Genomic DNA, 82,999 nt, shown 5'->3' with positions numbered 1-82,999 from the left:
CTGCGGATCGCGCAGGAATTCGACGATCTCCTGCAGATCCTCCTTGGCTTCGTCGACGCCGGCGACGTCCTCGAAGGTGACGCGGCCTTGCGTCTCCGTCAGCAGTTTCGCTTTCGATTTGCCAAAGCCCATCGCGCGGCCGCCTGCCCCGCCCTGCATCTGCCGCGCCATGTAAATCCAGACGGCGATGAAGAGCAGCAGCGGCAGCCCATTGACGAGAAGAGTCGAGAGCCAACCTGGACTGTCATTCGCGGGCTTGGCGCTGATCTGCACCTTCTTCGACTCAAGCTTCTGCACGAGACCCGGATCGCTCGGCGCATAGGTCGTGAAGGATCGGTTGTCGTTAAAGTGGCCGGAAATCTCGTTGCCGGACATCGTCACGTCATGGACGCGGCCTTCGTCGATCTGCACAAGCAGTTCGCTGAAGGTGATCTCGCGAGCCGGCGTGCGGGTCTGCTGATGCTGGAACAGCCCGAAAAGCAACGCGCCGACTGCGACGAACAGGACCCAAGGCAAATATTTCTTCCAATTCGCCTTCATTTTCACCTCCATGACGAGAGCCGCGGCGGGCCGGGCGTCGTCGTCAATATGTATGCATCCCCCGCCGGAGCCAAAGATGCCTCGACGAGCGCAGGATGAGATTAGAAGTAATCTAGGTCAGGATGGCGCAATAGCCAAACAGGCGTCATAATTCGCCAAAGGTTGGGGCGGATGCGTAAGATCGTCATCGCCGGCCTAAATGAATGCCTAAGCTCGGCTTTCTCGGGATTGACGATGTTTTGACGCTCGCGCGGCGCGCCGTCGTTGGCGCCGCCGCGCCCACTGAAAGCGCTAAAGATCCTTTCTATGTCGTTACGGTAAGCGCGGATGGCGAGTCGATCCGCGATCGCGCGGGGCAAGCTTCCCCGTCGCCGCGTCCTTCGAGGCCATCACGTCCTTCGACGCGATCATCGCGCCGAGTTTCTGGCCCGGCGAGGACGGAAAGCCGCCGGACAATTCGCGCTTTGGCGCGATGGCCGCCTGGCTACGCCGCCATCATGCGCGCGGCGCGCTCATCGCAGGCTGCGGATCAGGCGCTTTTCTTTCCATTATCGCAAGGACGGCGCGCTCTTTCACAACACGCTCAACATCACGCCCCTCTTCGACGCCGATGGCCGCCTCCTGTATTTCCTCGGCGTGCAATATGACGTCAGCGCTCATGTGCAGGCCCGAGTTGGAAACCGGCGACCTTAAAGCGAAGCTTATGTCCCTGACGGATTAATCGTCATTGCGGCGCAAAGACGCTGAAGTCTGACCGACTAGTCATTGTTTAAAGCCGGATTACTGGCTGCTAGCCAAATCAGCGCGGCGCTCTCTTTGCCGGCGCCGCAGGTGCATCGCAACAGCTTTTCCCACTTGGCATATTTCGGAGTCGGTGCGCTAATTTGTCGCGTCTGCCTCAGATGCGGCTCTTCGTTTCCTCAATGGGCAGCGAGCCACAGGACAAAACGCCATGAACGCGATCTCAGCGATTCTCTCGATTTTCGCCGCCGCCGCCGCCATCACGCTTGCGATCACCGCATTCGTGAACGCCTGACCGTCGCTTGCCCAAATCTAAGAAGCGTCGCTCGCCGCCCCGCGGCGAGACGTCGACGCCCTGCATTTTATAAATTGCCCCTCGGATAGCTCCCCGGCGAAAAGTTGTTTTGCTCACGGGCGGCGGCAGCCCGTTTGGCGTAGCCTTTCCAGATCGGCAAGATTGATCGGCGGCGCCGTGGCGTCGCCCGCGAGACTTTTGAACGGCGCGTTCATCGCAGCGCCGACTTCATAAAGCACAGCAAACATGTCGGCGCCGTCGATGCGCATCGGCGGCGCGAATGTTTCGCCTGCGCAGCCGCGGTGCGACAGCAGGCGATGCATCGATTCATCGAAAACGCCGATCATATGCGTCAGAGCGGCGGTTTCGGCGATCGCATTTAGCGCGACGCCGAGTTGACCAATCGTGCGATCGATGGCGGCCTCCGTCGCGCGAGCATCTCCGGCAGTGCGAAGCGTCAAACGACTTGCTTCCCAAATCAGCGGGCTTTCGACGCGTAAGCCGTCCGGCAAGCCCCCCGCAAAAGCGGCGCTCAACATCGTAACGCCGGCGGTCGGCAGCAACCTCAGCGCTCCCGCGACGCATTCCATGTCGTCGAGCGCAAGAACGTAGAGCGGATCCAGCGAATCAAAATAATCGACGACCGCCAGCCGATGGACGGCGCCGTATGGCTGTATGACATGCGCGCGAGCGGATGCGAGACGCAGGCCATACATCTCATCCATGAGTCGGGGAAAGAGCGCGCGCGATTCGCCAGGCAGCAGCGCGATCAACGCTCCCGCCGATCATTTGAGGGAAAGTCGGCGGGAGTGGCCTCGATCGCGGAATGAAGCCGTTCGACGCCGACGCGAATGAGCCCTATCCGGCAGGCCTCCTCGACGGCGTCGTCGACCGAGGCGGCGCGAAGCCGGGCGCGCGCCGTTTCGAGCCAGAAGCGCACGGCCGTCGCACGAACGCCAAGCAAAACCCCGATCTCATGATCGCTGGTTCCATGGGCCTTAAGGCGCAGGCTAGCGAGCTCCCCATCCGACAACCGCATTTCGGCATGGGGTTCTATGGCAAGGGCGACTTTCACGCTCGAGTGAAAGATCGCGCTCATAACCGTGAGCCGGCGAATCAGAGCGCGACGCTGCGGCGGCAGGGATGAAGCGTCCTCAGCGCAGCAGACGCTAAACAGCCCATATTCGCCGCTTCGGCCGCGCAGGGGAATGGAGAAGCCGTTGGCGCCGAGGTCGAACTCCAGCACTTCGCCCAGGAGTTTTTCAACCACCGGATCGTCGCGATCCAGCAGGCGCCAATCGACTGGCGTTATCCCCCCGAAACCCGCGCGTACGACGGGCTCGACGTCGACACAGCGCGCCTGGGCATAGGATTTTCGCCATGAGGCGGCGTGAATGGCGGACAACAGCGGTCGGTCGACGCGGCGGGTCGGCAGGTTGAAGGCGACATACCCGACATGAGAGACGCCCGTCGCCCGCAAGACTTCATCAAGAAGGTTGTAGCGAACAGTCCGCCGATCGGCGCGAGCGAGCTGATCGATAAGATCGAAAACATCTTCGCGATACACGCTGAACGCCTATCGTGCCGAAATCCATAAGCAATTTGATACACAGTCGCTGGCGGGCAGGCAATGCGCCGCGCGTCGAAAGGTTTTGTCGAAGCCGTCGTTCGCCGCCGGCAAAAAAAAGCCCGGCCAATCGGCCGGGCTCTTTCAGATCGATCGTTGAGGCTCGATCAGTATTTCGCGACGACCGGGGCAGCGCCCCAGTTGAAGTGATAGTTCACGCCGGCGCGGACGATGTTGCCGTTAAAGCGAGTCTGGGACTGCGAAACCACTCCGGCGATCAGCCTGTTCGCAAGGAACGTGTTGCCGAAGGTCGCCAAGAGGCCCCCGGAGTAGCTGACATTGCCGAGATCGTAATACAGATATTCGACCTTGGCGGACCAGTTCGGCATGAACATCCACTCCAAGCCGGCGCCCGCCGTCCAGCCGACGCGCGTGTCGGAAAAGGCTCCGGACGAGAAAGCGGCGCTAGTGATACAGTTCGCCGGGAACTGAGCGCAGTCGTTGTTGAACTGCGCGATGCCGGTCGACACGGAGACGCCGCCATAGGCAAGACCGCCGGTGCCGTAAACAAGCAAGGTCGGGGTGAACAGCCAGCCGAGTCGGCCGCGAACCGTTCCGATATAGTCGAGACGCTTCGAGGTCGTGATCGCGGTTGTCAGGACCTCATTGGCGCCGAAAAACGGAAATCCGCCGGCCGCGGTAATCGCAGTCTTGTTGCTGTTGCTTCCGGCGACGCCCTGGATGTCAGCCTCGACGCCCGCGACGAGGCGGCCGCCCCAGAACTGCCAGTTATAGCCAATCTGGCCGCCGCCGATGAATCCGCTGGTATTGCCCTGCGAAACGCCCGACGCGCCGAGCGCGGAAAATGCAGCGTAACGGGCCGCGGCGGCGCTTCCGGGGATGGAGGTAATCGGAGCCGACTGGGTCCAAATGTTATTGCTGTTGCCCCATGTGCCGCCCGCATTCAGGCCGACGTAAAAGCCGGTCCACAGCGGCGGCGGCGGCAGCGGGGGCGGCGGCGGGGCCTTGTAGCTGGGAAGATCGGCCGCCAAAGCCGAGCCCGTCAGCGCGACCACAAGAGCGGCGACGGAAAGAGCTCTTTTCATCTGTGTCCTCGTTGCTTGAGGCGGAAAACCTTCGCCCGATTGCCTTGTTGAAACTCTCAGCGATTGCTCGCCATGCATTGCACTCAATCAGTCGAGGCCGCGCACAGTCAATCCAAAAGCCCCGGATGTTGCGGGCGTCCGGTCGGAATTCCGGCTGGTGTGGCGCCGGCGCCACATCGGCGCAACGTTCAGAGCCGGATCGACTTTGATCTCGCCCACGGCGAAGCGGCTGGTCGAAGCCATGACGGCCGCAGGCGACATACCCTCGTCTGACAGGAGATCCCATCGCGACTCGAGCATGGAGCGGCCGAAAAGGGTGTTCGGCGCGCGCTCAGGCGTGGCGCTTCGCCCTGCTAAGAACGTGGTTGGAGGCGATGGCTCACAGCGACCGGCCTTGCTTCGAAAGGGCCGCTAGCCATTGGAGGCCGCCAGGCGCGCGATGGCGCCGCGGCGCCAATCCTCTTTCGGGCCCTCCGCCGCCTTGTCCTCCAGCATCCGCGCGGCGATTAGATCGAGCGGTCCCACGGGGCAAATTCCCACCCAATCAAGCCGCTGCGCGGGCGCAAGCGAGCCCAGCACGCGCGTACAGCCCTTGCCGAAATGACGCAGAGGCAGAAGCAGAAGTTCGAATTCCGCCGCATCACGGCCCGGCGCGGTGCGAGCATGCGCGACGAGCGGGGTTTCGGTGTCGATGACCCGGCGAATCGCCTCAGCCACCGCCTCCTGCCGCTGCGCTCTCCACCATCCAAGGAAGAGGCGTCCCTTCTGCTCGCGCTGCCAGAGGGCGTTAACCCGAGCGCCACAGAGACGGAGCGGAAGTCGGCGCTCCGGGTCCACTTCGATGATGAAGATGTCGGGCAGAATGTGACGAATCGCGACGGGATCGATCTCCGCTCGATCCGGCGCCGCCCGTTCTCCCTTCAATCGCCCCCAATAGTCGTAAAGATCCCTGGTGACCGGCAATCTCATTCTAACTAATCCGCCCGACGCTCGCGCGCCCCCGCCCAAGATTGGGACACATTCCCACTTAGTGTTCCAATCTACCCCGACTGACGCAGCCATCGTGCCATCGGAGCGGCGACCGCCAAGATGGCGGAGCTGACCAACGGCCAGGACCCCGTGCCTATAAAAAGGCTAGTGAAAGCAACAAGCTGAACTTGTCGGAGGCGATCTCGAGCGACCCGATGGGCGCTCACCTATCAGTTCTTGCCCTCGCCGCCAGGCGCCTCAAATCGGGACGCTGGCCGACGCCGGTCGCGCTAGATTAGCATTGAGGCTGCGCGGGCCCTTGCCCAGCAAAACGGACAGGAGCGAACGTGCCCGCAAGTCGAGAACGAATTTTCAATCTCCCGACAGTGACGAAGACGCTCATCGTCGCGCTAACGGCGACGCAGCTCGTCGTCGCTTACGGTCCTTTGGAGTTCTCAAACTGGCTGCTAACGACGTTCGCCTTCATCCCGGCGCGCGTGACGCTTGAAGGCGGCGCCGAATACGCCACCATGCTGACTTACTTTTTTTTGCACGGCGATTGGACGCATCTCATCGTGAACGCGTTAGCGCTTGCAGCATTCGGCACGCCGGTCGAACGTCGATTCGGTTCGGCGCGCTACCTCCTTTTTCTCGCCGCAAGCGCGTTCGCAGGCGCGTTGTTGTTTCTTGCGCTGCACCCTTACGAAATCGCCCCTGTGGTGGGCGCATCAGGCGCAATCTCTGGAACAATGGGGGCAATTGTGCGTTTCGCATTTACGCCAGGTGCGCGGCTGGCGGACAACAGGCGCAGCCCCCGGACGCCATACGACGAGGAATCGCATTTCACTTCGCTGTCGCAACTGCCATTGAACCGACAGGCGATGTTTTTCCTTGTCGCATGGTTAGCGGTGAACGTGCTTCTTGGCGTCTTTCCGCAGGCGGTCGGCGTGTCGAGCGCGATCGCCTGGGAAGCTCACGTCGGAGGGTTTTTGTTCGGCCTGCTCTTCTTCAACTTCTTCGATCGCGCGGGTCGGCATGCCCTGAGTTCGCAGTAACGCTCTTTGACTGGCAAGGGAGGCCGATCGAGAGCGAAAAGGAGGGCCAGATGACGATCTCGAACATACTCGCGGAGAAAGGAAGAGAGGTGGTGACTGCGAGCGCCGACACGACGCTGCAAGAGGCGGCTCAGCTCATGATGCGTTATCGAATCGGCGCGCTCGTCATTCTGGACGACAGCGGCCGACTGGCTGGACTGATCGCCGAGCGCGATATCGTTTCAGCGGTCGCGCTGGACGGGCCAGAGGCGCTGACGCAGCGCATATCAGCGTATATGCAGCCCAGTCCCCAGCCGGCGAGAGAAGACGACGCCGTCGAGAATACGATGCGCGTGATGACCATCGAACGGCGCCGGCATATTCCCGTGGTCCGGGAAACGCGCCTCGTGGGCCTCGTGTCGATCGGCGACGTCGTCAAATACCGCATTCGGGTCATCGAGGAAGAGCACCGATCGATGCGCGAATACATCGCCCAAGCCTAAGGACTCGACGAGGGCGGCAGCGGGATGTGGGCGAAAATATTCGGCAGCGCGCGCTTCGTCGCCTCGCGCCCGACATGGATGAGCTGCTCCGCCTTGTGAAAGTCGAACATGCCGACCTCCTCCAAGCGCGCCGTGATCGTGGCGTCGGGCGGGTCGCCCGCCAACCGGGAACGCAGGATTCGATCCTGAATGATGTTGAAGGCGTCGATCATCGCAGTGGCGACGTTCGGCGCATCGCCCGGCTGACGATCGAAATAGCGGGGCAGGAACCGATCGACGAAGGACGCGTCGGCCTTCTCCCCGAACGGCCCGGCCTCCGCGGCGCGATGCAGCGCGGCGGGATCGTCACGGATGACGCGCGCGCGATACATCGTGTCGGCCGTGACGTTCACGGCGATCACATATTCCGCGCCTAGCGCGCGGCACACGGTGACCGGCACGGGATTGACCAGCGCGCCGTCAAAGAGCCAGCGATCGCCAATGCGCACCGGCTCAAAAACGCCGGGCAGCGCATAAGATGCGCGGATGGCGAGGGACAGGGAGCCATGCTGCAGCCACACCTCGTGGCCCGTGCCAACCTGAGTCGCCACCGCCGCGAAGGGTATGGGCAGGTCTTCGATCTCCACGTCTTCGAGCTCCTTCTCCAGAGCGGACCGCAGCCGTTCGCCAGTGATGAGGCTGGCGCCGGAGAAGGAGAGATCCATCAAGGTGAAGACGCGCCGCTTGGTCAGCGTGCGGGCAAAGGCTTCGATCTGATCAAGCTTGCCGGCGGCGTAGCATCCGGCGACGACGGCGCCGATCGATGTCCCCGCGATCACATCGGGCTTGATGTCATGGGCGGCGAGCTCGCGCAGCACGCCGATGTGCGACCAGCCGCGCGCCGCGCCGGCGCCGAGCGCCAGTCCGATCGTCGGCTGACCGCGTCTTTGCTGTTTGGCCTCGGTATCCGCCTTGCGTACGAGGGTCGTCGGAGGGGCTTGTGGTTCGTCCGTCATCGCGCTGGCCGCATTGGCGTCGAGAAGTTGGGGGTTGCGTGAGCGTAGCGACAACATGCGGGCCCTTCTGCGCCGCTGTCGCCGTCGTGGTCAGCGGCACAAGATATATTTGGAGACCAGACTGCGCTTCGGAAGGTGGCCTTCAGGTTAACTTTCCGCCAAATAATGGGCGCCTACGCGCCATCGGCGGAGAAAACCAGCGCGCCATCGTCGCCGAGCGCCCGATAAAAGCAGGACTTCCTCCCCGTATGGCAAGCCTTGCCGTCGCCGCCGACTTCGACCTCGAGCAGCACGGCGTCCTGATCGCAGTCGACGCGCAGCGAGAGCACCTTTTGCGTCTGCCCCGACGTTTCGCCTTTGCGCCAGAGCGAGCGCCGCGACCGCGACCAATAATGGGCGAAACCCGTCTCGATGGTCTTTTCGAGCGCGAGTGCGTTCATATAGGCGACCATCAGCACGTCGCGCGTCGCCGCCTCCGTGGTGATGCAGACGATGAGGCCGTTCGCGTCGAATTTCGGCGCGAAAACGCTCCCCTCCTCCACCTCTCTGGACGCCTGCGACATCACCGCGCCCCGCGCAGCAGCGTATAGAAGCGCGCCTGCTCGGCCGGATCGTCACGGAAAACTCCGGAAAACTGCATGGTGACCGTGGACGATCCCTGCTTCATCACGCCGCGCATCGACATGCACATATGTTCCGCCTCGACCATAACGGCGACCCCGCGCGGCGCGAGCGCTTCGTCGATCGCCGCCGCGATCTGCGCCGTCATCGCCTCCTGAGTCTGGAGGCGGCGGGCAAAAATCTCGACAAGCCTGGCAAGCTTCGACAGACCGACCACCCCGCCCGCCGGATAATAGGCGATGTGCGTCTTTCCAACGAATGGCACGACGTGGTGCTCGCAATGCGAGGTAAAGGGAATGTCGCGAACGAGCACGAGATCGTCGTAGCCTTCGACCTCCTCGAAGACTTTCGACAGGACCTCGTCGGCGCTCTCCCGATAGCCGCTGAAAAACTCTTCATAGGCTTTGACGACGCGACGCGGGGTGTCGCGCAGCCCCTCGCGGTCCGGATCGTCTCCCGCCCAGCGCAACAGGATGCGCACGGCGGCTTCGGCTTCATCGCGGGAGGGGCGTTCGACGGTTTTCACCGTCTCGAGCGAAGAAAAGGGACAGGTCTTAACCACGTCATCCATGTGGCGCCTCCAACTGACTAACGCCGCCCGCCCTCGAAAAAGCGTCGGCCGTCTCGCGCCTAGCACGAAACGTGCAAGGCGCCACTCAAATCGTCGCCCTCTCCAGATGGTTCGAGATCACGCGAGAATTCGAGACTAACGAGGGCCGCTGACGGCCCCGGCGCGACCCGCCGCTTTCGCGAGGACGCGCAAAATCCTATATAGAGATTTACCAAGGCGATGGTAAGGCCTTGGCTTGGATGCACCGGCGGCGATGCTCGACAACATTTACAATCAACGCATTCTGGAGCTTGCCGGAAACATTCCGCGCATCGGCCGGCTGCCGCGCCCGGACGCGACCGCCTCGGCCTATTCCAAACTCTGCGGCTCGACGATCACCGTCGATCTGAGGCTGGAAGACGGGAAAGTGGCCGACTATGCGCATGAGCTGAAGGCCTGCGCGCTGGGCCAGGCGTCGGCCTCGATCATGGCGCGCAACATTGTCGGCTCCACGCCGCAGGAGCTGCGCGAGGCGCGCGAGGCGCTGCGCCGAATGCTCAAGGAGAACGGCCCGCCGCCGACCGGCAAATGGGCCGACCTCGCGGTGCTGGAGCCGGTGCGCGACTATAAGGCCCGGCATGGGTCGACGATGCTGGCGTTTGACGCTGTGGCGGACGCGGTGACGAAGGCGGAGGCTTGATCGCACGCCGAAGAGGGCGGAAAAGCTCTCATCCTGTCGCCTCGACAAACACTCTGTAGCCACGACAAGGGCCGTCCCAGTTGATCTCACAAGATGCGGAACGAACGACCGGCCGCCAGGGCGCCCTCGGCTGGTGGCGCGCGACGCCCCTCTATCTGCGCATTCTGGGGGCCGTGGCGCTGGGGCTTGTCGTTGGCGTCACGCTCGGCGACCAGGCGGCAGTGCTTGAGACGCCTGCCAAGCTCGTCCTGCGGCTCCTGGGGGCGCTTGCCCCTCCGCTGATCCTGCTGGCGATCATGCAAGCGCTGATGCGCGCGCATCTTGGCGGCCGGAAGGCGCTGCGGCTGGTTACGCTGCTGTTGACCAACACGCTGGTGGCGATCGGCGTCGGCCTCCTTGTCGCCAATGTCCTTCAGCCCGGGTCGTGGTCGAACCCTGCGCCGGCGCACGCGCCCGCCAAGGCTGCCGCTGGCGCCGATCCCTTGGCGCAATTCCTGGACAGCGTGCCCAAAAGCATCGGCGGGCCATTTTCAGACAATGGCACGGTGATGGGCGTCATCTTCATTGCGGTGGCGCTCGGCGTCGCGCTGAGAAGCCTGCGGCATCATGAGGTGCGCACCGTCGAAGACCTCGTTCACGTGGCGCTGACCAGCCTGATTACGATTCTGCACTGGATCATCGACCTGGTGCCGTTGGCCGTTTTCGGCATCGTCGCCAGCATCGTCGGCGTGAAAGGCTTTAGCGATTTTCTCGCCTTGGGGGGCTTCGTCGTCGCCGTGCTCACGGCGCTGACGTTGCAAGCGGCCTACTACCTCATTCGCGTGCGGCTGGGTTCCTGGGCGGCGCCACTCTATGTGCTGCGCGGCGTGCGCGATGCGTTGGTGATGGCGTTTTCGACCGGCAGCTCCACCGCCACGATGCCGGTGACCTATGCGCGCCTGCGCGAAAATGTCGGGCTGCGCGAGGAGTCCGCCAGCATGGGCGCGCTCGTGGGCGCGAATTTCAATAATGACGGCACGGCGCTCTATGAAGCCATGTCGGCGTTGTTCGTCGCGCAATTGCTCGGCATGCATTTGACGCTCAGCCAGCAATTCATCGTCGTGGTGACGTCGGTCGTCGCATCCGTCGGCGCGGCCGGCATTCCGGAAGCGGGATTGGTGACGATGACCATGGTCTTCAAGGCCGTGGCGCTGCCCACCGACTACATCGCCATGCTTTTTACCATCGACTGGCTGCTGGACCGCTGCCGGACAGCGATCAACGTCATGGGCGACGTAACTGTCAGCTGTCTGCTGGATGGCAAAACGCGCGAGCAGCCGGATACGCGACCGCCCTGAAGCGTCCAAGACGACGCAAGAGACGCCCCAAGAGTCTCGCCCCAACGGCCCTTTCCGCCTACGCTTGCAGCATGACCCCTGCCCCGATTCGCATCCTTGGCATCGATCCCGGCCTGCGCAACACCGGCTGGGGCGTCATCGAGGCGCATGGCTCGCGGCTCTCCTTCATCGCCTGCGGGCGCGTGCGCTCGGACGCAAGCCTCAACATGGGCGAGCGGCTTTCGCAACTGCATTTAGGGCTGATGGGCGTCATCGCCGACCATGCGCCGCAAGAAGCGGCGATCGAAGAAACCTTCGTCAATCGCGATCCGCAGTCCGCCTTGAAGCTCGGACAGGCGCGCGGCGTGGCGCTGACCGCGCCCGCGCTCGCCGGCCTCATCATCGCCGAATATGCCGCCAATCTCGTCAAGAAGACCGTCGTCGGCGCCGGCCACGCCGACAAGGCGCAAGTGCAGATGATGGTGCGCGTGCTGCTTCCGGCGAGCGGAGCGACGAGCGCCGACGCCGCCGACGCTCTGGCGGTGGCGATCTGCCACGCCCAGCATCGCGGCGCGAGACTGCGGATTTCGGCATGATCGGCAAACTCAAAGGCCTCATTGACAGCTATGGCGAGGATTTCGTCATCCTCGACGTCAATGGCGTCGGCTATGTCGTGCACTGCTCGACGCGCACGTTGCAGAAGCTGCCGCGCGTCGGCGAGGCGTCCGCGCTCGCCATCGAGACACAAGTGCGCGAAGATTCAATCCGGCTCTTCGGCTTTGCGACCGAATCTGAGCGCGACTGGTTCCGGTTGCTGCAGAGCGTGCAGGGCGTCGGCGCCAAAGTGGCGCTGGCGATCCTTTCAATTCTTCCGGCGAATGATCTTGCCTCGGCGATCGCCATGCAGGACAAGGCGACCGTCTCCCGCGCGCCGGGCGTCGGGCCGAAGCTCGCCGCGCGCATCGTCGCGGAGCTGAAGGACAAGGCGCCCGCCTTCGGCGTAATCGACCCTGCCCTGGCGCGGCTCTCCGGCGAGGAGCCGGAAGGCGCGCCGTCAGCCGCCCGCGATGCAATTTCCGCTCTGGTCAATCTCGGCTACGGGCGCCCGCAGGCGGCGGCCGCTGTGGCCGAGAGCCTCAAGCAGCTCGGCGAAGCCGCCGAGGCGAGCGCGCTGATTCGCCAGGGCCTGCGCGAACTCGCGCGCTGAACGCGCGATCAGGCGGCGATCACGTCGCGGTAGATTTCGGCGAGCGTCATGTCGAACTCTATCGCCGGAAGGCGGAGAGTCTCTTCTAATGCGCCAAGTCTCGGGCGTTCGAAGAACCCGCCCTCGACGCGGTCGATGACGTCGACGGCGAGATGGTCGCGCTCGACCAGCACATAATGTTGCAGCGACGGAAGCTTTTGATAGAGCCCCCATTTTTCCCATCTGTCGCGATGGGCGGAGCCTTTCGATACGACTTCGATCAGCACGACCGGGTCGTCGAGCGAGGTCGCGTCGGGCGGCAGCGGCCCACAACGCACCATAACGTCAGGGAAGCACGCGAGATCGAGCAGCCGCTGCTTCAGGTAGAACGTCTCATCGAACGGCCGACAGTCCGACCCGCGCCGCCGAAACACGTTCATCAGCGCGACCGTCAGATTTTGGATGATGCGCTTGTGCTCCCACCGCGCGCCGACCATCATGCGCACGACGCGGCCGCCGATCAGCTCCCATTTCTCATTGGCGGGCTTGTCGGGCAAAAGTTCCTCGAAATCGTCGAGGGACATATACTCATACTGCGAGGACGGGCGATTCACGGCGCGGCTCCGTTTGCCGCATCTTAGCACAGCGCCTGCGCCAGCGCATGGGAGCCGCCCGTTTGAACACCCCCGCGCGCCTTGTCAGCCCCGAGCAGCGCGACGACGACGCCGACGCGTCGCTGCGGCCGCTGTCGCTTTCGGACTTTACGGGTCAGGAGGCGGCGCGCGCCAATCTCAAGGTCTTCATCGAGGCCGCCAAGACGCGCGGCGACGCGCTCGATCATGTGCTGCTCGTCGGCCCGCCGGGTTTGGGCAAAACGACCCTGGCGCAGATCGTCGCGCGCGAGCTTGGCGTCAATTTTCGCTCCACTTCCGGCCCCGTCATCGCCAAGGCCGGCGACCTTGCGGCGCTGCTCACCAACCTCGAGCCGCGCGACGTGCTGTTCATCGACGAAATTCACCGGCTCAATCCGGCGGTGGAGGAAATCCTTTATCCGGCCATGGAGGATTTCCAGCTTGACCTGATCATCGGCGAGGGCCCGGCGGCGCGTTCGGTGAAGATCGACCTTGCGAAGTTCACCCTCGTCGGCGCGACGACGCGCGCCGGCCTTCTGACGACGCCGCTGCGCGACCGCTTCGGCATTCCTGTTCGGCTGAATTTCTACACGCCGGAAGAATTGGAGCTGATCGTCAAGCGCGGCGCGCGCGTGCTGGGGATCGGCGTCGACGGCTCGGGCGCGAAGGAAATCGCCCGCCGCTCGCGCGGCACGCCCCGCATCGCCGGCCGCCTTCTGCGACGCGTGCGCGACTTCGCCGTGGTGGATGGCGTGGGATCAATCACCCGCAAACTCGCCGATCACGCTCTGTCGCTCCTCGAGGTCGATTCAATCGGCCTCGACGTGATGGATCGTCGCTATCTCAATCTGGTGGCCGTCAATTTCGGCGGCGGCCCGGTCGGCATCGAGACGATCGCCGCGGCGCTGTCGGAGCCGCGCGACGCGATCGAGGACATCATCGAGCCGTTTCTTTTGCAGCAGGGTTTCTTGCAGCGCACGCCGCGCGGGCGCCTGCTGACGCCGCACGCTTTCCGTCACCTTGGCCTCGCCGAGCCGGCGCGCCCTGCTGCGCAGTTCGGATTGTTTGGCGAAGGCGAAGACTAATCGGCGATCACGCGGTGAGCACGAAATAAATCATTGCGCCAAATAAGAGAACGGCGGCGATCTCGCCGGCATGCTCCAGCGCCTTCAGCGCGCGGCTCAGAAATTTCGAGTTCATGATGCACACTCCGTAGGAGCGTACATGGCGTCTCAAGCTACGCTTTCCAGATCCTTCGGAGGAGTCGACTCGATCGAGCCAATGTCCGACTTAACCTACGAGCGGACCGCCGGCCTTGATCCAGGCGTCAAGACCGCCCTGGATGTGACGGGCTGACGTTACTCCCGCTTCCTGCGCGGCCTCGACCGCCATCGCCGAACGCTCGCCGAAGGCGCAATAAAAAACGATGCGCTTGCCGGTGGCGACCGCCAATTCATGCAACAGGCCGCCGTCTCGGATGTGCTCGTCGAGTTCGTCATAGGGCATATGCAGCGAACCGGGGATAACGCCATGAACTTCGCGCTCGCGCGCCTCGCGCAGATCGACGAGAGCTGTTGAAGGCTGACCGAGAACGTCGAGCGCTTCTTGCGGCGTCAACGACCAGCCGCGCCGCGCGATGTCCTCCTGATGCAATCCGATGTGAATGTTCGCCGGCACCGCGACGTCCATCATTTTCGGATTGGGCAAATGCAGACTGTCCATCAGCGCGACATATTCATCGATGGATTTGACCTGCAAACGCGGATTGAACGCCCGCTCCTCGCCAATCGTGCTGACCGTATCGCCCTTATAGTCGTGCGCAGGATAGACAAGCGTCGAGTTGGGAAGCTTCAACAGCTTGCCGAAAAGCGACTCGTACTGCGCCCGCGCGTCGCCGTTCTGAAAGTCAGTGCGGCCCGTGCCGCGGATCAACAGCGTGTCTCCGGTGAACACCCGGTCGGCCATGATAAAGCTGTATGAATCGTCCGTGTGACCAGGCGTGTAGAGAACATCGAGCTCGACGCCCGGAATCCGGATGCGCTCGCCTTCGCGAACGCGCATCGACACCACGTCGGCGTTGCTGCGCTCGCCCATCACCGTGATGCAGTGCGTGCGGTCGCGGAGCGCGCCGAGGCCGGTGATATGATCGGCGTGGGTGTGCGTGTCGACGGCCTTGACCAGCCGAAGATCGAGTTCGCGCATCAGCTGCAGATAGCGGTCCACCTTGTCGAGCACCGGATCGATGATCAGCGCCTCCCCGCCGCGATTGCCGGCGAGGAGGTAGCTGTAGGTGCTGGAGACGCTATCGAACAATTGCCGGAAGATCATCGCGCGCGTTCCTGCCGCGCATCATTTCGGTTGCGGAACAATGCGAAGATAGGGCCGCGGCGCGTTCCAGCCCTCCGGATAGATCTTCTTGGCCTCTTCGTCCGAGACCGAACCCGCGATGATGACGTCATCGCCCGGCCGCCAGTTGACGGGCGTCGCCACCTTATGTGTGGAGGTTAATTGCAGCGAGTCGATGATTCGGAGCACTTCGTCGAAGTTGCGGCCGGTCGTCATCGGATAGACCATGATGAGTTTGATCTTCTTGTCGGGCCCGATGACGAAGATGTTGCGAACGGTCTGGTTGTCGGCCGGCGTCCTGACGCTGGCGTCGCCGCCCGCGCTCGCCGGCAACATTCCGTAGAGCTTGGAGATGCGCAGGTCCGGGTCGCCGATCATCGGATAATTCGGCTTCGCGCCCTGAGTTTCCTCGATGTCGACCGCCCATTTGGCGTGATTGTCGACCGGATCGACGCTCAAGCCGATGATCTTGACGTTGCGCCGTTTAAATTCCGGTTCGAGTTTGGCCATGTAGCCAAGTTCGGTCGTGCAGACCGGCGTGAAGTCCTTGGGATGCGAGAACAGAATGCACCAGGAATCGCCGATCCAGTCGTGGAATTTGATGCGCCCCTGCGTGGTGTCGGCTTCGAAATCCGGCGCGGTGTCGCCGATGTGGAAAGACATCTGGAAGCTCCTCAGTTATGGTTGCGACGCGCCTTGGAGCGCGAGCGACGCTCTTCGCCGCTTGAGAGCGTATCCCTTTAAATGCGATTATTGCGCTCAGTATCAAGAACAGCGGCGTTCAAGCCTGGCGCCGCCTCCCGGTGAAACTCCAACCTAGCCGCCAGCCGAACGCAGAATGACGACGATCGAACCATGTCAGTCCCTCTCCATTCGCGTCTATTACGAAGACACGGATTTTTCCGGACTCGTTTATCACGCCTCCTATCTGCGCTTCATGGAGCGGGCGCGCACGGAGATGTTGCGCGCGCTGGGGCTTGATCAGCGCGCGCTGCTGGCGGGCGCCGCCGGCGCGCCGATTTTTTTCGTCGTCCGGTCGATGGACGTCGACTTTCAAAAGCCCGCGACAATGGACGACCTGCTGACCGTCGAAACCGAGACTCTTGAGCTCGGCGGCGCCTCGCTCACGCTTGAGCAGCGGGTTTTGCGGCAGGCGGAATTGCTTGTCCGCGCCAAAGTCAGGATCGTGTGCGTCGAAGCCGGCCGCGCGCGCCGCCTGCCTCCCGAGGTGCGCGCGAAATTCGAACGTCTTTTGCCAAATTTAGAGTAGAATGCCGTCGCCATCTGGACGCCGCCTTTTGCGGCCTAAAATGGCGTTGAGATGGGAATCAACGAACCCGCTGCGCGCCTTCGGCCCCGGACCGAGCCTTCGGACCCGGCGGAGACCGGCGTTCTGATCGTCGACCTCGCCGCCCTCGCCGACAATTGGCGCACGATGGCGCGGCTGGCCGGCGGCGCGGAATGCGGCGCGGTGGTGAAGGCCGACGCCTATGGCTTGGGGCTCGCGCCCGCGATGCGGGCGCTGCTCTCAGCCGGCTGCCGAACCTTTTTCGTCGCCAATGTCGTCGAAGGCGAAGCGGCCCGGGCTGTCGCCCACGACGCGACCATCTATGTGCTGGACGGGCTCGTGCCCGGCGCGGCGCCGCGCCTCGTCGCCGCCGATCTTATACCGGCGTTGGGTTCGCTCGGCGAAATCGACGACTGGGCGGCGACTGGACGCAAGCCCAAAGCCGCCATCCATTTCGACACGGGGATGAATCGCTTCGGAATACCGATCAGCGAGGCGGCGCAGGCGGCCGAGCGTGCGCGCCATATCGCGCCTACGCTGGTGATGAGCCATTTCGTCAGTTCGCAAATGCGCGACGCCCCCTGCAACGCCCGGCAGATCGAGGCGTTCCTCGACGCCCGGGCGCGCTTCGCCGAGATTCCGGCGTCGATGGCGAATTCCTCGGCCGTCTTCCTGCCGCAGCGCCCGCATTTCGATCTCGTTCGTCCCGGTTACGCGCTGTTTGGCGGCAACCCCACGCCCTATGCCGAATGCCCGGTGCGGCCGGTCGCGCGGCTCAGCGCGCGCATTCTCTCAACACGCGAGATCGAGCCCGGCGCCTGCGTCGGCTATGACGCGCTTTGGTCGGCGCGAAGGCGCACACGCATCGCCACGATCGGCGTCGGCTATGCGGACGGCGTGCCGGTCGGCGCCGCCTCTTGCGCTGAAAAGCCGGCAGGCGAAGCGCTCGTCGGCGGAGTCCGCTGCCCCTTCATCGGCCGCGTGTCGATGGACTATGTCGTGCTGGACGTTTCCGAGGCGCCGCGCGAGGCCGCGCAGCGCGGCGAATGGGTCGAGCTGCTGGGCGACGGCATTTGCCTCGAGGAAGCGGCGTCGCGCGCCGGCACCATCGGCTATGAGATCCTCACGCGGCTCGGCGCGCGATTCTCGCGGCGCTATCTCGGGGCTTAGCTCGGCGTCACGCCATCGCGAACCACGGCGCGAGCACCGGATATCCCTCGCCGGCGAGGAGCGACACCGTCTCGTGCAGCGGCAGGCCGACGACGGCCGTGTAGGACCCGACGATCTTCACCAGAAACACGCCGGCGCGTCCCTGAATGGCGTAGCCGCCCGCCTTGCCGCGCCACTCGCCAGTCGAGAGATAGGCCTCGATCTCGGTCGAGCCAAGGCGCTTGAATCGCAGCCGCGCCTCGACGAGACGCTTGCGCTCGTAGCCGCGCGGCGTGATCAGGCTCACCGCCGAATAGACCCGGTGCTGGCGTCCCGAGAGCAGCTGCAGGCACTCCTCGGCCTCCTCTCGCGTCTCGGCCTTGGGCAGGATGCGCCGGCCGACGGCGACGACGGTGTCGGCGGCGATGAGAAAGGATTCCTTCAGCTCGGGCTGCGTCGCCCTCAGTTTGGCGGCGGCGGCCGCCTTCTCGCTGGCGATTCGGGCGGCGTAGGCGCGCGGCGATTCCCCGCGGTGCGGCGTCTCATCGATGTCGGCCGGCAGCAGAGCGTCGGCGTCGAGTCCCGCCTGCTGCAACAGCGCCAGGCGCCTCGGCGAAGCTGATGCGAGAACGAGCTTGGGACGGGCGATTGGAGGATTGGCTGTCAAGAATGTCGCTCCGCCAAAAGAAAATTACCGGAAACGATATGTTATACGCCCTTTGGTCAAATCATAAGGGGTCATCTCGACAAGCACCTTATCGCCGGTCAATACGCGGATGCGGTTCTTGCGCATCTTGCCGGCGGTATGGGCGATGATTTCGTGGTCGTTTTCGAGCTTGACGCGAAACATCGCGCTCGGCAGCAGTTCGGTGACGACGCCGGGAAATTCGAGCAGTTCTTCCTTGGCCATGTGGTTCCTTGTGAGGCGCTCTCGCCGCGAGTTTGGCCGCGCGGCATAGATAGCGCGTGAAAAGCGAAAAACCCGCTGCCCCGGCCGGGGAGCGGACTCGGCGCGGACCCTAGTCGAGAACGAAGGATTTGTGAACCAGGGAGTTGGGGGGCCTCAACGCCCCTTCTTGGGTTTCACGGCCGCGAAGGGATCAAGAATGATGGCCCCCAGTCCCTCTACGTCTCGAACATTGCGCGTCACAAGCGTCAGATCATTCGCTTTGGCCGTGGCCGCCAGCAGGCAGTCCACAACAGGGGCGGTCCGAACCGCGCCCATTCGCCCCCACTCTGCCGCGGCATCGCTATCGACCGGCAGAATGCGTCCGACGAACGCGCGTTCGACGTCAACCAACCAACGGTCAAGAGCGTCGGCGCCGATTACGTCCCGTCGACGTAACCTTTCCGCGCCACGGCGGATTTCGCCAAGCGTCAGCACGCTCAGATAAAGCTGCTCATCTTTCACTGAGGCAAACCAGCCGGCGACACGCGGATCGCATCGCGCGCCTTTGCGAAACTCGGAAATTACATTGGTGTCGATCAGAAAATTCAAAAGGTGACGTCCCGGCCGAGATCGCGCGGGCGTTCGAGGTCAACGCCTTCAAGCGGCGCTGCGGCGAGAAGCGCTTTGAGCGAGCCCGGAGTTGGGGAGGGCACGACATCGCGGAGAACGGCGCGTATTTCCGCTTCGCGGAAGGGATCGGCGAGCGCGGCGGCAACGCCGCGAACAAGCGCGACATCCTCCTTGCGCGCCTGCACCTCGACACGCACGAGGCCCTTTCGCTTCATGCGTTGCCGATAGAGTTGGACGCTGGATTTTAGCGGCTTTGGCATTCTAAACCTTCTTCCGGAAGAGCTACCGGAAATCCGGCGCGCGAGCAAGTATCTCGACCGGCTCTTTCATGCCGTCCTTCTCGCGCAAGGGGAGAAGGACGAAGCGGCGTCATTTCGGCTTGCCCTTCACCGTGCGCGTGCCAGGCTTGCCGCCCGAAGAGCGTGGCGAGACGCGCGGCGGCGGCGTGGGCCGACCCAGAGGCCGCGCTTCCCCGCCGCCGAAATTATGTGGCCCCATGTCGGCGTCGGTCGGCTTATGCGCGCGGGTTGCGAGTTTTTCCGCTTCGTCACGGCGGATGGCCCCGCGCCCTCCCCGGCCAAAGGAGGCGCGAAATTGCGGGCTCGCCTCGGCGAGCAATTCGGCGCGTTGCAGCCGCTGGATTTCATCGCGCATGCGCGCCGCCTCCTCGAAGGCGAGATCGGCCGCCGCCGCCTTCATGCGCTTTTCGAGATCGGCGATCGTCGCCGCGAGATTATGCCCCGGGGCGATGTCATAGCCGGTGTCGACCGTCACATGATCCTGCTCGGCGACCGAGCCGAGAATGTCGGCGATGCCGCGCTTGATCGACGCCGGCGTGATGTTGTTCTCGAGATTATAGGCCTCCTGCTTCGCCCGTCGGCGGTCGGTCTCGCCCATCGCGCGCTTCATCGAGCCGGTGATCTGATCGGCGTAAAGGATGACGCGGCCGTCGATATTGCGCGCGGCGCGGCCGATCGTCTGCACGAGCGAGGTCTCGGAGCGCAGAAAACCTTCCTTGTCGGCGTCGAGAATGGCGACGAGGCCGCATTCGGGGATGTCCAAACCTTCGCGCAGCAGATTGATGCCGACGAGCACGTCGAAGGCGCCGAGCCGCAGATCGCGGATGATCTCGATGCGCTCGATGGTGTCGATATCGGAATGCATGTAGCGCACGCGCACGCCGTTCTCATGCAGATATTCGGTCAGATCTTCCGCCATGCGCTTGGTGAGCACGGTGACGAGCGAGCGATAGCCGATCTGCGCGGTCGCCCGCGCTTCGTCGAGAAGATCGTCGACCTGGGCGCGCGCCGGGCGCACCTCGACAATAGGGTCGATCAATCCCGTCGGACGAATCACCTGTTCGACGAAGACGCCGCCTGTCTGATTGAGCTCCCAATTTCCCGGCGTGGCAGACACCGAAACGGTCTGCGGCCGCATCGCGTCCCATTCCTCGAAACGCAGCGGGCGATTGTCCATGCAGGACGGCAGACGGAATCCATATTCCGCCAGCGTCGCTTTGCGGCGGAAGTCGCCCTTATACATCGCGCCGATCTGCGGAATGCTGACATGGCTCTCGTCGGCGAAGACCAGCGCATTGTCCGGGAGATATTCGAACAGCGTCGGCGGCGGCTCGCCCGGCCTGCGGCCGGTGAGATAGCGCGAATAATTTTCGACGCCGGCGCAGGAGCCGGTCGCCTCCATCATTTCGAGATCGAAGCGGGTGCGTTGCTCGAGCCGCTGCGCCTCCACCAGACGCCCGGAACGGTGCAATTCGTCGAGCCGCGCGCGCAATTCTTCCTTGATCGCCTTGATCGACTGCAGCAGCGTCGGCCTCGGCGTCACATAATGCGAATTGGCGTAGACTTTGACGAATTCGAGGTCGACCGTCTTCTTGCCAGTCAGCGGATCGAATTCGGAGATCGACTCCACCTCATCGCCAAAGAAGCTGATGCGCCAGGCGCGGTCCTCATAATGGGCTGGGAAGATGTCGACGGTGTCGCCGCGCACGCGAAACGTGCCGCGAGTGAAATCGGCGCCGGTGCGGCGGTAGTGCAGCGCGACGAGATCGGTGACGAGCTGCCGCTGCTCCAGCTTCTCGCCAAGAGTCACCGAGAAGGTCATCGCCGTATAGGTTTCGACCGACCCGATGCCGTAGATGCAGGAGACCGACGCGACGATGATGACGTCGTCGCGCTCGAGCAGCGCGCGCGTCGCCGCGTGGCGCATGCGATCGATCTGCTCGTTCACCGAGGATTCTTTTTCGATATAGGTGTCCGAGCGCGGCACATAGGCCTCGGGCTGATAGTAGTCGTAATAGGAGACGAAATATTCGACGGCGTTATTGGGAAAGAAGCTCTTGAACTCGCCGTAAAGCTGCGCCGCGAGCGTCTTGTTCGGCGCGAGAATGAGCGCCGGCCGCTGCACGCGTTCGATCACGCTCGCCATGGTGAAGGTCTTGCCCGATCCGGTGACGCCGAGCAGCACCTGATCGCGTTCCTGCGCCGCGATGCCCTTGACCAGCTCCTCGATCGCCGCCGGTTGGTCGCCCTTCGGCGTGTATTCGGAGACGAGGTCGAACCTCACGCCGCCTTCGGACTTCGCCGGCCGCTCGGGCCGATGCGGGGTCCAGGGCTTTTGGTCGCGAATGTTCGGGTCGCCAAGTCGCAGCAATTGCGCAAGGCTGTCGGCGGTGGCCTCGACGCCGCCAATGTTTTGAGCGGCGCTTCCTGAAGTCGCGCCTCCCGCATGAAACCCCTCGCCAAGCCCGTATTTTTCGATGTCCTCCTCGTCGAGGCCGTGGATCGAGGAAGCGTCATAGGCCGCCTGCGGCGCCTCGCCGAACCCGGGCGCGAGCGCCGGATTAAGGAGCTGCACGAGATGCGGCGCGAGCGGCGCGACCTCCGGCTTCGCCGCCTTGGCGCGCGTCGGCCGCGCCGGGTCTCTGGGCTTTTTGGGGGGAGAGGCCATGGCGGCAATATGGGGGAGACGGAAGCGGGATGGAAGGCGGGAAGGCTCTACGCCCCCTCCCCAACCCTCCCCCGCTAAAGCGGGAGAGGGAGTCCGACTCGGCGCCTTGTCAAGATTCCGCCAATGCCGATCGTTGGATGACGCCCGATGTTTCGCAATCCCCCTCCCTGCTTCCCGAATCTGCTCCCTCTCCCGCGTCAGCGGGGGGAGGGCTGGGGAGGGGGCAAGTCACGCTCCGGCTGTTTCTTCAGCCTCGCTTCGAGTTCTTGGCGATTGTCGGAATTGAGCGCCGGTTCCCTACCCCCCGAGCTTCTTCACCACACGGAAACTCTTGAAGCCAGCGCCACGCAGGCATAATATGTGTATAGAACAAGAGTATCATACACATGCGCACCAACATCGTCATCGATGACAAGCTGATGGAAGAGGCATTGCGCGCGACGGGCCTCAAGACCAAGAAGGAGGCCGTCGAACTCGCGCTGCGGACGCTGCTGCGCCTTCAGCGGCAAAAGCAAATCCGAAGCCTGCGCGGAAAGCTCGACTGGCGCGGCGATCTCGACGCTATGCGCACGGATAAGAAAACAGAAAAATGATCCTCGTCGATTCCAGCGTTTGGATCGACTATTTTCGTGGCGTCGCCTCGCCTCAGACCGATCGTCTGGATGATCTGCTCGACGAGGAGTTGATCGCGATCGGTGATTTGATCTTGAGCGAAGTGCTGCAAGGCTTCGATCGGGACCGCGATTTCAACCGCGCCCAGAAATTCCTGACCACACTGACGATCGTAGAACTCGGCGGCAAGGAAATCGCCCTGCGCGCGGCAAAAAACTATCGCAAGCTGCGCGGTCTCGGCGTCACGCCGAGGAAAACCATCGACACGATCATCGCCACGCGCTGCATCGAAAGCGATCTGCCGCTGCTCTACAGCGACAGAGATTTCGATCCCTTCGTTGAACGCCTTGGTTTGCGCTCGGCGATGGCGTAGCGACGCTCCGCTCGCAGCGCCCGTTATTTGCAATGCTTAACGGTGCAGTTGGACAACGCCTCGGCCGCGCTATTTGCCTTGACGGGAGGCTGCGATGCGCCAAGGTCGATCGAGAATGAACAAGCTTTTCTCCGACACGCTCAAGATGGGCTTCGTGGCCAATCAGGTCATCGGCTTACGGCTGATGAAGATCGCCACGGGCGGCGCGCGCGGCAGACGCGAGAGCAGGCTGATGATCGATGAAAAGATCAAAGCCGCCGTCGACGCCAGCATAGAGGCGGCGATGAGCGTCCTCGCCGGCCAGCCGCATCGCGCCGCCGACCGCGCCCTTGCGGTTTACGCCAAGCGGGTCGATCGCAATCTCAGGCGATTGTCGAAGCGCTGAGCGGCTACTCGGCTTCCTCCAATTCCTCTCGCTCCGCCTCCAGCAATTTCGCGCGCGCCTCCGCCGCCTCGCGCTGGCGGTTCCACATGCCGGCGTAATGGCCGCCAAGCGCCAGCAGCGCCTTATGCGTCCCGCGCTCGACAATGCGGCCGTGATCCAGAAACAGGATTTCGTCGGCGTCGACGATGGTCGACAGGCGATGCGCGATGACCAGCGTGGTGCGGCCGCGCGCGACCCGTCTCAACGCCTCCTGAATTTCATGTTCGGTCAAGCTGTCGAGCGCCGACGTCGCTTCGTCGAGGATGAGGATCGGCGGACCTTTGAGAATCGTGCGCGCAATCGCGACGCGCTGCTTCTCGCCGCCGGAAAGCTTCAGCCCGCGCTCGCCGACCTGCGCCTCATAAGCTTCCGGCACGCTTTCGATAAAGCGGTCGATCTGCGCCAGCCGGGCTGCTTCGCGAACCTCTTCGTCGCTCGCGTCCCACCTTCCATAGCGAATGTTGTAGCCGATCGAATCGTTAAACAGCACGGTGTCCTGCGGCACCATGCCGATCGCCGCCCGCAGGCTTTCCTGCGTGACCTCCAGTATATTCTGCCCGTCGATCATGATGCGCCCGCCTTGCGGCTCGTAGAAGCGATACATCAGCCGGGAGATCGTCGATTTACCCGCGCCGGAGGGTCCGACGATCGCGATCGTTTGTCCGGGCTCGGCTTCAAAGCTCACGCCTTTGAGGATCGGCCGGTTCGGCTCGTAGTGGAACGAGACATTGTCGAAAACGATCCGCCCTTCGCGCACGACGAGCGGAGCGGCGCCGGGCGTGTCCAAGATCTCGGGGCTCTGCGCCAGGATCGAGAACATGGTTTCGATGTCGATGATCGCCTGCCGCACCTCGCGATAGAAGGTGCCCATGAAATTCAAGGGCTGCGCCAGCTGCCCCATCATCAGGTTGATCAGGACGAAATCGCCGACCGTATTGCGGCCCGCCTCGATGCCATAGACGCACATCACCATCATGGTGGTGAGTCCGATGATAAAGATCACCGTCTGGCCGGCGTTAAGCACCGCAAGCGAGACATAGGACTGCGTGCTGGCCTGCTCGTAGCGGATCATCGATTTGTCGTAGCGCTCAGCCTCACGTTTTTCCGCGCCGAAATATTTGACCGTTTCATAGTTGAGCAGGCTGTCGATCGCCTTCTGATTGGCGTCGGTGTCGCTGTCGTTCATCTTGCGCCGAATGGCGATCCGCCAGTTTGTGGCGAGCATCGTATAGAGAAAATATCCGGCGAGAGTCGCGACCAGGACGAGCCCGTAACGCCAGCCGAACTGGTAGAGAAAAATGCCGAGCACCAGCGCCACCTCGAGCACTGTCGGGGCGCCCGTCGACATGATGAGACGCGACAGCGTCTCGATGCCGTTGCGCCCGCGCTCGAGCACGCGCGTCAGCCCGCCGGTCTTTCTGCCGATATGAAAGCGCAGCGACAGCTCATGCATGTGAACGAAGAGATCGGTCGCCAGCCGGCGCACCGCGTGCATCGCCACGGCGGCGAAAATGCCGTCGCGCAGCTGCATCAGCACGACGGTGACGATGCGCATGGCGCCCATCAGCAGCGTGAAATAGATCGCGGCGGCCGCCACCTTTCCCCAGGCGCCGACGCCGCCCTCGGCGAGCGCGTCCGTCGCCCATTTGAAGGCGTATGGCGTCGCGGCGTTGAACAGCTTGCTGACGATGAGCAGCGCAAACACGGCGGCGACCCGAAGCTCGAGATCGCGGCGCCCGCGCGGCCAAATATAGGGCCACAAATGCCGTATCGTCTTGAAAAGAGAGGATTCCGACAATTGTTGCTCAGGAACAGGCGGAGGCGCGGCGTCGTCCGGATCGAGCGCGTGGGGATCGCTCGATTCGCCTTGATCGGGTCTAATCATATGTCTCCGAATGAATGGGCCGTCGTCGCGGCCTTTGGCGTCATGGCTGGCTTGGCGTCATATATGACGTTTAGAAGCAATGCGCACCCCGCGCGAGGCGCCGTCGAACGCTGCATGAGAATGCACATGCGAGAAATCAAGAATGTTTGCGTCTATTGCGGCTCCTCGATCGGCGCCGATCCGCGTCACACGGCGGCGGCCCGCGCGTTGGGCGTCGCCCTGGCGCGCGCCGGGGTCGGCCTCGTTTATGGCGGCGGGGCGATCGGCTTAATGGGCGTTCTGGCGAAGGCCACGGTCGCCGCCGGGGGCGTTGTCACGGGAATCATTCCCGAGTTCTTGGACCGAAGGGAGATTCCCTTTACGGGCGCGACGGAACTCGTCGTCGTCGACGACATGCACACGCGCAAGCGCCTGATGTTCGAGCGATCCGACGCCTTCATCGCGCTGCCTGGAGGCATCGGCACTTTGGAGGAGCTGACCGAGCAGCTGACCTGGATCCAGCTCGGCCGTCACACCAAGCCTCTGGTCATCGCCGACATCGGCGGCTTCTGGCGGCCGCTGCTGTCGCTTTTCGCTCATATGCGGAACGAGGAATTCTTCGGCGAAGTCGATAACGTGCGCTATCTCGTGGCCGAACGCGTCGAAGACATTCTGCCGATGATTTTCGCGGCGGTCCGCCATTCGCCTGACATCAGCGAGACAGCTATTACCGAACGGCTTTAGCGGTTTCACGGTCGTTGCGCTCGACTGACACCAGCAGCTTGTAGTTGATCGCGTCGACGAGCGCCTCGAAGGATGCGTCGATGACATTGGCCGAAACGCCGACCGTCGACCAGCGCTCGCCTTGCGCATCGGCGCATTCGACCAGGACGCGCGTCACCGCGTCGGTGCCGCCCTGGAACACGCGGACGCGATAATCGACGAGCCGAACGTCCTCGATGAAGCGCTGATAGGCGCCGAGATCCTTGCGCAGCGCGAGATCCAGGGCGTTGACGGGACCATTGCCTTCGGCGGCCGAAATGCGGCTCTCGCCATCGACATTGATCTTGACGATCGCCTCGGCGCCCTGGTCCTCGAAGCCATTCCGGGCGAAGCGTCGATCGACCGCGACGCTGTAGCGTTCGATGTCGAAGAAATGTGGCGCCTCGCCGAGCACGCGCTTGGCCAGAAGAAAGAACGAGGCGTCGGCGCCCTCATAGGCGTAGCCTTGCGCTTCCTTCTCCTTCACCTCGTCGAGAAGCCGCGCCAGACGCGGATCGTCCTTGTCGAGGACGACGCCCAATCGGCCAAGCTCGGCCGCGATGTTGGAGCGTCCCGCCTGATCCGATACGAGCACGCGCCGCACATTGCCGACCGATTCCGGCGTGACATGTTCATACGTGCGCGGATCGGTCAGCACGGCCGAGGCGTGAATGCCGGCCTTGGTCGCGAAGGCGCTGGCGCCGACATAGGGCGCATGGCGGTTCGGCGCGCGGTTGAGAAGCTCATCGAGCGCGTGGCTTACGCGCGTCAGATGCGTCAGCTTCTCCTGCGTCACGCCGATCTCGAAGCGCTCGGCAAATTCGCTTTTCAGCAATAGCGTCGGAATGATCGTCGTGAGATTGGCGTTGCCGCAGCGTTCGCCAAGACCGTTGAGCGTGCCTTGAATCTGCCGCGCGCCGGCGCGCACGGCGGCAAGCGAATTCGCCACCGCCTGCCCCGTGTCGTCGTGGCAATGCACGCCGACGCGGTCTCCTGGAATTTGCTTCACGACCACCGCGACGATGCTTTCAACCTCGTGCGGCAGCGTGCCGCCATTGGTGTCGCAGAGCACGACCCATCGCGCGTCCGCGTCATAGGCGGCCTTGGCGCAGGCCAGCGCGTAGTCGGGATTCGCCTTAAAGCCGTCGAAGAAATGCTCGCAGTCGACGGCGACTTCCTTGCCGCGCGCGACGGCTGCTTTTACGGATTGCGTAACGCTGTCGAGATTGTCCTCTTCCGTTGAACGTAAGGCGACGCGGACCTGAAAGTCCCAGCTCTTGGCGACGAAGGTGACGACGTCGGCGCTGCTGTCGAGGAGCGCCGCGACGCCCGGATCATTCTCCACCGAGCGGCCCTGCCGCCGCGTCATGCCGAAGGCGGCGAAGCGCGCGCGCAGTTTCGGACGCCGCGCAAAAAACTCGGTGTCGAGCGGATTGGCGCCGGGATAGCCGCCTTCAATATAGTCGATTCCGAGTTCGTCCAGCATGGCGGCGATCTGACGCTTGTCGTCGAGCGAGAAATCGACGCCCGTCGTCTGCGCGCCGTCGCGCAGCGTCGTGTCGTATAGCGTCAGCCGTTCCTTGGCCCGTTCCTTGGCCATCAATGCGCTCTCCCGGCGGCGGGCGCCGCCAGCTCCTTGGTCATCGTCGTATTGCCGAGCCATTGGCCGCCGATCTCGATCATATTGCGGGTCGTGGCCACATAGCCGCGCGCCGCGAAAAAGTCCTGCGCCGCGTCGGAGGCCTCGACCGTCAGCAGTGTCGTGCCGCGCGCGGCGGCGAGTTTTTCGATCGCCTCGGCGAGCGCCGACCCGACCCCCTTGCGCGCGATGTCGGGCCGCACATAGAGCATGTCGAACATCTTGTTGTCGCGCAGCGATGCGAAGCCGGCGATGTCCCCGTCAACGAGCGCGACGATGGTCAACGCGTCGGCGAGGCGCGACGCGAAGGCCGCTTCGTCGTCAGCCGCAGCCGCCCAGGCTTCTCGCTGCGCATCGCCATAGTCATCGGCTGCAAGCGCCTCGACGCTGGCGCGAAACAGCGCCGCGAGCGTCGCGGCGTCTGCGGGAAGAAACGGCCGCAGACCGGGCGTTTGCGCGCTGCGCGCCATCACACGATCTCGAAGGCGCGCAGCAGATGCCAAGCGATGAAGGCGGCGAGCGCCAGCACGATCAGCTTGAACGCAAGATAGAGCGCCCAGTGTCGCTTGAAGGGAAGCGTCTTCTTCCAGTCGTCATTGGACATTTCGCGACCTCGCGGAACAGACCCTCTCCCGGTGGGAGAAGGTGGCCGCGGAGCGGCCGGGAGAGGGGTTTCCCGCTATCGAATTTTGCGATTTGATCGATAAGTGGCGGGCAAGAACATTTCCATCGCGCGCAGACTGCGGCGCGAGAGCACGGGTCCCGAGGAAATTCTCTGGCGCGAACTGCGCGCCTCGCGTTTCCATGGGCTCAAGTTTCGCCGTCAAGCTCCGATTGCGGGATATATCGCAGACTTCTGCTGCTACAGCCTCGGACTCACCATCGAACTCGATGGCGGCCATCATGCAGATCAACCGCTTGCTGACGCCGCGCGCCGCGCTGCGATCGAAAGTCACGGTTATCTGGAATTGCGCTTCACCAACGATGAGGTGAAGGAGCGACTGGATTGGGTGCTGCAGGAAATCCTTCGCGCCGCCGATATTGCGCGCGCGCGCGCGCCGCGAGCGCCTCTGCCCCGCCTCGACTGAATTATGGTTTGTGGCGCCCTCTCCCATCGGGAGAGGGTCGGACCGAAGGTCCGGGGTGAGGAGCAACGATCTTGGGCCCGAAGGCGCGCACAAGCGAGCAGCGCCGCAACCCCTCTCCCGGCCGCTCCGCGGCCACCCTCTCCCTATGGGAGAGGGTTGCGCGCGTTTGATTGAAAGAGGCGCGCTCACCGCTTCACCTCCCAGGTCGTCGCGCCGTCCTTGTGATCCTTGAGAATAATTCCCATGGCGGCGAGTTCGTCGCGGATGCGATCGGATTCGGCCCAGTTTTTTGTCGCGCGGGCGGCGTTGCGGGCGCTCAGGAGAGCATCGATAATTTGATGAGCACTCGAATCGAGTTCTTTGTCGGGCCCCTTTTCAAATTCAACTAGGTCTTCGATGCCGAGGAGACCCAAAGAGTTTGTCAGCATGTCAGAGTTGGTTTGCCAAGACGTGTTCAGGGTGTGTGAGTCGTCGCGCAGTTGCCTTATGAGCGCAAATAATTCTGTTATTGCTCCATGTGTATTGAGATCGTCGCAGAGCGCTTCCAAAAAAGGCGGATAAACATCCGACGTTCGCAGTTGCGATCGCGCGACCCAAGGCTTCAGATTTCGTAAGGCCTGCGCGGCATCCAACACCTTGGCGACGGTCCAATCGATCGGCTGACGGTAATGTGTGCCGAGCATCGCGAGGCGAATGATTCTCCCGTCCCATTGCAGCCCCCCGAACTTCTCCGTGTGCAACAACTCGTGGATCGTCACGAAATTCCCCAGGCTCTTGGACATTTTCTCGCCCTCGACCTGCAGGAAGCCATTATGCATCCAGTAATTGGCCATCACGTCACGCCCAAAAGCGCAGCAGCTTTGCGCGATCTCGTTTTCGTGATGGGGGAAGACGAGGTCGATGCCGCCGCCGTGAATGTCGAAGGTTTCGCCAAGATGCGCCCAGGACATCGCCGAACATTCGATATGCCAGCCGGGACGCCCCCTGCCCCATGGGCTGTCCCAGCCGGGTTCGTTCTCCTTTGACGGTTTCCACAGCACGAAATCCATATCGCCGCGCTTGTAAGGCGCGACGTCGACGCGCGCGCCGGCGATCATTTCATCGAGCGAGCGCCGCGACAGGCGCCCGTAATTTTGCATGGACGGCACGTCGAAGAGCACATGGCCATCGGCCGCATAGGCATGGCCAGAGGCGATCAACCGCTCGATGATCGCGATCATCTGCGCGATATGCTCGGTCGCGCGCGGCTGCATGGTCGGCTCGAGACAGCCGAGCGCCTTCACGTCCTGCTGGAAGACCTTGTTGGTCTCTTCCGTCAGTTCGCGAATGGTGATTCCGCGCTCAGCGGCCCGCGCGTTGATCTTGTCGTCGACGTCGGTGATGTTGCGGACGTAAGCGACATGCTCGGCGCCGTAGAGATGGCGCAACAAGCGAAACAGCACGTCGAAGACGATGAGCGGCCTGGCGTTGCCGATATGCGCGTAGTCATAGACTGTCGGCCCGCAGACATACATGCGCACATGCGCGGGATCGATCGGACGGAATTCCTCCTTCGTCCGGGTCAGCGTATTGTAGATTTTCAGCGCAGGCGTCGACATGAATTTCCCCGCAAGGCGCCGGCCGGGGCGTCGCTTCATGTCGTTTTGAGAGACGTGACGGCTCCGGCCAGCGTGATCGCTAGCTGATAATGGTCTTCCGACAAATGGTGAGCCGAAGCGTCATGGCGGCGACCATGCGCCAAAGCGCGCCGCCGCGTCAAGCGCGAGGCCAATTCGAGCCGCGGCGGTTTAACTCGGGTTTTACCGCTTTGCGCTAGCTCTGACGGGGGCCGTCTCGGTCGTTTGGGACTCGTTCATTATGTGGAAATATGAGGCGCCGATCGCGCGGCGCGCGCTTGCGCTGCTGCTCGCGGGCGCGCTGTTCGGCGTCGGCTACGCCTGCGACGCACAGGCCGAGGCGAGCGCGGGCGCCGCCTATGTCATCTCCGATCAGGAAGGCTACGGCCTGACGGAATGCCTCACGCGCAAGGCCGATTGCGGCAAGATCGTCGCCGACTCCTGGTGCGCGGCGCACGGCCATGGCGCGGCCCGAACCTATGGCCGCGCCAACGATGTGACCGCCTCGAGCGACGTCCATGCTGCGCGCGCCTCTATCGAGCCGGATGCGGCGGTCGTCTCCTGCGTCGATTAATCAGCGCAAAAATTCTCCGCATTGCGGGACTTCGTTCTGGCCGGCCCAGGGCTGAATGGCGACGGTCGAGGTCGAGCTTTCGGGCGAGCCTTCGACGAGCTTGTCGGAATAGACCATATAGATCAGCACATTGCGCTTAGCATCGCAGCCGCGAACGATATGCATGCGCTTGAACAGCAGCGAACGCCGCTCGCTAAACGCCGTATCGCCCTGGCCGAACTTCTCCTTGAATTTAATCGGGGCATATTGCCGGCAGGCGAGCGAAACCTCCGACGACTGCTCCGCGACCCCGAACAGGCCGGCGACGCCGCCTTTTTCATGCGCCGTATAGTAGCAGACGACGCCGTCGATCACCGGGTCGTCGATTCCATAGGTCGCGAGCTTGTCGTTCGGGGTGAGGAGCTTGAAATCCACCGATTTGCGGAAGATGAGATCCGGTCCATTCTGCGCGAAGGCCGTCGCGGCGCCGAAACAAAGAAAGGCCGTCGAAATCAAAGCCAGCAATTTGGAACGCTTCATGTCGGCAACCTCCTAGATCACGCCGCCTTCGGCGGAATCGCCCCAGGCGGATAACGTGATCGATCTCGAAAGCTTAGAGCGCGCTCTACACGAAATACCGAATTCCACTTTTCGTGCGCCGCGCTCGAGCGACGCCGTTGCCGATATGGGCGAAGCGCCGCGGCAAGGGAAGGGCTTCGACCCCTGGGCGCGGCAAAAAATTCGACGCGCCCCAGGAGGGTTGACCGCGTCGGCCGGCGCCTTGTTGCCGACACGATGGACGCGATTAATCGAGCGACGTTTGCTCTGCGGCCTGGATTGGTGAAAATGGCGCGATTCGTCGCAAGCGACGCGCGCCGGAACATCCGTCATTAAGCGACCGCGCGAGCGTTTCTCGGCTTCTTGCCAGAATGTGAAGAGAGCCAAAAACTTCAATGAGGCCGCGACCATAAAGCTCTTTTTGACGAAAAGCGCCTTGAGGCGAACGAAACTCGCCGCCGCCGTCGGCGTCGCTTTCAGCCTCCTCGCCGTTTCGCCGGCAGCAGGGGAAAGTCCCTACTGTACGGAGTTGCGCGCGCAGATCGCCCGCGCCAGCGCCGGCAGCCGGGTTGGTCGATTCCAGGCCGCGGCGGCCAAGCAGCGCGGCGAATACGCCCGCGTCGCCGCGCGAGGTCGCGCGCTGGGCTGCGACCGGGGCCAATTCCTGTTCTTCGGCGATCCGCCGCCGCCCCAGTGCGGACAAATCAACGCCCAACTGCACCAACTCTCGGGCGCCGTCGCCGCCTACGAACGGGCAAGCGCCGACGACGGCGGCCAGCGTCAGGCGCTCGCCGCCCGCTACGAGGCTGAATGCCGCAATCCTCAGGCGGCGCAGGCGCGCGTCGCACGACCGCGCAATTTCTTCGAGGAGCTGTTTGGCGTCCCGCCCGATGAAAGCCCGGGAGCGCGCGACATGCCCCTCGGTCCGGACGCGGAGCAGGAGTACGAACCTTCGGACGGAACGCCGCGCGGGGGCCCAATGGCGATCTGCGTGCGCGCGTGCGACGGCGGCTTTTTCCCGATCAGCTATTCGGCGCGCAGCTCCAATCTCGACGATCTCGCGACGATGTGCCGGGCGCTGTGCCCCAACGCCGAGGTGAAACTCTATACGGCGTCGCAATGGAAGGGTCTCAGTTCCGCGCTTTCGATCGACGGCGAAGCTTATTCGAACCATCCCAACGCGCGTAAATTCGAGACGACTTATGATCCGTCCTGCGGCTGCAAGCCGCCGGGGCGGTCTTGGGCCGAGGCGCTCGCCGAAGCCGAGCTGCTCATCGCCGAGCGCCATGCGAAGGATCAGGTCGTCACCGCGGAGCAGGCCGAGCAATTGTCGCGCGCGCCGCCGCCCGGCGTTGCACGCGGTCGGAAAGCGAAGGGCTCCGCGTCGGCGGCGCCAGAACCAACGACGACGGTGGAACCGGCGGCCCAGGCGCAGCCCAGCGCCGCGGACGGCGCGGCCGCTACGCCGGAAACCTATCGCGAAGTTATCGGACCTGATGGAATCAAGCGCCGCGTGCGAGTCGTCGCGCCGGCATTGTGAGCTGATGTCTGCGCCGCGTCAGGGCATATGCGCCTTGACCGTCTCGATCAGCTGTTTGATCGAGAACGGCTTCGCCAGAAAACCAAAGTCGCCTTCGGGAAGGTTTTTGGCGAAGGCCTCTTCGGCATAGCCGGAAACGAAGATCACCTTCGCCGCGACGCCGCGCTTGCGCAGTTCGGCGAACATCGCGGGACCATCCATCTCCGGCATCACCACGTCGGAGACGATGAGATCGATCTTGCCGTCAACGCGCTCGACGACCTCGAGCGCCTCCATGCCCGTGGCCGCTTCGAGCACCGTGAATCCGCGCGAACTTAAAGCTCGCGCGCCGATCGAGCGCACGGCGTCCTCGTCTTCGACGAGGAGAACCACGCCCTGTCCCGTGTAGTCCGCGGCGACCTTGGGCGTATCGGCCTTCTGCGACGTCTCCTTCTCCTCCGGCGCGTAGCGCGGCAGGAAAATGCGGAACACAGCGCCCCGCCCGACCTCGCTGTCGACGAAGATGAAGCCGCCCGACTGCTTGACGATGCCGAAGACCGTCGAAAGGCCGAGGCCCGTGCCTTTGCCGACCTCCTTCGTCGTGAAGAAGGGTTCGAAGATCTTTTCTTTCACATCGGCGGGAATGCCGCTGCCCGAGTCCTCGACCTCAACCAGCACATAATCCGCCGCCGGCAGCGCCGCTTCGTTGAAGGCGCCGCATTCCGAGGCGGCGACATTGCGCGTGCGGATCTGCACCCGTCCGCCTGATTCCAGCATGGCGTCGCGGGCATTGACGACGAGATTGATGATCACCTGTTCGACCTGGGTGATGTCGGCCTTCACGAACCAGAGATCGCGACCCAGACGCAGTTCGAGTTCGTTCTTTTCGCCGACGACGCGGCGCAGCAAATTCTGCACTTCGGAGAGCGCGTCGCCGAGCTGCAGGACTTGCGGGCGCAGCGTCTGCCGGCGAGAGAAGGCGAGCAGCTGCCGCGTCAGGCCCGCCGCGCGATTGGCGGTTTCCTTGATCTGGCGGATATCGCGGAAGGCGGGGTCGGTCGGCCTATGGCTGGAGAGCAGCAGATCCGAATAGCCGATGATCGCCGTCAGCATATTGTTGAAGTCATGCGCGATGCCGCCGGCGAGCTGGCCGACCGCGTTCATCTTCTGCGACTGCGCGAACTCCTCCTGCAGCTTGCGCTGCTCGGTCGTGTCGAGCGCATAGACCATCGCGCCTTTCTTGCCGGCGTCCTCGGCGGAAGAGACGAAGAAGCGCGCCGAACGTGTCGCCGCGCCGGCGGCGTCTTCCTCGAACACGACATTGATCGGGCGCACTTCGCCTTTGCCTTCGATCGCATCTTCGATCGCGGCGCGCAGGGCCGCGCCGTCGCGTTCGCCGAGTCCCGTCAGCACCGACCAGGGCGCCGCGGCCGCGCCCTGGCCCGACTTCAGCGCCTGCGGCAGCAATTTCGCGAAGGCCGCGTTCGACGTCAGCACGCGGCCCTCGCCGTCGAGCGTCGCCATCGCCATCGGCGTCGAATTGAAGAAGCGCGCGAAACGCACCTCCGCCGCGCGCAAATTCTCTTCTGGCTGCTCGCCGGAGGCGCGGTTGAGCACCAAGGTGCGCGAAGGGCCGGCTTCGCCGTCCTGGCCAAACGCGACCTGGTGCAGCAGCCTGACCGGCAGCGACTTGCCGTTGCGGCATCGCAGGTCGAGGTCGATCTGCTCAGTGCGCACGTCCCCCGGCGCGCCCGACATGGCGGCGAGAAGCGCCGCGCCGCTATGCGCGACGATGGAGGACAGCGTCGCGCCGCCAGATCCAACTTGCGTGAGATCGTAGCCCAGCCATCCGGCAAGCGTTTTGTTCATATAAGAGACGGCGCCGTCCGGACTCGCGGAAAAAAAGCCCGCCGGCGCGTGATCGAGAAAGTCGATCGCGTGCTGCAGCTCCTGGAAGACGTTCTCCTGCCGCTGTCGATCGGCGGTCACGTCGGCCACCGCCCATAGACAGAACCGCCCGCTCGACGTCGTCGGCAACGGCCGGACGCGAATCCGGTACCAGCCGACCGGCCCCTGCCCCGAGAGCGGCGGCGAAAGCCGCAGATCTTCGCTATGCGAAACGCCGGCGCGCGCCGCCTGGGCCAGTCGGTAGATCGCCTCCGAGACCTCAGGCGGCCCTGAGAACAGCCGCTCGACCAGCTGAACGCCGGAAGCGTCTTTCGCGTCGCACATCGCCGTATAGGCTTGGTTGGCGTAAACGATGCGCGCGTCGCCTCTGGTGACGAGCAGCCCTTCTCCGGAAGCGTCGGCGATGAGCTTCGTCACCTCGTTACCCGCGACTCGGCCGGAGAAGTGAATCAATCCGACCGCATAGGCGAAGAGAAAGAAGATTCCGGCGACGCCGAAAACAGCGAGCGCCAGAATGGTAATGCGCGGCGCGAGGTCCGAAGGCGTGAGGTAATAGGCGGCGACGCCCGCGACCAACGCGATGACGAGGGCAAGCGTCAATCCCACATTGGCGGGCCGCTCGCTGCGTCCCAAGTCGGACGCTTCGGTCCTGTCGCTCATTTCTTAACCACCCGCGTCATATATCGCCGATCGCGACGGCCATGCTGACGCCGGCGCGCCGATTATTAGTCTGCCGACGCCTACAGAATCATCTAAAACAATGGCCGTGAACGCCAATAATAGCAACGCCGGACGCTGAAAGGGCGCTGATTAGTCAAACATTAACCATTCATTAACCTTTTTTCGGCGCTTGCCAGGAAAGCTGTTAATTTGGCAAGGTTCACGCGCGTTCGAACGAGAGACTAGCCGTTCATGCCCGATAAATTCACTCAACTGCTGCCGGCGCTTGGAGCGCTCGTTGCGTTCCTCGTCGCTGCGGTGCTCGTGCTTTACATTTTCCGTCTGTTGTTCGGACGCCGCATCCGTTCGCCCGGCGGCCGCAATCGCGCGCGCCGGCTGGACGTCGTCGATGTCTATGACCTCGACCGCGAGCGCCAGCTCGTCATTGTGCGGCGCGACAACGTTGAACATCTGCTCCTGATCGGCGGCCCTACCGACATCCTCGTCGAAGCGACGATCAGCCGGCTCGAAGGCGCTGTCAGCCGCGGGCCGGAGCAGCGCCCGGGACCGCCGGCGGCAGCGAACTGGCCGGCCGGGCCCCCGGCGCCGCCACGAGAGCTGGAAACGCCGCTGCCCAAGCCCGCGGCGGCGGGCCCCGTCAATCTGCCGCCTGACCTCTTCGCGCCGGCGCCTCCGAGGCCCGCTGCGCCGCCGCCTCCCCCGCCGCCGCCGCCAGCCGGACCAAGAGTTTCGAGTCCGGCCGCGCCGCAGCGCCCGGCTCCGCCCCGCTCGCCGACGCCGCCTTTCCTTGCGCGCGCTCAGCAACGGCTGGCGCCGCGTCCGAAAGAGCCGCCGCCGTCAGAAGCCGCGACCCCGGCGCCGCCTCCGCCGCCGCCCGCGGCTCCTCCGAGGCCGGCAGAACCGCCGCCGGCGCCAAGGCCCGCAGCGCCGCCGCCGGCCGCCGCCAGGCCTGCAGCGCCTCCGCCTGCGCCGCCGCCGCCCAAACCCGCGACGCCGCCGCCTCCGGCCGACGTGGATCCGCTGGACTCGCTTGAAGCGGAGATGGCGCGACTGCTCGGCCGCTCGGATCAAAAGGAATGAAAAAGGGCGTCGCCAACGGCGACGCCCTCACTTTTCCCCAAAGGTTTCGGACTCAATCGTCTCGATAGACTTTTTCGCGCCGTTCGTGACGCTCCTGCGCCTCGATCGACAGCGTCGCGATTGGACGCGCATCGAGGCGCTTGAGGGAAATCGGCTCCCCCGTTTCCTCGCAATAGCCGTAACTGCCGTCGTCGAGGCGCGTCAGCGCCGCGTCGATTTTGGCGATGAGCTTGCGCTGCCGGTCGCGCGCGCGCAGTTCGATGGCGCGATCGGTTTCGGACGACGCGCGATCCGCCAGATCAGGATGGTTTTCGTTTTCATTCTGCAGAGTGGCCAGCGTTTCGCGACTCTCTTGCAGAATGTCCTCCTTCCAAGCCAGCAGTTTGCGCCGGAAATATTCGCGCTGCCGATCGCACATGAAGGGTTCGTCTTCGGAAGGCTTATACGTTTCTTCCAGATCCACCGCCATCTCGCGAATCCTTAATTGGCCTATAGGCGACGCCTATATAGCCGCGACGGGCGCCACATACAATCATTCCCCGCGCCGCCCTCACTCCATGGCTCTGCGCAGATTTTCGTCGATCTTGTCCAGGAAGCCTGTCGTCGACAGCCATTTCTGATTGCAGCCGACAAGCAGGGCCAGATCCTTGGTCATGAAGCCCGACTCGACGGTCGCGACGCACACCTCCTCGAGCGTGCGGGCGAAGCGGGTCAGCTCGTCGTTCCCATCGAGCTTGCCGCGATGCGCGAGCGCGCGCGTCCAGGCGAAAATCGAGGCGATCGAATTGGTTGAGGTCTCATGCCCCTTCTGGTGCTCGCGATAATGGCGCGTGACCGTGCCGTGGGCGGCTTCGGCCTCGACGGTCTTGCCGTCGGGCGTCATGAGCACGCTCGTCATCAGGCCGAGCGAACCGAAGCCCTGCGCCACCGTGTCGGATTGGACGTCGCCGTCGTAATTCTTGCACGCCCAGATGTAGCCCCCCGACCATTTGAGCGCCGAGGCGACCATATCGTCGATCAGACGATGCTCGTAGGTGAGGCCGAGCGCCTGGAATTTCGATTTGAACTCGGCGTCGTAAATCTCCTGGAACAAATCTTTGAAACGGCCGTCATAGGCTTTCAGGATCGTGTTCTTGGTCGACAGATACACCGGATATCTGCGTGTGAGCCCGTAGTTGAACGTGGCGCGCGCGAATTCGCTGATCGACTCGTCAAGATTGTACATCGCCAGCGCGACGCCGGAGCCGGGGAAGTTGAAGACTTCCTTCTCGATGACGTCGCCGTCGACGCCTTCGAATTTGATCGTCAGACGACCCTTGCTTGGCACTTGGAAGTCAGTGGCCTTGTATTGATCGCCGAATGCATGGCGCCCGATGATGATCGGCTGCGTCCATCCTGGGACCAATCGCGGGACATTCCTGCAGATGATCGGCTCGCGAAAGATGACGCCGCCCAAGATGTTGCGGATGGTGCCGTTCGGCGATTTCCACATCTCCTTGAGATGGAATTCCTTCACCCGCGCTTCATCGGGCGTGATCGTCGCGCATTTCACGCCGACGCCATGCTTTTTGATGGCGTAGGCCGCGTCGATCGTCACCTGATCATTGGTGGCGTCGCGATTTTGAATCGAGAGATCGTAATAAAGGAGATCGACGTCGAGATAGGGCCGAATGAACTTTTCTTTGATGGCGGCCCAGATGATGCGGGTCATTTCGTCGCCGTCAAGTTCGACGACAGGGCTTGCAACCTTGATCTTCCGCATGCGCCGGCTCCTCCTGTGCCGCGCGCCTTATAGCGTCGGCTAGAGGTTTTGGGTAGCAATTGGGGGGCCTTTCTCTAAGCGCCGAAGCGCCCTTCCCCCCGCGCGCTTTCCGCCCTAATTTGCCGCCGCTCGGGGCGAGGAGGCGAATTGGTCGGGGCCGGAACGGATCGCAGCAAGACGGCCCTTTCCGGGGGGCCGGCGATTGTGCTCGTGCGTCCGCAGCTCGCCGTCAACATCGGCATGTGCGCACGCGCCATGGCCAACTTCGGCCTCTCCGATTTACGCCTCGTCTCGCCGCGCGAAGGCTGGCCGCGCACCGGCGCCTATCGCAAGGGCGCCTATGCGGCGGCCGCCGGCGCCGTGCATCTCCTCGAAAGCGCGAAACTCTACGAGAGCGTCCGCGATGCGATTGAGGATCTCTCCTTCGTCTACGCCGCGACGGCGCGCGGACGCGGCCAGATGAAGCCGGTGCTGACGCCTGCCCAGGCCATGCCGGGCACGGCGGCGCGCATGACGGCGGGCGAAAAGCATGGCGTGCTGTTTGGCCCCGAGCGCACCGGCCTCGACAATGACGACGTCGCGCTCGCCGACTTCATCCTCACCTTTCCGGTCAATCCCGCCTACGCCTCGCTCAATCTCGCGCAGGCGGTGCTGCTCACCGGCTATGAATGGTTTCGCGCCGCGCATGGCGACGCCATTCCCTTCGAGATCGAAGAGCGCTCGCCGCCGGCGACGCGCGAAATGACGCTCGCCTTCTTCGATTTTCTCGAAGGCGAACTCGACAAGCGCGGCTTCTTCCGTCCGCTGACGAAAAAGCCCGTCATGTCGCGCAATCTGCGCAACATGTTCCACCGCATGGGCCTCACCCAGCAGGACGTGCGCACGCTGTGGGGCATGGTCGTGCGGCTGGTGGAAGGCCCGCGCCGTGAGCCGAAGAAGACGAGCCGGAAGAAGCAAGAGGAGGAGACGGAGTCGTAAAGCCGCGCCATTGCGAGCCGAAGGCGAAGCAATCCAGGGCGCGGTCATGAACCTATGGATCGCTTCGTCGGCTCCGCCTCTTCGCGACGACGGCCGGCATAGGTCTAATGAAACGACTGTTTGGCCTCGCGCCGCGCCGAAGGCGGCGGGGCGAGCGGGCTCGCCTGATGGTGCACGAGCCGCCAGCGCTCCCCGCTCCAGCGAAACCAGTTGGTCGCGAGCAGCAGGCCGCCGCCGACCTCCTCGATGCAAAAGACCCGGCCGTCGGCGCCCTCGATGAGCGTCTGCGGGTCGCGCGCCGACACGGCCGCTTGGCCCGGGTTGCGGAAAATGTCGCGGTAGGAGGCAAGCACCGGCATGCGCCCGACGAGCGCCGGCCATCCTGGGTGAACGCAGGAACAGCCCTCCTCCGCCCAAAGATCGTTCAAAGCGCCAAGGTCACGCGCGGCGAAGGCCTGATAATAAGCAGCGTTGGCGTCGAGCAGCGAGGTTTCATCCATCGGGGGACACTGCGAGATTCTCTTGGGCATGGCAAATGCAAGACGTGGCCCAGAGAGATCGATCGATGGATGCGCTGACCTGGTTCGGACTTTTCGCGGTAAGCGCGATGCTGCTGGCCTATACTCTGGAAGAACGCAGCCATTGGTTCGTGCTGGGATTCGCCGTCGCCTGCGCTTTGGGGTCAGTCTATGGATTTCTTCAAGGCGCTTGGCCCTTCGGCCTGGTCGAGGCGGTGTGGACGGGGGTCGCGCTCAAGCGGTGGCGCTCGCGGCGAAGAGCCTCGCAAGACTGCGGCGAAGCGCTTAAATGTAATGTCGACGATGTCACAGATCGCCCAATTTGTGATATCGCGCACTTCGCGCCGGCCTTGAACCGGACGCAGGAGGCTCCCGATGTTCATCCAGACTGAAGCTACCCCTAATCCCGCGACGCTCAAGTTTCTGCCCGGCCAAGATGTTTTGGGCCAGGGCGCGATGGAATTCCGCTCGCGCGACGACGCCGCCCACGCGCCGCTCGCCGAGGCGCTGCTCTCCATCGACGGCGTCGAGGCGGTGATGTATGGCGCGGATTTCGTCTCGGTGACGAAGAACGGCGCCGAATGGCCGCATCTGAAGCCGGCCATTCTTGGCACGATCATGGAGCATTTCGCCTCCGGCGCGCCGCTCCTGACCGAAGGCGCGGCGCCGGCGCAGTCCAGCGGCGAGTTCTATGACTCGGCCGACGCGGAGACGGTCGCCACGATCAAGGAGCTGATCGAGACGCGCGTGCGGCCGGCGGTCGCCGGCGACGGCGGCGACATCGTCTTCCGCGGCTTCAAGGATGGCGTCGTCTATCTTGCCATGAAGGGCGCCTGCTCTGGATGCCCCTCCTCCACCGCGACGTTGCGGCACGGCATCGAGAACCTGCTCAAGCATTTCCTGCCGCAGGTGAAGGGGGTCGAGCCGGCGTAGGGGCGGCGTCTCCGGAGGCGACGTTGATCGCGCCTCGAAAAGCGTCATAATCAACGAATCATGCGAATCCTTGCGATTGACACCGCTCTGCCAGCCGTCTCGGCCTGCGTGCTGGACCATGACGCGGCGGCGCCGATCGCCGCCGAATCTGTGGAGATGGAGCGCGGCCACGCCGAGGCGCTGCTGCCGCTGATCCGGCGAATCATGAGCCAGGTCGAGGGGGGCTTCGCCTCGCTCGATCGCGTCGCCGTGACGGTCGGCCCCGGCTCCTTCACCGGCATCCGCATCGGCCTCGCCGCCGGTCAGGCGATCGCGCTCGCCTGCAAAGCCGAGATCGTCGGCGTCTCGACGCTGGCCGCGCTTGCGGCGCCGCTGATTATCGATCCTTTCGACGGCGTCGTCGCGGCGGCGATCGACGCGCGCCACGACAAAGTCTACATCGCCGCCTTTGGCCCGGGCGGCCGCCCGCTGCTTACCGCGCGCCGGATGAACGCCCCTGAAGCGCTACGCGCGCTCGGAACCGGCCCGCTGCTTCTGACCGGCTCCGGCGCGCCGCTCCTTGCGAAGGAGGCGCGCGCCCGCGGCATTCCGGTCCGGATCGCAAGCGAGCGGCCTGCGCCCGATATCGCCCTCGTGGCGCGTCTGGGCCTTGCCGCCCAGCCTGACACCGCGCCCGCGCGGCCGCTTTATCTTAAGGAGCCCGACGTCACGATGCCGGCCGCGCGCCCCGACGCCCAAAAAGACGCCACGCGTTTGGGCGATGCGGCCGCCCGCGCCGCCGCCACGGCCCAAGCGTGAGCTAGCGCCATGACGCTGCTTTCGTCCTTCTTCGCCAAGCCGACTTTCGTCATCGAACCCATCGGGGCGGAGCGCGCCGACGACTGCGAACGTCTGCATGGGGCGTCCTTCGCATTTGGCTGGTCGAAAATCGACTTCGAGAATTATCTGACCGACGCCCATATCATCGCCGACGGCGCGGTCGCGGAGGGCCGCAAGGGCGAGCTTGGGGGCTTCATCCTCTCACGGCTGACGCCGCCCGACGCCGAAGTCCTCACTTTCGCCGTGAACCCCGCGAGACGCGGCGCGGGACTGGGCCGGCGCATTCTTGAAAAGCATCTCGAAAATCTCGAGCGCGGCGGCGCCCGGCTCGTCTTTCTGGAGGTGGCCGACGACAATGAGGCCGCGCTGAAGCTCTACGCGCGGGAAGGCTTCAAAGAGATCGGCAGGCGGGAGAATTACTATCAACGCGCCGACGGCGAACGGCGCGCGGCGATCGCTCTGCGGCTGGAGACCTGAGTGCGCGCGGCTTGCAGAACGCCTCTCGGTAAACTAGACTAAGTTAGTTTAGTCGAGCCGAGACGCTCATGCGCATCGTCAACATGCACGAAGCCAAGACCCAGCTCTCCAAGCTGGTCGATCTTGCCTCTAAGGGAAAGCCTTTCATCATTGCGAAGGCCGGAAAACCTTTGGTAAAGGTCACGCCGCTCGAGTCGGCTGCTCAGTCCAAGATCCAGCGGCTCGGCTTTATGGCCGGACAGGGGGTTATCCCAGAAGATTTCGACCGCATGGGCGAGATCGAGATTGGACGGCTATTCGAAGGCGACGCGTGAGACTGCTGCTTGATACGCAGATCATCCTATGGGCCGCAGTGTCGCCCGATCGCCTCTCAAAAAAGGCTCAAGCGGTCCTGCTCGAAGAGGCAAATGAACTCGTCTACAGCGTCGCAAGCCTGTGGGAAGTCGCCATCAAACGCAGCCTCAATCGGGCCGACTTTCAAGTCGACCCGCGTGCGCTGCGTCAGGGTCTCTTGAACAATGGATACAACGAGTTGCCCGTGCTCAGTCAACACGCGCTCGCGACGGATGCGCTGCCGTTGATTCATCGGGATCCGTTCGATCGACTGCTTATTGCTCAGGCGGTCGTCGAAGGCGTCACGCTGCTCACGGCGGATGCGCTGCTCCTGCGCTATGGCGGGCCAGTTCAAAAAATATGAGTGCAAGGCGCCGCTTGCGGCGGTAGAGCGCCTCCTGATCACATGAAATCATGTGATCGATAAGGAAGCGCTCAAAATCAAAATATTGGAGCAGGTTCTCATCGAAAAAGTCTGTCAACTTTTTCGGAACCTGCTCTAAGGCGCAAAAAAAGTCGTATACTGCGTCCACTCGGGTGGCGCGCCGAGTCGCCGGGGCGACGATGGAGCAGAAAAATAGTCACAGACGTCAAAGAACTGATTGAGGCGCGATCCAAACCTCAGCGGTCCGAAGCTCCACGACCCTCCAAAGTTCTGGTCAAGTCATACGGCTGCCAGATGAACGTCTATGACGCGACGCGCATGGCTGACCTGCTCAGCCGCGAGGGCTACGCCGAGACCAAGAGCGAAGAAGACGCCGATCTCGTTATTCTCAACACATGCCATATCCGCGAAAAGGCCGCGGAAAAAATCTATTCTGAGCTCGGCAAGCTTGCGATCGCCAAACGCGCGCTGAACGCGCAAGGCCGCGACATGAAAATCGTCGTCGCCGGCTGCGTCGCCCAGGCTGAGGGCGAAGAGGTGCTCAAGCGCCAGCGCGCGGTCGATCTCGTCGTCGGTCCGCAGAGCTATCACCGGCTGCCGGAGCTTCTGCGCCAGGCCAGGGACGGCGCTCGCCTCGCCGATACGGATTTCGCCGTCGAGGACAAATTTCGCGCCCTGCCCGCCCCGAACCGCGCGCAGATTCGCGCGCGCGGCGTTTCGGCTTTCGTCACCGTTCAGGAAGGCTGCGACAAGTTCTGCTCGTTCTGCGTCGTGCCTTATACGCGCGGCGCCGAGGCGTCGCGTCCTGTCGCCGAGATCATCGCCGAGACCCTGCGGCTCGTCGACGCCGGCGTGCGCGAGATCACGCTGATCGGCCAAAACGTCAACGCTTATCGCGGTCCGGATGGAGACGGCGGAGAGGCAAGCCTTGCGCAGCTTCTCGACCGGCTGGCGCGGATCGAAGGGTTGGCGCGCCTGCGCTACACCACAAGTCATCCGGTCGACATGGCGCAGGAGTTGATTGACGCGCATCGCGCGATTCCAAAGCTCATGCCCAATGTGCATCTGCCGGTTCAATCGGGCTCGGACCGCATTCTGAAAGCCATGAACCGCAAGCACGGCGCAGACGCGTACCTCTCCATCGTCGAGCGCCTGCGAAAGGCCTGCTCGGACATCGCCATGTCGTCGGACTTCATCGTTGGCTTTCCCGGCGAAAGCGACGCGGATTTCGAGGCGACGATGGCGCTCGCGCGCACTGTGGGCTTCGCTTCAAGCTTTTCGTTCAAATATTCGCCTCGGCCGGGCACGCCCGCCGCCGACCGGGACGATCAAATCGATGAGACGGTGAAGAGCGAACGCCTCGCCGCGCTACAGGCTCTGCTTGAAGAGCAGCGGCAAGCCTTCAACGCGGCGACGGTCGGCCGAGAGTTCGACGTGCTCTTTGAAAAAGCCGGTCGGCACGCGGGGCAAATCGCGGGCAAGAGTCCCTATATGCAGGCTGTGCATGTTGAAGGCCCGATGGCGTGCGTTGGCCGCGAAGCCAGAGTGAAGATCATCGCGGCAGGCTCGAATTCCTTGGGCGGACGGCTCATGAGCGAGGAGGCGAAGGCTTGACGACGATCGACGACCCGTTGCTCGCCGCACGGGGACCGGAGCCTGTTGACCCGGAAGCGGAAATCACGCTCGCCTTTGAAAACAACCGTCACGCCTCGCTCGTTTTCGGCCTCTACGACCAGAATCTCGCCAAGATCGAACGACGCTTGCGCGTCGCCTCCTTCGCCAATGGCAATCACGTCACGCTCAAAGGCAAGTCCGAGGCCTGCGAACATGCGCGACGCGTGCTCGAGGCGCTTTACGAGCGCGTCGCGCTGGGTCAGACGATCACGCTGGGCGACGTCGACGGCGCCATAGAGGAATCAGCGCGCCAACGCAGCCTGTTTCCGGATTCGGAGCCCTCACGCGGCGCTTTCGAGCAGATCCTGACCCGCAAACGCGGGTCGGTGCGCGCGCGCAACGCCGCGCAGGACCAGTATTTGCGCGCGCTCAAGCGCTACGAACTGGTCTTCGCGGAGGGTCCTGCGGGCACCGGCAAGACCTGGCTCGCGGTCGGCCACGCCGTGCAGCTGATGGAGCAAGGCGCGGTCGAACGGCTGATTCTGTCCCGTCCCGCCGTCGAGGCTGGCGAGCGTCTCGGCTTTTTGCCTGGCGACATGCGCGACAAGGTCGACCCCTATCTCCGCCCGATCTACGACGCGCTGCATGATTTCATGGATGCGCGGATGGTCGAGCGCGGCATGCAGACCGGACTCATCGAAGTCGCGCCGCTCGCGTTCATGCGCGGGCGCACGTTGACGCGAAGCTGCATTCTGCTCGACGAGGCGCAGAACGCCAGCTCGATGCAGATGAAGATGTTTCTCACCCGGCTCGGCGAAGGCTCGCGGATGATCGTCACCGGCGATCCGTCGCAAACCGATCTGCCTCCCGGGCAGAAATCCGGCCTCTCGGAAGCCGTAAACCTGCTCGCCAATCTCGACGTCGTCGGTCGCGTGAGATTTTCGGAAGGCGACGTGGTGCGTCACGATCTTGTGCGGCAAATCGTTGGAGCCTATGAGCGCGCCGCGCGCGCCAACAAGCAGACGCGCGGGGAACCCTAACTTTGGAGATCGACGTGAATATCGCGGCGCCTGCATGGCGGCGCGTCGGGGATCTGGAAAATTTAACGAAAGAATGCGTTTGTCAGAGTCTCGCCATAAGCGGGGCTGCGCTAGCTCCCGAATGTGAAATCAGCGTCACATTTTGCAACGACGCGGCGATTCAGCAGCTCAACGCCGAGTGGCGCGGCAAGGATCAACCCACGAATGTCCTGTCTTTTCCGACGCCTGGCGCGCTCGAGCGCAAGCCTCTCCTTGGCGACGTAATCGTCGCCTTCGAAACCGTCGCCAAAGAGGCGGAGCAACAGGGCAAGCTTTTGCGCGCCCACACGGCGCATATGATCGCACATGGATTTCTGCATCTGATCGGATATGATCACGAGACCGCCGCCGAGGCCGAGCGGATGGAAGCGCTGGAGCGTAAGATCGTGACGGCGCTTGGATTTCCCGACCCCTATGCGGATGATGCAGACGGGCCGGCCGGCGGAGCGAATTGAACAAAGCGCATGTCGACGCGATACGATAACGCCGACGATCCCATTCCATTAAGACGCACTGGCGATGGACCGCGCCTGAGCCTCGTCGACAGGCTGCGCGGGCTGCTCGGTCTTGCGCCGGCCTCGGTGCGCGAGGACATCGAAGACAGGCTTGAAGAGTCGGCGGGCGACGTGACCCCGCATGAGCGGGCGCTCTTGAAGAACGTCCTTGGCCTGCACGACATGCGCGTCGACGACGCGATGATTCCCCGCGCCGACATCGTCGCCATCTCGCTGGATGCGCCGCTGCGCGAAGCCTTGGAGCTGTTTCGCACCGCCGCCCATTCGCGTCTGCCGGTTTACGCCGATACGCTCGACGATCCGCGCGGGATGATCCATATCCGCGATTTCGTCAATCATATCGCGTGCTGCGCCGATCGGCGCGAAGACTCCGACGCGACGACCGTCGAACCGAGAAAGATCGACTTCGACACGCCGCTGTCGCAGGCGAATTTGCTCAAGCCGGTGCTCTTCGTGCCGCGCTCCATGCCGGCGCTCGATCTTTTGATCCGTATGCAGGCGACGCGCACGCATCTGGCGCTCGTCATCGACGAATATGGCGGCACGGACGGCCTCGTCACCATCGAGGACATCATGGAGATGATCGTCGGGGATATCGAAGACGAACATGACGTCATCGACGAGTCGGGCTTCGTCGAGCTTGAGAACGGCGATTTCATCATCGACGGGCGCGCCGATCTTGATGAAGTGACGGCGCGGCTCGGCGTCGACTTCCGACTTGAAGATACGCCCGCCGAGGTGACGACGCTCGGCGGTATGGTCGCGTGGCTCGCCGGCCGCGTCCCGATGCGCGGCGAGATCATCGCGACGCCGGTCGACTCCCACGAATTTGAGATCGTCGACGCCGATCCGCGGCGGGTCGGCAAGTTGCGCGTGCGCCGGCGCGTCTGAAGCGCCTCTGCAATGTGCATGTCACATTCAAACGGCAGGGGTCGCAGACTCTGTCGCTTCCGGAAGGATTTCCCTTGCAGCTGATTGAGGACTTTTACGACGAGGCCGCTTGCATTGAGTTGCGCAAGAAAATTCTCGCGACGCCGTTTGTCGGCGGCGGCGCCACTGCGACCGGAATGGCGGCGAGCGCCAAGAACAATTTACAAATGGATCCAGCCAAGGGACACGCGATTCTTAACGACATAGCGCATCGGTTGATGAGCGACGCGCGCGTCGACTTTTACGCCATACCAAAGCGCATCGCCGCAATGCAGGTGAACCGATATGACGAGGGCATGCATTACGCCAATCATTCCGACGCGCCGATTATGAATGGCTTCCGCTGCGATCTGTCGTTTACGCTCTTCCTTGAGGATCACACGAATTACGATGGCGGCGAACTGGTGCTCGAGCAAGAGAACGGGCTGTTGAAACTCAAGCCGAAGATCGGCAGCGTTTTCATCTATTCGACGGGCCTCATTCACCGCGTGGAAAAAATCACGCGGGGCAGCCGCCTGGCTTGCGTCGGCTGGATCGAAAGCCGCGTCCGCGACGAGACGAAACGCAAGATTCTGCGCGATTTGAATTACGCGCATAGAAACTATCTGCAGCGACACGGGTGCGACGAGATCGGCGATCTGCTTGTGAAAAATTCCGGCGACCTCATGCGCATGTGGTGCGAGTGAGGCGAAGGCTGTCTCGCCTGCCGGGCAAGCTTTGCGCCTCCCGGAAACTCTTTAGAGTCGCATCCGTCGATTCAACGGGACAAGGCCCAATCATGGCGGAGTTTGCCGAGATCTCCCGCGCGTCCGCGTTGGCCCCCTCGCTTCTGCTGCGAATCGCCATGTCCCGCGGCTGGACGCGCCGCGCGATCGCGTTCTGCGCCGGCGCAACCGGCGCTCTCGCCCTCGCGCCTTTCGATTTCATTCCGGCCATGTTCGCGCCGCTCACCGTCGCCGTCTGGCTCATCGACGGCGCGGCGGACGGCGACGACTCGCCGCGCTTTGCCCTTGGCCCGATTCTTTCGGCGGCGGGAGCCGGCTGGTGGCTGGGCTTCGGCTATTTCGTGGCGGGCCTCTGGTGGATGGGCGCCGCGATGCTCGTCGAAGCCGATCAGTTCGCCTGGGCGCTGCCGCTCGCCGTGTTCGGTCTGCCGGCGGTTCTTGCGGCGTTTCCAGCCGCGGGTTTCGCCGTCGCGCGCCTCTTGTGGTCGCCTGGCGGCGCCCGCGTCTTCGCGCTCGCCGCGGGACTGGGGGCCGCGGAGTGGTTGCGCGGCCATCTGTTCACGGGCTTTCCCTGGAACGATTTCGGCATGGCGCTCACGAGCGCCGGGCCAATGGCGCAGACGGCCTCTCTCGTCGGCCTGCATGGGCTCGACATCATAGCGATCGTGATTTTCGCCGCGCCGGCGACGCTCATCGATCGCGCGCCGCGCGACGGGCGCCGCATCGGCGGGACGATGTTCGCCGCGGCGGCGCTGGCCCTGCTGATGTTCGCTTATGGCGTGTTTCGGCTTGGCGCCGACGAAACGGAATATGTCGACGGCGTGGCGTTGCGCCTGATGCAGCCCAATCTCCCTCAGGATGCGAAATTTCGCCCCGAGAATGGCGCGAACATTTTGCGTCACTATCTCGCGCTCTCGGAACGCGCGACAAACGCGCGGCCGTCCGGCCTCGCCGAGGTCACCCATCTCGTCTGGCCGGAATCGGCGTTTCCCTATGTCATTTCACGCCACCCGGAGGCGCTGGCGGCGATCGCCCGCGCGCTCAAGGGCGGCGTTCTTTTGACCGGCGCGGCGCGGGCCGAAGGCGATGGCGACGGACGGCAGGGCAAGATCTTCAATTCGATCGAGGCGCTGAAGGGAGAGTCGATCGTCGCTTTATACGACAAGGTTCATCTCGTTCCCTTCGGAGAATATCTGCCGCTGGAGGACCTGCTGCGGCCGCTTGGAATCAATCACCTCGTGCCGGGCATCTGGGACCGCGGCGCGGGGCCGCGCCTTCTCGCGGCGCCCGGTCTGCCGCCAATTGCGCCGCTCATCTGCTACGAAGCGATTTTCCCGGGCGAGACGATCCCGCGCGGGGCCGCGGATCGCCCCCTTCTGTTCCTTAACGTCACCAATGACGGATGGTTCGGCCGCACGACCGGGCCCTATCAGCATCTGGCCCAGGCCCGCCTGCGCGCGATCGAAGAAGGGCTGCCAATGATCCGCGTCGCCAATACCGGCGTTTCGGCGATCATCGACGCCTACGGACGCATCCTTCAGTCGCTGCCGCTCGGCGAAGAAGGCCTCATCGACGGGCGTCTGCCGAGGGAGGCGGAGCCCACTGTCTTCGCCGCTTATGGCGCGCTGGCGTTCCCAGCGCTCCTTGCCGCAGCGACGGCCATGGCCTTGCTCGGCGTCGCCCGGCGCCAGCCATAAAGTCGCTTCTTCTTTGTCGAGCGGTCGATGATCCGCCCGCGGCGAAAAGACGCCGCTTGCATGGGGGCGACGCTGGCCTCGGCGCCTGGACCTTGCACTTTTCACGGTTCTACGGGCCACGCAGCTATCGGAGCAGGCCGGGAAATGTAGACTGTCCTTGCCGGGAAGATCGCCGCCCGACCGCGCTTAGCTGAAATCTTCTTGAAATTCATGCACCTACCTGCGATGTAGCTTGCGCGCCCGACGACAATTCGGCTACAACTGAGCAGGAGGCGGTAAAGTTGAAGAAGGCGCCAGACCCGATCGATCGTCACGTCGGCAGCCGCGTTCGCATGCAGCGAATTCTCATGAAAATGAGTCAGGAGAAGCTTGGAGACGCGCTCGGACTCACTTTTCAGCAAGTGCAGAAATACGAGAAAGGCGCCAATCGTATCGGCGCGAGCCGCCTGCAACAGATTTCGAAGACTCTGAACGTGCCGCCGTCCTTTTTCTTCGAAGGCGCGCCAACGAGCGGCGCGCCAGCGCCGACCGGCGGATTCGCTGAGGAGTCCTCGTCGCAATACGTCGTCGATTTTTTATCGACGACGGAAGGCCTGCATCTCAATCGCGCCTTCGCCCGCATCCGCGATCCCAAGGTGCGAAAGCGCGTGCTCGATCTGGTGACGACGCTCGCAGACCAGTCGGAGCCGGCGCGGGAGTAAGAGAATGTCGTTCTCCAAAACGAACGATTTGGCCTTTTCGGCTTGACGCACCGAACGCGCGCTGGCAGATGACTCCCCCTGCTCCGCAGTTGTTCAACTCTTCCTCAAAGCCATCGGAGATTTGGAAGTGACCCGGAAAAATTATCTTTTCACGAGCGAGTCCGTTTCCGAAGGCCATCCGGACAAGGTTTGCGACCGTATTTCAGACGAAATCGTTGACGAGTTTTTCCGTGAAGGTTCCAAGGCCGGCATCGATCCCTACGCCATTCGCGTGGCCGCGGAGACTCTTGCGACCACAAACCGCGTCGTCATCGCCGGAGAAGTGCGCGGGCCGCATATTCCCTTCGATCGGATCATCGAGATCACGCGCGGCGCGATTCGCGCCATCGGCTACGAGCAGCGCGGGTTCCATTGGAACACCGCCAATGTGGAAGTGCTGCTGCACGAGCAATCCGTCGATATTGCACAGGGCGTGGACGCCGCCGGCAACAAGGACGAAGGCGCGGGCGACCAGGGCATCATGTTCGGCTACGCCGTGCGCGAAACGCCCGAACTGATGCCGGCGCCGATCTATTATTCGCATAAGATTCTGGAGCTGCTCGCCCAGGCGCGCCATAGCGGCAAGGAAAAAGGCCTCGGTCCCGACGCCAAGAGCCAGGTCACGGTGCGCTACGCCGACGGCAAGCCCGTCGAGGCGACGCAGATCGTGCTGTCGCATCAGCATGTCGACGAAACCCTCTCGCCGGCCGACATTCGCAGCATCGCCGAGCCCTATATTCGCGACGCGCTGCCCGACGGCTGGATCACCAACACGACCGTCTGGCACGTCAATCCGACCGGTAAATTCTACATTGGCGGGCCCGACGGCGACGCCGGCCTCACCGGCCGCAAGATCATCGTCGACACCTATGGCGGCGCCGCGCCGCACGGCGGCGGCGCCTTCTCCGGCAAGGATCCGACCAAGGTCGATCGTTCGGCCGCTTACGCGGCGCGCTATCTCGCCAAGAACGTCGTCGCGGCCGGGCTCGCCGACCGCTGCACGCTGCAGCTGTCCTACGCGATCGGCGTCGCCGAGCCGCTGTCGATCTATGTCGATCTGCATGGCACCGGCCATGTGTGCGAGGAGAAGGTGGAAGAGCTGCTGCCTCAGCTCATTCGCCTCTCGCCGCGGGGGATTCGCGAGCATCTTCAGCTGAACCGACCGATCTATGCGCGCACCTCCGCCTACGGCCACTTCGGCCGGACGCCTGACGCGGACGGCGGCTTCTCCTGGGAGAAGACCGATCTCGTCGACCAGCTGAAGTCGCATTTCGCCTAAGTTCGGCCGGTTCGAGCGGCTCGGAAGGCGAACGCCGCAGCGGAGAAATGCTCTGTCCGGCGCGAGATGGCTCAGTTTGTGACGCGGGAGCAAGCCAGCGCCACAAACTGGACGACGTTCCAAATGATCGCGGCCAATTAGCGCTTATGAGCGAGACCTCTCAGCAACGCGGCGCGCACGCCCGTCTCTATGGCCGCTCGAAAGGCAAGGCGCTCCGAAAGCGTCAGGCGGCGCTGATCGAAGAGCTCTTGCCGCGTCTGTCGCTCGATCTTGCGCAGCCGCCGGCGCCCACGGCCCGCGAAAGGCGCCTCGAGATCGGCTTTGGCGGCGGCGAGCATCTGATTGCGGCGGCAAGCGACAGCCCCGAGGTTGAATTCATCGGCTGCGAACCCTTCCTCAACGGCGTGGCGAAGCTCCTCGCCCGGATCGACGAGCGTGGACTGACGAATATCCGCCTGCATCAAGGCGACGCCGCAGATGTGCTCGACTGGCTGCCGGAAGATAGCCTGTCGCGCGTATATCTTTTCTATCCTGACCCCTGGCCCAAACGACGCCATCACAAGCGGCGTTTCGTGGCGCGGGAAAATCTCGACCGTCTGGCGCGGGCGATGCATGCGGGCGCGGAGCTGCGCTTTGCGACGGACATCGACGATTATGCCGCCTGGAGCTTGGCGCGGCTGCGCGCGCACCCAGCCTTCCGCTGGCGCGCGCAGCGCGCCGAGGACTGGCGAACGCCATGGCCAGGCTGGACCCGAACCAAATATGAAGCCAAAGCCATGGCCGAAGGCCGCGATCCGGTCTATCTGACCTTCGTCCGGGCGCTGCGCTAAGCCGCCTCCAAGTTGCAAAGCCTTCAAAAATCACACGGCCGACGATGACGACAGGGGGAGAAGCGCATGGTTGAGACGGCGGGAATGGCTAACGCGCCGACGACGCCGGTCGAAACGACCACGGATCGTTTCCGCGCCGACGTTCTCGACGCTTCGATGCGGCAGATCGTGCTCGTCGATTTTTGGGCCCCCTGGTGCGGCCCCTGTCGCCAGCTCGCGCCCGTCATCGAGCGTCTGGTGGCCGCCTCGGCCGGCAAGATCGCGCTCGTCAAAATGAATATCGACGCCGATCCGCTGATCGCCGATCAGCTTGGCGTCAAGTCGATTCCCGCCGTGGTGGCGTTTCAGCGGGCACGACCGATCGACGGTTTCGTCGGCGCGCTGCCCGAGAGTCAAATCAAGGGCTTTCTGGAGCGGCTGATCGGCCCGATCGAGGACGAGGGCGATGCGCTCGAAGCGGCGCAGGCGATGATCGCGGAGGGCGATCTCGCCGGCGCGGAGTCGCTGCTGAGCGAACTCGCCGGCGGCGAACCGCCCAACGCCAGGGCCGCCGCAGCCTTGCTGCGTCTTTACATCGACTCGGGACGCTTCGATGAGGCCGGGGCGCTCCTTGAGGCCCTTCCCGACGCTCTTCGCCGCGACAGCGGCGTCGCGGCGGCTGCGGCGGCGCTTCAGAACGCCCAGCAGGCGCAGGATCTCGGCGAGATCGACGAACTGAGAAATCGCGTCAATTTCGATCCCAACGACCTGCAGGCCTATTTCGATCTCGCGCTCGCGCTCAACGCCAAAGGACTGCGCGAGGAAGCGACGGATGCGCTGCTTGAAATCATCCGCCGCGACCGTAGTTGGAATGACGATGGGGCAAGAAGGCAGCTCATTCAGTTTTTTGAGGCGTGGGGACCGATGGACAGGGCGGCCGTGAACGCACGGCGACGACTGTCCACGCTGCTCTACTCCTAGGGAGGCGTTCGCCGATATGAGCCTGAACCGTCCCTACGCCGACATCGACGAATTGCCGAAGGTTCTGCCGCTTTTCCCGCTTTCGGGCGCCATATTGCTGCCGCGCGGCGAACTGCCGCTCAATGTTTTTGAGCCGCGCTATCTCGCGATGGTCGACGACGCGATCGCCGGCGCGCGGCTGATCGGCATGATCCAGCCGCTGCCGGGCGACGAGACGGTCGCCGACGCGACGCAGCTCTATAATGTCGGCTGCGCCGGACGGATCACGCGTCTCGCCGAGACCGGAGACGGCCGCTATCTCATCACCCTCACCGGCGTCGTGCGGTTTCGCGTTCTCGAGGAGCTTAGGGTTCGGACGCAGTATCGGCAGTGTCAGGTCGGATATGACGAATTCTTGGAGGATTTGACGACGGGCGCCGGCGCCGACGCGGTCGACCGCGAAAGCATGGTGTCAATGTTGCGCAACTTCGCCGAATGTTCGAAACTTGAAGTTGACTGGGCGAGCATAGACGCGGCGCCGACGGAGACGCTCGTCAACGCGCTCGCGATGATGTGTCCGTTCGGCGCCAACGACAAGCAGGCGCTGATCGAAGCCATCGATCTGAAAACCCGCGCGGAAACGCTCATCGCGCTCGCGAAGCTCGATCTCGCGCAACGAGCCGGCGACCGGCCGCAGTGGCATTAAGGGAAATTGACGACCATGACTGACGAACGCGATTCCGGCGCCGAGAGATTTGAATCCCCAGCGGAGCCGACGCGGATTGATCCGCGCCTGCTCGAAATCCTCGTCTGCCCGCTGACGAAGACGACGCTCGAATATGACAGCGCGCGCCAGGAGCTCATTTCGCGCTCGGCGCGGCTTGCCTATCCGATCCGCGACGGCATTCCGATCATGCTGCCCGAAGAGGCGCGCCAGATCGACTGACCGGCTCGTCCGCTATGGACGAAACCGCGCCATCCAAGCTTCTGGCGCTTCTCGATCTCGAGGAGGTCGGACCAGACCTCTTCCGCGGCCATAGCCCGGCCTCTTCCGGCCGTCAGGTCTATGGCGGTCAGGCCGTGGCTCAGGCGCTCGTCGCCGCGACGCGGACGACCCCTGCGGACCGTCCTGCTCATTCGCTGCACGGCTATTTCGTCCTCGCCGGCGATCCGTCGATTCCGATCGACTTCGCCGTCGAACGCGTGCGCGACGGCAAGAGCTTCACCACGCGGCGCTGTAACGCCACGCAGCGCGGACATACGATCTTTTCAATGGAGGCGTCGTTCCAACGGCGCGAAGAAGGTCTTACGCACGCCGCCCACATGCCGGACGCCCCGGACCCGGAGAGTCTCGACGACGTGCATACGCTCGTTGAGCGCTTTCGCGCCTTTCTTCCCGAACAGGCCGAGAGCTGGCTGCAGCGGCGAAGCGCGCTCGACATGCGCGTCGTCGCGCCCGACGACGTGTTTTTTCCCGAACGCCGCGCGGCCGGCCAGATGATCTGGTTTCGCGTGCGCGGCGCGGCGCCAGACGACCCCGCCATTCACACGGCGCTGCTCGCCTATCTTTCCGATATGACGCTGCTCAATACGGCGCTGCTCGTTCACGGCCTTACCATCTTCGATCCGAAGATCCAGGTGGCGAGCCTCGATCATGCCCTGTGGATACACGGGCCGATGCGAGTCGACGAATGGCTGCTCTATGCGCAGCAAAGCCCGTGGGCCGGCGGCGCGCGCGCCTTGACGCGCGGCCAGATCTTCACCCGCGAGGGACGCCTCGTCGCCTCGGTGAGCCAGGAAGGCCTGGTGCGCCAGCGCGACTCGACGCGATCCTGAGCGACTGCCTACACAGCAGGCAGATGAAGAAAGTCTGCGTAATATCTAGGCACAGAGCCGGGCGGCGGCGCCCTAAGCGAAAGCGCGCGGGCGAACCGGGGGCGCCCCTGACTCGAGCGCATAGCCGAGGCCCGCAAAGGCGATAGCCAGCCCCGCAGCAAGCTGCGGCGCAGCCTGTGTCTCAGCAGATACGCTTCCGGTCAGTAGATTTCAGTCGTCAGCGCGGCTGGCACGGCATTTGAAAGCGGCAAGTCGCCGACGCGGCGGCGTCCTCCCGCGAATTGCAATCAAGAAACGCCGCCGTCACGCGAGCGAACGCTCGCCAACGAGGTCGATAACCAACAGGATTGGCAGATGAAAATCGTGACAGCGATCATCAAGCCGTTCAAGCTCGATGAGGTCCGCGACGCGCTGACCAACATCGGCGTGCACGGCCTTACCGTGACTGAGGTCAAGGGCTACGGACGTCAGAAGGGACATACGGAAATTTATCGCGGCGCCGAGTATGCGATCAGTTTCTTGCCAAAGCTAAAAATCGAAGTCGCTGTCGACGCCGCCCTCGTCGAACAGGTGATCCAGGCAATCTCCAACACCGCGCGCACCGGACAAATCGGCGACGGAAAGATTTTCGTCACGCCGCTCGAGCGCGCCATCCGCATCCGCACCGGCGAAACCGACGCCGACGCGCTTTGATCGCCTCCCCGCAACATCAGGAGCTCTCACACATGAAACTTCCTTCGCCTCGAAGCGCTTCTGTCGCTTCGGTCATCGCGGGAGCGGCGATTTCGGCATCCTTGGCGTTTCCGGCCTTCGCCGCGAACGACCCGACCCCCAATCCCGGCGACACCGCCTGGATGCTGACGTCGTCGCTCTTGGTGCTGATGATGTCGATTCCGGGCCTCGCGCTGTTCTACGGCGGCCTGGTGCGCGCCAAGAACATGCTGTCGATCCTGTCGCAAACTTTCGCGATCGTCGCGCTCGTCGGCGTGATCTGGACGGTCTACGGCTATTCGCTCGCCTTCGGCGACGGCGGATCGCTCAGCAATTATATCGGCGGCTTCAACAAGCTGTTTCTCAAGGGCGTGACGGCCGCCTCCAATGCGGCGACCTTCACCCCCGGCACCGTCATTCCGGAATATGCTTATTTCGTCTTCCAGATGACCTTCGCGATGATCACCCCGGCGCTGATCATCGGCGCCTTCGCCGAGCGCATGAAATTTTCGGCCGTTCTGCTGTTCGTCGCCTTCTGGGTGACGGTCATCTACTTCCCCATCGCGCATTGGGTGTGGGGCGTCGCCGATCCGAACGCGCTCGTCGACGCTGCGACCCAACTCGCCGCGGCCGGCGACGAGGCGGCGAAAGCGGCCGCGCAGGCGAAGATCGATGAGATCAACGCCGCCGTGGGCTGGCTCGCCGGCAAGGGCGCGCTGGACTTCGCGGGCGGCACAGTGGTGCACATCAACGCCGGAATCGCCGGCTTGGTGGGCGCAATCATCGTCGGCAAGCGCATCGGCTATGGCAAAGAGGCCTTGCCGCCGCATTCGCTCACCCTGTCGATGGTCGGCGCCTCATTACTGTGGGTCGGCTGGTTCGGCTTCAACGCCGGCTCCAATCTCGAGGCGAACGGCGCGACCGCGCTCGCATTCGTCAACACCATGGTGGCGACGGCGGCTGCGGCGCTCTCCTGGATGATCGTCGAGTGGTTGGTGAAGGGCAAACCGTCGATGCTCGGCCTCATCACCGGCGCGGTCGCCGGCCTCGTCGCCGTGACGCCGGCGTCGGGCTATGCAGGTCCGGTCGGCGCCATCGTCCTTGGCCTCGCCGTTTCGCCGATCTGTCTCTTCTTCGTCGATTTCGTGAAGAAGATGGCGGGCTACGACGACGCGCTCGATGTCTTCGGCGTGCACTGCATCGGCGGCATCACCGGCGCCTTGGCGACCGGAATTCTGGTCAGTCCCGATCTCGGCGGCGTCGGCATCACCGACTACACCAATCTGGAAAACTACGCCGGAACCTATGACATGGTCGCGCAGATGAAGGCCCAGGGAATCGCCGTCATCGCGACGCTTCTGTGGTCCGGCATCGGTTCGGCGATCCTCTTCAAGCTCGTCGACCTCATCGTCGGTCTGCGGCCGACGCCGGATCAAGAGCGCGAAGGCCTCGACATCAGCGATCACGGCGAGCGCGCTTACAACTACTAGGTTTAGTCTCCTGACACGATGCGAAGCGGCGCCCACGGGCGCCGTTTCATTTTGTAAGTTGGCGAAGCGCAAACCCACTCAAGAAAGAGCGCGCGTCCCTTCTCCCAGAGGGAGAAGGTGGCCCGGCGAAGCCGGGTCGGATGAGGGGTGAAATCTTTCGATAAATGTGTTCGCAGGCGACGCACGCGATCCGGCGACTCAAGAAGGCGCCCAAGTTTCAAACCCCTCTCCCGGTCGACTCCGGCGACCACCCTCTCCCACAGGGAGAGGGTTTGCGCGCGTGTTGCCCTTATCATTGCGCCGATGCAACATGCGCCCATCAGTCGATAGGGGCCAGGATCGATGTTTTTTGAAATGCGGCGCGCGGGTCTGGCGTTTCTCTTTCTCCTCGCGGCTTTCGCCTTTCCCGCGCGCGCAGCCGAGCGCGTCGTCAATCTCACCTTCGTCGTCTTCAGCGACATCTACGAAATGGCTGAGAGAGACGGACGCGGCGGGTTCGCCCGGATCGCCGGTGGGCTGAAAGCCGAGCGCGCGAAAAGGAAGAATGTCATCGTCGCGCACGCCGGCGACACGCTATCGCCTTCGCTTACTTCGAGCGTCGACAAGGGCGCGCATATCATGGACCTTCTCAACCGCATCGGCCTTGACGTCTTCACGCCCGGCAATCACGAGTTCGATTTCGGCGAAGCGGTTTTTCGCCAGCGCATGGGCGAAGCGAAGTTCCCTTTGCTCGCCGCGAATCTTCGCGACGCCTCCGGCCAGACCGCGCCGGGCTTCGCCGACAGCAAAATCATCAACGTCGATGGGGTGAAGGTCGGACTCTTCGGTCTGACCGATGACGAGGCCGCCAGACGCTCCAGTCCCGGAAGCCTGAGACTTCTGCCCGCGATCGAGACGGCGAAACGCCAGGCCAAGGCGCTTCGCGACGCCGGCGCCGATCTGGTCGTCGTCGTCACGCATTCCGAATGGCAGGACGATCTGCGCCTCGCGAAACTCGGGACGATCGACATTGTTCTGTCCGGGCATGACCACAATCTTCTGGTCGCCTATGACGGGCGCGCCGCCATCGGCGAGACCCAGGCCGACGGCGTCAATCTCGTCGCGATCGATGTCGAGATGCGGATCGCCGACGACGGCGTCAAGCGCTGGACGCCCAGGTTCCGCATCATCGACACGGCCGACGTGACGCCAGACGCCGCGATTGCAGAACGCGTCGCGCAATATGAAGCCGAGGTCGACAAGGCGCTCGACGTCGACATCGGGCGCACAAAGACGCCGCTCGACAGTCGAAAGGCGAGCGTGCGCAGTGAAGAGACCGCGATCGGCGACTTTTTCGCCGACGCGATGCGCGCCGCCGCCGGCGCTGACGTTGCAATCCTCAACGGCGGCGGCATTCGCGGCAACCGCGGCTACGCTTCCGGGACAACGCTGACGCGCAAGGACATCGCCAAGGAGCTGCCGTTCAACAATCAGCTTGTGACTCTGGAGCTTTCAGGCGCCGATCTGCGCGCCGCCCTGGAAAACGCCGTCTGGCTGATCGGCAAGGACGCCGGCCGCTTCGCTCAGATTTCCGGCGCGCGCATCGTCGTGCGGCGTAATGCTGTGCCAGGCTCGCGGCTTGTTTCAATCGAGGTCGGCGGCAAGCCGCTCGACGACACGAAGCTCTACAAGGTCGCGACGATCGACTTCCTGGCGCGCGGCAAGGACGGCTATGTTGCGCTTGCGCGGGGGAAACCGCTGGTCAGCGACCTCGAGGGTCCGCTGCTGACGAACGTTATCATCGGCGCAATCGAAAAGGCCGGCGTGATTGCGCCCGTCGTCGACGGCCGCATCAGGATCGAATGATCAAAGTCCACCGAGGCAGACATATTTGATCTCGATATAATCATCGACGCCGTAGCGCGATCCTTCGCGTCCCAGGCCCGAGTGTTTCACCCCGCCAAATGGCGCCGTTTCGGTCGAGATCAGCGTCTCGTTGACGCCCACCATGCCGAATTCCAACTGCTCGGCGACGCGGATGACGCGGGCGACGTCGCGACTGTAGAAGTAAGCGGCGAGACCGTAAGGCGTGGCGTTGGCGAGACGCACCGCTTCCGCCTCGCTTTCAAAGGAAATCAGCGGCGCGACGGGACCGAAGGTCTCCTCGTTGAAGATGAGCGCGTCGGCCGGCACATTGGCGAGCACCGTGGGTTGAAAGAAAGAACCGCCGAGCGCGTGGCGGGCGCCGCCGGTGAGGATCTTTGCGCCGCGGGCGACGGCGTCGGCGACGTGACGCTCGACCTTTTCGACCGCCGCTTCTTCAATCAGCGGACCGATGGCGACGCCCGCCTCCGTCCCTTCGCCGACCTTTAGCGCGCCGGTCGCCGCCGCGAGTTTTTCGGCGAAAACGTCGACGATCGACGCATGCACGAGGATGCGGTTCGCCGAAACGCAGGTCTGACCGCTGTTGCGGTATTTGGTGGCGATCGCGCCCTCGACGGCGCGATCGAGATCGGCGTCTTCAAAGATAATCAGCGGCGCGTTGCCGCCAAGCTCCATCGAGCATTTCTGGATGTTCTCGGCCGCTTGCCGCAGGAGAATTCTGCCCACTTCGGTCGAGCCGGTGAAGGTCAGCTTGCGCACGACCGGATTTTGCGTGAATTCGCGCCCGACCGGCGCGGGGTCTTTCGCCGTGACCACATTGATCACGCCGGAGGGCACGCCGGCGCGTTCGGCAAGTTCCGCGAGCGCCAGCGCGGAGAAGGGCGTCAGCTCCGCAGGCTTCACCACCATCGTGCAGCCGGCGCCAAGCGCCGCGCCGACCTTGCGCGCGAACATGGCCGAAGGGAAGTTCCATGGCGTAATCGCCGCGGTGACGCCAATCGCCTGTTTGAAGACGAGCAGGCGACGATCGGTCGGACCCGGTATCACGTCGCCATAGATGCGCCGGCCCTCCTCCGCGAACCACTCGATGAAGCTGGCGGCGTAGGCGATTTCGCCGCGCGCCTCGCCGAGCGGCTTGCCCATCTCCGCGGTGATGATGCCCGCCAGCCGCTCCTGATCGGCCATGATCAACTCGAACCAGCGACGCATGATATGCGCGCGCTCCTTGGCGGCGCGATCGCGCCAGCTTGGCAGCGCCCGCGCACAAGACTCGATCGCCCGGCGCGTCTCGGCTGCGCCCATGTCGGGAACGTGGCCGAGGACCGCGCCTGTCGCTGGGTTATTGACGGCGAAGGTCACGCCGCTGTCGGCGCCGACCCAAAGCCCGCCGATGAATGCTTGCTCGCGAAGGCCTAGGCTGACAGAGTTCATTTCGACTTCCCCCTGGGCGCGCGTCGCGCATTTTTGCTACAAAGGGCCAAAGCGGCGTGACGGTCCTTAACGGGCCGCTCGCGAACCCGCAAAAAAACCGACATAATCGCGGCTCATGGGCAAGCGCCCTCCTCCGCCTGAGGTCACATTTGGCTCGTTCCACAATCGTCGATCTGACGCGCATTCGCCTGTCCCGTCGCTCCGTTATCGGCGCCGGCGCCGCCGCATTGGTCGCGCCGCGCGTTCTGGCCAAGCCCGGAGCGCCGCCGACCGGCGCCCCCAACCGCTTCGGTCCCCTCGCCCAGGGCGAAGTCGAGAGCCACGGCCTTTCGACCTTTGGCGACCTTGGCGAGCCGGCCGACTTCAAATATTTCGGCTACGTGAATGCGAAAGCCCCCAAGGGAGGGACTTTGGCGCTGTCGCCGGCAAGCTCGACCTACGACAGTTTCAACGCCTATGTGCTGCGGGGCAATCCGGCGACGGGCCTAACGCTCGTCTTCGACAGTCTGATGAATCAGAGCCTCGACGAGCGCGACGCCTACTACGGCCTCGTCGCCAAAAAGGTGCGCATCTCGCCTGACAAGCTCACTTACGCTTTTCTGTTACGTAAAGAGGCGCGGTTCCACGACGGCTCGCCGCTCACGGCGCATGACGCGGCCTTTTCGCTCAACATTCTCAAGAGCAAGGGCCATCCTGTCATCAGCCAGATGCTGCGTGACCTCGAAAGCGCCGAAGCCGAGGCGGACGACGTTCTCGTGCTGCGCTTCGCGCCTGACCGCACGCGCGATCTGCCGCTCAGCGTCGTGGGTCAGCCGATCTTTTCGCGCGCCTATTACAAGGACCGCGACTTCGCAGCGACGACAATGGAGCCGCCGCTCGGCTCCGGGCCGTACAAAGTCGGCGCCTTCGAGCAGGGTCGATACATCGCCTATCATCGGATGCCTGACTATTGGGCGAAGGACCTGCCGATCGCAACAGGCCAGGCAAATTTCGACGTCGTGCGCTTCGAATATTTCGGCGACAGCCAGGTCGCCTTCGAAGCCTTCAAGGCCGGCGCATTCACCGAGCGAGAGGAAAACATCGCGCGCGTTTGGGCGACGGGCTATGATTTTCCGGCGTTCAAGGACGGGCGCGTCAAGCGAACGACGACGCCCAACAACAATATTCCGCAGATCCAGGGATGGTTCTTCAACACGCGCCGCAAGATTTTTAAAGATCCGCGGGTGCGTGAAGCGATCGGCTACGCCTTCGATTACGAATGGACAAGCCGCAACCTGATGTATGACGCCTATAAGCGCATCTCGTCCTATTTCGAGAACTCCGAGCTTGAAGCGAAAGGCTTGCCGAGCGAACAGGAAAAGGCGCTGCTGGAGCCCTATCGCGCTGATCTGCCAGCGGAAGTTTTTGGCGAGCCCTTCGTCGCGCCGGTTTCTGACGGCACGGGTCAGGATCGCGTCCTGCTCAAAAAGGCGAATGATCTGTTCGTTGCGGCCGGCTGCACGCGCAAGGATGGCGTTCTATGCTTGCCCGACGGAACGCCGCTGGAGTTCGAGTTTCTCGACAATTCCAACGTCTTCGAGCGGCACACGCAGCCCTTCATCAAGAATTTGAAGCTTCTCGGAGTCAACGCCCACATCCGCGTCGTCGACGCCGCGCAGTACAAGCAGCGACTTGAAAACTTTGACTTCGACGTCGTTCACGACGTGCTGCTCATGAGCTGGAACCCCGGAGAGGAGCTTCGCGCTTATTTCAGCTCGAAGACCGCCAATGTGCCCGGCTCGCGAAACCTGCCGGGCGTCTCCAATCCGGCGATCGACTCGCTCGTCGAAAAGGCGCTCCAGGCGCAAACGCGCGAAGAGCTCGTCACCTGCAGCCGTGCGCTCGACCGCGCTTTGCGCGCGGAACGCTATTGGGTTCCGCACTGGTATAATCCGGTGCATCGCTTCGCCTATTGGGATCTCTTCGGCCAGCCCGAACGCCCGCCGAAGTTCGACACCGGCGTGCTGTGGACCTGGTGGTGGGACGAGGATAAGGCGCAAAAAATCAACTTCACGGGACGCTAAGGGAATTTCCCGGCGCAGTCCGTCGGGAGCCGAAATGCGGCCGATGCAAAAGAACGCGAGACGTTAATGGGAGCCTATATCGCCCGCCGCGTGCTGCTGATGATCCCGACGATCCTCGGCATCATGCTCATCTCTTTCGTCATCGTGCAGTTCGCGCCGGGCGGTCCTGTGGAGCGCATCATCGCGCAACTGCAAGGCTTCGACGTCGGCGCGACCGGACGCTTTTCCGGCGGGGGCGGCGACGTCGGACAGGGCGGCGCGAGCCAGACCGGAACGATGGCCGCCGAAACCGCCTCGAAATATCGCGGAGCGCAGGGGCTCGACCCGAAATTCATCGCGGAGCTCGAAAAGCAGTTCGGCTTCGACAAGCCGGCGTGGGAGCGATTCCTGCTGATGGTGAAGAATTATGCGATGTTCGATTTCGGGCGCAGCTATTTTCGCGACGAGAGCGTCCTCAAGCTGATCGGCGAAAAGCTTCCCGTGTCGATTTCGCTCGGCCTCTGGATGACGCTTCTCTCTTATTCCATTTCAATTCCGCTCGGCATCGCCAAAGCGGTGCGCGATGGAACGAAATTCGACATGTGGACGTCCAACGCCATCATCGTCGGCTACGCCATTCCGAGTTTTCTTTTTGCGATGCTGCTGATCGTGCTCTTCGCCGGCGGCTCCTTCTGGCAAATCTTCCCGCTGCGCGGCCTGACCTCGGACGATTTCTGGCAGCTGTCGCTATTTGGCAAGGTGAAGGACTATCTCTGGCACATCATTCTGCCCGTCTCCGCGATGACGCTTGGCGCCTTCGCAACGCAGACGTTTCTGACAAAGAACTCTTTCCTCGACGAGATCCGCAAGCAATATGTGCAGACGGCGCGCATGAAGGGCCTGACCGAGCGGCGCGTGCTCTATGGACATGTGTTTCGCAACGCCATGCTGATCGTCATCGCCGGCTTTCCCGGCGCCTTCGTACACGCCTTTCTCACCGGCTCGGTGCTGATCGAAACGATCTTTTCGCTTGATGGGCTCGGCTACCTGTCTTTCGAGAGCATCGTCAATCGCGACTATCCGGTCGTCTTCGCCAACCTCTACATCTTTGCGCTGCTCGGACTCGTGGTGAATCTCCTTTCCGATCTCACCTATACTTGGATCGATCCGCGCATCGATTTCGAAACGCGCGAGGTGTGACGGTGAGCGCAGCAGCCGACGCCGAAACTCACCTCGCCCCGCCCCTTCATCGCGAAGGCTGGCTGCGGCTGACGCCGCTCGACCGGCGACGCCTCGACAGTTTCAAGGCGAACAAGCGCGGCTATTGGTCGTTCTGGGTCTTCATGACGCTGTTCATCATGGCGCTCGGCTCGAATTTCCTGGCGAACGACCGGCCGATTCTGGCCTGGTACAAGGGCCAATTGCTGTTCCCCGCCTTCGTGTCCTATCCGGAAGAAAAATTCGGCGGCTTCCTGGCCCGCACCGATTATCGCGATCCTGTTATCGCCGACGAAATCAAAGCGCATGGCTGGATGCTTTGGCCGCCGATTCGCTTTTCCTATGACACGCATAATCTCGAGCTGCCGACGCCCGCGCCCTCGCCGCCAACCTGGATGCTGACGCATCAGCAATGCGAGGTCGCGGCGGCGAAAGGTCTGCGGCCCGGCGAACCCAATCGCGGCTGCGCCGCACTCGAATATAATTGGCTCGGCACCGACGATCAGGGCCGCGACGTCGTCGCGCGCCTGCTTTATGGATTCCGCATCTCGGTGCTGTTCGGACTGATCCTGGCGACGATCTCCTCGATCGTCGGCGTCGCCGCGGGGGCGATACAGGGCTACTTCGGCGGGCGCGTCGATCTTGTGTTCCAACGCTTCATCGAAGTCTGGTCGTCGCTGCCGCAGCTCTATCTGCTCATCATCATTTCATCGTTCTTGACGCCCGGCTTTTTCGTACTGCTTGGCATCCTGCTGCTGTTCTCCTGGGTGTCGCTGGTGCATGTCGTTCGCGCCGAGTTCCTGCGCGCGCGCAACTTCGAATATGTCAATGCGGCGCGCGCGCTTGGGCTGAGCAATTTCAGCATTATCGTCAAGCACCTGCTGCCGAACGCCACCGTGGCGACGCTGACCTTCCTGCCCTTCATTCTCAACTCGTCGATCACCACGCTTACGGCGCTGGACTTTCTGGGGTTTGGCCTGCCGCCGGGCTCGCCCTCGCTCGGCGAACTGTTGCTGCAGGCAAAATCCAATCTCCAGGCCCCGTGGCTGGGACTGACCGGCTTTGCGATCATCGCGCTGATGCTGTCGCTTCTGGTCTTTGTCGGCGAGGCGGTCCGCGACGCCTTCGATCCGAGGAAGAATTTCCGGTGACGGCGTGGTAGATTGCAGGCGGAGCATCACGATGAACAGAATTGTGCGTGAACATTATCCGGCGGCGAAACTTCCCGAGGAACTAAGGGATGGTATCGATTCGAACGCCACCGTGACGATAACGGTCGAGATCGAACCCCCGCCTGAGGAAATTCTCTCTTTGGAGGAAATGTTTGCGCTTCGACGCGATGTGTTTATGTCAATTCGCGACGTCGACGAACACGTCAGCGCCATGAGAGACGAGTGGAGCCACTAGCAAAGTGCGCGCCCCGCCAGTCTATATCGACACAAATGTGTTTATTATTGGCTTCGAGTCGCCCCTTGAGCTGGCCACGCCGGTCCAGAAGCTGCTCCTTGCAATACGTGAAAAGCCGCTTTCGGCCGTAACAAGCGAACTCACGCTCGCAGAGTTGTTGGCGCCGGTCATCCGCCCACAGGCTCTGGTTCCGAGCCAAAGGCGGCGTCTATACCTCGATCTTCTGACTGGGAGTCGACTTGTCGAACTGCGGCCAGTGACTCGAGATATCCTCATCCAAACAGCTGAATTGAGAGAAGCGACGCCCTGTAAGCTACCTGATGCGATCCACGTCACAACGGCTGTTCAAGCCAAGTGCGGATTTTTCCTCTCCAAGGATAGGCGAATGCGACTTCCGCCAGGCATGATTCAAGTGGGGCCCGACCATTCTGGCGTTGATCGCATCCTAGCGGCTTCGTCGCAATTATCGTGATGCCAACGATGTCCCCTCCTCTCCTCAACATTCGCGATCTCTCCGTCACCTTTCGGCAAGGCGGGCATGAGACCAAGGCGGTCGATCACGTCTCCTTCTCTCTTGAGCGGGGCAAGACGCTGGCGCTCGTCGGCGAATCCGGCTCCGGCAAGTCGATCAGCGCTCTGTCGATCGTACGCCTGCTTCCTCCTGGCGCGATCGCGTCCGGCGAGGCGCTGTTCGACGGCGAGAATATGCTCACGGTCGACGACAATCGTCTGCGCGCCATTCGTGGCGCAGGCATCACAATGGTGTTCCAGGAGCCGATGACCTCGCTCAATCCGCTGCACATGATCGAGCGGCAGATTGCGGAGATTCTCGAACTGCACGGCATGCGCGGCGAAGACGCGGTTCGGAACCGAGTCGTTGAGCTTCTGGGTGAAGTCGGCATTCCTGATCCTCAGGCGCGGCTGAGCGCCTATCCGCATCAGCTCTCGGGCGGCCAGCGTCAGCGCGTCATGATCGCCATGGCGCTCGCCAACAAGCCCGATCTGCTGATCGCCGACGAGCCGACCACCGCGCTCGACGTCACGGTTCAGGCGCAGATTCTCGCGCTGCTCGAGCGGCTTCAAAAAACCTACGGCATGGCGATGCTGTTCATCACCCACGACCTTAGGCTCGTGCGCCGTTTCGCCGACACGGTCTGCGTGATGCAGAAGGGCCAGATCGTCGAACAGGGCGAGGTGGGAGAGGTCTTCACATCGCCGCAGCATCCCTACACCAAGGCGCTGCTGACGGCGGAGCCCAAGGGCGCGCCGATTATCGAAGACACGCAAGCGCCCGTCGTCGCATCGGCCGAGCAACTGCGCGTCTGGTTTCCGATCCGGCGCGGCTTCATGCGTCGGATCGTCGGCCATGTGAAGGCGGTGGACGGCGTCACCCTTTCGGTGCGCGAGGGCGCGACCGTCGGCGTCGTCGGCGAGTCGGGCTCCGGCAAGACGACGCTGGCGCTGGCGATGCTGCGGCTCATTCGCTCGGAAGGTCCGATCGTCTTCCTCGGAGAGCGCATCGACGGCAAAAGCGTCGACGCGATGCGTCCGCTTCGCCGCGACATGCAAATCGTCTTCCAAGACCCTTACGGCTCTCTCTCTCCGCGCATGTCAGTCGCGGAAATCGTCGCCGAAGGACTGACCGTTCAGCGGCCCGAACTTACGCTCAATCAGCGCCGAGAAATCGTTGCGCGCGCGCTGCAGGAAACCGGGCTTGATCCATCGACGATGGACCGCTACCCGCACGAATTTTCCGGCGGCCAACGGCAGCGGATCGCCATCGCCCGCGCCATTGTGCTCGAACCGAAATTCGTCGTGCTCGACGAGCCGACCTCGGCGCTCGACATGTCCGTGCAGGCGCAGATCATCGATCTCTTGCGCGACCTGCAGCGTCGCCGCTCGCTCGCCTATCTCTTCATCAGTCACGATCTGCGCGTCGTGAAGGCGCTCGCCGCCCATCTCATCGTCATGCGCTATGGCAAGGTGGTTGAGGAAGGGCCGGCGAGCCAGGTGTTTTCGCAGCCCAAGAGCGAGTATACGCGCGCGCTCTTCGCAGCGGCGTTTCGCAACGAGGCGGAGCCCATTCCGGGCAACTCAGTCGCCGGAAAATGATTCCGGAATCGCCGTGGCGCCGTTTGAACTTTCGCCCGCCCGCGCAGGGTCGCGGAAGGCGATCACTGTGACGCTCTGCGTCAGCACGACTTCGCCGCGCTGGTTATAGGTCGCCATCTCCATCGAAACGAAACCGCGATCGGCATAGCGCCGCGGAAGCACGATCCGCGTGACTTCGGCTTCCACTCGCAGGGAGTCGTCCGGCCGCACCGGCAGTTTCCAGGCGATATGCGCCTCAACGCCGACGAGCCCGCCTGCGAAAGGCGGATCGGCAGAGTCGATGAGGAGCTTCACGCTCAGCGCGCCGGTTTGCCAACCGCTGGCGACGAGCCCGCCGAACATGCTGTCTTTGGCCGCCTCTTCGTCGAGATGAAAATACTGAGGATCGCTGTCGCGCGCGAAGCGGATGATGTCCTGCGCGGTGATCGTGACGCTCGCCGAGCGCAACCGCTGCCCAACGCGAAGATCTTCCAGATAAAGCCTTTTCGTCATGCCAAAATGTCTCTCGGCAATCGCTTCACGCTGGTGACCGGTCCAGCCCCCGCCGCCTCGTTGCGCGCGCGCACGACGTCGAGCGGCTCGCTGGCGACTTGCATATGGGTCGCGTTGGCGTGCAGCAGCGTCACGGGGTCGCGCATGAGGCCGACATGGCCCTTCCAAAAGACGATGTCGCCGCGCAGGAGCGGGACGCCGGGATCGAGCCGCGCGCCGAGCGCGGCTTCCTGCATATCGGTGTCGCGCGGCGACTGCACTCCCGCCATCAGCAAGGAAACCTGCACCAGTCCCGAGCAATCAACGCCCATCCAAGACTTGCCGCCCCAGAGATAGGGCGCGCCTAGAAGCGTCTCGGCCACGGCGACAAAGTCGGGCGCCTTCGCCTCGCGCGGCGCGAGATGTTTGCGATAGATGAATCCGAGCTCCGGCGTCACGCCAAAGCCGCCGCGCTCCTCGGCGATCGCGACTTCGGCGCCGAGCGGCAGCGCGTTGAGCGGCGGCAATTTGATGTTCGGACCGGGATAAATGAAGGTCCGTGGAACGCGGACGCGATGCGTCGGCGCGCTCAATTCGCGCCATAGCGTATTCGCGGCGATCCAGCCGACATAATTGTCGCGCGCAAGTTGCGCCCACGCCCAGCCTTCCTCCTCATCGTAAACGGTGACGCGCTCGCCATAGATCGCCTGAGTGTCGACGGCGGCGTCGGGACGTGGTTCACGCCGAAGGTCGACGACGCAGTCTCTGACCTCCATCGCGACGCCTTCCACATAGCGGTCGGCGCTCACGCGTCCCTTGAGATAGGCGGCGGCGACTTCTGGGCGCGCGGGCGTCAGCCGCCGATCGAAATCTTCGCTCACGGCTTCGCGTTCCTCTGCTCGGCGCGGGCCTCGATCAATTCATAAAGCAGACGCGCCGCCTGCGCCTCGCCGCCTTCCGGGCGGCCGGGCTTCGCCGACGGATTCCAGCAGTAAACGTCGAAATGCGCCCAGCGCTTGGGATCCGCCACGAAGCGCCTCAAAAACAGCGCGGCGGTGATCGATCCGGCGAAGGGACCGCTCGTGACATTGACCAGATCGGAGATCTTGCCGTCGAGACCGCTGTCGTAATTGTCCCATAGAGGCATCCGCCACACCGGATCGTTCACCGCGGCGGCCTGCCCGGCGATCTCTTGGGCGAGCGCGTCATCGCCGGTATAGAACGGCGGAATTTCAGGACCCAGCGCGACGCGCGCGGCGCCTGTCAGCGTCGCGAAATCGAACAGCAGATCAGGCGGCGTTTCGCTCGCATAGGCGAGCGCATCGGCGAGAATAAGCCTGCCCTCGGCGTCGGTGTTGCCGATTTCGACGCTCAGCCCTTTGCGGCTGCGGTAAATGTCGCTCGTTCGAAACGCCGAGGCCGAAATCGAATTCTCGACGATCGGAAGCAGCACGCGCAAACGGACCGGCGTATTGCCGTCAAGCAGCATCGCCGCGAGCGACAGGGTCGTCGCGGCGCCGCCCATGTCCTTCTTCATCAGCGCCATCGCGCTCGAAGGCTTGATGTCGAGACCGCCCGTATCGAAGCAGACCCCCTTGCCGACCAGCGTGACGCGCAGACCGTCCTCCGGGCCGTGTTCAAATTCGACGAGCCTCGGCGCCTGCGCGGCCGCGCGCCCGACGGCGTGAATCAAGGGGAAGTTTTCCGCGAGCAAAGCGTCGCCGACAATGACGCGAATCTTGGCGCCATGTTTCGCGCCGAGAGCGAGCGCCGCTTCGGCGAGCGCCTCCGGCCCCATGTCATTGGTCGGCGTATTCACGAGATCGCGCCCGAGGGCGACGGCGCTGGCGATGCGCTCGACGCGCGCGCGGTCGACGCCCTGCGGCGCGCACAGACGCGGGGCTTCGCTCTTTGGCGCCTTGTAGCGCGAGAAGGAATAGGTCGACAGAAGGAACGCCAGCGCCGCCTGCGCCGGCGCGTCGACGCCATCGCCAAACCGGTAGAGCCCCTTGGGCAGCGCAGTCGCGAGCTTTCCGGCAAAGAACGGATCGCGCGCCTTTGGCGCCCTGCCCTCCGCGCCGAAAAAGACCCGCGGCGCGCCATCGGCGTCAGGCGCGATCAGAAGCGAGCCGGGCTTCGCCTCAAATCCGGCAAGCTCCGCGAGACGCGCTGTAGGCTCAGGCAGCTTCGCGCGACGTTCGGGCCAGTCTTCCTTATTAACGAAATCGATGGCGGTCGCCTCGGGCGACCAGTCTTCAAGCTTCATCCGCTTCCGCCGCTTTCTGCGCTCCCGACGATCGGCTTCTACCTCTACCGGGCGCCCGCATCACACAAAAGGGAAAGATCGCTCATCTCAAGCGGCGTGGCGGACGAAGGCGGCGAGCCGCGCCCATGTCAGCCAACAATGTAAGCATAGTGTACAAAACTTAGCCGCCTGGCGCCTCACGACTGGCCAGGCTCAAACTCGATGCCAGCACGGAAAACGATTATTTTCTGCGCAGAATGGCATGCCAATTGCTGAGACAATGTTCAATTCGCCAACCATGAGGGCATGTCTGCGCAAATGAAGATCATCACGGCGATTATTAAACCCTTCAAGCTCGACGAGGTGCGCGAGGCGCTGACGGAAATCGGCGTGCACGGAATGACCGCGACCGAAGTGAAAGGCTATGGCCGACAGAAGGGCCACGCCGAAATCTATCGCGGCGCCGAATATATCGTCGCCTTCCTGCCCAAGGTTAAGATCGACATCGCGCTCCCTGAAGCGCTCGTCGATCGCGCCATCGAGGCGATCAGACTCGCCGCCTACACCGGCCATATCGGCGACGGCAAAATTTTCGTCTCGCCGCTGGACCGCGCCATGCGCATCCGCACCGGCGAAACCGACTCCGACGCGCTCTAAGCGATCTCCCATCATCAATCAGGACCAGGGCATGCACAGCTCGTTTACGCGCGCGGCTATAACATTCGTCGGCGCGAGGATTCCGCGAGTCCGGTGGGATAGTTTTGGCGCGGCGCTCGCCGCAACCCTTGTGGCCGGCCCCGCCCTCGCGCAGGACGGCGGGAGCAAGATCGACGCCGCCGACACCGCCTTCATGATCGCCGCCACCGCGCTGGTGCTGATGATGACGCTGCCGGGGCTGGCGCTCTTTTACAGCGGCATGGTGCGCAAGAAGAATGTGCTCGCCACCATGGCGCAGAGCCTCATCGCCACCGCGCTCGTCTCGCTGCTGTGGATCGGCGTCGCCTACAGCCTCGCCTTCAGCGGCGAGGGCGCCTATATCGGCGACGCGTCGCGGTCGCTTCTTGCAGGGATCGGGCTCGACACGGTGAGCCCGTTCGCCAAGACGATCCCTGAAATCCTGTTCATGCTCTATCAGATGACCTTCGCGGTGATCACCTGCGCGCTGGTCGCCGGCTCGGTCGCCGAACGCATGAAGTTCTCCGCCTTCATGCTGTTTTGCGTGCTGTGGCTGTTCATCGTTTATGTGCCTTCCGCGCATTGGGTCTGGGGCGGCGGATTTCTGCAGAAGCTGGGCCTCCTCGATTTCGCCGGCGGGACGGTCGTGCACATCAATGCCGGGATCGCCGGCCTCGTCTGCGCGCTCGTGCTCGGCAATCGCGTCGGGTTCGGACGCGAAAACCTCTCGCCCTTCGATCTCTCGCTCGCCGTCGTCGGAACCGGATTGCTCTGGGTCGGCTGGTTCGGCTTCAATGGCGGCTCGGCGCTCGCCGCCAATTCCCGCGCGGTCTTCGCCATTGTGGCGACGCATCTTGCCGCCTGCGCCGGCGCGCTGGTGTGGAGCGGCCTGGAATGGCTCCAGCGCGGCAAGCCGTCGGTGCTCGGCGTCATCTCGGGAGCCATCGCCGGCCTGGGCACGATCACGCCGGCCTCGGGCTATGTCCTGCCATGGCACGGCGTCGTCATTGGGATGATCGCCGGCGGCGTCTGCTATTGGTTCTGCACCGTCGCGAAATATAAATTCCGCTACGATGATACGCTCGATGTTTTCGGCGTGCATGGCGTCGGCGGCATCATGGGCACGCTGCTCGCCGGAGTCTTCGCCACCCGCGCGATCACGGCTTCGGAAGGCGACCCCGGCGTCGCGGGCCTGTTGGAAGGCGATCCGCATCAGCTTTACGTGCAGGCGATCGGCGTCCTCGTCACGATCGTCTGGGGCGTGATCGGCACTTTAGCGACGCTGAAAATTGTCTCGATGATCACGCCGCTTCGCGTGACTTACGACGATGAACGCGAGGGCCTCGACATCGCGCTGCATGGCGAAGCGCTGCATCAGTAGCGAGCCGCCGGAACGCCGGCCTCCTATAGCGTCATGGCCGGGCTTGCCCCGGCCAAATCGCGTCGCAATGTCACTTCAGATCGGGGCGACATGTAAGGTATCCTAATACCAACAAACCCTAGCGCCCAGTTTTCTAGGCATTGTGGAGACTTTGCCGCGCAAAAACCGCTTGACCCCTCCTGCCGCATCGCCTATCCACGCCCATCCGAACACACCGTTCACACGGAATTCCCATCTCATGTTTGGCAACACCTATTCGGCGAAACCCGCCGACATCGAAAAGAAGTGGGTGCTGATCGACGCCTCCGGGCTCGTCGTCGGCCGCCTCGCCTCCATCATCGCGCTGCGTCTGCGCGGCAAGCACAAGGCGACGTTCACGCCGCACATGGATGACGGCGACAACATCATCGTCATCAACGCCGAAAAAGTGGTTTTGACCGGCCGCAAGCGCGACCAGAAGGTCTATCACCACCACACGGGCTTTCCCGGCGGCATCAAGGAACGCTCGGCGAAGTTCCTTCTCGACGGGCGCTTCCCGGAGCGAGTCCTGGAGAAGGCCGTGCAGCGCATGCTGCCGCGAGGCCCCCTGGGCCGCAAGCAGTTCGGCAATCTGCGCGTCTATAAGGGCGCGGAACACCCGCATGAGGCGCAGAGCCCACAGACGCTCGACGTCGCCGCCCTGAACGTCAAGAATAGCCGGAGCGCCTGATCATGGCCGAGACCACTCTTTCCTCGCTTTCCGACCTTCAGGGAAGCGTCGTCACGGCGCCCGAGTCGCCGCGCTATGTGCAAAAGCTCGACAAGCAGGGCCGCGCCTATGCGACCGGCAAGCGCAAAAACGCCGTCGCGCGCGTCTGGATCAAGCCGGGCCCCGGCAAGATCACCGTCAACGGCCGCGACGTCGAAGTCTATTTCGCCCGTCCGGTGCTGCGCATGATTCTGGCCCAGCCCTTCGGCGTCACCAAGCGCGCGGGTCAATATGACATCGTCGTTACGGTCGCCGGGGGCGGACTTTCGGGTCAGGCCGGCGCGGTGCGCCATGGCCTCGCCAAGGCGCTGACCGCTTACGAGCCGGAACTGCGTCCCGCGCTCAAGAAGGAAGGCTTCCTGACGCGCGACTCCCGCGTTGTCGAGCGCAAGAAATACGGCAAGCGGAAAGCCCGCCGCAGCTTCCAGTTCTCGAAGCGCTAAGCTTCGCGATCTTCAAGGCAAGCATTTCCAAAAGCGGCGCTTCTGCGCCGCTTTTGTTTTGATCAGTAGACGCAGATCTTGAAGTCGCTTCCGACCCAACAGGCGGGATCGGCTTTGGAGCGCTTCGCCTCTCCCCAACGGGAGTTGATTCCGTCGCGGGTCAGCCCTCTCACTTCCGCGACGCCCGGCGAAACAATGGCGACGCTGATCTGCGTCGCGCCGCCAAATGCGGGCTTGCCAACTGGCGTAATCGAAAAGCTGCCGCCGTCCTCAGCCGAAAATTCGCACTTCCCCTGATAGGGCGGCGCGCCGGCGCCGACGACGACGCATCTTGCGGATCGCGCCACCGCCTCCTCGATCAAAAGTTGCTGCATCATAACGATCGAAACAATCAAAACCGCAATTCTCTTCATGAAAGTCTCCCGTCGTAGCGTCCGCCGCAGGCGCCAAACTCAATCAACGATCGTCGAACGCCATAGTTCAATGCGGCGGTCATTCGAGATCCGACTCCCTATGCCGTTCGTGCAGACCCGCGACGCCAAGGAGGCCCGCGCCGGCGCCGAAGATGAGATAGAAGGCGGGCGCGACGGGCGTGTCGAAAAAGCCGATCAACCACGCGACGATAAACGGGGCGAAGCCGCCAAAGATCATCACGGCGAGATTGTAGGGGATCGCAAGGCCCGCGGAACGCATATGCGTGGGAAACTGCTCCGCGAGCGCCGTCGAAAACGCCCCGCAGATGCCCGACATCATGACGCAGAAGGCTATTTGCGCCAGCGCCAGCGCCAAAACCGACCGTTCGGCCTGAAGCCAGACGTAGAGAGGATAAGCGCACAGTAGAAGCAAACCATTCGACGCCAGCAGCAGCGGCCGACGGCCAACGACGTCGGAGAAAACGCCCATCAACGGCGTCAGCGCCATCAGCAGCAGGAGCGCGGGCGCCTGGGCGAGGAAGGATTGTTCAAGCGTCAATCCCATCTCGGTCTTTGCGTAGGTCGGCATATAGACGAGGATCACATAGAATGAGATGGTCGTGCCGATCGTGGCGACGAAACAGACGAGCAGCCTCTCGCCGCGCCGGCGGATCAGATCGACAAACGCCTCCCGCGCGCCGCACGCCCTTGCCGTCGCCTTGAAAGCCGGCGTTTCGTCGAGATGGCGTCGGACATAGAGTCCGACTGGACCAATCAGCGGGCCCGCGAAAAACGGCAGCCGCCACGCCCATTCATTCACCGCATCGACCGAGAAAACGCTCGTGACAATAATGCCTGCCAGCGTCGCGAGCAGGATCGAAAGCGCCTGCCCGAATACTTGCAGTGAGCCATAGAAACCACGCCGGCCTCGGGGCGCCATTTCGATGAGAAAGCAGGTCGAGCTGGAGTATTCTCCGCCGGTCGCAAATCCCTGCAGCAAGCGGCCGGCGACGATAAGCAGAGGGGCAGAAACGCCGATCTTCGCGTAGGTCGGCGTGAGCGCGATGACAGCCACCGCGGCGGTCATCGCGAACATGACGAGTTGTAGCGCCGCCTTACGGCCCTTGCGATCCGCGTAAAATCCGAAGAAGAGGCCGCCGAGCGGGCGCGTGCAGAAGCCCGCGCCAAAGGTCGCGAGCGCCAGCAAGAGAGAAGCCGTTTCATCTCGGCTTGGAAAGAACGCCTGCGCCAGAACGGAAGCAAAAAAGCCGTAGACGACGAAATCGTACCATTCCAACGCATTCCCAATCACGGCGGCCGCGATCTGTGTGGGCGCTGGCGCGCTCACTTGGCGCATATTTTGGCGCATATCCATGCAAATTTCTCGATTGTCCGAGCGTGTGGCGTCGTCGCCTTCGCCGTCGCAAGCCACGGCCGCTCGCGCGCGTCCCGGTCACATGAAATCACGCGATCGATAAGGAAGCGCGCAAAATCAAAAATGTTGGAGCAGGTTCTCGCCAAAAACCTGTCAACTTTTTCGGAGCCTGCTTGTCTTATGATGAGGGTTGTTGGGGATGACGGCGAGCGCGCCCTTGGCGGCGATGACGTGACGCAAGCGATCGGCGGTGGCGGAGTCGACGATCAGATATTCGACGTCCGGATCATTAGCCATCGCCTTGAAAAAAATTCGCCGCCAGCCCCCCTTTGAGGCTCGACTGAAACGCCGGAACACGCTGTTCCAATCCCCAAACGCTTCCGGAAGATCACGCCAGGGAGACCCCGTGCGCACGATCCACAGTAGGTCGGGCCGACCTATGATCAGCGGCGCCATCCGCTCCCACGCCGCGTCGGTCAAAACCAGTCGATCCATCACACCCAAGGCCGCCTCCCCAAAGGCAGCCTTGAATCTGATTTGCGCCTAAAATGGAATCCTTTACGGCCTAAGCCTCGTTTTCATCCGGCGCGTCCAGAATACGCTCGGCGATCAGCCCGGCGTTCTCGCGGATCGCCTGTTCGATGCGCTGCGCGGCCTCGGGGTTTTGCTTCAAAAAACTCTTGGCGTTCTCGCGGCCCTGGCCGAGCCTCTGGCTGTCGTAGGAGAACCAGGCGCCCGACTTCTCGACGACGCCGGCCTTGACGCCAAGATCGATCAATTCGCCGAATTTGGAGACGCCCTCGCCATACATGATGTCGAATTCGACCTGTTTGAACGGCGGCGCCACCTTGTTCTTGACCACTTTGACACGGGTCTGGTTGCCGGTCGTCTCGTCGCGGTCCTTGATCGCGCCGATGCGGCGGATGTCGAGCCGCACCGAGGCGTAAAATTTCAGCGCATTGCCGCCGGTCGTCGTCTCCGGCGAACCGTACATCACGCCGATCTTCATGCGGATCTGATTGATGAAGATGACGAGCGTGTTGGAGCGGGCGATCGAGGCGGTAAGCTTGCGCAGCGCCTGGCTCATCAGCCGCGCCTGCAGACCCGGCTGCACGTCGCCCATCTCGCCCTCGATTTCGGCGCGGGGCGTCAGCGCCGCCACCGAATCGACGACGAGCACGTCGACGGCGCCGGAGCGCACCAGCGTGTCGGTGATCTCGAGCGCCTGCTCGCCGGTGTCGGGCTGCGAAATTAAGAGATCTTCGAGATTGACGCCGAGCTTGCGGGCGTAGATCGGATCCAGCGCATGTTCCGCGTCGACGAAGGCGCAGACGCCGCCTAATTTCTGCGCCTCGGCGATGACATGCAGGGTGAGAGTGGTCTTGCCCGAGGATTCCGGCCCGTAAATTTCAACGACGCGGCCGCGCGGCAGGCCGCCGACGCCCAGCGCGATGTCGAGCCCCAGCGAGCCGGTCGAGATCGTCTCGATCTCGACGGCCTTCTGGTTCTTGCCGAGCCGCATGATCGAACCTTTGCCGAATGCGCGCTCGATCTGCGACAGAGCGGCGTCAAGCGCCTTGGTCTTGTCCACGGACGTCCCTTCCACGAGGCGGAGATTGGCTTGGCTCACGGCTGAAAATTCCTTCTGACACGGTTAGCTAGGCGCAGGCAATGCGGCTGCGAGGACGGTCGCGAGGCAAGGGCGCTGGGCGAAAGAGCGCGCTCGACCCTGAACCGCAGTGTGCATGATTTGTTCTTTTTGCCAAGTTCTTTTTGGAGACCTTGTCCGGAAATTCAGGGGCGACGACGAGCAGCGATCGGGGGCGCCTGCGCGCGAAGCCCGTCCCCCGCCACGCCCCCGCATTTGCGCCCTCCCCCGCCATCCGTGTATCTCTTTGAGCGTGGCGGCTTCGCCATTCCATCCACGCGGCCACATTCGCCGCTGACCGCAAGGCCGTTTCATGCCGCTTGCCGCCGCCATTCGCACCATTCCCGATTATCCCAAGAAGGGAATCCTCTTTCGCGACATCACCACCCTGCTCGGCGACGCCAAGGCGTTCCGCAAGGCGGTCGACGAACTCGTGCAGCCCTGGTGCGGCGGCAAGATCGACAAGGTCGCGGGCATGGAGGCGCGCGGCTTCATCCTGGGGGGCGCGGTGGCGCATCAGCTTTCCGCCGGCTTCATCCCGATTCGCAAGAAGGGCAAGCTGCCGCATCGCGTCGTCTCCATCGCCTATGAGCTCGAATATGGCGTCGACGAAATGGAGATGCATGAAGACGCGGTCCTCCCCGGCGAGCGGGTGATTCTCGTCGACGATCTGATCGCCACCGGCGGCACCGCCGAGGGCGCGGTGAAGCTCCTGCGCCAGGCCGGCGCCGACGTCGTCGCCGCCTGTTTCGTCATCGACCTGCCCGATCTCGCCGGCGTGAAAAGGCTCCAGACGCTGGGCGTCCCGGTGCGCACGCTCGTCGCCTTCGCAGGCCACTAAAGCGCCTTTTTCGAGTGGTCTTGCTCAGCCCAGGCTCGAAGTTCAGAATCTTCCAGGAGAGGCTGCATAGGCGCATGACGCCGCGACAGACCCATTTGGCGCTGGCGGCGATCGCCGTCGCCGCGCTCGTCGGCGGAGTCGCAGCCCTCCGCTATATGCCCTGGGGCGGGAGCGCGTCTGCCGTCCGCAGCGACGCCGCGCGCGGCGCCTGGAGCGGCGCGCTGCCGACCGGCCTGCGCAGCATGGCCCTGCGGATGAAGCCCGGCGCATTCCCCCCTGCTCCGCCGCCCGAGCCCACAATAGCGGCGCCGCAAGAGCCGACCATCGGGGTGGCGACGCTGCCGGCGCAAGACGGCGTCGAAGGGTCGGTGTCGTTCCCGCCCGCGCCGCCGCCCGCGCGGCCGGAGATTGTGGAAAAGCCCACGCCGCTGCCCCCGTCGCGACCGGCCAATCTCGCCGAGCTTGCCGACAAATTCGCCGAGACGGCGGCGGCGGCCCCCGCCGAGCAGCCGCAAACCGCCGAGGCGACCCCGCCCGCCGAGGTCCCGGCCACGGCGCCGACGCTCGCCAATGCGCCGCTGCCGCCGGCCCGGCCGCAGGAGCCCTCGGCGAGAGCCGCGGTTGAGGCGACGCCGACGGCGCAGGAGTCGGCGCCGCCGACCCAGGTGGCGCGCGCCGTCGAGCCGACTTTGCGGGCTGCGCCCGAGGACGCCTTTCAGCAGGAGGCCCCGATCCGCTACGGCATGGGGGACCAGGTCTTCGTGCGCATCTTCAAGCAGGAAGGCCAGCTCGAACTCTGGCTTCGAAAGAGCAACAGCCGCTTCTCGCTCTACAAGACCTATCCAATCTGCAAATGGTCAGGCAGGCTCGGGCCAAAGCTCAAGGAAGCCGATTACCAGTCGCCGGAAGGCTTTTACAGCGTCTCGGCGAAGCAGCTGCATCCGCATTCGAATTATCACCGCGCGTTCAACGTCGGCTATCCGAACGCCTTCGATCGCCAGAACGGGCGGACCGGCGGCCTCGTCATGGTGCATGGCGCGTGCAAGTCGGTTGGCTGCTTCGCCATGACCGACCGCGGCATCGAGGAAATCTACGCCTTCGTCGAGGCGGCGATGCGCGCCGGCCAGCGCGAAGTGCAGGTGCATATTTTTCCGTTCCGCTTGACCGAGCAGGCGATCGCTCGGGAAACCGGCGGAAGCTGGCTCGCCTTCGTCGGCGCGGGCGGCAATTATAAGCACTGGACCGAGTTCTGGCATAATCTGAAGCAGGGCTACGATATCTTCGAGCAGACCGGCGAACCGCCGGTGGCCTTCGCCTGCGGCGATCATTACGCCTTTGGCGCGGGCGATTCGTCCTGCCGACGCATCGCCGGCTGGTGATCGAGGCGCGCAACGCTGAGGCAAGACTGTTCAGCTTGGTTTCAGTCGGCGCGCGCGAGGATGCGTATGCAAAAGCGCTGGGGGGCGCCAACAAGGAAAACGCCGGCATGCGGCTCGTGACCTATTCTATCGTCGGCGCGGCTTGCGCCCTCGGCATTCTTTTCGCGCCGGTCGCCCAGGCGGCCAATGCGCCGCTGTGCTTCGCGATCGCCGAAAACTACAACAAATGCATGCGCCAGCATCAATACGGGCGCGGCGGGCATGGCGGTTATGGTCCGGGTTACGGCCAAGGCTACGGCCATGGATACGGCCATGGCTATCGCCGTGGCTATTTCGACGGCGATCCCGGCGACTACGATGGCGATGGCGGCTACGGCGGATTTGGCGGCGACGACGGCTATGGCGGCGGCTCCCGCCGCCAGCGCTCTCAGGCGGCCTGCGCGATCTGGATCGCTCAGATGCAGGCCAGCGGCTGCTTAAACTAGCCAAAGAAGTGGCGCGGCCGATTGCGCCGCGCCGCCACCCGGGCTCATTTGTAAGGTTTCGGGCACTCGCCGTCGGACTTTTTCGCGACCTTGGCGGCGCGACGCGTGCAGTCGTTGCCGTAGGTTTTATCGTCACAGCCGCAAACGGGACGATAGTCTTTGGTGCAGATCTTTGAAACTTCCACACACTTGCCGGCGATGTCGGCTCCGCGGCATTGGCCCGGCTCGGGGTCGCACCACAAGCCTTTGTCGCATTGAATGCCGGCGATGCCTGCGCACATCTCGCCGACCTTGGCGGCCGAGGCAGGCGCGGAGACAAAGAGTGAGAGCGCCAGGGCGCTCGCGAATGTCCAAAGTATTTTCGTCATATCGTCGTCCTCCCTTAAAAAACTGCAGCAAGTGCTACGGCGTCTGCTTTCGCCGTTCGCTTCGCCCAGCCGTGGGCGAGGCTTCAACCAGCGTCAGTAATGGCGCCTGCAGCGGCCGTTGTGCCGCTTGTTGACCATCGCGGCGCGGCGCGCGCAGTCGTTTGCGTAGGTGCGGCCGTCGCACCCGCACACCGGCCTGAAAATGCGGGGACAGAAGTGCGGCCTGACCGAGCAACGGCCAAAAGCGTCGGCGACGCGGCAGGAGCCGGGGCGCATCTCGCACCACAAGCCCTTGGCGCAGTGAAGGCCGATAATGCCGCCGCATTTGGCGCCGACGCCTCCGGCGGCGAGCGCCGGCGATGACGTCGCCATGAAGAGCACGAAGAGCGTTGAAGCGAGGAGCGCGCAGAGGCGCAAGCCAAGGCGTAAATTCATCGCAATTCTCCAAAAAATGCTTTCGTAACGGTGAGATAACGCATCTGGCGCGCAAGCGTTCCCGCACCGGCGACGGCGGCTGCTGGCTCCGAATCCAGGTTTACGAGGAGTCATCTCACCCGCGTCATGGCCGCGCTCGTCGCGGCCATCCACGCGATGACGCGAGGCAAATGTGAGGATATGAGCCGAACCTACTCTCTCCGCGCGATGCGTTTCGCGGTTGACCGGCGTGGATGCCCGGCACAAGGCCGGGCATGACGGCTGAGAGTGAGCTGAAATTAACCAGAGTTCGAAGCCCTGACGGCGGCTGGCGGCCGGTTGATCGTTCGCGCCGGCGCGACTATGCTGGCTCCCACACGGGATGGGGCTCCCGGTAACCGCCTGATGAGGCTGATGGCTCCTGCCGCAAGGACGCGCGTCCTGCGGGAGGAGCGCGCTTAAAGCGCCGCCTGCCGCAGCATGTTTGTCGTCCGCTCATTGGAAAGGACGACAAACATGGGCTTCTTGATCGTATTTATCGGCGGGGGATTTGGCGCGGCGACGCGCCACGGCGTGAATCTTCTTCTCGCTCGGATGATCGGCCTCAATTTTCCTTTCGGAACGTTGGCTGTCAATGTTTTGGGTTCGTTCCTCACGGGCGCGCTCGTGGGCTATTTTGCCTTCAAGGGCGGGGCGTCGCAGCACTGGCGCCTGTTTCTCACGACCGGTATCCTTGGCGGCTTCACCACCTTTTCGGCCTTCTCGCTCGAGACGGTCTTGCTGTACGAGCGCGGCGAACTGGCGATGGCGGCCGTTTATGTCGTGGCGTCAATCGGCCTTGCGGTCGCCGGCCTCCTCGCCGGCCTGTCGCTGCTGCGGCATTTTTCGTGAGGGCTTCGGAGCGAGCCTCTCCCCCGCCGAGTGGCGGATGAATAGCTTGATTTGACCCAAAGCGGGCCTGGGTCCTATTCCGGGCATGTTGATTGCCCGATCACAAGCGTCCGATGTGGGGCCGGTTGCGGACTGGCGGCTTCTGGCGTCCGCGAGAAGGAGAGCCTTTGAAACCTCACGCCCGAAGGCAAAGACAGATGACGTCCGCCAAACTGTCCCACATCGAGGCGAGATGCTCGGGCGAGGGAGCGAAGCTTGGCGAATGAACGTAGCGGTTCAAGGTATCTGCCGAAACAAGCTGGTCCGAGTGCTGGAACTTCGTCAGCACACCGAGTTGCTTGTCATCGATCTTTCCCGCGCCGCGAAGGTGCTTTCCGACCTTCACAAGTCTCGCCGCGAGCTTGTCGCCATTGTTCACTGTTACGCCGGCCTGCGCGATGCAATTCTCCATAGCTAGCTCCAACAGCACCCGGAAGAGAACCGAGATAGCATTCGGATGCTCTGTAAGCGTGAGGCGAAACTGAAGCTCATCCCAAATCTGCCTGTGGCGCTGCAACCTGCCGGGCCATGCGAGGCCATAATCGAGTTGCGGTATGAGCGTCGTTCGCTTGCTTGGCTTGCGTGCCGCGGCAGGCCTTGCCTTCTGCACCTTGGCGGCCGCCGCACTGGCAGAACGTCCCGACAGGGCATACTGCACACTCGGAAGAACTCCTTCCCGTTCCAGCCCGTCAAGATACTTTCGCTTTCCGTCTACATCCCAGATATCGCCAAGCACCAGACGCTTGTTGGCGAGATCGTAGGCAACGCGCGCCATCGCGCCTAGCGCCACATCTTCTTCGTGAGTGAACTCGAAGCGCCCGTTAGATACACTGAAACCCAGTCGGTTTCTGAAGGGCTCGGCTGACAGAAGACGGTTCATTGTCGATCGCGGAATCTTCTTACGGCCAGGCAAGAGGTTGGCCTCTCTCAGGCGATTTTCGATCTCGTCTGCGACGCTGATCCCGCTTCGTTGCCCGGTGCGGGCAACAAACGTCGCTTTCATACGGTCGTCCCAGGTCGACTGTCCAACACCATTCTGGGTACCGGTATGACGACGGAAGAGAATCTCGTCGATACGCTCTCGGTTAGCTTCCACCTGACACTGCACGGATTCGGGAAACTCTCCCTTCCAACGCGCTTTTTGCTCAGCAAAGAATTCCTGCAACTCGGCGTTCGGCGCTTTATGGGGATGCGCCAAGAGCTTCAGGCATGTCACGCGCCGGTTGCCATCGAAGACGATAAACTTGCTACCCTCTGGGGAGACGAGCGGAAGCTCAAATATCTCGCCTTTGTCGACGATGTCTTTTGCGAGGTTGCGCATGTGCGTCTCACGCGCGTTGAAGAGCCATGCGATAGCCGCAGTTTCGTTTTCTAGTTCGCCGTGCCGGTCATTCGCACGATTCACAACTAGGTCTTCGATTTTGAGAGACTTAATGCTCATTGGCCGCCCGATGGAACTTCGTTTACATCGTCTAATGCTACGATAGATCACATAATTACGATAGATCACATAATATTGCAGACTTCCAATCGCCTTGCTAGAAGAAGAGATGGGCACCCGTATCCAAACGCTTACGAGGAAATCGGCGGAACTCAAGCCGAAACGGCCACGGGCAAAGCCGCTCATCCGTCACATCGTCGCCTCTGACAACCACGGGTTTGTTGGCCGGGTCTATGATCTTAGCCCGTCTTATTCGCCCTGCCGACACGCATTTCTGATTTTCTTCGCGACATGATTGCGGACGCAATTCCGCGTTGCGTTATTTCCGCTGGGTCGATCTGCACATCTCGAACGCGCTGGAGTTGGATGGATGGGTGA

The 82,999-nt window shown here is 63.3% G+C and carries 92 protein-coding genes, 2 pseudogenes and 1 riboswitch; of the genes and pseudogenes, 54 read left to right on the top strand and 40 right to left on the bottom strand.

Annotated features, from left to right (window positions below; translation table 11 throughout):
• A partial coding sequence (locus ACR65T_RS07060) for an ATP-dependent metallopeptidase FtsH/Yme1/Tma family protein (protein WP_434495808.1) occupies positions 1-540 on the bottom strand: 540 nt, incomplete at its 3' end.
• A gap of 327 nt (positions 541-867) precedes the next feature.
• Between ACR65T_RS07060 and ACR65T_RS07055 the strand changes: the two genes are divergently transcribed.
• The gene (locus tag ACR65T_RS07055) at positions 868-1,233 is read left to right on the top strand and encodes a PAS domain S-box protein (RefSeq protein ID WP_434495807.1); all 366 of its coding nucleotides are present in this window, start codon (positions 868-870) and stop codon (positions 1,231-1,233) included.
• Positions 1,234-1,689: 456 nt separating this feature from the next.
• Here the strand turns inward: ACR65T_RS07055 and ACR65T_RS07050 are convergent, their stop codons facing one another.
• The 5 genes from ACR65T_RS07050 to ACR65T_RS07030 all read right to left on the bottom strand — a co-directional run bounded on the left by ACR65T_RS07050 (position 1,690) and on the right by ACR65T_RS07030 (position 5,218).
• Complete coding sequence (locus ACR65T_RS07050; protein ID WP_434495806.1) at positions 1,690-2,349, bottom strand: acyl-homoserine-lactone synthase; 660 nt, start codon at positions 2,347-2,349, stop codon at positions 1,690-1,692.
• The gene (locus ACR65T_RS07045; RefSeq protein ID WP_434495805.1) at positions 2,346-3,143 is read right to left on the bottom strand and encodes an autoinducer binding domain-containing protein; all 798 of its coding nucleotides are present in this window, start codon (positions 3,141-3,143) and stop codon (positions 2,346-2,348) included. The genes ACR65T_RS07050 and ACR65T_RS07045 overlap by 4 nt, the downstream gene beginning before the upstream one ends.
• 167 nt (positions 3,144-3,310) lie before the next feature.
• On the bottom strand, positions 3,311-4,249 hold the full coding sequence (locus tag ACR65T_RS07040) for an outer membrane protein (RefSeq protein ID WP_434495804.1): 939 nt from the start codon (positions 4,247-4,249) through the stop codon (positions 3,311-3,313).
• Between the two features lie 87 nt (positions 4,250-4,336).
• Positions 4,337-4,510 carry a hypothetical protein gene (locus tag ACR65T_RS07035; RefSeq protein ID WP_434495803.1) on the bottom strand — a complete coding sequence of 58 codons (174 nt, stop codon included), beginning with the start codon at positions 4,508-4,510 and terminating at the stop codon, positions 4,337-4,339.
• Positions 4,511-4,660: 150 nt separating this feature from the next.
• Positions 4,661-5,218 (bottom strand): PAS domain-containing protein, encoded by a 558-nt coding sequence (locus ACR65T_RS07030; protein WP_434495802.1) that lies wholly within the window; start codon positions 5,216-5,218, stop codon positions 4,661-4,663.
• A 347-nt stretch (positions 5,219-5,565) separates the two neighbouring features.
• Here ACR65T_RS07030 and ACR65T_RS07025 point away from each other — a divergent pair, with 347 nt between their 5' ends.
• Together ACR65T_RS07025 and ACR65T_RS07020 are read left to right on the top strand one after the other, a co-directional pair.
• Positions 5,566-6,273 carry a rhomboid family intramembrane serine protease gene (locus ACR65T_RS07025; protein WP_434495801.1) on the top strand — a complete coding sequence of 236 codons (708 nt, stop codon included), beginning with the start codon at positions 5,566-5,568 and terminating at the stop codon, positions 6,271-6,273.
• A 50-nt stretch (positions 6,274-6,323) separates the two neighbouring features.
• Entirely contained in the window at positions 6,324-6,755 is a 432-nt protein-coding gene (locus ACR65T_RS07020; RefSeq protein ID WP_123176549.1) for a CBS domain-containing protein, read from the top strand.
• On the opposite strand, the gene ACR65T_RS07015 is transcribed toward ACR65T_RS07020, so the two are convergent.
• The 3 genes from ACR65T_RS07015 to folE form a co-directional block, all read right to left on the bottom strand.
• Positions 6,752-7,807 carry a patatin-like phospholipase family protein gene (locus tag ACR65T_RS07015; RefSeq protein WP_434495800.1) on the bottom strand — a complete coding sequence of 352 codons (1,056 nt, stop codon included), beginning with the start codon at positions 7,805-7,807 and terminating at the stop codon, positions 6,752-6,754. The genes ACR65T_RS07020 and ACR65T_RS07015 overlap by 4 nt on opposite strands.
• 116 nt (positions 7,808-7,923) lie before the next feature.
• The gene (gene hisI / locus ACR65T_RS07010) at positions 7,924-8,313 is read right to left on the bottom strand and encodes a phosphoribosyl-AMP cyclohydrolase (protein WP_434495799.1); all 390 of its coding nucleotides are present in this window, start codon (positions 8,311-8,313) and stop codon (positions 7,924-7,926) included.
• Positions 8,313-8,942 carry a GTP cyclohydrolase I FolE gene (gene folE / locus ACR65T_RS07005; RefSeq protein ID WP_434495798.1) on the bottom strand — a complete coding sequence of 210 codons (630 nt, stop codon included), beginning with the start codon at positions 8,940-8,942 and terminating at the stop codon, positions 8,313-8,315. Before folE ends, hisI begins: the two co-directional genes overlap by 1 nt.
• 253 nt (positions 8,943-9,195) lie before the next feature.
• Here folE and ACR65T_RS07000 point away from each other — a divergent pair, with 253 nt between their 5' ends.
• From ACR65T_RS07000 to ruvA, 4 genes are all read left to right on the top strand, one after another.
• Complete coding sequence (locus ACR65T_RS07000) at positions 9,196-9,621, top strand: iron-sulfur cluster assembly scaffold protein (protein ID WP_434495797.1); 426 nt, start codon at positions 9,196-9,198, stop codon at positions 9,619-9,621.
• Positions 9,622-9,701: 80 nt separating this feature from the next.
• Positions 9,702-10,958 (top strand): dicarboxylate/amino acid:cation symporter, encoded by a 1,257-nt coding sequence (locus ACR65T_RS06995; protein WP_434495796.1) that lies wholly within the window; start codon positions 9,702-9,704, stop codon positions 10,956-10,958.
• A 71-nt stretch (positions 10,959-11,029) separates the two neighbouring features.
• A complete protein-coding gene (ruvC, locus tag ACR65T_RS06990) occupies positions 11,030-11,533 on the top strand; it encodes a crossover junction endodeoxyribonuclease RuvC (RefSeq protein WP_434495795.1) in 504 nt (167 codons plus the stop codon).
• Positions 11,530-12,144 carry a Holliday junction branch migration protein RuvA gene (gene ruvA, locus ACR65T_RS06985; protein WP_434495794.1) on the top strand — a complete coding sequence of 205 codons (615 nt, stop codon included), beginning with the start codon at positions 11,530-11,532 and terminating at the stop codon, positions 12,142-12,144. Before ruvC ends, ruvA begins: the two co-directional genes overlap by 4 nt.
• An 8-nt stretch (positions 12,145-12,152) precedes the next feature.
• On the opposite strand, the gene ACR65T_RS06980 is transcribed toward ruvA, so the two are convergent.
• Positions 12,153-12,737 (bottom strand): Uma2 family endonuclease, encoded by a 585-nt coding sequence (locus ACR65T_RS06980; RefSeq protein WP_434495793.1) that lies wholly within the window; start codon positions 12,735-12,737, stop codon positions 12,153-12,155.
• 47 nt (positions 12,738-12,784) lie between these two features.
• Between ACR65T_RS06980 and ruvB the strand changes: the two genes are divergently transcribed.
• Complete coding sequence (gene ruvB / locus ACR65T_RS06975; protein WP_434492190.1) at positions 12,785-13,840, top strand: Holliday junction branch migration DNA helicase RuvB; 1,056 nt, start codon at positions 12,785-12,787, stop codon at positions 13,838-13,840.
• Positions 13,841-14,045: 205 nt separating this feature from the next.
• Here the strand turns inward: ruvB and ACR65T_RS06970 are convergent, their stop codons facing one another.
• Positions 14,046-15,083, bottom strand: a complete 1,038-nt coding sequence (locus tag ACR65T_RS06970; protein ID WP_434495792.1) for an MBL fold metallo-hydrolase — start codon at positions 15,081-15,083, stop codon at positions 14,046-14,048.
• Between the two features lie 21 nt (positions 15,084-15,104).
• Positions 15,105-15,764 (bottom strand): peroxiredoxin, encoded by a 660-nt coding sequence (locus tag ACR65T_RS06965; protein WP_434495791.1) that lies wholly within the window; start codon positions 15,762-15,764, stop codon positions 15,105-15,107.
• A gap of 175 nt (positions 15,765-15,939) precedes the next feature.
• On the opposite strand from ACR65T_RS06965, the gene ybgC reads away from it, so the two are divergent.
• The gene (ybgC, locus tag ACR65T_RS06960; RefSeq protein WP_434495790.1) at positions 15,940-16,371 is read left to right on the top strand and encodes a tol-pal system-associated acyl-CoA thioesterase; all 432 of its coding nucleotides are present in this window, start codon (positions 15,940-15,942) and stop codon (positions 16,369-16,371) included.
• 51 nt (positions 16,372-16,422) lie between these two features.
• Positions 16,423-17,559, top strand: coding sequence for an alanine racemase (gene alr / locus ACR65T_RS06955; RefSeq protein ID WP_434495789.1), 1,137 nt, complete (start codon positions 16,423-16,425; stop codon positions 17,557-17,559).
• Positions 17,560-17,566: 7 nt separating this feature from the next.
• On the opposite strand, the gene ACR65T_RS06950 is transcribed toward alr, so the two are convergent.
• The 5 genes from ACR65T_RS06950 to uvrB form a co-directional block, all read right to left on the bottom strand.
• Positions 17,567-18,205 (bottom strand): Maf family nucleotide pyrophosphatase, encoded by a 639-nt coding sequence (locus tag ACR65T_RS06950; RefSeq protein WP_434495788.1) that lies wholly within the window; start codon positions 18,203-18,205, stop codon positions 17,567-17,569.
• 24 nt (positions 18,206-18,229) lie between these two features.
• On the bottom strand, positions 18,230-18,448 hold the full coding sequence (gene infA / locus ACR65T_RS06945; RefSeq protein ID WP_014890360.1) for a translation initiation factor IF-1: 219 nt from the start codon (positions 18,446-18,448) through the stop codon (positions 18,230-18,232).
• A 153-nt stretch (positions 18,449-18,601) separates the two neighbouring features.
• Positions 18,602-19,036 (bottom strand): type II toxin-antitoxin system VapC family toxin, encoded by a 435-nt coding sequence (locus ACR65T_RS06940; RefSeq protein WP_434495787.1) that lies wholly within the window; start codon positions 19,034-19,036, stop codon positions 18,602-18,604.
• A complete protein-coding gene (locus ACR65T_RS06935) occupies positions 19,033-19,317 on the bottom strand; it encodes a hypothetical protein (RefSeq protein ID WP_434495786.1) in 285 nt (94 codons plus the stop codon). The genes ACR65T_RS06940 and ACR65T_RS06935 overlap by 4 nt, the downstream gene beginning before the upstream one ends.
• 109 nt (positions 19,318-19,426) lie before the next feature.
• Positions 19,427-22,024 carry an excinuclease ABC subunit UvrB gene (uvrB, locus tag ACR65T_RS06930; protein WP_434495785.1) on the bottom strand — a complete coding sequence of 866 codons (2,598 nt, stop codon included), beginning with the start codon at positions 22,022-22,024 and terminating at the stop codon, positions 19,427-19,429.
• A gap of 386 nt (positions 22,025-22,410) precedes the next feature.
• Here uvrB and ACR65T_RS06925 point away from each other — a divergent pair, with 386 nt between their 5' ends.
• The 3 genes from ACR65T_RS06925 (at position 22,411) to ACR65T_RS06915 (ending at position 23,394) form a co-directional block, all read left to right on the top strand.
• Positions 22,411-22,617 (top strand): type II toxin-antitoxin system VapB family antitoxin, encoded by a 207-nt coding sequence (locus ACR65T_RS06925; protein WP_123176567.1) that lies wholly within the window; start codon positions 22,411-22,413, stop codon positions 22,615-22,617.
• On the top strand, positions 22,614-23,009 hold the full coding sequence (gene vapC / locus ACR65T_RS06920; RefSeq protein ID WP_434495784.1) for a type II toxin-antitoxin system VapC family toxin: 396 nt from the start codon (positions 22,614-22,616) through the stop codon (positions 23,007-23,009). Before ACR65T_RS06925 ends, vapC begins: the two co-directional genes overlap by 4 nt.
• A gap of 115 nt (positions 23,010-23,124) precedes the next feature.
• Positions 23,125-23,394, top strand: coding sequence for a hypothetical protein (locus ACR65T_RS06915; protein WP_434495783.1), 270 nt, complete (start codon positions 23,125-23,127; stop codon positions 23,392-23,394).
• Between the two features lie 4 nt (positions 23,395-23,398).
• Here the strand turns inward: ACR65T_RS06915 and ACR65T_RS06910 are convergent, their stop codons facing one another.
• Complete coding sequence (locus ACR65T_RS06910; protein ID WP_434495782.1) at positions 23,399-25,318, bottom strand: ABCB family ABC transporter ATP-binding protein/permease; 1,920 nt, start codon at positions 25,316-25,318, stop codon at positions 23,399-23,401.
• Positions 25,319-25,444: 126 nt separating this feature from the next.
• Between ACR65T_RS06910 and ACR65T_RS06905 the strand changes: the two genes are divergently transcribed.
• Complete coding sequence (locus tag ACR65T_RS06905; RefSeq protein ID WP_434495781.1) at positions 25,445-26,041, top strand: TIGR00730 family Rossman fold protein; 597 nt, start codon at positions 25,445-25,447, stop codon at positions 26,039-26,041.
• Here ACR65T_RS06905 and cimA read toward each other — a convergent pair.
• Genes cimA through ACR65T_RS06890 form a run of 3 tightly spaced genes read right to left on the bottom strand, consistent with a single transcriptional unit; the run spans position 26,025 to position 28,302 of the window.
• On the bottom strand, positions 26,025-27,659 hold the full coding sequence (cimA, locus tag ACR65T_RS06900) for a citramalate synthase (RefSeq protein ID WP_434495780.1): 1,635 nt from the start codon (positions 27,657-27,659) through the stop codon (positions 26,025-26,027). The two genes, ACR65T_RS06905 and cimA, sit on opposite strands and share 17 nt — an antisense overlap.
• A complete protein-coding gene (locus tag ACR65T_RS06895) occupies positions 27,659-28,168 on the bottom strand; it encodes a GNAT family N-acetyltransferase (protein ID WP_434495779.1) in 510 nt (169 codons plus the stop codon). Before ACR65T_RS06895 ends, cimA begins: the two co-directional genes overlap by 1 nt.
• Entirely contained in the window at positions 28,168-28,302 is a 135-nt protein-coding gene (locus tag ACR65T_RS06890) for a hypothetical protein (protein WP_269750296.1), read from the bottom strand. The genes ACR65T_RS06895 and ACR65T_RS06890 overlap by 1 nt, the downstream gene beginning before the upstream one ends.
• 103 nt (positions 28,303-28,405) lie before the next feature.
• Here ACR65T_RS06890 and ACR65T_RS06885 point away from each other — a divergent pair, with 103 nt between their 5' ends.
• Complete coding sequence (locus ACR65T_RS06885) at positions 28,406-28,786, top strand: endonuclease domain-containing protein (RefSeq protein WP_434495778.1); 381 nt, start codon at positions 28,406-28,408, stop codon at positions 28,784-28,786.
• Between the two features lie 185 nt (positions 28,787-28,971).
• Here the strand turns inward: ACR65T_RS06885 and cysS are convergent, their stop codons facing one another.
• Positions 28,972-30,384, bottom strand: a complete 1,413-nt coding sequence (cysS, locus tag ACR65T_RS06880; protein ID WP_434495777.1) for a cysteine--tRNA ligase — start codon at positions 30,382-30,384, stop codon at positions 28,972-28,974.
• A 259-nt stretch (positions 30,385-30,643) separates the two neighbouring features.
• Here cysS and ACR65T_RS06875 point away from each other — a divergent pair, with 259 nt between their 5' ends.
• Positions 30,644-30,976 (top strand): hypothetical protein, encoded by a 333-nt coding sequence (locus tag ACR65T_RS06875; RefSeq protein WP_434495776.1) that lies wholly within the window; start codon positions 30,644-30,646, stop codon positions 30,974-30,976.
• Here the strand turns inward: ACR65T_RS06875 and ACR65T_RS06870 are convergent, their stop codons facing one another.
• On the bottom strand, positions 30,977-31,495 hold the full coding sequence (locus ACR65T_RS06870) for a CreA family protein (protein WP_434495775.1): 519 nt from the start codon (positions 31,493-31,495) through the stop codon (positions 30,977-30,979).
• Positions 31,496-31,949: 454 nt separating this feature from the next.
• Here ACR65T_RS06870 and ACR65T_RS06865 point away from each other — a divergent pair, with 454 nt between their 5' ends.
• Positions 31,950-33,053 (top strand): DUF2865 domain-containing protein, encoded by a 1,104-nt coding sequence (locus ACR65T_RS06865; RefSeq protein WP_434495774.1) that lies wholly within the window; start codon positions 31,950-31,952, stop codon positions 33,051-33,053.
• Positions 33,054-33,071: 18 nt separating this feature from the next.
• Here the strand turns inward: ACR65T_RS06865 and cckA are convergent, their stop codons facing one another.
• The 5 genes from cckA to ACR65T_RS06840 all read right to left on the bottom strand — a co-directional run bounded on the left by cckA (position 33,072) and on the right by ACR65T_RS06840 (position 38,463).
• Positions 33,072-35,600 (bottom strand): cell cycle histidine kinase CckA, encoded by a 2,529-nt coding sequence (gene cckA, locus ACR65T_RS06860; RefSeq protein ID WP_434495773.1) that lies wholly within the window; start codon positions 35,598-35,600, stop codon positions 33,072-33,074.
• Positions 35,601-35,750: 150 nt separating this feature from the next.
• On the bottom strand, positions 35,751-36,071 hold the full coding sequence (locus ACR65T_RS06855; protein WP_434495772.1) for a hypothetical protein: 321 nt from the start codon (positions 36,069-36,071) through the stop codon (positions 35,751-35,753).
• Positions 36,072-36,258: 187 nt separating this feature from the next.
• Positions 36,259-36,717 (bottom strand): hypothetical protein, encoded by a 459-nt coding sequence (locus ACR65T_RS06850; protein ID WP_434495771.1) that lies wholly within the window; start codon positions 36,715-36,717, stop codon positions 36,259-36,261.
• Between the two features lie 36 nt (positions 36,718-36,753).
• Positions 36,754-37,170: an RNA polymerase-binding protein DksA gene (gene dksA, locus ACR65T_RS06845; protein WP_014890379.1), complete on the bottom strand. Its 417-nt coding sequence runs from the start codon at positions 37,168-37,170 to the stop codon at positions 36,754-36,756.
• An 81-nt stretch (positions 37,171-37,251) separates the two neighbouring features.
• Positions 37,252-38,463 (bottom strand): NADP-dependent isocitrate dehydrogenase, encoded by a 1,212-nt coding sequence (locus tag ACR65T_RS06840; protein ID WP_434495770.1) that lies wholly within the window; start codon positions 38,461-38,463, stop codon positions 37,252-37,254.
• Positions 38,464-38,610: 147 nt separating this feature from the next.
• On the opposite strand from ACR65T_RS06840, the gene ACR65T_RS06835 reads away from it, so the two are divergent.
• On the top strand, positions 38,611-39,441 hold the full coding sequence (locus ACR65T_RS06835; RefSeq protein ID WP_434495769.1) for an RNA methyltransferase: 831 nt from the start codon (positions 38,611-38,613) through the stop codon (positions 39,439-39,441).
• Between the two features lie 104 nt (positions 39,442-39,545).
• Here ACR65T_RS06835 and ACR65T_RS06830 read toward each other — a convergent pair whose 3' ends face one another.
• A complete protein-coding gene (locus ACR65T_RS06830) occupies positions 39,546-39,941 on the bottom strand; it encodes a nuclear transport factor 2 family protein (RefSeq protein ID WP_434495811.1) in 396 nt (131 codons plus the stop codon).
• Positions 39,942-40,006: 65 nt separating this feature from the next.
• On the opposite strand from ACR65T_RS06830, the pseudogene ACR65T_RS06825 reads away from it, so the two are divergent.
• The 22 genes and pseudogenes from ACR65T_RS06825 to ACR65T_RS06720 form a co-directional block, all read left to right on the top strand.
• Positions 40,007-40,219, top strand: a pseudogene (locus ACR65T_RS06825) (hypothetical protein); the annotation flags it as partial.
• A gap of 115 nt (positions 40,220-40,334) precedes the next feature.
• Entirely contained in the window at positions 40,335-40,892 is a 558-nt protein-coding gene (locus ACR65T_RS06820; protein WP_434495768.1) for a NifU family protein, read from the top strand.
• Positions 40,893-40,952: 60 nt separating this feature from the next.
• Positions 40,953-41,690: a tRNA (adenosine(37)-N6)-threonylcarbamoyltransferase complex dimerization subunit type 1 TsaB gene (gene tsaB, locus ACR65T_RS06815; RefSeq protein ID WP_434495767.1), complete on the top strand. Its 738-nt coding sequence runs from the start codon at positions 40,953-40,955 to the stop codon at positions 41,688-41,690.
• 9 nt (positions 41,691-41,699) lie between these two features.
• Entirely contained in the window at positions 41,700-42,188 is a 489-nt protein-coding gene (locus ACR65T_RS06810; RefSeq protein WP_434495766.1) for a GNAT family N-acetyltransferase, read from the top strand.
• A gap of 68 nt (positions 42,189-42,256) precedes the next feature.
• Entirely contained in the window at positions 42,257-42,502 is a 246-nt protein-coding gene (locus ACR65T_RS06805; protein WP_434495765.1) for a type II toxin-antitoxin system Phd/YefM family antitoxin, read from the top strand.
• Positions 42,499-42,885, top strand: coding sequence for a type II toxin-antitoxin system VapC family toxin (locus ACR65T_RS06800; RefSeq protein WP_434495764.1), 387 nt, complete (start codon positions 42,499-42,501; stop codon positions 42,883-42,885). Before ACR65T_RS06805 ends, ACR65T_RS06800 begins: the two co-directional genes overlap by 4 nt.
• Positions 42,886-43,098: 213 nt before the next feature.
• Positions 43,099-44,520 (top strand): tRNA (N6-isopentenyl adenosine(37)-C2)-methylthiotransferase MiaB, encoded by a 1,422-nt coding sequence (gene miaB, locus ACR65T_RS06795; RefSeq protein ID WP_434495810.1) that lies wholly within the window; start codon positions 43,099-43,101, stop codon positions 44,518-44,520.
• Positions 44,517-45,560 (top strand): PhoH family protein, encoded by a 1,044-nt coding sequence (locus tag ACR65T_RS06790; protein WP_434495763.1) that lies wholly within the window; start codon positions 44,517-44,519, stop codon positions 45,558-45,560. The genes miaB and ACR65T_RS06790 overlap by 4 nt, the downstream gene beginning before the upstream one ends.
• A gap of 2 nt (positions 45,561-45,562) precedes the next feature.
• Positions 45,563-46,054 (top strand): rRNA maturation RNase YbeY, encoded by a 492-nt coding sequence (ybeY, locus tag ACR65T_RS06785; protein ID WP_434495762.1) that lies wholly within the window; start codon positions 45,563-45,565, stop codon positions 46,052-46,054.
• Between the two features lie 9 nt (positions 46,055-46,063).
• A complete protein-coding gene (locus ACR65T_RS06780) occupies positions 46,064-47,005 on the top strand; it encodes a hemolysin family protein (protein WP_434495761.1) in 942 nt (313 codons plus the stop codon).
• Positions 47,006-47,079: 74 nt separating this feature from the next.
• Entirely contained in the window at positions 47,080-47,730 is a 651-nt protein-coding gene (locus tag ACR65T_RS06775; RefSeq protein ID WP_434495760.1) for a Fe2+-dependent dioxygenase, read from the top strand.
• Positions 47,731-47,822: 92 nt separating this feature from the next.
• Complete coding sequence (gene lnt, locus ACR65T_RS06770; RefSeq protein ID WP_434495759.1) at positions 47,823-49,466, top strand: apolipoprotein N-acyltransferase; 1,644 nt, start codon at positions 47,823-47,825, stop codon at positions 49,464-49,466.
• Positions 49,467-49,747: 281 nt separating this feature from the next.
• The gene (locus ACR65T_RS06765; RefSeq protein WP_434495758.1) at positions 49,748-50,167 is read left to right on the top strand and encodes a helix-turn-helix domain-containing protein; all 420 of its coding nucleotides are present in this window, start codon (positions 49,748-49,750) and stop codon (positions 50,165-50,167) included.
• Positions 50,168-50,294: 127 nt separating this feature from the next.
• Positions 50,295-51,485 (top strand): methionine adenosyltransferase, encoded by a 1,191-nt coding sequence (metK, locus tag ACR65T_RS06760; protein WP_175093077.1) that lies wholly within the window; start codon positions 50,295-50,297, stop codon positions 51,483-51,485.
• A gap of 146 nt (positions 51,486-51,631) precedes the next feature.
• Entirely contained in the window at positions 51,632-52,315 is a 684-nt protein-coding gene (gene trmB, locus ACR65T_RS06755) for a tRNA (guanosine(46)-N7)-methyltransferase TrmB (protein ID WP_434495757.1), read from the top strand.
• A gap of 66 nt (positions 52,316-52,381) precedes the next feature.
• Positions 52,382-53,275: a tetratricopeptide repeat protein gene (locus ACR65T_RS06750; protein WP_434495756.1), complete on the top strand. Its 894-nt coding sequence runs from the start codon at positions 52,382-52,384 to the stop codon at positions 53,273-53,275.
• A gap of 16 nt (positions 53,276-53,291) precedes the next feature.
• Complete coding sequence (locus ACR65T_RS06745; protein WP_434495755.1) at positions 53,292-53,960, top strand: LON peptidase substrate-binding domain-containing protein; 669 nt, start codon at positions 53,292-53,294, stop codon at positions 53,958-53,960.
• Between the two features lie 15 nt (positions 53,961-53,975).
• A complete protein-coding gene (locus ACR65T_RS06740) occupies positions 53,976-54,200 on the top strand; it encodes a Trm112 family protein (protein WP_175093074.1) in 225 nt (74 codons plus the stop codon).
• 14 nt (positions 54,201-54,214) lie between these two features.
• Complete coding sequence (locus ACR65T_RS06735) at positions 54,215-55,090, top strand: acyl-CoA thioesterase (protein ID WP_434495754.1); 876 nt, start codon at positions 54,215-54,217, stop codon at positions 55,088-55,090.
• Positions 55,091-55,444: 354 nt separating this feature from the next.
• Complete coding sequence (locus ACR65T_RS06730) at positions 55,445-55,783, top strand: P-II family nitrogen regulator (RefSeq protein WP_014890399.1); 339 nt, start codon at positions 55,445-55,447, stop codon at positions 55,781-55,783.
• A 32-nt stretch (positions 55,784-55,815) separates the two neighbouring features.
• Positions 55,816-57,291 carry an ammonium transporter gene (locus ACR65T_RS06725; RefSeq protein WP_434495753.1) on the top strand — a complete coding sequence of 492 codons (1,476 nt, stop codon included), beginning with the start codon at positions 55,816-55,818 and terminating at the stop codon, positions 57,289-57,291.
• A 342-nt stretch (positions 57,292-57,633) separates the two neighbouring features.
• Positions 57,634-59,136, top strand: coding sequence for a bifunctional metallophosphatase/5'-nucleotidase (locus ACR65T_RS06720; protein ID WP_434495752.1), 1,503 nt, complete (start codon positions 57,634-57,636; stop codon positions 59,134-59,136).
• Here the strand turns inward: ACR65T_RS06720 and ACR65T_RS06715 are convergent, their stop codons facing one another.
• Positions 59,137-60,585, bottom strand: coding sequence for an NAD-dependent succinate-semialdehyde dehydrogenase (locus ACR65T_RS06715; RefSeq protein ID WP_434495751.1), 1,449 nt, complete (start codon positions 60,583-60,585; stop codon positions 59,137-59,139).
• A 149-nt stretch (positions 60,586-60,734) separates the two neighbouring features.
• Here ACR65T_RS06715 and ACR65T_RS06710 point away from each other — a divergent pair, with 149 nt between their 5' ends.
• The 6 genes from ACR65T_RS06710 (at position 60,735) to ACR65T_RS06685 (ending at position 67,364) form a co-directional block, all read left to right on the top strand.
• The gene (locus ACR65T_RS06710; protein ID WP_434495750.1) at positions 60,735-62,648 is read left to right on the top strand and encodes an extracellular solute-binding protein; all 1,914 of its coding nucleotides are present in this window, start codon (positions 60,735-60,737) and stop codon (positions 62,646-62,648) included.
• Between the two features lie 66 nt (positions 62,649-62,714).
• Entirely contained in the window at positions 62,715-63,827 is a 1,113-nt protein-coding gene (locus ACR65T_RS06705) for a microcin C ABC transporter permease YejB (RefSeq protein ID WP_434495749.1), read from the top strand.
• Positions 63,824-64,996 carry an ABC transporter permease gene (locus tag ACR65T_RS06700; protein WP_434495748.1) on the top strand — a complete coding sequence of 391 codons (1,173 nt, stop codon included), beginning with the start codon at positions 63,824-63,826 and terminating at the stop codon, positions 64,994-64,996. The genes ACR65T_RS06705 and ACR65T_RS06700 overlap by 4 nt, the downstream gene beginning before the upstream one ends.
• A gap of 31 nt (positions 64,997-65,027) precedes the next feature.
• On the top strand, positions 65,028-65,252 hold the full coding sequence (locus ACR65T_RS06695; RefSeq protein ID WP_434495747.1) for a hypothetical protein: 225 nt from the start codon (positions 65,028-65,030) through the stop codon (positions 65,250-65,252).
• Between the two features lie 4 nt (positions 65,253-65,256).
• The gene (locus ACR65T_RS06690; protein ID WP_055725729.1) at positions 65,257-65,724 is read left to right on the top strand and encodes a type II toxin-antitoxin system VapC family toxin; all 468 of its coding nucleotides are present in this window, start codon (positions 65,257-65,259) and stop codon (positions 65,722-65,724) included.
• Entirely contained in the window at positions 65,724-67,364 is a 1,641-nt protein-coding gene (locus ACR65T_RS06685; protein ID WP_434495746.1) for an ABC transporter ATP-binding protein, read from the top strand. Before ACR65T_RS06690 ends, ACR65T_RS06685 begins: the two co-directional genes overlap by 1 nt.
• Here the strand turns inward: ACR65T_RS06685 and ACR65T_RS06680 are convergent.
• From ACR65T_RS06680 to ACR65T_RS06670, 3 genes are read right to left on the bottom strand one after another with little or no spacing between them, the layout of a single operon-like run.
• Positions 67,347-67,856 (bottom strand): MaoC/PaaZ C-terminal domain-containing protein, encoded by a 510-nt coding sequence (locus ACR65T_RS06680; protein WP_434495745.1) that lies wholly within the window; start codon positions 67,854-67,856, stop codon positions 67,347-67,349. The genes ACR65T_RS06685 and ACR65T_RS06680 overlap by 18 nt on opposite strands.
• A complete protein-coding gene (locus ACR65T_RS06675; RefSeq protein WP_434495744.1) occupies positions 67,853-68,716 on the bottom strand; it encodes a C40 family peptidase in 864 nt (287 codons plus the stop codon). Before ACR65T_RS06675 ends, ACR65T_RS06680 begins: the two co-directional genes overlap by 4 nt.
• Positions 68,713-70,101, bottom strand: coding sequence for a leucyl aminopeptidase family protein (locus ACR65T_RS06670; RefSeq protein ID WP_434495743.1), 1,389 nt, complete (start codon positions 70,099-70,101; stop codon positions 68,713-68,715). The genes ACR65T_RS06675 and ACR65T_RS06670 overlap by 4 nt, the downstream gene beginning before the upstream one ends.
• Before the next feature lie 297 nt (positions 70,102-70,398).
• Between ACR65T_RS06670 and ACR65T_RS06665 the strand changes: the two genes are divergently transcribed.
• The 4 genes from ACR65T_RS06665 to rpsI all read left to right on the top strand — a co-directional run bounded on the left by ACR65T_RS06665 (position 70,399) and on the right by rpsI (position 73,327).
• On the top strand, positions 70,399-70,737 hold the full coding sequence (locus tag ACR65T_RS06665) for a P-II family nitrogen regulator (RefSeq protein WP_434495809.1): 339 nt from the start codon (positions 70,399-70,401) through the stop codon (positions 70,735-70,737).
• A gap of 31 nt (positions 70,738-70,768) precedes the next feature.
• Complete coding sequence (locus ACR65T_RS06660) at positions 70,769-72,136, top strand: ammonium transporter (RefSeq protein ID WP_434495742.1); 1,368 nt, start codon at positions 70,769-70,771, stop codon at positions 72,134-72,136.
• Between the two features lie 238 nt (positions 72,137-72,374).
• Positions 72,375-72,845 carry a 50S ribosomal protein L13 gene (gene rplM / locus ACR65T_RS06655; protein WP_434495741.1) on the top strand — a complete coding sequence of 157 codons (471 nt, stop codon included), beginning with the start codon at positions 72,375-72,377 and terminating at the stop codon, positions 72,843-72,845.
• 2 nt (positions 72,846-72,847) lie between these two features.
• Entirely contained in the window at positions 72,848-73,327 is a 480-nt protein-coding gene (gene rpsI, locus ACR65T_RS06650) for a 30S ribosomal protein S9 (protein WP_434495740.1), read from the top strand.
• Positions 73,328-73,389: 62 nt separating this feature from the next.
• Here the strand turns inward: rpsI and ACR65T_RS06645 are convergent, their stop codons facing one another.
• From ACR65T_RS06645 to recA, 4 genes and pseudogenes are all read right to left on the bottom strand, one after another.
• Positions 73,390-73,740 (bottom strand): hypothetical protein, encoded by a 351-nt coding sequence (locus tag ACR65T_RS06645; RefSeq protein WP_434495739.1) that lies wholly within the window; start codon positions 73,738-73,740, stop codon positions 73,390-73,392.
• Between the two features lie 79 nt (positions 73,741-73,819).
• Entirely contained in the window at positions 73,820-75,115 is a 1,296-nt protein-coding gene (locus tag ACR65T_RS06640) for an MFS transporter (RefSeq protein WP_434495738.1), read from the bottom strand.
• A gap of 216 nt (positions 75,116-75,331) precedes the next feature.
• Positions 75,332-75,619 (bottom strand): annotated as a pseudogene (locus ACR65T_RS06635) (transposase); the annotation flags it as partial.
• Between the two features lie 61 nt (positions 75,620-75,680).
• Entirely contained in the window at positions 75,681-76,745 is a 1,065-nt protein-coding gene (gene recA / locus ACR65T_RS06630; RefSeq protein WP_175093058.1) for a recombinase RecA, read from the bottom strand.
• A 331-nt stretch (positions 76,746-77,076) separates the two neighbouring features.
• Between recA and ACR65T_RS06625 the strand changes: the two genes are divergently transcribed.
• From ACR65T_RS06625 to ACR65T_RS06615, 3 genes are all read left to right on the top strand, one after another.
• Positions 77,077-77,604 carry an adenine phosphoribosyltransferase gene (locus tag ACR65T_RS06625; protein ID WP_434495737.1) on the top strand — a complete coding sequence of 176 codons (528 nt, stop codon included), beginning with the start codon at positions 77,077-77,079 and terminating at the stop codon, positions 77,602-77,604.
• Between the two features lie 74 nt (positions 77,605-77,678).
• On the top strand, positions 77,679-78,983 hold the full coding sequence (locus tag ACR65T_RS06620; RefSeq protein WP_434495736.1) for a L,D-transpeptidase family protein: 1,305 nt from the start codon (positions 77,679-77,681) through the stop codon (positions 78,981-78,983).
• 107 nt (positions 78,984-79,090) lie between these two features.
• The gene (locus tag ACR65T_RS06615; protein WP_434495735.1) at positions 79,091-79,468 is read left to right on the top strand and encodes a hypothetical protein; all 378 of its coding nucleotides are present in this window, start codon (positions 79,091-79,093) and stop codon (positions 79,466-79,468) included.
• Between the two features lie 44 nt (positions 79,469-79,512).
• Here the strand turns inward: ACR65T_RS06615 and ACR65T_RS06610 are convergent, their stop codons facing one another.
• Positions 79,513-79,836 carry a Kazal-type serine protease inhibitor family protein gene (locus ACR65T_RS06610; protein ID WP_434495734.1) on the bottom strand — a complete coding sequence of 108 codons (324 nt, stop codon included), beginning with the start codon at positions 79,834-79,836 and terminating at the stop codon, positions 79,513-79,515.
• A gap of 93 nt (positions 79,837-79,929) precedes the next feature.
• Positions 79,930-80,271, bottom strand: a complete 342-nt coding sequence (locus ACR65T_RS06605; RefSeq protein WP_434495733.1) for a Kazal-type serine protease inhibitor domain-containing protein — start codon at positions 80,269-80,271, stop codon at positions 79,930-79,932.
• Positions 80,272-80,619: 348 nt separating this feature from the next.
• A riboswitch (Fluoride riboswitch) is annotated at positions 80,620-80,681 on the top strand.
• 85 nt (positions 80,682-80,766) lie between these two features.
• Between ACR65T_RS06605 and crcB the strand changes: the two genes are divergently transcribed.
• A complete protein-coding gene (gene crcB / locus ACR65T_RS06600) occupies positions 80,767-81,141 on the top strand; it encodes a fluoride efflux transporter CrcB (RefSeq protein WP_434495732.1) in 375 nt (124 codons plus the stop codon).
• A 175-nt stretch (positions 81,142-81,316) separates the two neighbouring features.
• On the opposite strand, the gene ACR65T_RS06595 is transcribed toward crcB, so the two are convergent.
• Positions 81,317-82,807 carry a hypothetical protein gene (locus ACR65T_RS06595; RefSeq protein WP_434495731.1) on the bottom strand — a complete coding sequence of 497 codons (1,491 nt, stop codon included), beginning with the start codon at positions 82,805-82,807 and terminating at the stop codon, positions 81,317-81,319.
• Positions 82,808-82,999 lie beyond the last annotated feature (192 nt).

It is taken from the genome of Methylocystis sp. (genome assembly GCF_051061285.1).
GTDB lineage: Bacteria > Pseudomonadota > Alphaproteobacteria > Rhizobiales > Beijerinckiaceae > Methylocystis.
Note: the sequence above shows the minus strand (reverse complement) of the source record. Positions and strands in the feature narration are given on the sequence as shown.

Bases quoted from the DNA above. Each gene is read 5' to 3' on its own strand.
- cimA (WP_434495780.1), bottom strand. From the start codon at position 27,659: ATGGCCAAGGAACGGGCCAAGGAACGGCTGACGCTATACGACACGACG.
- vapC (WP_434495784.1), top strand. From the start codon at position 22,614: ATGATCCTCGTCGATTCCAGCGTTTGGATCGACTATTTTCGTGGCGTC.
- cysS (WP_434495777.1), bottom strand. From the start codon at position 30,384: ATGTCGACGCCTGCGCTGAAAATCTACAATACGCTGACCCGGACGAAG.
- ACR65T_RS06625 (WP_434495737.1), top strand. From the start codon at position 77,077: ATGCCGCTTGCCGCCGCCATTCGCACCATTCCCGATTATCCCAAGAAG.
- rplM (WP_434495741.1), top strand. From the start codon at position 72,375: ATGTTTGGCAACACCTATTCGGCGAAACCCGCCGACATCGAAAAGAAG.
- ACR65T_RS07020 (WP_123176549.1), top strand. From the start codon at position 6,324: ATGACGATCTCGAACATACTCGCGGAGAAAGGAAGAGAGGTGGTGACT.
- ACR65T_RS07015 (WP_434495800.1), bottom strand. From the start codon at position 7,807: ATGTTGTCGCTACGCTCACGCAACCCCCAACTTCTCGACGCCAATGCG.
- ACR65T_RS06645 (WP_434495739.1), bottom strand. From the start codon at position 73,740: ATGAAGAGAATTGCGGTTTTGATTGTTTCGATCGTTATGATGCAGCAA.
- trmB (WP_434495757.1), top strand. From the start codon at position 51,632: ATGAGCGAGACCTCTCAGCAACGCGGCGCGCACGCCCGTCTCTATGGC.
- ACR65T_RS07030 (WP_434495802.1), bottom strand. From the start codon at position 5,218: ATGAGATTGCCGGTCACCAGGGATCTTTACGACTATTGGGGGCGATTG.
- ACR65T_RS06695 (WP_434495747.1), top strand. From the start codon at position 65,028: ATGAACAGAATTGTGCGTGAACATTATCCGGCGGCGAAACTTCCCGAG.
- ACR65T_RS06615 (WP_434495735.1), top strand. From the start codon at position 79,091: ATGCGGCTCGTGACCTATTCTATCGTCGGCGCGGCTTGCGCCCTCGGC.
- ACR65T_RS06935 (WP_434495786.1), bottom strand. From the start codon at position 19,317: ATGCCAAAGCCGCTAAAATCCAGCGTCCAACTCTATCGGCAACGCATG.
- ACR65T_RS06640 (WP_434495738.1), bottom strand. From the start codon at position 75,115: ATGGATATGCGCCAAAATATGCGCCAAGTGAGCGCGCCAGCGCCCACA.
- folE (WP_434495798.1), bottom strand. From the start codon at position 8,942: ATGGATGACGTGGTTAAGACCTGTCCCTTTTCTTCGCTCGAGACGGTG.
- ACR65T_RS06965 (WP_434495791.1), bottom strand. From the start codon at position 15,764: ATGTCTTTCCACATCGGCGACACCGCGCCGGATTTCGAAGCCGACACC.
- ACR65T_RS07000 (WP_434495797.1), top strand. From the start codon at position 9,196: ATGCTCGACAACATTTACAATCAACGCATTCTGGAGCTTGCCGGAAAC.
- dksA (WP_014890379.1), bottom strand. From the start codon at position 37,170: ATGGCGGTGGATCTGGAAGAAACGTATAAGCCTTCCGAAGACGAACCC.
- ACR65T_RS06685 (WP_434495746.1), top strand. From the start codon at position 65,724: ATGCCAACGATGTCCCCTCCTCTCCTCAACATTCGCGATCTCTCCGTC.
- ACR65T_RS06735 (WP_434495754.1), top strand. From the start codon at position 54,215: ATGGACGAAACCGCGCCATCCAAGCTTCTGGCGCTTCTCGATCTCGAG.
- cckA (WP_434495773.1), bottom strand. From the start codon at position 35,600: ATGAGCGACAGGACCGAAGCGTCCGACTTGGGACGCAGCGAGCGGCCC.
- ACR65T_RS06840 (WP_434495770.1), bottom strand. From the start codon at position 38,463: ATGCGGAAGATCAAGGTTGCAAGCCCTGTCGTCGAACTTGACGGCGAC.
- ACR65T_RS06780 (WP_434495761.1), top strand. From the start codon at position 46,064: ATGTCGACGCGATACGATAACGCCGACGATCCCATTCCATTAAGACGC.
- ruvA (WP_434495794.1), top strand. From the start codon at position 11,530: ATGATCGGCAAACTCAAAGGCCTCATTGACAGCTATGGCGAGGATTTC.
- ACR65T_RS06730 (WP_014890399.1), top strand. From the start codon at position 55,445: ATGAAAATCGTGACAGCGATCATCAAGCCGTTCAAGCTCGATGAGGTC.
- ACR65T_RS06855 (WP_434495772.1), bottom strand. From the start codon at position 36,071: ATGTTCAACGTTGTCGCGCCGCACAATGACGAGCTGGCGCTCGCGGTC.
- ACR65T_RS06915 (WP_434495783.1), top strand. From the start codon at position 23,125: ATGAACAAGCTTTTCTCCGACACGCTCAAGATGGGCTTCGTGGCCAAT.
- ACR65T_RS06905 (WP_434495781.1), top strand. From the start codon at position 25,445: ATGCGAGAAATCAAGAATGTTTGCGTCTATTGCGGCTCCTCGATCGGC.
- ACR65T_RS06820 (WP_434495768.1), top strand. From the start codon at position 40,335: ATGTTCATCCAGACTGAAGCTACCCCTAATCCCGCGACGCTCAAGTTT.
- ACR65T_RS06605 (WP_434495733.1), bottom strand. From the start codon at position 80,271: ATGAATTTACGCCTTGGCTTGCGCCTCTGCGCGCTCCTCGCTTCAACG.
- infA (WP_014890360.1), bottom strand. From the start codon at position 18,448: ATGGCCAAGGAAGAACTGCTCGAATTTCCCGGCGTCGTCACCGAACTG.
- ACR65T_RS06895 (WP_434495779.1), bottom strand. From the start codon at position 28,168: ATGGCGCGCAGCGCGCAAACGCCCGGTCTGCGGCCGTTTCTTCCCGCA.
- ACR65T_RS07040 (WP_434495804.1), bottom strand. From the start codon at position 4,249: ATGAAAAGAGCTCTTTCCGTCGCCGCTCTTGTGGTCGCGCTGACGGGC.
- ACR65T_RS06680 (WP_434495745.1), bottom strand. From the start codon at position 67,856: ATGACGAAAAGGCTTTATCTGGAAGATCTTCGCGTTGGGCAGCGGTTG.
- ACR65T_RS06925 (WP_123176567.1), top strand. From the start codon at position 22,411: ATGCGCACCAACATCGTCATCGATGACAAGCTGATGGAAGAGGCATTG.
- ACR65T_RS06725 (WP_434495753.1), top strand. From the start codon at position 55,816: ATGAAACTTCCTTCGCCTCGAAGCGCTTCTGTCGCTTCGGTCATCGCG.
- ACR65T_RS06660 (WP_434495742.1), top strand. From the start codon at position 70,769: ATGCACAGCTCGTTTACGCGCGCGGCTATAACATTCGTCGGCGCGAGG.
- ACR65T_RS06910 (WP_434495782.1), bottom strand. From the start codon at position 25,318: ATGATTAGACCCGATCAAGGCGAATCGAGCGATCCCCACGCGCTCGAT.
- ACR65T_RS06810 (WP_434495766.1), top strand. From the start codon at position 41,700: ATGACGCTGCTTTCGTCCTTCTTCGCCAAGCCGACTTTCGTCATCGAA.
- ACR65T_RS06870 (WP_434495775.1), bottom strand. From the start codon at position 31,495: ATGAAGCGTTCCAAATTGCTGGCTTTGATTTCGACGGCCTTTCTTTGT.
- ACR65T_RS06750 (WP_434495756.1), top strand. From the start codon at position 52,382: ATGGTTGAGACGGCGGGAATGGCTAACGCGCCGACGACGCCGGTCGAA.
- ruvB (WP_434492190.1), top strand. From the start codon at position 12,785: ATGGGAGCCGCCCGTTTGAACACCCCCGCGCGCCTTGTCAGCCCCGAG.
- ACR65T_RS06610 (WP_434495734.1), bottom strand. From the start codon at position 79,836: ATGACGAAAATACTTTGGACATTCGCGAGCGCCCTGGCGCTCTCACTC.
- ruvC (WP_434495795.1), top strand. From the start codon at position 11,030: ATGACCCCTGCCCCGATTCGCATCCTTGGCATCGATCCCGGCCTGCGC.
- lnt (WP_434495759.1), top strand. From the start codon at position 47,823: ATGGCGGAGTTTGCCGAGATCTCCCGCGCGTCCGCGTTGGCCCCCTCG.
- ACR65T_RS06665 (WP_434495809.1), top strand. From the start codon at position 70,399: ATGAAGATCATCACGGCGATTATTAAACCCTTCAAGCTCGACGAGGTG.
- alr (WP_434495789.1), top strand. From the start codon at position 16,423: ATGGGAATCAACGAACCCGCTGCGCGCCTTCGGCCCCGGACCGAGCCT.
- ACR65T_RS06890 (WP_269750296.1), bottom strand. From the start codon at position 28,302: ATGTCCAATGACGACTGGAAGAAGACGCTTCCCTTCAAGCGACACTGG.
- ACR65T_RS06595 (WP_434495731.1), bottom strand. From the start codon at position 82,807: ATGAGCGGCTTTGCCCGTGGCCGTTTCGGCTTGAGTTCCGCCGATTTC.
- crcB (WP_434495732.1), top strand. From the start codon at position 80,767: ATGGGCTTCTTGATCGTATTTATCGGCGGGGGATTTGGCGCGGCGACG.
- tsaB (WP_434495767.1), top strand. From the start codon at position 40,953: ATGCGAATCCTTGCGATTGACACCGCTCTGCCAGCCGTCTCGGCCTGC.
- ACR65T_RS06970 (WP_434495792.1), bottom strand. From the start codon at position 15,083: ATGATCTTCCGGCAATTGTTCGATAGCGTCTCCAGCACCTACAGCTAC.
- ACR65T_RS06670 (WP_434495743.1), bottom strand. From the start codon at position 70,101: ATGAAGCTTGAAGACTGGTCGCCCGAGGCGACCGCCATCGATTTCGTT.
- ACR65T_RS07035 (WP_434495803.1), bottom strand. From the start codon at position 4,510: ATGTCGCCTGCGGCCGTCATGGCTTCGACCAGCCGCTTCGCCGTGGGC.
- ACR65T_RS06715 (WP_434495751.1), bottom strand. From the start codon at position 60,585: ATGAACTCTGTCAGCCTAGGCCTTCGCGAGCAAGCATTCATCGGCGGG.
- ACR65T_RS06720 (WP_434495752.1), top strand. From the start codon at position 57,634: ATGTTTTTTGAAATGCGGCGCGCGGGTCTGGCGTTTCTCTTTCTCCTC.
- rpsI (WP_434495740.1), top strand. From the start codon at position 72,848: ATGGCCGAGACCACTCTTTCCTCGCTTTCCGACCTTCAGGGAAGCGTC.
- ACR65T_RS06705 (WP_434495749.1), top strand. From the start codon at position 62,715: ATGGGAGCCTATATCGCCCGCCGCGTGCTGCTGATGATCCCGACGATC.
- ACR65T_RS06805 (WP_434495765.1), top strand. From the start codon at position 42,257: ATGCGCATCGTCAACATGCACGAAGCCAAGACCCAGCTCTCCAAGCTG.
- hisI (WP_434495799.1), bottom strand. From the start codon at position 8,313: ATGTCGCAGGCGTCCAGAGAGGTGGAGGAGGGGAGCGTTTTCGCGCCG.
- ybgC (WP_434495790.1), top strand. From the start codon at position 15,940: ATGACGACGATCGAACCATGTCAGTCCCTCTCCATTCGCGTCTATTAC.
- ACR65T_RS07055 (WP_434495807.1), top strand. From the start codon at position 868: ATGGCGAGTCGATCCGCGATCGCGCGGGGCAAGCTTCCCCGTCGCCGC.
- ACR65T_RS06875 (WP_434495776.1), top strand. From the start codon at position 30,644: ATGTGGAAATATGAGGCGCCGATCGCGCGGCGCGCGCTTGCGCTGCTG.
- uvrB (WP_434495785.1), bottom strand. From the start codon at position 22,024: ATGGCCTCTCCCCCCAAAAAGCCCAGAGACCCGGCGCGGCCGACGCGC.
- ACR65T_RS06620 (WP_434495736.1), top strand. From the start codon at position 77,679: ATGACGCCGCGACAGACCCATTTGGCGCTGGCGGCGATCGCCGTCGCC.
- ACR65T_RS06830 (WP_434495811.1), bottom strand. From the start codon at position 39,941: ATGGATGAAACCTCGCTGCTCGACGCCAACGCTGCTTATTATCAGGCC.
- ACR65T_RS06745 (WP_434495755.1), top strand. From the start codon at position 53,292: ATGAGCCTGAACCGTCCCTACGCCGACATCGACGAATTGCCGAAGGTT.
- ACR65T_RS06740 (WP_175093074.1), top strand. From the start codon at position 53,976: ATGACTGACGAACGCGATTCCGGCGCCGAGAGATTTGAATCCCCAGCG.